The 93,896-nt window shown below is 74.0% G+C and carries 89 protein-coding genes; 47 read left to right on the plus strand and 42 right to left on the minus strand.

The window, feature by feature from the left end; translation table 11 throughout:
- Positions 1-68: 68 nt before the first annotated feature.
- Both AB0F68_RS24220 and AB0F68_RS24225 read right to left on the minus strand, forming a co-directional pair.
- Positions 69-464 (minus strand): cupin domain-containing protein, encoded by a 396-nt coding sequence (locus AB0F68_RS24220; RefSeq protein ID WP_357341994.1) that lies wholly within the window; start codon positions 462-464, stop codon positions 69-71.
- A gap of 27 nt (positions 465-491) precedes the next feature.
- Positions 492-977 carry a GNAT family N-acetyltransferase gene (locus tag AB0F68_RS24225; RefSeq protein ID WP_357341996.1) on the minus strand — a complete coding sequence of 162 codons (486 nt, stop codon included), beginning with the start codon at positions 975-977 and terminating at the stop codon, positions 492-494.
- A gap of 105 nt (positions 978-1,082) precedes the next feature.
- Here AB0F68_RS24225 and AB0F68_RS24230 point away from each other — a divergent pair, with 105 nt between their 5' ends.
- The gene (locus tag AB0F68_RS24230) at positions 1,083-2,630 is read left to right on the plus strand and encodes a glycosyltransferase family 39 protein (RefSeq protein ID WP_357341998.1); all 1,548 of its coding nucleotides are present in this window, start codon (positions 1,083-1,085) and stop codon (positions 2,628-2,630) included.
- A 55-nt stretch (positions 2,631-2,685) separates the two neighbouring features.
- The gene (locus tag AB0F68_RS24235) at positions 2,686-3,504 is read left to right on the plus strand and encodes a TIGR04222 domain-containing membrane protein (protein ID WP_357342015.1); all 819 of its coding nucleotides are present in this window, start codon (positions 2,686-2,688) and stop codon (positions 3,502-3,504) included.
- A 47-nt stretch (positions 3,505-3,551) separates the two neighbouring features.
- Here the strand turns inward: AB0F68_RS24235 and AB0F68_RS24240 are convergent, their stop codons facing one another.
- Complete coding sequence (locus AB0F68_RS24240) at positions 3,552-5,033, minus strand: von Willebrand factor type A domain-containing protein (RefSeq protein ID WP_357342021.1); 1,482 nt, start codon at positions 5,031-5,033, stop codon at positions 3,552-3,554.
- 218 nt (positions 5,034-5,251) lie between these two features.
- Between AB0F68_RS24240 and AB0F68_RS24245 the strand changes: the two genes are divergently transcribed.
- The 9 genes from AB0F68_RS24245 (at position 5,252) to AB0F68_RS24285 (ending at position 16,291) form a co-directional block, all read left to right on the plus strand.
- Complete coding sequence (locus tag AB0F68_RS24245) at positions 5,252-6,718, plus strand: hypothetical protein (protein ID WP_357342023.1); 1,467 nt, start codon at positions 5,252-5,254, stop codon at positions 6,716-6,718.
- 40 nt (positions 6,719-6,758) lie between these two features.
- On the plus strand, positions 6,759-7,346 hold the full coding sequence (locus AB0F68_RS24250; RefSeq protein WP_357342225.1) for a hypothetical protein: 588 nt from the start codon (positions 6,759-6,761) through the stop codon (positions 7,344-7,346).
- A gap of 203 nt (positions 7,347-7,549) precedes the next feature.
- Positions 7,550-8,131 (plus strand): hypothetical protein, encoded by a 582-nt coding sequence (locus AB0F68_RS24255; RefSeq protein WP_357342025.1) that lies wholly within the window; start codon positions 7,550-7,552, stop codon positions 8,129-8,131.
- On the plus strand, positions 8,128-11,349 hold the full coding sequence (locus AB0F68_RS24260) for a glycosyltransferase (protein ID WP_357342027.1): 3,222 nt from the start codon (positions 8,128-8,130) through the stop codon (positions 11,347-11,349). Before AB0F68_RS24255 ends, AB0F68_RS24260 begins: the two co-directional genes overlap by 4 nt.
- Positions 11,350-11,638: 289 nt before the next feature.
- Positions 11,639-12,124 carry a hypothetical protein gene (locus AB0F68_RS24265; protein WP_357342029.1) on the plus strand — a complete coding sequence of 162 codons (486 nt, stop codon included), beginning with the start codon at positions 11,639-11,641 and terminating at the stop codon, positions 12,122-12,124.
- A gap of 48 nt (positions 12,125-12,172) precedes the next feature.
- Entirely contained in the window at positions 12,173-12,631 is a 459-nt protein-coding gene (locus AB0F68_RS24270; RefSeq protein ID WP_357342031.1) for an HNH endonuclease, read from the plus strand.
- Between the two features lie 528 nt (positions 12,632-13,159).
- Positions 13,160-14,584, plus strand: a complete 1,425-nt coding sequence (gene rox / locus AB0F68_RS24275) for a rifampin monooxygenase (protein ID WP_357342205.1) — start codon at positions 13,160-13,162, stop codon at positions 14,582-14,584.
- A 335-nt stretch (positions 14,585-14,919) separates the two neighbouring features.
- On the plus strand, positions 14,920-15,405 hold the full coding sequence (locus AB0F68_RS24280; RefSeq protein WP_357342033.1) for a DUF1062 domain-containing protein: 486 nt from the start codon (positions 14,920-14,922) through the stop codon (positions 15,403-15,405).
- Between the two features lie 106 nt (positions 15,406-15,511).
- Positions 15,512-16,291 (plus strand): class I SAM-dependent methyltransferase, encoded by a 780-nt coding sequence (locus AB0F68_RS24285; RefSeq protein WP_357342035.1) that lies wholly within the window; start codon positions 15,512-15,514, stop codon positions 16,289-16,291.
- 95 nt (positions 16,292-16,386) lie between these two features.
- Here the strand turns inward: AB0F68_RS24285 and AB0F68_RS24290 are convergent, their stop codons facing one another.
- Positions 16,387-17,142: a helix-turn-helix domain-containing protein gene (locus AB0F68_RS24290; RefSeq protein WP_357342043.1), complete on the minus strand. Its 756-nt coding sequence runs from the start codon at positions 17,140-17,142 to the stop codon at positions 16,387-16,389.
- Positions 17,143-17,366: 224 nt separating this feature from the next.
- Between AB0F68_RS24290 and AB0F68_RS24295 the strand changes: the two genes are divergently transcribed.
- The 3 genes from AB0F68_RS24295 to AB0F68_RS24305 are packed head-to-tail and all read left to right on the plus strand — an operon-like array spanning position 17,367 to position 19,789.
- Positions 17,367-18,032, plus strand: a complete 666-nt coding sequence (locus AB0F68_RS24295; protein ID WP_357342044.1) for a DUF4097 family beta strand repeat-containing protein — start codon at positions 17,367-17,369, stop codon at positions 18,030-18,032.
- Positions 18,033-18,044: 12 nt separating this feature from the next.
- Complete coding sequence (locus AB0F68_RS24300) at positions 18,045-19,007, plus strand: ATP-binding cassette domain-containing protein (protein ID WP_357342047.1); 963 nt, start codon at positions 18,045-18,047, stop codon at positions 19,005-19,007.
- A complete protein-coding gene (locus tag AB0F68_RS24305; protein ID WP_357342049.1) occupies positions 19,004-19,789 on the plus strand; it encodes an ABC transporter permease in 786 nt (261 codons plus the stop codon). Before AB0F68_RS24300 ends, AB0F68_RS24305 begins: the two co-directional genes overlap by 4 nt.
- Before the next feature lie 76 nt (positions 19,790-19,865).
- Here the strand turns inward: AB0F68_RS24305 and AB0F68_RS24310 are convergent, their stop codons facing one another.
- Together AB0F68_RS24310 and AB0F68_RS24315 are read right to left on the minus strand one after the other, a co-directional pair.
- Positions 19,866-20,072 carry a hypothetical protein gene (locus tag AB0F68_RS24310; protein ID WP_357342051.1) on the minus strand — a complete coding sequence of 69 codons (207 nt, stop codon included), beginning with the start codon at positions 20,070-20,072 and terminating at the stop codon, positions 19,866-19,868.
- Complete coding sequence (locus AB0F68_RS24315) at positions 20,051-20,530, minus strand: DUF1992 domain-containing protein (RefSeq protein WP_357342053.1); 480 nt, start codon at positions 20,528-20,530, stop codon at positions 20,051-20,053. Before AB0F68_RS24315 ends, AB0F68_RS24310 begins: the two co-directional genes overlap by 22 nt.
- 159 nt (positions 20,531-20,689) lie before the next feature.
- Between AB0F68_RS24315 and AB0F68_RS24320 the strand changes: the two genes are divergently transcribed.
- Positions 20,690-21,115: a DUF1232 domain-containing protein gene (locus AB0F68_RS24320; protein WP_357342055.1), complete on the plus strand. Its 426-nt coding sequence runs from the start codon at positions 20,690-20,692 to the stop codon at positions 21,113-21,115.
- 25 nt (positions 21,116-21,140) lie between these two features.
- Here AB0F68_RS24320 and AB0F68_RS24325 read toward each other — a convergent pair whose 3' ends face one another.
- Positions 21,141-21,689, minus strand: coding sequence for a GNAT family N-acetyltransferase (locus AB0F68_RS24325; RefSeq protein WP_357342057.1), 549 nt, complete (start codon positions 21,687-21,689; stop codon positions 21,141-21,143).
- A 100-nt stretch (positions 21,690-21,789) separates the two neighbouring features.
- Between AB0F68_RS24325 and AB0F68_RS24330 the strand changes: the two genes are divergently transcribed.
- The gene (locus AB0F68_RS24330; protein WP_357342059.1) at positions 21,790-22,440 is read left to right on the plus strand and encodes a LysE family translocator; all 651 of its coding nucleotides are present in this window, start codon (positions 21,790-21,792) and stop codon (positions 22,438-22,440) included.
- 21 nt (positions 22,441-22,461) lie between these two features.
- Here AB0F68_RS24330 and AB0F68_RS24335 read toward each other — a convergent pair whose 3' ends face one another.
- From AB0F68_RS24335 to AB0F68_RS24350, 4 genes are read right to left on the minus strand one after another with little or no spacing between them, the layout of a single operon-like run.
- Entirely contained in the window at positions 22,462-22,971 is a 510-nt protein-coding gene (locus tag AB0F68_RS24335) for an NUDIX domain-containing protein (RefSeq protein ID WP_357342061.1), read from the minus strand.
- Between the two features lie 9 nt (positions 22,972-22,980).
- Positions 22,981-23,805, minus strand: a complete 825-nt coding sequence (locus AB0F68_RS24340; RefSeq protein ID WP_357342063.1) for an SDR family NAD(P)-dependent oxidoreductase — start codon at positions 23,803-23,805, stop codon at positions 22,981-22,983.
- Positions 23,802-25,115: an NAD(P)-binding domain-containing protein gene (locus AB0F68_RS24345; RefSeq protein WP_357342065.1), complete on the minus strand. Its 1,314-nt coding sequence runs from the start codon at positions 25,113-25,115 to the stop codon at positions 23,802-23,804. The genes AB0F68_RS24340 and AB0F68_RS24345 overlap by 4 nt, the downstream gene beginning before the upstream one ends.
- 54 nt (positions 25,116-25,169) lie before the next feature.
- The gene (locus AB0F68_RS24350) at positions 25,170-25,814 is read right to left on the minus strand and encodes a TetR/AcrR family transcriptional regulator (protein ID WP_357342208.1); all 645 of its coding nucleotides are present in this window, start codon (positions 25,812-25,814) and stop codon (positions 25,170-25,172) included.
- Positions 25,815-25,889: 75 nt separating this feature from the next.
- Between AB0F68_RS24350 and AB0F68_RS24355 the strand changes: the two genes are divergently transcribed.
- From AB0F68_RS24355 to AB0F68_RS24365, 3 genes are all read left to right on the plus strand, one after another.
- Entirely contained in the window at positions 25,890-27,254 is a 1,365-nt protein-coding gene (locus AB0F68_RS24355) for an MFS transporter (RefSeq protein ID WP_357342067.1), read from the plus strand.
- Between the two features lie 86 nt (positions 27,255-27,340).
- Complete coding sequence (locus tag AB0F68_RS24360) at positions 27,341-28,492, plus strand: hypothetical protein (protein ID WP_357342069.1); 1,152 nt, start codon at positions 27,341-27,343, stop codon at positions 28,490-28,492.
- An 82-nt stretch (positions 28,493-28,574) separates the two neighbouring features.
- The gene (locus tag AB0F68_RS24365) at positions 28,575-29,165 is read left to right on the plus strand and encodes a pyridoxamine 5'-phosphate oxidase family protein (RefSeq protein ID WP_357342071.1); all 591 of its coding nucleotides are present in this window, start codon (positions 28,575-28,577) and stop codon (positions 29,163-29,165) included.
- Positions 29,166-29,172: 7 nt separating this feature from the next.
- Here the strand turns inward: AB0F68_RS24365 and AB0F68_RS24370 are convergent, their stop codons facing one another.
- The gene (locus AB0F68_RS24370; RefSeq protein WP_357342073.1) at positions 29,173-30,654 is read right to left on the minus strand and encodes a peptide MFS transporter; all 1,482 of its coding nucleotides are present in this window, start codon (positions 30,652-30,654) and stop codon (positions 29,173-29,175) included.
- Between the two features lie 221 nt (positions 30,655-30,875).
- Here AB0F68_RS24370 and AB0F68_RS24375 point away from each other — a divergent pair, with 221 nt between their 5' ends.
- Complete coding sequence (locus AB0F68_RS24375) at positions 30,876-31,217, plus strand: RNA polymerase-binding protein RbpA (protein ID WP_007460094.1); 342 nt, start codon at positions 30,876-30,878, stop codon at positions 31,215-31,217.
- 66 nt (positions 31,218-31,283) lie between these two features.
- Here the strand turns inward: AB0F68_RS24375 and AB0F68_RS24380 are convergent, their stop codons facing one another.
- The 5 genes from AB0F68_RS24380 to AB0F68_RS24400 all read right to left on the minus strand — a co-directional run bounded on the left by AB0F68_RS24380 (position 31,284) and on the right by AB0F68_RS24400 (position 35,048).
- On the minus strand, positions 31,284-31,799 hold the full coding sequence (locus tag AB0F68_RS24380; protein WP_357342075.1) for an FxsA family protein: 516 nt from the start codon (positions 31,797-31,799) through the stop codon (positions 31,284-31,286).
- A 56-nt stretch (positions 31,800-31,855) separates the two neighbouring features.
- Positions 31,856-32,644 (minus strand): polyprenol monophosphomannose synthase, encoded by a 789-nt coding sequence (locus AB0F68_RS24385; RefSeq protein WP_357342077.1) that lies wholly within the window; start codon positions 32,642-32,644, stop codon positions 31,856-31,858.
- A 26-nt stretch (positions 32,645-32,670) separates the two neighbouring features.
- The gene (gene lnt, locus AB0F68_RS24390; RefSeq protein ID WP_357342211.1) at positions 32,671-34,275 is read right to left on the minus strand and encodes an apolipoprotein N-acyltransferase; all 1,605 of its coding nucleotides are present in this window, start codon (positions 34,273-34,275) and stop codon (positions 32,671-32,673) included.
- Between the two features lie 69 nt (positions 34,276-34,344).
- Positions 34,345-34,743: a hypothetical protein gene (locus AB0F68_RS24395; RefSeq protein ID WP_357342079.1), complete on the minus strand. Its 399-nt coding sequence runs from the start codon at positions 34,741-34,743 to the stop codon at positions 34,345-34,347.
- A complete protein-coding gene (locus AB0F68_RS24400; RefSeq protein ID WP_357342081.1) occupies positions 34,740-35,048 on the minus strand; it encodes a hypothetical protein in 309 nt (102 codons plus the stop codon). Before AB0F68_RS24400 ends, AB0F68_RS24395 begins: the two co-directional genes overlap by 4 nt.
- Before the next feature lie 130 nt (positions 35,049-35,178).
- Between AB0F68_RS24400 and AB0F68_RS24405 the strand changes: the two genes are divergently transcribed.
- The gene (locus tag AB0F68_RS24405; RefSeq protein ID WP_357342083.1) at positions 35,179-35,946 is read left to right on the plus strand and encodes a hypothetical protein; all 768 of its coding nucleotides are present in this window, start codon (positions 35,179-35,181) and stop codon (positions 35,944-35,946) included.
- 417 nt (positions 35,947-36,363) lie between these two features.
- On the opposite strand, the gene AB0F68_RS24410 is transcribed toward AB0F68_RS24405, so the two are convergent.
- The 6 genes from AB0F68_RS24410 to AB0F68_RS24435 are packed head-to-tail and all read right to left on the minus strand — an operon-like array spanning position 36,364 to position 43,081.
- A complete protein-coding gene (locus AB0F68_RS24410; RefSeq protein WP_357342085.1) occupies positions 36,364-37,698 on the minus strand; it encodes a glutamate mutase L in 1,335 nt (444 codons plus the stop codon).
- Between the two features lie 58 nt (positions 37,699-37,756).
- On the minus strand, positions 37,757-38,149 hold the full coding sequence (locus AB0F68_RS24415) for a hotdog domain-containing protein (RefSeq protein ID WP_355663979.1): 393 nt from the start codon (positions 38,147-38,149) through the stop codon (positions 37,757-37,759).
- The gene (locus tag AB0F68_RS24420; RefSeq protein ID WP_357342088.1) at positions 38,146-38,898 is read right to left on the minus strand and encodes an OAM dimerization domain-containing protein; all 753 of its coding nucleotides are present in this window, start codon (positions 38,896-38,898) and stop codon (positions 38,146-38,148) included. Before AB0F68_RS24420 ends, AB0F68_RS24415 begins: the two co-directional genes overlap by 4 nt.
- Positions 38,895-40,454 carry a lysine 5,6-aminomutase subunit alpha gene (locus AB0F68_RS24425; protein ID WP_357342090.1) on the minus strand — a complete coding sequence of 520 codons (1,560 nt, stop codon included), beginning with the start codon at positions 40,452-40,454 and terminating at the stop codon, positions 38,895-38,897. The genes AB0F68_RS24420 and AB0F68_RS24425 overlap by 4 nt, the downstream gene beginning before the upstream one ends.
- Positions 40,455-42,026 (minus strand): amidohydrolase family protein, encoded by a 1,572-nt coding sequence (locus AB0F68_RS24430; RefSeq protein ID WP_357342092.1) that lies wholly within the window; start codon positions 42,024-42,026, stop codon positions 40,455-40,457.
- A 5-nt stretch (positions 42,027-42,031) separates the two neighbouring features.
- Positions 42,032-43,081: a zinc-binding alcohol dehydrogenase gene (locus AB0F68_RS24435; protein WP_357342215.1), complete on the minus strand. Its 1,050-nt coding sequence runs from the start codon at positions 43,079-43,081 to the stop codon at positions 42,032-42,034.
- Between the two features lie 155 nt (positions 43,082-43,236).
- Between AB0F68_RS24435 and AB0F68_RS24440 the strand changes: the two genes are divergently transcribed.
- Positions 43,237-44,643 carry a lysine 2,3-aminomutase gene (locus AB0F68_RS24440; RefSeq protein WP_357342095.1) on the plus strand — a complete coding sequence of 469 codons (1,407 nt, stop codon included), beginning with the start codon at positions 43,237-43,239 and terminating at the stop codon, positions 44,641-44,643.
- 54 nt (positions 44,644-44,697) lie between these two features.
- On the opposite strand, the gene AB0F68_RS24445 is transcribed toward AB0F68_RS24440, so the two are convergent.
- The 3 genes from AB0F68_RS24445 to AB0F68_RS24455 form a co-directional block, all read right to left on the minus strand.
- Entirely contained in the window at positions 44,698-45,030 is a 333-nt protein-coding gene (locus tag AB0F68_RS24445; protein ID WP_357342097.1) for a YnfA family protein, read from the minus strand.
- 96 nt (positions 45,031-45,126) lie between these two features.
- Positions 45,127-45,321, minus strand: a complete 195-nt coding sequence (locus AB0F68_RS24450) for a CsbD family protein (RefSeq protein WP_357342099.1) — start codon at positions 45,319-45,321, stop codon at positions 45,127-45,129.
- A 111-nt stretch (positions 45,322-45,432) separates the two neighbouring features.
- On the minus strand, positions 45,433-46,140 hold the full coding sequence (locus tag AB0F68_RS24455; RefSeq protein ID WP_357342101.1) for an SDR family NAD(P)-dependent oxidoreductase: 708 nt from the start codon (positions 46,138-46,140) through the stop codon (positions 45,433-45,435).
- A gap of 102 nt (positions 46,141-46,242) precedes the next feature.
- On the opposite strand from AB0F68_RS24455, the gene AB0F68_RS24460 reads away from it, so the two are divergent.
- Positions 46,243-47,082, plus strand: coding sequence for a helix-turn-helix transcriptional regulator (locus AB0F68_RS24460; protein ID WP_357342103.1), 840 nt, complete (start codon positions 46,243-46,245; stop codon positions 47,080-47,082).
- A 48-nt stretch (positions 47,083-47,130) separates the two neighbouring features.
- The gene (locus AB0F68_RS24465) at positions 47,131-47,742 is read left to right on the plus strand and encodes a histidine phosphatase family protein (protein WP_357342106.1); all 612 of its coding nucleotides are present in this window, start codon (positions 47,131-47,133) and stop codon (positions 47,740-47,742) included.
- Between the two features lie 152 nt (positions 47,743-47,894).
- Here the strand turns inward: AB0F68_RS24465 and AB0F68_RS24470 are convergent, their stop codons facing one another.
- The 6 genes from AB0F68_RS24470 to AB0F68_RS24495 all read right to left on the minus strand — a co-directional run bounded on the left by AB0F68_RS24470 (position 47,895) and on the right by AB0F68_RS24495 (position 54,829).
- Complete coding sequence (locus tag AB0F68_RS24470; RefSeq protein WP_357342108.1) at positions 47,895-49,604, minus strand: CDP-glycerol glycerophosphotransferase family protein; 1,710 nt, start codon at positions 49,602-49,604, stop codon at positions 47,895-47,897.
- A 283-nt stretch (positions 49,605-49,887) separates the two neighbouring features.
- Positions 49,888-50,397, minus strand: coding sequence for an Lrp/AsnC family transcriptional regulator (locus tag AB0F68_RS24475; RefSeq protein WP_357342111.1), 510 nt, complete (start codon positions 50,395-50,397; stop codon positions 49,888-49,890).
- Positions 50,398-50,488: 91 nt separating this feature from the next.
- Positions 50,489-51,631: an acyl-CoA dehydrogenase family protein gene (locus AB0F68_RS24480; RefSeq protein WP_357342113.1), complete on the minus strand. Its 1,143-nt coding sequence runs from the start codon at positions 51,629-51,631 to the stop codon at positions 50,489-50,491.
- Complete coding sequence (locus tag AB0F68_RS24485; protein ID WP_357342218.1) at positions 51,628-52,743, minus strand: Xaa-Pro peptidase family protein; 1,116 nt, start codon at positions 52,741-52,743, stop codon at positions 51,628-51,630. Before AB0F68_RS24485 ends, AB0F68_RS24480 begins: the two co-directional genes overlap by 4 nt.
- Before the next feature lie 218 nt (positions 52,744-52,961).
- Positions 52,962-53,798 (minus strand): siderophore-interacting protein, encoded by an 837-nt coding sequence (locus AB0F68_RS24490; protein ID WP_357342115.1) that lies wholly within the window; start codon positions 53,796-53,798, stop codon positions 52,962-52,964.
- Positions 53,795-54,829 carry an ABC transporter substrate-binding protein gene (locus AB0F68_RS24495; RefSeq protein ID WP_357342125.1) on the minus strand — a complete coding sequence of 345 codons (1,035 nt, stop codon included), beginning with the start codon at positions 54,827-54,829 and terminating at the stop codon, positions 53,795-53,797. The genes AB0F68_RS24490 and AB0F68_RS24495 overlap by 4 nt, the downstream gene beginning before the upstream one ends.
- A gap of 113 nt (positions 54,830-54,942) precedes the next feature.
- Here AB0F68_RS24495 and AB0F68_RS24500 point away from each other — a divergent pair, with 113 nt between their 5' ends.
- From AB0F68_RS24500 to AB0F68_RS24510, 3 genes are read left to right on the plus strand one after another with little or no spacing between them, the layout of a single operon-like run.
- Entirely contained in the window at positions 54,943-55,977 is a 1,035-nt protein-coding gene (locus AB0F68_RS24500) for an iron ABC transporter permease (protein ID WP_357342220.1), read from the plus strand.
- The gene (locus tag AB0F68_RS24505) at positions 55,974-56,999 is read left to right on the plus strand and encodes an iron chelate uptake ABC transporter family permease subunit (protein ID WP_357342129.1); all 1,026 of its coding nucleotides are present in this window, start codon (positions 55,974-55,976) and stop codon (positions 56,997-56,999) included. The genes AB0F68_RS24500 and AB0F68_RS24505 overlap by 4 nt, the downstream gene beginning before the upstream one ends.
- 29 nt (positions 57,000-57,028) lie before the next feature.
- Positions 57,029-57,841 carry an ABC transporter ATP-binding protein gene (locus tag AB0F68_RS24510; protein WP_357342222.1) on the plus strand — a complete coding sequence of 271 codons (813 nt, stop codon included), beginning with the start codon at positions 57,029-57,031 and terminating at the stop codon, positions 57,839-57,841.
- Between the two features lie 112 nt (positions 57,842-57,953).
- On the opposite strand, the gene AB0F68_RS24515 is transcribed toward AB0F68_RS24510, so the two are convergent.
- The gene (locus AB0F68_RS24515; protein WP_357342131.1) at positions 57,954-59,612 is read right to left on the minus strand and encodes an FAD-binding dehydrogenase; all 1,659 of its coding nucleotides are present in this window, start codon (positions 59,610-59,612) and stop codon (positions 57,954-57,956) included.
- Positions 59,613-59,708: 96 nt separating this feature from the next.
- Between AB0F68_RS24515 and AB0F68_RS24520 the strand changes: the two genes are divergently transcribed.
- The 6 genes from AB0F68_RS24520 to AB0F68_RS24545 all read left to right on the plus strand — a co-directional run bounded on the left by AB0F68_RS24520 (position 59,709) and on the right by AB0F68_RS24545 (position 68,181).
- Complete coding sequence (locus tag AB0F68_RS24520) at positions 59,709-60,896, plus strand: helix-turn-helix domain-containing protein (RefSeq protein ID WP_357342133.1); 1,188 nt, start codon at positions 59,709-59,711, stop codon at positions 60,894-60,896.
- A gap of 147 nt (positions 60,897-61,043) precedes the next feature.
- Positions 61,044-61,514, plus strand: coding sequence for a hypothetical protein (locus tag AB0F68_RS24525; RefSeq protein WP_357342223.1), 471 nt, complete (start codon positions 61,044-61,046; stop codon positions 61,512-61,514).
- Positions 61,514-62,911 (plus strand): hypothetical protein, encoded by a 1,398-nt coding sequence (locus tag AB0F68_RS24530; RefSeq protein WP_357342135.1) that lies wholly within the window; start codon positions 61,514-61,516, stop codon positions 62,909-62,911. The genes AB0F68_RS24525 and AB0F68_RS24530 overlap by 1 nt, the downstream gene beginning before the upstream one ends.
- A complete protein-coding gene (locus tag AB0F68_RS24535; protein WP_357342137.1) occupies positions 62,908-64,233 on the plus strand; it encodes a VWA domain-containing protein in 1,326 nt (441 codons plus the stop codon). Before AB0F68_RS24530 ends, AB0F68_RS24535 begins: the two co-directional genes overlap by 4 nt.
- Before the next feature lie 13 nt (positions 64,234-64,246).
- Positions 64,247-65,359, plus strand: coding sequence for an AAA family ATPase (locus AB0F68_RS24540; RefSeq protein WP_357342143.1), 1,113 nt, complete (start codon positions 64,247-64,249; stop codon positions 65,357-65,359).
- Positions 65,356-68,181: a hypothetical protein gene (locus AB0F68_RS24545; protein WP_357342145.1), complete on the plus strand. Its 2,826-nt coding sequence runs from the start codon at positions 65,356-65,358 to the stop codon at positions 68,179-68,181. The genes AB0F68_RS24540 and AB0F68_RS24545 overlap by 4 nt, the downstream gene beginning before the upstream one ends.
- Before the next feature lie 255 nt (positions 68,182-68,436).
- Here the strand turns inward: AB0F68_RS24545 and AB0F68_RS24550 are convergent, their stop codons facing one another.
- From AB0F68_RS24550 to coxB, 9 genes are read right to left on the minus strand one after another with little or no spacing between them, the layout of a single operon-like run.
- Entirely contained in the window at positions 68,437-70,200 is a 1,764-nt protein-coding gene (locus tag AB0F68_RS24550) for a cytochrome bc complex cytochrome b subunit (RefSeq protein ID WP_357342148.1), read from the minus strand.
- Positions 70,197-71,060 (minus strand): Rieske 2Fe-2S domain-containing protein, encoded by an 864-nt coding sequence (locus tag AB0F68_RS24555; RefSeq protein ID WP_357342151.1) that lies wholly within the window; start codon positions 71,058-71,060, stop codon positions 70,197-70,199. The genes AB0F68_RS24550 and AB0F68_RS24555 overlap by 4 nt, the downstream gene beginning before the upstream one ends.
- Positions 71,057-71,842, minus strand: coding sequence for a c-type cytochrome (locus AB0F68_RS24560; protein ID WP_357342156.1), 786 nt, complete (start codon positions 71,840-71,842; stop codon positions 71,057-71,059). The genes AB0F68_RS24555 and AB0F68_RS24560 overlap by 4 nt, the downstream gene beginning before the upstream one ends.
- 3 nt (positions 71,843-71,845) lie before the next feature.
- Positions 71,846-72,232, minus strand: coding sequence for a c-type cytochrome (locus tag AB0F68_RS24565; RefSeq protein WP_357342158.1), 387 nt, complete (start codon positions 72,230-72,232; stop codon positions 71,846-71,848).
- Positions 72,229-73,143: a cytochrome c oxidase assembly protein gene (locus AB0F68_RS24570; RefSeq protein ID WP_357342162.1), complete on the minus strand. Its 915-nt coding sequence runs from the start codon at positions 73,141-73,143 to the stop codon at positions 72,229-72,231. The genes AB0F68_RS24565 and AB0F68_RS24570 overlap by 4 nt, the downstream gene beginning before the upstream one ends.
- The gene (locus AB0F68_RS24575) at positions 73,131-73,532 is read right to left on the minus strand and encodes a hypothetical protein (RefSeq protein WP_357342164.1); all 402 of its coding nucleotides are present in this window, start codon (positions 73,530-73,532) and stop codon (positions 73,131-73,133) included. The genes AB0F68_RS24570 and AB0F68_RS24575 overlap by 13 nt, the downstream gene beginning before the upstream one ends.
- Positions 73,532-74,161, minus strand: coding sequence for a heme-copper oxidase subunit III (locus tag AB0F68_RS24580; protein ID WP_357342166.1), 630 nt, complete (start codon positions 74,159-74,161; stop codon positions 73,532-73,534). Before AB0F68_RS24580 ends, AB0F68_RS24575 begins: the two co-directional genes overlap by 1 nt.
- Positions 74,158-76,086 carry a cytochrome c oxidase subunit I gene (gene ctaD, locus AB0F68_RS24585; protein WP_357342168.1) on the minus strand — a complete coding sequence of 643 codons (1,929 nt, stop codon included), beginning with the start codon at positions 76,084-76,086 and terminating at the stop codon, positions 74,158-74,160. Before ctaD ends, AB0F68_RS24580 begins: the two co-directional genes overlap by 4 nt.
- Positions 76,087-76,094: 8 nt before the next feature.
- Positions 76,095-77,123, minus strand: a complete 1,029-nt coding sequence (coxB, locus tag AB0F68_RS24590) for a cytochrome c oxidase subunit II (protein ID WP_357342170.1) — start codon at positions 77,121-77,123, stop codon at positions 76,095-76,097.
- Between the two features lie 154 nt (positions 77,124-77,277).
- Here coxB and ccsA point away from each other — a divergent pair, with 154 nt between their 5' ends.
- The 14 genes from ccsA (at position 77,278) to AB0F68_RS24660 (ending at position 93,816) form a co-directional block, all read left to right on the plus strand.
- Complete coding sequence (gene ccsA, locus AB0F68_RS24595) at positions 77,278-78,021, plus strand: cytochrome c biogenesis protein CcsA (protein WP_357342172.1); 744 nt, start codon at positions 77,278-77,280, stop codon at positions 78,019-78,021.
- A complete protein-coding gene (locus AB0F68_RS24600; RefSeq protein ID WP_357342174.1) occupies positions 78,018-78,428 on the plus strand; it encodes a cytochrome c maturation protein CcmE in 411 nt (136 codons plus the stop codon). The genes ccsA and AB0F68_RS24600 overlap by 4 nt, the downstream gene beginning before the upstream one ends.
- The gene (locus AB0F68_RS24605) at positions 78,418-80,361 is read left to right on the plus strand and encodes a cytochrome c-type biogenesis CcmF C-terminal domain-containing protein (RefSeq protein ID WP_357342176.1); all 1,944 of its coding nucleotides are present in this window, start codon (positions 78,418-78,420) and stop codon (positions 80,359-80,361) included. Before AB0F68_RS24600 ends, AB0F68_RS24605 begins: the two co-directional genes overlap by 11 nt.
- Positions 80,358-80,921: a redoxin domain-containing protein gene (locus AB0F68_RS24610; RefSeq protein ID WP_357342179.1), complete on the plus strand. Its 564-nt coding sequence runs from the start codon at positions 80,358-80,360 to the stop codon at positions 80,919-80,921. Before AB0F68_RS24605 ends, AB0F68_RS24610 begins: the two co-directional genes overlap by 4 nt.
- Positions 80,918-81,820 (plus strand): cytochrome c-type biogenesis protein CcmH, encoded by a 903-nt coding sequence (locus tag AB0F68_RS24615; RefSeq protein WP_357342181.1) that lies wholly within the window; start codon positions 80,918-80,920, stop codon positions 81,818-81,820. The genes AB0F68_RS24610 and AB0F68_RS24615 overlap by 4 nt, the downstream gene beginning before the upstream one ends.
- Before the next feature lie 227 nt (positions 81,821-82,047).
- Positions 82,048-82,827, plus strand: a complete 780-nt coding sequence (locus AB0F68_RS24620; RefSeq protein WP_357342183.1) for an FkbM family methyltransferase — start codon at positions 82,048-82,050, stop codon at positions 82,825-82,827.
- Positions 82,828-83,150: 323 nt separating this feature from the next.
- Positions 83,151-84,152: a LacI family DNA-binding transcriptional regulator gene (locus AB0F68_RS24625; protein ID WP_357342185.1), complete on the plus strand. Its 1,002-nt coding sequence runs from the start codon at positions 83,151-83,153 to the stop codon at positions 84,150-84,152.
- A gap of 120 nt (positions 84,153-84,272) precedes the next feature.
- Positions 84,273-85,949: an ABC transporter substrate-binding protein gene (locus tag AB0F68_RS24630; RefSeq protein ID WP_238449308.1), complete on the plus strand. Its 1,677-nt coding sequence runs from the start codon at positions 84,273-84,275 to the stop codon at positions 85,947-85,949.
- Between the two features lie 74 nt (positions 85,950-86,023).
- Positions 86,024-87,190, plus strand: a complete 1,167-nt coding sequence (locus AB0F68_RS24635) for an ABC transporter ATP-binding protein (protein WP_357342188.1) — start codon at positions 86,024-86,026, stop codon at positions 87,188-87,190.
- A complete protein-coding gene (locus AB0F68_RS24640; RefSeq protein ID WP_357342190.1) occupies positions 87,187-88,164 on the plus strand; it encodes an ABC transporter permease in 978 nt (325 codons plus the stop codon). The genes AB0F68_RS24635 and AB0F68_RS24640 overlap by 4 nt, the downstream gene beginning before the upstream one ends.
- Positions 88,165-88,167: 3 nt before the next feature.
- The gene (locus AB0F68_RS24645; RefSeq protein ID WP_357342193.1) at positions 88,168-89,205 is read left to right on the plus strand and encodes an ABC transporter permease; all 1,038 of its coding nucleotides are present in this window, start codon (positions 88,168-88,170) and stop codon (positions 89,203-89,205) included.
- A gap of 55 nt (positions 89,206-89,260) precedes the next feature.
- Positions 89,261-90,259, plus strand: coding sequence for an ABC transporter ATP-binding protein (locus tag AB0F68_RS24650; RefSeq protein ID WP_357342196.1), 999 nt, complete (start codon positions 89,261-89,263; stop codon positions 90,257-90,259).
- Positions 90,260-90,306: 47 nt separating this feature from the next.
- Entirely contained in the window at positions 90,307-91,773 is a 1,467-nt protein-coding gene (locus tag AB0F68_RS24655; RefSeq protein WP_357342200.1) for a GH1 family beta-glucosidase, read from the plus strand.
- 153 nt (positions 91,774-91,926) lie between these two features.
- Entirely contained in the window at positions 91,927-93,816 is a 1,890-nt protein-coding gene (locus AB0F68_RS24660) for a ricin-type beta-trefoil lectin domain protein (RefSeq protein ID WP_357342203.1), read from the plus strand.
- Positions 93,817-93,896: the final 80 nt, after the last annotated feature.

Genomic DNA, 93,896 nt, shown 5'->3' on the forward strand with positions numbered 1-93,896 from the left:
GCCGCCGCGGCGCCGACCCCGCCAGTCGCCGCGGAGCCGGCGCCGGCGGCGCGCTGAGGCGCCTCCGGTCAGAGGCGGTGACCGGTGGTGGCGTCCACGTGCCCGGGCACCTCGTCGTGCCGCTCCCCGACACTGGAGGTGCCGGACGGCTCGAACATCAGGATCGACGCGCCGTCCGGCGCGGACGGCCGGTGCTCCACCCCGCGCGGCACCACGAACACCGCGCCGCGCGGCAGCACCACCTCCCGCTCCGCGCCCTCCGCGCCGTCGCGCAGGGCGATCCGCAGCTCGCCGTCGAGCACCAGGAAGAACTCGTCGGTGTGGTCATGGGCGTGCCAGACGTGCTCGCCGGCCACCTTGGCGATCCGGACGTCGTAGTCGTTGACGGTGGTGATGATGCGCGGGCTCCACAGCTGGTCGAAGCGCGCCAGGGCGGCGGCCAGCTCGATCGGCTCAAAGTTCATCGGCCCATCCTCGCGCAGCCGCGCCGCTCACAGCCGACGGTGCATGACGTGCAGCCCCACCCGCCCGAGCGTGGGGTGCGCGAACGACTCCGGCACGGTGCCGATCACCGTGAAGCCGAGCCGCCGGTACAGCTCCACCGCCGCCGTGTTGGTCTCCACCACCGCGTTGAACTGCATCGCGGCGAAGCCTTGCCGGCGGGCCCAGTCGAGGGCGTACTCGCACAGGGCCCGGCCGACGCCGCGACCCCGGGCGGCGGCGGCCACCATGAAGCTGGCGGTCGCCACGTGCGCTCCCGGACCCGGCCGGTTCGCGCCCATCTTGGCGGTGCCGAGCACCGTGCCGTCCTCCTCGGCGACCACCGTGCGGCCCGGTGGCCGTTCCACCCACACCTCGTGGGCCACCTCGGCCGGCCACGTCGGGTCGAAGGGAAAGGTCTCCTGCGCGACGATGACGTCCTCGATGATCGGCCAGACCTGGTCCCAGTCGGCCTCGGCGAATTCCCGGATGCGCATCCCGCGCACGCTAGCCGGGCGGCCACCGGCCGGGTACCGGTTTTGTCCCCGCCACCGTCGGGCGCGGGGCAGCGCGAGGTGGCGGGTCGGGACCATCATGAGCAGGTGGCCGAACCCGTCATCGACCTCGACCGCCCCGGCGTCGGGGCCTCCGCCGCACCGACCGCCCCGCCGCCCGGGCCGCGCACCGCCGCGCCCTGGCTGGTCGGCGGGGCCGTCACCGCCGTGCTGCTGCTGCTCGCCGGCCGCTACGGCTACCACCGCGACGAGCTCTACTTCCTGCTCTGCGGCCGGCACCTCGACTGGGGCTACGTCGACCAGGGTCCGCTCGTGCCCGCCGTCGCCCGGCTGGCCGACACGATCGCGCCCGGCAACCTGGTGCTGCTGCGCACCCCGTCGGCGCTGATCGCCGGCGCGTCGGTGGTGCTGGTCGCGGCGCTCGCCCGGGAGTTCGGCGCGGGTCGCGGCGCCCAGTTGTCCGCCGCAGTGCTCGCCGCCGCGGCCGGGGTGGTGCTCGTCCCCGGTCACCTGCTCAGCACCACCACCGTCGACCTGCTGGTCTGGCTCGCCGCCGCCTGGTGCGCCGTGCGGATGCTGCGCACCGGCGACAGCCGCTGGGCGCTCGGCATCGGCCTCGCGCTCGGTCTGGGCATGCTCAACAAGCTGCTGCCCGCGCTGCTCGGCGTCGGCCTGCTGGCCGGGCTGCTGATCGCCGGGCCACGCCGGCTGCTGCGCGACCGGTGGCTGCTGGCCGGCGCCGGCGTCGCCGTCGTGCTCGCCGTGCCCTACCTCGCCTGGCAGGCGGCGCACGGCTTCCCCCAGCTCTCGGTCGCCTCGTCGATCGCCGACGGTGACAGCTCCTACAGCGGCCGGCTGGACGCGCTCGTGCTCCAACTGGTCATCATCAGCCCGTTCGCCACCCCGGTCTGGGTCGCCGGGCTGGTGGCGCTGCTGCGCCGGCCCGCCTGGGCGGCGTACCGGGCGATCGGCTGGGCCTGGCTCGTGGTGTTCGCGATCGTCCTGCTCGCCGGCGGCAAGGGCTACTACGACGCCCCGCTGCTGCTGGTGCTCACCGCGGCCGGGGCGGTGGTCATCGCCGACTGGGCCCGGCGCGGTGCGACCCGGGCCCGGCGGGCGCTGCTCGCCACCGCCGCCGTGCTGATGGTCGCCGGCAGCGCGGTCCTGCTGCTGCCGACCCTGCCGGCCGACCGCCTGCCCGGCTTCGTGGTCGACGTCAACTACGACGCGGGCGAGACCATCGGCTGGCCCGCGTTCGCCGACTCGGTCGCCGCCGTGCATCGGGGCCTGCCGCCGCAGGAGCGCGCCCGGGCGGTGCTGCTCACCGGCAACTACGGCGAGGCCGGTGCGCTGGCCCGCTACGGCCCGGCCCGGGACCTGCCCCGGGCCTACTCGGGGCACAACAGCATGGCCGGGTTCGGTCGCCCGGCCGACGACGCCGACGTGGTGATCGCCGTCGGCTGGGAACGCCCTGATCGGCTGCGTGCCTGGTTCACCGAGGTCACCGAGGCCGGCCGGGTCGACCAGCGGGTCGACGTGGACAACGACGAGAACGGCGGGCCGATCTTCGTCTGCCGCGGCCTGCGCCGCCCCTGGTCGCAGATCTGGGACAGTGAGGTGAGCCACGCCTCCTAAAGCGGCGGGCGCGCGGCCCCCGAGTGACCCCGGCGGCCGGGCCATACTTGGCGCCATGCTCTGGGGCGTCAGCGGACCACTCTTCCTCCTCGACTACGTCACGGCCGTCGCCGGGGCCCTCGCCGTCGCCCTCGCGGTACGCGAGCTGACCGGCCGGCGCGCCCGCGGCGGCACCCCGGACCCGATCGAGCTGGCCTACCTCACCGACCGGGCGCTGCTGGCCTGTCAGGTGGGCGTGGCCGCGCTGCACCGCGCCGGGGTGGTGCGGCGCGGCGAACTGGCCACCCTGTCGGTGGACGGCCCGCCGCCGCCCCGATCGCCCGCGCTGGTCCGCGCCCTGCACGCCGCGCTGCGCCGGCCGGAGACGTGGGCCGCCGTGCTCGCCGATCCGGGCGTCGGCCGGGCGCTGCGCCGGCTGGTCGGCCGGCTCGTCCGGGACGGCTGGCTGCTCACCCCGGCCCAGCGGCGCCGCATCGCGCTGGGCACCCTGCCGCTGTTCGTGGTCGCCGCGGTCGGGGTTACGCGGTTGGTGGAGAGCGCGGTCGAGGGGCGCGACGCCGGCGGGCCGGCCTCCGTGGCGGGCCTGTTGCTGTGCTGCCTGGCCACCGCCCTCGGCGGCTGGTGGCTGTGCGAGGTGCCGGAGACCGGCGCGGCCGCCCGCCGCCTGCTGCGCCGGCAGCGCCGGGAGCACGCCGAACTGGACCCGCAGCGGCGGCCGGCCTGGCGGGAGCGGGACACCGACCAGCTGCTCACCGCGATGGCGCTGTTCGGCCCCCGCCCGCTGCTCGCCGTCGACCCGGGCTTCGCCGTGCAGGTCGGCGTCGACCCCGAGCGCGGCCGCCCGACCCCGGAGCCGAAACCCGCACGCCGCTGACCCGACGCCGGCCGGCGCCTCCCCTGCCCGGCGCCGGCCGCGTCGGGTCAACGCAGCTCGTCGGCGGAGCGGATCACCCGGGCGAGGTCCCGCACCTCGTCGTCCTCGGTGGCGGTGGCCGCCCCGTCCGCGATGGCGGCCAGGTCGGTCAGCCGGACCTGCCCGTCGGACCGGTCCGCCCGCAGCGCCTCGGCGAACCAGGCGGCCGCGTAGCAGGCCCGCAACCGGGGCGACGCCGTGGCGAAGCGGCGGTCCACGTCGGCGACGGTCACCGACCCGTACGTCTCGGCCGGCGTGCGGTCGGCCGGGTCGGTCCAGCGCACCTGCACCTGGGCGATCCGGTCCGATGGGGATGCGCCCTCGGCGAGCCGGACCGCGTACAGCGCCGTGACGCTGTGACCCGGACCCACCTCGCCGCCGTCGACCCGGTCGTCCCGGAAGTCCTCGTCGGCCACCGCCCGGTTGTCGTAGCCCACCAGCCGGTAGGAGCGCACCGCCTGCGGCGCGAAGCTCACCTGCACCTTGGCGTCCAGCGCCCGCACGCTCAGCGTCGCCGGCAACTGCCGCACGAACACCTCGCGGGCCTGCTCCCGCTCGCTGACGTAGACCGCGAAGCCGTCGCCCCGGTCGGCCAGCTGCTCCATCAGCTCGTCGCCGTAGCTGCTGCCGACGCCCACGCCGAGCAGGGCGATCTGCTTCTCCGCCTCGGCGCGCACCTGGCGCAGGATGGGCTCCGCGTCGGTGCTGCCGGTGTTGGCCAGCCCGTCGGAGAGCACGATCACCCGGTTCGTCCGTCCGGGGCGGAAGCCGTCCCGGGCCACCCGGTAGCCGAGCACCAGGCCGGCCTCCAGGTTGGTGCTGCTGCGGGTGTGCAGCGAGTCGATCGCCGCGTGCAGCGGCCGGGCGTCGGCCACCGGCGTCATCTCCCGGACCACCCGGGCGTCGGAGCTGAACTCGACCACGGCGATGGAGTCGGTGGGGCGGAGCTGGTCCACCAGGGTGTGCAGGGCGTCGCGTACCAGGTCGAGCCGGCCGGGCTCGCCCATCGACCCGGAGACGTCGATGACGAAGGTGAGCGACGCGTCCGGGCGGCGCTCCTCGTCCTCGGCGCGGGTCTGCAGGCCGACCCGCAGCAGCCGCTCGTCCCCGCCGGCCTCGTGGGTCTCGGGCAGGCGGGCGCCGTCGACGTGCACGGCGAAGCCGTCACCGGCGGGCTGCGGGTAGTCCTGACGGAAGGAGTTGACGAACTCCTCGGGCCGCACCGTGCCGCGCTCCGGCAGCCGGCCGTCCATGATGAGCCGGCGGGCGTAGCCGTACGACGCGGTGTCGACGTCGACGGCGAAGGTGGACAGCGGGTCGTCCGAAGCCCGGGTCTCGTCGCCGGACCAGGGGATGTTGCCGTCCGTGCGGGCCGGCTCCCGGGCCGCGCCGCTGCGCTGCCCGCCGCCGTCGGCGGTGCAGGCGCCGACCGTCAGAGTGGTGGCCAACGCCGCCAGCAGCAGCAGCACCGACCGTCTGATCCGGACCATGGTTCCTCCAGAGGGGATGGGGACGGGTCACGATCATTGACGCAGGCCGACGGCACGGCGGATCCCGCCGTGGCCGAGCCGATACCCAAGCGCGACCGTCGTGACCGATTCGTGCGCGGGACGTGACCTGAGCGGCCGCCCTCGGGGGGCGGCGGCGTGCTCGATGCGGCAGAGTGGGCCCACGGCCGGCGGCGGCCGGAACGAGCGGGAGGTGAGCCGTGGACGGCCCGACCGGAGTGGTGTTCCCCGCGACCGGCGACGGCCGGCGCAGCACGACCCTGCTGGGGCGGGCGGTGGTCGCCGACGCCCTGCGCGCGGTGGACCCGGTCGGCGCCCGCTCCGCCGAGCACGAGACCGATTGGCGGCACGGCTACCTCGGCCACTTCCGCCGGCTCGTCGAGGCGGGCCTGCTGTCCCGGGAGGCCGCGCTCACCGTCGCCCGGGACGGGCTCGCCGCCCTGCACGCCCGGATGCGCTACGTCGCGGCGGACGGCAACGAGGTCGCGCTGGAGGAGGCGTTCTCGCTACTCGACCGGGAGCCGCCACTGGAGACCGCCACGGTGACCGGCGCCGGCCCGGTGGAGCGCGAGCTGTCCCTGCCGTACCGGGGGCAGCGCCTGCGCGGTGACGACCTGCGCCGGCGCCTCGACGCCTGGGTGGACGCGGGCGTCGTCGAGCCGAGCTGCGCCGAGGCGGTCCGCGCAGTGCAGGCCAACCCGGACTGGCTGGACCTGCGCGACCAGCGGATCGTGGTGCTCGGCGCGGGCGCCGAGATGGGCCCGCTGCCGTCCCTGCTGCGCTGGGGCGGCGCGGTCGTCGCCGTCGACCTGCCCCGCCCGGAGATCTGGCGCCGGCTGCTGCGCACCGCCCACCGGTACGGCGGCCGGTTGCACCTGCCCGTGCGTCCCGGCACCGGCGACGACGACGCCGCCCTCGCCGCCGGTGCCGGCGCCGACCTGCTGCACCGCCTGCCGCAGGCCGCCCGTTGGCTGCGCGACCTGGAAGGCCGGCTCGTGCTCGGCAACTACGTGTACGCCGACGGCGCGACCAACGTCCGGGTCGCCACCGCGGTCGACGCGCTCACCGTCCACCTGGGGCGCCACCGCCCGGACGCCGCGCTGGCCTTCCTGGCCACCCCCACCGACGTGTACGCCGTGCCCGCCGAGGCCGTCGCCCACGCCGAACGCGGCTACGCCGCCCGCGGGCTGGCGCGCCGGTCGCTGCGGCTGCTCTCCGGCGGCCGGCTGCTGCACCGCAACTACCCGCCCGGCGCCGACCCGGGGATCAACGACAGCCTGGTGCCGCAGCAGGGACCGAACTACGCGCTGGCCAAGCGGCTGCAACGCTGGCGGGCGGCGGCGGCCCGGGACGCCGGCGCGACCGTGTCGTTCACCGTGGCGCCGCCCACCCGCACCCGCTCGGTGCTGCGCAACCGCGCCCTCGCGGCCGCGTACGCCGGGGCGCACCGGTTCGGCATCGAGGTGTTCGAGCCGGCCACCAGCAACACCCTGATGGCAGCGCTGCTCGTGCACGACCTGCGCACCGGCGGCGGTCCCGCCCAGGAGCACCCGTGGCGGGACGAGGCGTACGCGGCGGCGCACGGCGGCCTGTGGCGGGTGCCGTACGCCCCGCGCAGCGCGCTCGGCCTGGCCGTGCTGCTCGGACTGGGTGGTGCGCGGGCCTGAGCACAGGTTTCCTTCTCTTGCGCGCCGGGAAGCCACCTGCATGGCCGAGACCTTCGCAGATCAGGACCTGACCACCCTGCGGTCCATCGCGCGCGGGGCCGGGATAACGGACACCGAGCGCATGCCGCACGACGAACTGGTCGAGATGTTGCGCCGGGCGGGCCTGGCCGATCCAAGCGCCCGGCCGGTCGACACCAGCCTGGCCGATCCGGGTGACCCCGGCACCGACGAGGGCAGGTACCACGCCCGGGGCGTCGGTCAGCGGGAGTCCGCCGGCGGCGCGGGAGCACAGACCGCCGGCCCGCCGGAGCCGCCGACCCGGGATCCGGCCGGGTTGTCCGGGCTGCCCCGCAGCAGCCTGAACCTGGGCGACGAGAGCACCGGCGGACGCGCCGCCGAGGAGGCGATCGGCGCCCGACCCGGGGAGTCGGGCACCGAGATCGACGACCGCGCCGAGGACAGCCGGGGCGTCCGGGGCGAGGTCCGGGATCCGGCCGGGTTGTCCGGGCTGCCCCGCAGCAGCCTGAACCTGGGCGACGAGAGCACCGGCGGACGCGCCGCCGAGGAGGCGATCGGCGCCCGACCCGGCGAGTCGGACACCGAGATCGACGACCGCACCGAGCGCTGACCGAGCCCACCGCGAGCCACCTCGAGCCGGGGTGGCTCGCGGAACATTGTGGACGTTAATCCTGTTTCAGTGCTCAACGCACGTCTGCTCTGTTTGGGGCCGCCGTGCCTTCGGCTCCGGTTATGCGAATAGTGAAAAGAACGGGCCGTCCCTCACCTTCATACTGGGACATACAGTCACAACTTCCCCAATAGCCTCGGCCGGTGGCTTCTCGCATCTCGTTCGACCGGCTCCCCGGCGGCCCGCACCCTCGCACCCCATCGGTCCTGCCTGGACCCGCCCGACCGGTCTTCGTCGACGCGACCGGCGCCCGCCGGCAACGGATCCGGCGCGCGGGCGTCCTCGCCGCGGTGACGTCGCTGAGCTACCTGCCGATGGCCGCGTTCGGCCTGCTCCCCGGCCCCGCGACGCCGATGCTGCCCGGCCCGGTCTCGGTCGGCGGCGCCCCGAGCGGCGGACCCACCCGCCCGCCCGCCGTCGCCCTGTCCCCCCGGCCCACGGACCGGCGACCGGCTCCGCGGCCGACGGACACCGTGGACGCGCCACCGGCGCCCGCCGCCACGCGGCGCCCGGCCGGCGACGCGCGACCGGCGCCCCGGCGGGTCGGCCCCGTCGGGGTGGACGCCCCGGCGGACGATCGGCCCGCCAGCCCGGATCCGACCACGTCGCCGACCCCGACGCCGGACGACCCGACGCCGCCCGCCACGCCGACACCGCCCGCGGCCAGCGAGCCCGGCGCCATCCTGCCCCCCCTGCCCGGGCCCGGTCCGGAGATCGTCGGATGACCCTGCCGAACCGCCGCACCGCCGGCCGCTTCGTCGTCGCGTCCCTCGCCCTGGTGGTCGGGTCCGTGCTGCTGGTCGAGGCGTACGCCAACGCCCGCTTCCGCCCCGACCACGTCCGCGACGCCGAGGACCAGGTCACCGTGCCGGCGGAGATCCTGGACGGCGGCCCGGTGCTCGACGCCCGGGGCGACCAACCCCGCACCTACCGGCTGCCGGCGCGGACCATCGCCCTCACCTTCGACGACGGGCCGGACCCGACCTGGACCCCCCGGGTCCTCGATGTCCTGCGCCGGCACCACGCCCCGGCCACCTTCTTCGTCGTCGGGTCGGAGGTGGCCCGCCACCCCGACCTGGCCCGGCGCGCCGTGGCCGAGGGCCACGAACTCGGCGTGCACACCTTCACCCACCCCGACGTGAGCCTGCTGCCCCCGTGGCGGCAGCGGATGGAGTACGCGCAGACCCAGATGGCGATCGTGCACGCCACCGGGATCCGGACGAGCCTACTGCGCTTCCCGTACTCGTCGGTGCCCAGCGCCGTGGACGACGCCAACTGGCCGGTGATCCGGCAGGCCGCCGGACAGGGCTACCTGACCGTGGTCAACGACCTCGACGGTGAGGACTGGGCGCGGCCCGGGGTGGACGCCATCGTGCGGAACCTGACGCCGCCCGGCGACGAGGGCGCCGTGGTGCTGCTGCACGACGCCGGCGGGGACCGGTCGCAGACCCTCGCGTCCCTGGACCGGTTCATCCCGCTGATGCGCGCCCGCGGCTACACCTTCACCACCATCAGCGGGGGGCTGAACCGGGCCCGGCCGGACGCGTCAGCGTTCGCCGGTAACGTCCCGGCATCCACGATGGACCGCTGGCGGGCCGCCCCGGTCTGCTGGGCGATCCGGCTGGCCGACGGGATCCTGCGTGGCCTCGCCCTGGTCTTCGTGGTGGTCGGGCTGCTCATGTTGACCCGTACGCTGCTGCTGCTCCTGCTGGCCGGCCGGCTGGCCCGGCGCCGACGGGCCCACCGCTGGCCCTGGGGAGTCACGGACGCGCCGGTGTCGGTCATCGTGCCGGCCTACAACGAGCGGGCCGGCATCGTCGCCACCGTCCGGTCCCTGGTCGCCAACGACCACCCCGGGATCGAGGTGATCGTGGTCGACGACGGGTCGACCGACGGCACCGCCGACCTCGTCGACTCCCTCGGCCTGCCCGGCGTCCGGGTGATCCGCAAACCCAACGGCGGCAAGGCGACCGCCCTCAACACCGGACTCCTGTACGCCTCGCACGACATCATCGTCACCGTCGACGCGGACACCGTCTTCGAGCCGGACGCGATCCGGCGGCTCGTCGAGCCGTTCACCGACCCGGGGATCGGCGCGGTGGCCGGCAACGTCAAGGTCACCAACCGGCACGGGCTGCTCGGCAAGTGGCAGCACATCGAGTACGTCATCGGCTTCAGCCTGGACCGCCGCTTCTACGAGAAGCTGGGCTGCATGCCGACCGTGCCCGGGGCGATCGGCGCCTTCCGGCGGCGCGCCCTGGCCGGGGTCGGCGGAATGAGCGGCGACACCCTGGCCGAGGACACCGACGTGACCATGGCGGTGCTGCGCGCCGGCTGGCGGGTGGTGTACCAGGACCGGGCCCGCGCCTGGACCGAGGCGCCCGCCTCGGTGGGCGACCTGTGGCGGCAGCGTTACCGCTGGAGCTACGGCACCCTCCAGTCGATGTGGAAGCACCGGGGCGCCATCCGCGACCGGGGCGCCGGAGCCCGGTTCGGCCGGTTCGGCCTGCCCATGCTCGCCCTGTTCGGCGTGCTGCTCCCCCTGCTCGGGCCGGTGCTCGACGTGCTCGCCCTCTACGGGCTGTTCTTCCTCGACACCACGAAGACCGCCGTGGCCTGGCTGGTCATGCTCGCCGTGCAACTGCTCACCGCGGCGGTGGCCTTCAAACTCGACCGGGAGCCGCTGCGCCCGCTGCTCACCCTGCCGATCCAGCAGTTCGCCTACCGCCAGCTGATGTACCTGGTGCTGGCCCGGTCCATGGTCACCGCGCTGACCGGCGCCCGGCTGGGCTGGCGCCGGGTCAAGCGGGCCGGCGAGCCGGTGGAGGGGACGCCCGTGTCGCCGGGCACCGGGGCGGGTCGGAACCGCTGGTTCGACACCCTGCGGGCGCTCGCACTGGGCCGGGTCATCGCGTACCACATGTTCGGCGCCGCCTGGCTGAGCTTCGCCTTCCCGGCCATGGGGGTGATGTTCGCCCTCGGCGGCTCGCTGATGGCCCGCTCGCTGGACCGTACGCCGGAACGAGCGGTCAGCGGCCGCGTGCGCCGCCTGCTGCCGGGGCTATGGGCCCTCGGCCTGGTGATGGTGCCGCTGATGCTCTGGCACGGCTGGTCCGACCGGCCCGCCTGGCCTGCGCTGCTGACCTGGGCGGTACCGCTGGTGCAGCCGCCGGGCAACCCGTGGGCGTCGGACGTGACCGGGGTGCTCTGGTACCTGGTGACGTACCTCTGGCTGGTGCTGCTCTCCCCCGCGCTGCTGGCCCTGCACCGGCGGTGGCCGCTGTGGTCGGTGCTCGTGCCGCTGGCCGGCGTGGTGCTGCTCCAGACCGCGGCGCCCGGGTTCGACGGGCCGGTCGAGTCGGTGCTGACCGACCTGGTGACCTTCGGCGCCTGCTGGCTGGTGGGTTTCGCGCACCAGGACCGCCGGTTGCGGCGGCTCTCGCTGCCGACGCTGCTGGGCCTGGCGGTGCTCTGCCTGGGGGTCGCGGTCGGCTGGCTGGCCACCCATCCCGAGGCGGGCCGCGACCTCAACGACATCCCGGTGGCGCAGGCGTTCTGGTCGTTCGGGTTCGTGCTGGTGCTGCTGCGCGTCGCGCCGCCGATGGGCTGGCTGTCCCGGCTCCGGCCGCTGGACCGCCTGGTGACCGCGCTGAACAGCCGCGCGCTGACCATCTACCTCTGGCACAACGCCGCCATCGCGATCTGCTTCGCCGTGGGCGACCTGATCGGCTTCTGGCGGCCCGGCCGGCTGGGCTACCTGACGGTCGCCCTAGTGCTGCTCATCGGTCTGGTGCTGGCCCTCGGCTGGATCGAGGACCTCAGCGCCCGGCGGCCACCCCGACTGCTGCCCTGGCCCGGCCGTACGACCGGTCGGCACTCCGGCGAGCCCACCGTGGCGCGTCCCGCCACGGTGCAGCCCGAACCAACTCCAGTGAGGACGTGAACACGTGCAACACGAACGTTCAAATCGTCATATTCGGTTAAATCTGCCGCATACTTGATTCACGTTGGCGGGCGCGCACCCCGGCCGGGTCCGCTCGGCAGCCGGAGACGACGTCACCGCGGGCCGGCCGCCCGCGGTGGCGCGAAGGCGGTGATTGGGGTGATCACCGCGGCCGGCACGGGTCTCGCCCTCCTACGGACCCGTGCCGGCCACCCCCCGACCCGGGCGGCCGGCTGGCCGCCCCGAACATTCGACGCCTGACCCCTCACAGGTCAGAAGCGGAGCGTAGATGGCGATGTGGCACCCGCCGAGCCCGGCGGAACAGGAACTGTGGAACGCGGTGGTGGCCGGAGTGCGAGCGGCCGAAGAGTCGGACCTGGCGGGCGTCGACGCCGCGGTCGACCGGCTGTCACGGCTGCCCCACCCATGGACGTACCACGTCCTCGGGGACACCGCCGGCCTGCTCATCGAGGAACTCGACCCGGACGGCCAGGACGTCTGGCCGCTGCTGGCCGCGCAGCTCGACGACGGCGAGACCGCCGCCCCGGGGACCCGACGCGGCCGAGCGTCGCTGCACCCGAGCGGCCGGCGCTCGACGGAGTCCGGGGCCGGTGAGCCGGAGGCGCTGCGGCGGCGACTGCTGCTCGTCGCCCGGCTCGCCGACGCCACCCAGGTCGGGGTCGGCGCGTTCCTCGACGTCGCGCTGGCCGACAACGACGCCGGGGCCCGCCGGACGCCGTCGAACTCGCTCCCGCACTGCCGCCTCGGCCAGTGAACCGGCCAGCAGGCAGTTCTTGTCGGCACGTGTCCATATGCTCGCGGGGTGCTGTCGCAGGTGGCCGGCCTCTCCCGGCATTTCACTGAAGAGTCACTCAAGGCGTACCTGCTCGCGCGGTCGGAACGGCTGCCGACTGGCTGCCTGATCGTGCGCGGCTACGGCAGCCGGCGCGGCGTGCACCAGAAGGTCGGAGGGCGAGCGTGGGCCCATGTCGCTGCCTACGCGGTGTTCGTCGGCGGCTACCGCCCTGACCTAGAGGTGCATCACGTGTGCAATGTCCCCGACTGCATCGAGCCGACCCACCTCCGTCAACTCAGCCATGCCGAGAACTGTCGGCAGCGCAGGCAGCAGCCGCAGTGCCGCAACGGGCATGACCGTGAGGTGGAGCCCGCCACCGGCCGTCTCCGGAAGGTCTGTCGGCGCTGCAACAGCGAGGCGCAGAGGCGGTGGCGGGAGCGCCGTGCCGCTGAGGTGGCCGAGGCGAGGGCTGGCTATCACGCGTAGGCAGGTCGGGGCCGCACGGGCCAGATACACCAACGTAAGTCGTTACGCACAGGAACTGTCATTATGATGTACTGCCGTTCTGTCCCCTTTGTCCGAACAGATTACTGGATTTTCGTAACTGGCAATCCGGTAATCGGGCCGCGCTTCGGAACGGTGTCAAGGCCTGCAACCTGACCAGCGCGACCGCCGCACGGGCCCGTTCGGAGTCGTGATCATGGGCCGGAAAAGGACTGGACGGGATGATGCCCGGGCTTGTAGCTTGCAGCGGACCGCGACACCGCCCGAGGAGGTGAGACCCATGAACGCTGTATCGATGTGGGTGCTCCCCCTTCCCGTCACGGTCGGGCGATTGACGTAGGTGTCGCCGGGAGCGCCTCGCCAACAGGGCACTCCCGAAAGGCAACACCTATGCACTCTCTGCAGTTCACCCCCGAGCCGTCATCGACCGAGACGGTCGAGCGCGACTCCGCCGGGGTCGACGTCCCCGGACTCCCCTCGCCGGCCTCCGGCACCGATCGCACGCCCTGCATGTTCGACGTGATCATCTCCGGGTGCGGGCCGACCGGTGCGATGCTGGCCGCCGAACTGCGGCTGCACGATGTGCGGGTACTCGTCCTCGAGCAGGAAACCGAGCCCGTGTCGTTCGTCCGCATAGTCGGTCTGCACATTCGCAGTATCGAGCTGATGGCAATGCGCGGGCTGCTGGAGCGCATTCTCGAACGCGGGAGACAGCGTCCGGCCGCCGGCTTCTTCGCTGCCATCGACAAACCCGCGCCCGAGGGCCTGGATTCCGCGTACGCCTATCTGCTGGGCATCCCGCAGCCGGTCATTGTCCACCTGCTCGAAGAACATGCGATCGCACTGGGCGCGCAGGTCCGGCACGGTTGTGCGGTGGCAGGGTTCGCGCAGGACGACGAGGGTGTGACCGTCGAGCTGGCCGACGGAGAACAGCTGCGTTCGCGGTATCTCGTCGGCTGCGACGGCGGGCGCAGTACGGTGCGCAAACTGCTCGGCGTCGGCTTCCCCGGCGAGCCCTCGCGGACCGAGACGCTGATGGGCGAGATGGAAGTGGGAGTGCCGCAGGAGGAGATCGCCGCCAAGGTGGCCGAAATCCGCGAGACCGACAGGCGATTCAGCTTCGGGCCCGCAGGCGTTGGGGTCTATCGCGTCGTAATCCCCAAGGCGGGAGTCAGCGATCGTGCGGAACCGCCCACCCTCGAGGATTTCAAACAACAGTTGCGCACCATCGCCGGAACCGATTTCGGCGTGCACTCCCCGCGCTGGTTGTCCCGCTTCGGGGATGCCACACGGCTGGCCGAACGTTATCGGCTCGGGCGGGTGCTGCTGGCCGGCGATGCGGCACACATCCATCCACCCATCGGCGGACAGGGCCTCAACCTGGGCGTTCAGGACGCATTCAACCTCGGCTGGAAACTGGCCGCACAGATCCGCGGCTGGGCGCCGGAAACACTGCTGGACACCTACCAGGCCGAACGTCGTCCGGTCGCCGAGGACGTGCTGGACAACACCCGCGCCCAGATGGAGCTGCTGTCCCCCGAACCGGGCCCGCAGGCCGTGCGCAGGCTGCTCACCGAACTGATGGACTTCGACGAGGTGAACCGCCATCTGATCGAGAAGATCACCGCGATCGGCATCCGCTACGACTTCGGCGCGGGCCCCGACCTGCTCGGCCGCCGCCTGCGCGACATCGACGTGAAACAGGGCCACCTCTACGGTCTGCTGCATCGCGGCCGCGGCCTGCTGCTGGACCGCACCGAACGCCTGACCGTCGGCGGCTGGTCGGACCGGGTCGATTACCTCGCGGATCCCACTGCGGTACTGGGTGTTCCGTGCGTCCTGCTACGCCCCGACGGCCACGTCGCCTGGGTCGGCGACGATCAGCAGGACCTGGACGACCACCTCTCCCGCTGGTTCGGCAAGCCCGCCAACTGAGTTCGCCTGAGCAACCGAAAATGAATTGAGCCTTGCTTCCGCGTTCCCGTAGCTTGCCCTCAGGCCCATCCCAGTGAGGACAGAGGACAAAACCGCGTGACCCCGCCTGCTCTCTAGACCTGACACCTTCTCGCGCTCACCTGTAGCCGACGCTCCCGTCGGCTCTGCCGGGCTGCCCTCGGGCGCCCGGTCATACAGCGTTCGAGGCCGCGCGTAATCGGCCTCGTGTCAGGTCTAGAGAGATCAGGTCTAGAGAGATCATGTCTTCACAACCTCATATCGTGCTGCCCTGGATCGTCCGTCGGACCAGGCTGCCTCTCCTGTCGTTGGGGTGCGTGGACTGCCGGTCGGGGTCGGCCACCACCGGCGAGGGCAGGTTCCGCGTCAACGCCAACGGCAAGCTGCTGGACGTGTGGCTGCTGGTCCGCTGCGTGTCCTGCGACCGGACGAGCAAGCTCACCGTGCACGAGCGAGCGCCGGTCAGCTCCTTCGATCCGGCCGAGCTCCACGGCTACCACGTCAACGATCCGGAACTGGTGGCGTCCAGGCTGTTGGATCCGTTGCTGGCCCGGCGCAGCCGCTTCGCTCTGGACTGGACGGGGGCCTGGCGGCTGGACGCCCCGTCGGTAAGGCTCGACGAGGCGTGGCCGGTCCGGGTGGACGTCGTCTTCGAGGATCCGGTGCCGGTGCGCCCGGATCGGCTCATTGCGCACGGGCTCGGCCTCAGCAGGCAGGAGGTACTGCGCCGGATCAAGTGCGACATTCCGCTGCGCCGTCGGACGAGCGCCGGATTCACCTTCACCGTGGTCGCCGGCGACTAGCGGGGACGCAGCCGGGCGGCCCGAGTGGCCCGCCCGGCTGCGTCCTTACCCGGCACCCCAGGTCGTGACGGTTCGTCGTCCAAAGCCAAGGCGATACGGTGTTCGCGTGGAACGGGACGAACGGCTCCTTCACGCCTCGTCGTTCGGGGCGGCGGCGACCGCATACGCCGAGCACCGTCCGGACTATGCGCAGGCCGCGGCGCGCTGGGCGCTCGAGCCGGCGCCCGGCTCGCGGGTGCTGGACCTCGGCGCCGGAACCGGCAAGCTCACCGCCACGCTGGTCTCGGTGGGCGCCGACGTCACCGCGGTCGAGCCTGACCCGGCGATGCTGACCGAGCTGCGCCGCGCACTGCCGGACGTCCCTGCCCTGCCGGGTAGCGCCGAGGCGATACCACTGCCGGACGCGTCCGTCGATGCCGTACTGGCCGGTAACGCCATGCACTGGTTCGACATGGCCGTCGCGGGCCCCGAGATCGCCAGGGTCGTGGCACCCGGCGGCATCCTCGCCGGCCTGTGGAACGTCATGGACGACCGGGTCGACTGGGTTGCCGGGCTGGCGCGGGTCAGCGGGAGCGCGGCCATCGGCCCGCGTGACACGCCCACCAGCTGGCGCGCCGAGACGGCCGACGCGCACCTTCCGAAGACTGACGCAGCCGCCCGGTTCGGCTCGCCGGAGCAGGCCGAGTTCCCGCACGGGCAGCGCCGCACCGCCGACTCTCTCATTGCGACACTGGCGACGAGGGCGGGAATGCTGGTCATGCCGGAACAGGAACGCGAGGCCACGCTCGGCCGGATCCGCGCCTTCCTCGCCAGCAGACCAGAGACCGCGGACGGCGAGTTCACCCTCCCGATGCTGACCTGCGTGCTGCGCGTCCGGCGGCTGTGACCGGCGCCCGTGACGACCGCTCCCGTGGACACGGTGCTGCTCTCTGACGGAGTGTTCCTCCTGCGTTCAACCGGATTCGGCCAGCAGGCGGCTATCTACCCGTGATCTGAGCTTGGCGGGGCAGTGCCGCCCGAGGTCGCTTCGGGCTTCATGTAGAGGATCTCGCGGGCCTGCTCCGCGGCGCGGGTGAGGCTCTCGGTGACGAAGTCGACGAAGCGGGCGATGTTCTCGAGGCGGGCGGCGGCCGGGGTGTCGGGTCCGAGGATTCTGACGCCCTGCCGTGCGGTCTCGGCGAGCTGGATGTTGGAACGGGCGGCCGCGACCATCCCCTGGTACCAGACGTCGTTGTCGACGACGTAGCGCTCGCGGCGCCGTTCGTCGCGTTCCCGGCGGATGAGGCCCTGGCGTTCGAGGAACGCGACCGCTTTGGAGATGGACGCCGGGCTGACCTGGAGGCGCTGGACGAGTTCGGACGCCGTGAGGCTGCCCGCGTCGGTGGTGTAGAGGCAGGTCAGCACCCTGGACATCATCTTGGGCAGGCCCTGTTGCATGAAGAGGGTGGTGAACGTCTCCTCGTACTCGCGCACGGCCTCGGCGTCGCGTCCGTCGGCCTGCGGAGTCGCCTGCGGACCTCGGGGAGCGGCCTGCCTGCGCCGGTGAGCGCGCTGTTCCGTGGCGCGGTGGGCCAGGTCCGGGCGGTAGGCGGTGGGGCCGCCGTTGCGCATCACCTCGCGCGTGATGGTCGAGGTGGGGCGGTCGAGACGTCTGGCGATCTCCGCGTAGGCGAGCCCGTCGGCCAGCCCCAGCGCGATCTGCTGGCGTTCCTGCTGGGTGAGCCTGCCTCCCGGCATCCCGATCTCCCCTCACGCTTGCTTGGTGCCGCCAGCATAGCGTTCACTCCCGATCCAATGCAACGAGGCAGCAGGCCTACGTTGCATTGAAGCTGGACCCGTTGCAACGATTATCCAGCCTCTACCTGCGTTAATGCTGCCCGTGTGCAACAAGAGCGTTGCTCGACCTGTGAACGCAACGTAGCGTTTCCGGTGTCAGAAACAACGAGCAACAGGAGAACGTGATGCAGAAGTTCGATACCCCCGCCCCGATCTCCGCCGTCGTGGACATCCCCGCAGGGCGCGTCCAGTTCATCGCCGCCGACCGGGCCGACACCATGGTCGAGGTCCTGCCCGCGGACGCCTCGAAGGGCCGCGACGTGAAGACGGCGGAGCAGACCAGGATCGAATACGCCGACGGCGTCCTGCGGATCCACACCACCGAGGCGAAGAACCAGCTCTTCGGCCCCTCCGGATCCCTGGAGGTCACCGTCCAGCTGCCCGCCGGCTCCAGCATCGCGGGCAAGGCCGCCAGCTCCGAGCTCCGCGGCGTCGGCCGCCTCGGCGACGTCGTCTTCGAAGGCGCGTACCGCCAGATCAAGATCGACGAGGCCGCGAGCGTCCGCCTCACCGCGATCGACGGCGACGTCGAGGTCGGCCGGCTCAACGGCCCCGCGGAGATCAGCACCGCACGGGGCGACATCCGGATCACCGAGGCCGTGCGCGGCACGGTGGTGCTCCGCACCCAGCTCGGCGACATCTCGGTCGGCGCCGCCGGCGGCGTCTCGGCCGCCCTGGACGCGGGCACCGGCTACGGCCGCGTCAGCAACGCCCTCAAGAACGACGGCGCCGCCGACCTCGACATCCGCGCCACCACCTCCCACGGCGACATCGTCGCCCGCAGCCTCTGAGGAGCACCCATCATGACCAACCTGGCCATCGCGGCGAACGGGCTGCGCAAGTCCTACGGCGACAAGATCGTGCTCGACGGCGTCGACCTGGCCGTCCCCGAAGGAACGATCTTCGCCCTGCTCGGCCCGAACGGCGCCGGCAAAACCACCGCCGTCAAGATCCTCTCCACCCTCATCTCCCCCGACCGCGCCTCCGGGGACCTGCGGGTCGGCGGCCACGACCTCGCCGCCGACCCGCAGGCGGTACGCGCCGCGATCGGCGTCACCGGCCAGTTCTCCGCCGTCGACGGCCTGATCACCGGCGAGGAGAACATGCTCCTCATGGCCGACCTGCACCACCTGTCCAAGCGCGACGGCCAGCGCACCGCCGCTGAGCTGCTGGAGCGCTTCGACCTCACCGACGCCGCGAAGAAGCCCGCCTCCACCTACTCCGGCGGCATGAAGCGCCGCCTCGACCTCGCCATGACCCTGGTCGGCAACCCGCGGATCATCTTCCTCGACGAACCGACCACCGGCCTCGACCCCCGCAGCCGCCACAACATGTGGCAGATCATCCGCGAGCTCGTCTCCGACGGCGTCACCGTCTTCCTCACCACCCAGTACCTGGAGGAGGCCGACCAGCTCGCCAACCGGATCGCCGTGCTCAACGACGGGAAGATCGCCGCCGAGGGCACCGCCGAGGAGCTCAAGCGGCTCATCCCCGGCGGACACGTCCAGCTGCGCTTCGAGGACCCCGCCGCGTACGAGCGGGCCGCCGGCGCGCTGGGCGAGACCGTGCGCGACGACCAGGCGCTGACTCTGCGGGTCCCCAGCGACGGCACCCAGCGCGAGCTGCGCGCGATCCTCGACCGGCTGGACGCCGCCGACGTACACGCCGCCACCCTCACCGTGCACACCCCCGACCTCGACGACGTGTTCTTCGCCCTGACCGGCGGCGCCCGCGTCCCCCACCAGGCCAAGGAGGCCGTCCGATGAGCTCCCTCTCCCTCGCCGTCCGCGACTCGTCCACGATGCTGCGCCGCAACCTCCTGCACGCCCGGCGCTATCCGTCCCTCACCCTGAACCTGCTGCTCACCCCGATCATGCTGCTGTTGCTCTTCGTCTACGTCTTCGGCGACACGATGAGCGCGGGCATCGGCGGTGCGGACCGCTCCGAGTACGTCGCGTACCTCGTCCCGGGCCTGCTGCTGATGACCATCGGCAGCACCGTGATCGGAACCGCGGTGTCCGTCTCCACCGACATGACCGAGGGCATCATCGCCCGCTTCCGCACGATGGCGATCCACCGCGGCTCGGTGCTCGTCGGGCACGTGGTCGGCAGCGTGCTGCAGTCGGTCCTGAGCGTGGTCCTCGTGGGCGCCGTCGCCGTGGCCATCGGCTTCCGGTCCACGGGTGCCGGTGTCCTGGAGTGGCTCGCGGCGTTCGGGCTGCTCGTGCTCTTCGCCATGGCGCTCACCTGGATCGCGGTCGGCATGGGCCTGGTCAGCCCGAACGCCGAGGCCGCCAGCAACAACGCGATGCCGCTGATCCTGCTGCCGCTCCTGTCCAGCGCCTTCGTCCCGGTCGACGCCATGCCCGGCTGGCTCCAGCCGATCGCCGAGTACCAGCCGTTCACGCCCGCCATCGAGACCCTGCGCGGTCTCCTGCTCGGCAGCGGGATCGGCCACAACGGGTGGCTCGCGGTCGCCTGGTGCCTGGGCCTCGCGGTGCTCGGCTACTTCTGGGCGACGTCGAAGTTCAACCGCGACCCGAAGTAACCGCCAGCACAGCTCGCCCCCGATCAGGGCGGCCTACTCCGACACCACGTCGGCGTACGCCGCCCTGTCGGCGTTCTCAGCCAAGCGCCATCCGGATCTTCCAGCAGCTCGGCGGGGCGTTCGGCGGGGCGGTGCTGGCCGTGGTGCTCCAACGGCAGCTCGCCGGCCAGGCCGACGCGGCCGGACGGGCCGCCGCGTTCGGGGCGACGTTCTGGTGGGTGCTCGGGTGCACGCTGCTGGCGGCGCTGCCCGCGCTGCTGCTCAGCGCCGTCGCCAGGGCCACCACCGGCGGCGGGCCGGCGCGGCGGGGACGTGCTCGGGGCTCGCCGCCCGGGCCACTCGCTCGGCTGCGGCCCGCTCCCGGGCGGCCCGCCAGTCGCGGACCACCTCGTCGGCGTTGACCGGGCGGACCGCCACGCGCGGGCCGGTGGGGGTGCGCAGCCAGGCCACGACCTCCGCGTTCAGGGCGGCCACGTACCCCCGCACCGACTCCTCGGTGGGCAGGTCGCGGACCTCCTCCGGGAGCTTCTCGATGCGGCGGCGCAGTTGCAGCGGAGTGGGTAGGAGCAGGTCGCCGGGGAGCTGCTCGCGCTCCAGGAAGCTCCGGATCCACCAGCCCTCGTCGTAGGGCAGGTCCCGACCCGGGATCGGCTTGCCCGCCCCCGGCAGGTTGTCGAACTCGCCGCGCTCCTGGGCCGAGCGGATCTGCGCCTCGACCGCGGCCTCCCACGCTGTCGTCACCGCCGTCACCTCCCCTACCCACCGTATCCGCCGGTCAACGACCTGGTTCAGCGCCCGACGGGACCTGGCTGTTCCCGTCCGGCGGTCCGCGGTGGCGCGGCGTACCGTGCTGGTGGGCCGGCGGGCGGCCCGTACCCCCGGGCGGGAAGGATCACCGGCGTGCGCGACTGGCTCATCGGCCTCGGGGTCGCGGTGGCCTGCCTGCTGGCCAGCTGGGCGCTGCTGGTGCTGCTGGCCCGGCGGCTGCCGCCGGGCATCCTGCGTGATCTGGCCGCCTTCATCCCCGACTGCCTGACCACGGTGCGGCGGCTGCGCCGCGACCCCCGGGTGCCGCGCCGGGCCAAAATCGCCATCGTGTTCGCCGGGCTCTGGCTGGCCAGCCCGATCGACCTGATCCCGGAGTTCCTACCGGTCATCGGCCCGCTCGACGACATCGTGGTGGTGGCGCTCGCGCTGCGCTACGCCGGCCGGCAGGTGCCCCGGCAGGTGCTGCTCGACGCCTGGCCGGGCGAGCCCCGGCTGCTGCTGCGCCTGCTCGGCCCGGCGCCGGCGACCGGACCGGGCACCGAGGGACCCGAGCGCTGAGCAGCCTGCCGGCCGCCGTCAGGGTTCAGGGCAGCAGGCGGACATGCCGGTGACCGTCGCGCGGGAACGGCGGCCGGGCCGGCAGCACCTCCGCGAATACGTACCCGCTCTTCTCCGCCACCCGGCAGGACGCCGGGTTGTCCACCTGGTGCAGCAGTTCCAGGCGGGTCAGGCCGCCCGCGGCGAACCGGGCGGAGGCCCAGCCGGTGACCGCCGCCACGGCCCGCGGCGCGACCCCGCGCCCCCGGGCCGACGCGGCCGTCCAGTAGCCCACCTCGGCGGCCGGCCGTCCCGGGGTGACCTCCTTGAGCACCACGTTGGCCACCAGCCGCTCCCCCTCGGTCGTGGGCTCCAGCACCGCGAAGCTGAACCGGCGGTCGGCCGCCCAGCCCTGCCGGCTGCGGCGCAGGAACGCGCGGGCCTCGGCCCGCGTGGTCACCGGGTAGCTGGTCCACGAGCGCAGCACCGGGTCCCGGTATGCGGCCAGCAGCGCCTCGGCGTCGTCGTCGCGCCACGGTCGCAGCAGCAGGCCGGGGGCGGAGGAGGTGGCGGGGGCGTGGAGCACGATCGGCATCCCGGTAGTGTCGCCCGTCACGCCGCCGTCCGGCGAGCCCGCCCTGGCGCGTCGTACCGCCCGCGTAGGGTCCGGGCAGGACGGACGGCGGGGAGGACGCATGGTCACGGTCGGCGCGCTGGTGGGGATCGCCCTGGTGGCGTTGGGTCTGGTGCTCACGCCCGGCCCGAACATGGTCTACCTGGTGTCCCGGTCGGTCACCCAGGGGCGGCAGGCCGGGCTGGTGTCGCTGCTCGGCGTGGCCGTCGGCTTCCTGGTCTACCTGGCCGCCGCGGTGGCCGGCATCGCCACGGTCTTCGTGCTGGTCCCACCGCTGTACACGGCGGTGAAGCTGGGCGGCGCGGCGTACCTGCTGTGGCTGGCCTGGCGGACCCTGCGCCCGGGCGGGCGGTCGGCGTTCACCCCGGCGCCGCTGCCGCCGGACCGCCCGCGGCGGCTGTTCACCATGGGCCTGGTCACCAACCTGCTGAACCCGAAGATCGCCATCCTCTACGTGTCGCTGCTGCCGCAGTTCGTCGACCCGGCGCGCGGGCACGTGGCGGTGCAGAGCCTGCTGCTGGGGCTGACCCAGATCGGCATCGCGCTGACCGTGAACGGGTTGATCGTGCTCACCGCCGGCACGGTGTCGGCGTTCCTCACCCGGCGGCCCGCCTGGGCGCGGGCCCAGCGCTACGTGATGGGCACCGTGCTGGCCGGGCTCGCGATCCGGATCGCCGCGGACCGCTCGCGCGCCGCCGTCGCCGCCCCCTGACCGGTACGCCGGGCTGCCCGATCAGAGGTTGTCGGGCTGGGTGAGCGCCGGGTGGCGTTCACCCGGTGCGGCGTACCAGGGCTGGGGGTCCTCGCGCAGCGCGGTGCCGATCCGCAGGTGGGACCAGTCGTCCAGCTCGGGCAGCTCGTCCGGGGCGAACCAGCCGACCGCGAGGGATTCGTCACCGTCGGCGGTGGCGGTGCCCCCGATCGCCCGGCAACGGAACCACACGTTGAGGAACTCGCAGGCGTCCCCGTTGGGGTAGACGACCGGATGGGTGGCCACCCCGCCGATCCGCTCGATCTCGATCTCGACGCCGGTCTCCTCGCGGACCTCGCGGATCAGCGCGTCGGCGGGCTGCTCGCCGGGGTCGACCGTGCCGGCCGGCACCGACCAGCGGCCGTTGTCACCGCGGCGGGCCAGCAGCACCCGCCCGGACTCGTCGGTCACCACCGCGCTGACCCCGTACAGCATCAGCAGGTCGGATCCGATGTGCCGGCGCATCCGCGCGATGTAGGGCGAGACAGGCATGGCGGCACCCTACCGGCGGGCCTCCCGGTGCCGCCGGAGCATGCCGGCGGCCAGCGGCGCACCGTCCAGGTCGCCGGCGGCCAACCGCCCGGCGACGGTACGGCGCACCAGCCGGTCGGCCAGCGCGGGCGCGTGGCGGGCCAGGGCCAGCTCCAGCCGGCCCCGTCCGGTGGTGGCCACGTCCCGGGGCGCCCGGCGGGCGGTGGCGGCGCGCAGGATCGCCGCGACGACCCCCTCGACGGGTTCCAGCCGCGACACCCCGTTCAGTGACAGCCCGGCCTCGGCGGTGCTGTCGTGGATCGGCGAGGCGACCATGCTCGGGTAGACGACGCTGACCCCGACATGGGTGCCGACCTCGTGGCGCAGCGCGTCGGCGTACGCGACGAGGGCCCGCTTGCTCACCCCGTACGCGGCCGCGAGGGGCAGCGGCAGCACGGCCATCCGGCTGGCCACGAAGACCACCCGGCCGCGGGTCGCCTCCAGTGCGGGCAGCGCCGCCGCCGTGGTGCGCCAGGCGGCGAGCAGGTTGACCTCCAGTTGCCGGCGGACCACCTCGTCGGGGGGCAGCTCGGCCGGGGCGGGTCCGCCGACGCCGGCGTTGTTGACCAGCAGGTCCAGGCCGCCGAGCCGGTCCACGGCGGCGGCCACCGCGGCCGGCACGGCGGCCGGGTCGGTCAGGTCGCAGCCGAGCACCGGCATGTCGCCGCTCTCGTCCGGGTGCAGGTCCAGCCCGACGACGCGGGCGCCCGCGCCGGTCAGCGCGGCGCACAGGTGCCGCCCGAAGGTGCCCCGCGCGCCGGTGACCAGCACCCGCCGCCCGGCCAGCCCGCTCACCGTCGCACCTGCGCGCGACGCCGCCCGGCGGTCAGCTCCCGCTGCAGCTCGGTCAGGTACGCGTCGAAGTCGACCCGCATGTGCGGCCGGCGCTGCCCCCACCGGGTGGTGGCGGCGCGCAGTTCGGCTCGGCAGACGGCGGCCTGCCGGGCCCGGTCCGGCGGGGCCCAGGTGCCGGCGAGCCAGCCGGCCACCAGCCGGGCCTGGGCCTCGACCAGCGGGAACGCCGCGCCGGTGGACTGCATGAGCCCGACGAAGGCCAGACCGGGGGCGTCCAGGTGGAACACGTGCCGGTAGAGGGGTAGCCGGTCGGCGCCGTCGCCGAGCAGCTCGGGGTCGAGGAAGGGCACCTCCACCCGGTAGCCGGTGCACCAGATCACCAGGTCCACCTCGTCGGCACGGCCGTCGGTGAACTCGACCCGGTCGCCGGCGAACCGGGCGATGCCGGGACGGGCCTGGATGTCGCCGTGGGTGAGCCGGGACAGCAGCCCGTCGGAGAGGGTGGGGTGGTCCTGGAGGAAGCCGTGGGCGGGAGCGGGCAGCCCGTACCGGGCGGGTGGGCCGACGGTGGCGGTGAGCATGGTCTGGCTGATCCGCTGCCGCAGCCGCCAGGGCAGCCGGCGGGCGAGCGCCCCGTTGAGGGTGTCGGAGGGGCGACCGAGCAGGTACTTCGGCACCACCCAGACCCCGCGGCGCAGCGACAGCAGGGTGCGCGAGGCGGCGTACGAGGCGTCGACGGCGATGTCCATGGCGGAGTTGCCGCCCCCGACCACCAGCACCCGCCGGCCGGTGAGCTGCTCCGGGCCCCGGTAGTCGTGGCTGTGCAGCTGCTCGGCGGTGCACCCGTCCGGGTACGGGTCGGGCCGCTTCGGCACCCGGTTGTGCCCGTTGGCCACCACCACCGCCTCGACGTCGAGGTGGACCGGCCCGTCCGGTCCGGTGGCGTGCACGGTCCAGCCGCCCGCCGCCGCCGGGGTGACCCGCTCGACGGTGTGCCGCAGCCGCACGGCGTCGTGCAGCCTGAACCGGTCGGCGTAGTCGGCGAGGTAGCCGGCGATGCGGGTGTGGTCCGGGTAGTCGGGCCAGTGCGCCGGCATCGGGTGGTCGGCGAACTGGGTGCGCCCCTTGCTGGTGTTCAGGTGCAGCGTCCGGTACGCCGGCGAGCCGGGCGACCCGTACACCCAGAGGCCGCCGACCGTGTCGGCGGTCTCGAACGCGACCGCCGGCACGCCGGCGTCGGCGAGCGCCTTGAGGGTGGCCAGTCCGGCTGCGCCGGCGCCGATGACCGCCACCCTGGGCTGCGCCGTCATGCCCGCCTCCTAAATCCAACGACCGCTGGATAATCCCCGGCGGGCGGCGGCCCGTCAAGGGGTGGCCGGCGGGTACAGCCCATCGAGGAAGCGGTGCACGAAGGCCCGGAACTCGCGCCGCTCCCGGGCGCCGGAGCCGTGCTGCGCGGCGAGGGCCACCACGTGCCCGTGCACCGCCCAGACCAGGCTGCGCACGGTGACGTGCGGGGCCGGCTCGACCAGGGCGCCGCCCGCCGCGGCGGCGGCGAGCAACTCCTCGACCAGCGCGTAGAGCGGGGCCGCGTACCGCTGGTCGAGGTCGGCGTGCCGGTGCGGCTCCAGCCAGCGGCGCAGCCACAGCGCGGTGGTCTCCGGCCGGTCCTCGAGGAAGTCGACGAACACGTCGACCAGGTCGTGCAGCGCGCGCAGCGCGTCGGCCGGCCCGGCCGGCAGGGCCGCCCTTGCGCGCTCACCGGCCGCCTCGATGACCTCCCGCTCCGCGGCGAAGACCCGGGCGAAGCAGGCGTCGTAGAGCTGCGCCTTCGTACCCGTGTGGTGGGCGACGGTGGCCACGTCGACGCCCGCCGCGGCGGCGACGTCGCGCAGGCTCACCGCGTCGAAGCCACGCTCGGCGAAGAGCGCGGTGGCGGCGGCGAGCACCAGGTCGCGGGTGGGTCGCTGGTCGTCGCGGCGGGGCCGGCCCGGTCGGCGGCGGGGCATGGTCATCCCGCCATTGTTCCCCCTACAATCCAGCATCCGTTGGATTGGGGCGGCGTGCCCCAGGAGGAGGCGGCGATGACCGGGCTCGACCAGCGGCGGCGGGCCGCCGCCGCCCTGCCGCGCGGCCCACTGGTCGGCTTCGCCGCCGGCTCGCTCGGCATGGGCGTCTGGGTCACCGTGCCCGGACTGCTGCTGCTCTACTTCCTCACCGACGTCCTCGCGGTCGCCCCGTGGCTCGCGGGGCTGAGCCTGCTGCTGCCGAAGATCGCCGACGTGCTGCTGCACCCCTGGATCGGATACCGCTGCGACGTCGAGCAGGCCCGCCGCGGCCACCGGCGGCGGCTGCTGCTGACCGGCTGCGCCCTGCCGCCGGCGTTCGCCGCGCTGTTCGCGGTGCCCGGCGGGCTGAGCGGCCCGGCCGCCGCGGCCTGGGTAGCGCTGTTCTTCGTCGCCGGGAACCTGCTCTTCGCCGCGTACCAGGTGCCCTACCTGGCCACCCCGGCGGACCTGCGGATCGGCTATCACGAGCGGACCCGGCTGATGGCCTTCCGGATGGTGGTGCTCACCCTCGGCATCCTGGTCTCCGGGCTACTCGCGCCGCTGCTGGCCGGTGGCGACGACGCCACCCGCGGCGGTTACCTGCGGATGGCGGCGCTGCTCGCGGTCGGGATGCTCGCCGCCATGGCGATCGGCGTCGCCGGGATCGACCGGCTGCGCCGCGCCGCGGCCGTGCCGGCGCCGCCGCACCCGGCGGGCGGGTGGCGGGCCCTGGCGGCGAGCCTGCGCGATCGGCAGTTCCGCTGGCTGGTCGGCGCGTACCTGGCCATGTCGACCACCACTCACCTGGTGCTGGCCGGGGTGCCCTACTACGCCGAGTACGAGCTGGGCCGCCCGAAGCTCACCACGGTGCTGGTCGCCGCGTTCGTCGCGCCGGCGCTGCTGGTGACCCCGGCCTGGCTGGCCGTGGCCCGGCGGTTCGGCAAGCAGCGGGCGCTGCTCGCCGGGCAGCTGGCCTTCGCCGCCGGCGCGCTGGTGCTGGCCGTCGGCCGTCCGGCCGGGCTGCCGGTGCTGGTCGCCGCCGTGGCGGTGCTCGGGGTGGCGTTCGCCGGGATGCAGCTGCTGCCCTTCTCGATGCTGCCCGACGTGATCCGCGCCGCCGACACCGACCGGGCCGGCACGTACACCGGCGTGTGGACCGCCACCGAGGCCACCGGCGCGACGCTCGGCCCCTACGCCTACGCGCTCTGCCTGGCCGCCGGAGGCTTCGTGGCCTCCGCCGCCGGGCAGACGGTCACCCAGTCGCCGGGCGCGCTGGCGGCGATCCGGTACGGCTTCGGCCTGCTGCCCGCCGCCGTGATGGTGGTCGCGGTGCTGCTGCAACGCCGCTACACCCTCGACCGCGCGGCCCGCGCCGACGCCGGCCGCCAGGTTGCCGACTGACGGGTCGGGCCGCACGGCGACCAGGCCGTGATTCGCACCGGGCCGTCGGCGCCGTCGTGACCCGCGGCAACTAGACTTCGCCGCCGATGGACGCCGAGCCCGCCCCCGAGACCCGCCCCTGCGCCCACTGTGGACGGGACGTGCCGCAGCGCGCCGGCGCCGGCCGGCCCTTCCGGTACTGCCGGGACAACGACGGCGCCTGCCAGCGGGCGTCGCGCAACTCCCGGATGCGCCACCGCAACGCCCCCGGCCTGCCCGGGCAGGTGGCCCGCACCTGGGAGGCGGTGGACCGGCTCGACCAGATCGTGGAGACCCTCACCGACGCGCTGCACGCCGAGCTCTCCCCCGCCGGGGTGGAGCGGCAGCTCGCCGAGGTCCGCGCCGAGACGGCCGCCCAGGTGGCGGCGGCGCACACCGAACGCGACGAGGCCCGCCGGGACGCCGAGGACGCCGCCGCGGTCGCCGCCCGGGCCCGCCAGGAGGCCCGGGCGGCGCTGGCCGAACGCGACGCCGCCCGGGAGCGGGCCGACCGGGCCGAGGCGGAGTCCGCAGCGGCCACCGACCGGGCCCGGTACGCCGAGGCGGCCCGGGACGAGGCCCGCGGGGAGGCCGGCGCCGCGCAGGCGCTGCGGGTGCAGGCCGAGCGGGACCGCGACGCCGCCCGCCACGAGCTGCGTACCGTGCGGGCCGAACGCGACGGCGAGCGCCGGCGGGTCACCGACCTGACCGCCGAGCGGGACGCCACCCGGGGCGACGCCGAGCGGGCCACCCGCTCGGCCGGCGAGGCGCTGGAGCGGGCCGAGCGGCTGCGCGCCGAGGCCGACCGGGCCCGCGCCGAGGCCGAGACGGCCCGCGCGGACGCCGCCGAGGCGCGGCGGACCGGACAGGCGGCGGCCGAGCAGGCCCGCGCGGAGGCCGCGGAGGCGCGGCGGATCGGGCAGGAGACGCAGGTCGCCCGGGACCGGGCCGAGGCCGGCCGGGCGGAGGCCGTCGCGGCGGCCACGGCCACCCGGGAGGAGCTGGCGGCCCGCGCCGCCGAGCGGGACGCCCTCGCCGCCGACCTGGCGGCCGCGCGGCAGGCCGCCGCCGCCGTCGAGGCCCGGCTTGCCGAGCTGACCGCACGGCTGGCCGCGGCCGAGGCCGACCGCGACGCCGCCCAGCGGCGGGCCGGTCAACTCGCCGACCAGGTCAGCGACCTGGCGTCCGCCCTGGCCCGGCTCGGCTCCCGCACCGGCTGACGCCACCGTCGCGCCGCCGGCCCACCGGCCACGAGCTGGGACGGGAGAGCGGAAGGTGACCTCCGCGGAGCATGATCAGGGCGTGGGTAAGACGTACGAGCGCATCGACGGCCGGCTGCGGAGCTTCATCGAGACGCAGCCGATGTTCTTCACGGCCACCGCCCCCCTGTCCGGCGACGGCACCATCAACCTCTCCCCCAAGGGCCTGCGCGGCTCCTTCGCCGTGCTCGACGAGCTGACAGTCGCCTACCTGGACTTCGCCGGCAGCAACGCCGAGACCGTCGCGCACCTGCGGGAGAACGGCCGCATCACGCTGATGTGGTGCGCCTTCACCGGCCCGCCGAACATCGTCCGCGTGCACGGGCGGGGCGAGCCGGTGTTCCGCGACGACCCGCGGTGGCCGGAGCTGCTCCGGCACTTCCCGGACATCGACCCGGACCCGCACGGGCTGCGGGCGATCGTCGTGGTCCGCGCCGAGCTGATCCGCGACACCTGCGGCTACGCCGTGCCGCTGATGACCTACGAGGCCGACCGGGACCTGCACGGGCGGCGGTTCGCCCGGGAGGACGACGCGTCGCTGAGCGCGTACTTCGCCGGCAAGGAGCATGTGACGACCAGCATCGACGGGCTGCCCGGCCTGCCGCTGCCGCTGCCGCCGACCCCGGCGAGGTGAGCCCCGGTCAGTGGATGCCGGCCATCAGCTGCCGGATCTGCCGGGTGAACATCACCGCGGCCAGCCCCAGCACCACCGAGGCGAGGCCGAAGGTCAGGAAGTACGTCGGCTCGGACCAGGTGTCGGCCAGCCGCGCCACCTGACCACCGATCGCGTCGCCGACGGCGGTGGCGAGGAACCACAGGCCCAGCATCTGGCTGGCGTACTTGACCGGGGCGAGCTTCGTGGTGGCCGACAGGCCCACCGGGCTCAGCGCCAGCTCACCGGCGACCTGGATCGCGTACACCGCCACCAGCCACCACGGCGAGACCAGGTCGCCGCCGACGGCGGCCTGCGCGGCGGCGGCCATCAGCACGAACGACAGGCCGTTGAGCACCAGGCCGACGGCGAACTTCATCGGCGTGGACACCCGGTGCCCGAGCTTCAGCCACAGCCAGGCGGCCAGCGGCGCGCCGATGATGATCAGGATCGGGTTCACCGACTGCAGCCACGACGCCGGGAAGGTGAAGCCGGCCACGTTCCGGTCGGTCTGGTCCTCGGCGAAGATGTTCAGCACCGACCCGGCCTGGTCGTAGATCAGCCAGAACGCGGCGGCGAAGACGAACAGCCACAGGTACGCCTTCATCCGGCTGCGCTCGGTGGCGCTGATCTCCCGGTCGGTCAGGATCCGCGCGAAGTACGCGACGGTGACCAGCACGGTGACCAGGGTGAGCAGGTTGACCACCGTGTTGACGGTGAAGAGCCCGACCAAGGCGAGCACGGCCAGCACGACGAGCACCGCCACCGTGACCACGGCGATGCGGGTCAGCGCCCGCCGCCGGTCCGCGCCGAGCAGGGGGTCGGCCGGTCGGGCGCCGGCGTCACCGAGGTTGCGCCGGCCGAGCGCGTACTGGAGCACGCCGAAGGTCATGCCGATCGCGGCCGCGCCGAAGCCCAGGTGCCAGTTGATCCGCTCGCCGAGGAAGCCGGTGATCAGCGGGGCGATGAACGCGCCCAGGTTGATGCCCATGTAGAAGATCGAGAACCCGGCGTCGCGGCGCGGGGAGTCCCGGTCGTAGAGGTCGCCGACCATGGTGGAGATGTTGGGCTTGAGCAGGCCGGTGCCGAGCACGATCAGCGTCATGCCGGCGAACACGCTCCACCGGGCCGGGACCGCCATCACGTAGTGCCCGGCGGCGATCACCACGCCGCCCCAGAGCACGCTGCGCCGCGCGCCGATCAGCCGGTCGGCCACCCACCCGCCGGGCAGCGCCATCAGGTACACCATCGCGTTGTAGGTGCCGTAGACGGCGTTGGCGGTGGACTCCCCGATGGCCAGCCCCTCGTCGGCGACCGACGCGGTCAGGTACAGCACCAGGATGGCCCGCATGCCGTAGAAGCTGAACCGCTCCCACATCTCGGTGAGGAACAGGGTGGACAGCGCCCGGGGGTGACCGAAGAAGGTCTTCCCGCCGGGTGGTCGGGCATCGACCGGCGCGTCACTGGTCATCGTCACCTCCGCACACGTGGAGGCGGCTAACATCCCCGTTGGCGGTCGAAACACTCCACCGATTCGGCCCGGCCGGGGACGACCCCGCCGGGCAGCTGTCATGACCGGCTACTCTTGAGGATCCCGACCCCACGCCGGCCCTGTCGGCGTGGCCGGGAATGGGCCGGCGGTGACGGACCGTTACACCTGAAGACAGCACCACGAACGAGGGGAAGTCGATCATGGGCGAGCGTATGCTGCGCGGTAGCCGGCTGGGCGCAGTCAGCTACGAATCCGACCGCAACACGGAGCTCGCGCCGCGTCAGACCCGCGAGTACCTCTGCGCGAAGGGGCACCAGTTCGAGGTGCCGTTCGCCGTCGACGCCGAGGTTCCGACGACCTGGGAGTGCAAGTTCGACGGCAGCGTCGCCCGCCTGGTCGACGGCAACGAGCCCGAGCAGAAGAAGGCCAAGCCGCCGCGTACCCACTGGGACATGCTGCTGGAGCGGCGCTCGATCGCCGAGCTGGAGGACATCCTCGCCGAGCGGCTCCAGGAGGTCCGCACCCGCCGCGGTCGCGCCTGAGCACCCGTAACGACGCCAAGCGCCCCCGGGATCACCCCGGGGGCGCTTCGTCATGTCTGTCCGGTTTCACCGGCCGGGTTCGACGATCTCCCCCTCGATGGCCCGGCCGGGCTCGGTGACCGGCTGCGGCTGCGGGGCCGACGTGGGCTGCGGCGCGCCCCGGCGCACCCGCACCCGGCGCGGCCCGAACAGGTCACCGGCGACCATCGACGACACCCGGCGCTCGGTGGCCCGGCGCACCCCGGCGCGGGCCAGCCGCCGCACCGGCGGCACCAGCAACAGCAGCCCCACCACGCCGCTGACCAGGCCGGGCAACGCCAGCAGCAGCGCACCGAGCAGGCCCACCAGGCCGTCGGTGACCTGCTGCCCCGGCGGCTGCCCGGATTCCACCGCGGCCCGGAAGCCGCGCCAGGCCCGCAGGCCCTCCCGGCGCAGCAGCACCAGGCCCAGCAGCGAGGCCGCGAACACCAGCAGCACCGCGAACCCGAACCCGACGCCCCGGCCCACCAGGACGAACACGGTCAGCTCCAGCAGCGCGAGCAGCAGCAGAGCCGGTGGTACGTACTTCAGTCCTCGGCGCATCTCACCTCATCCGCACGGCGGTGTCATCACGCCCTTCCAGCATGACACGTCCGCGCTCACGGCCAGCGGGCCAACGCGTCCGGGCGGCGGGCCGACGCCCGCCGGTCCCGCAGCCCCCAGGTGGTGATCCGCCACAGCGCCTCGGCCACGATCAGCGGGCTCATCTTGCTGTCGCCGTGCTCCCGCTCCGCGAAGGTGATCGGCACCTCGACCATGCGCACCCCGGCGCGGTGCGCCAGCCGGGACAGCTCCACCTGGAAGGCGTACCCCTGGGAGCGCACCGAGGCCAGGTCGATGGCGTCCAGCGCGGCCGACCGGTACACCCGGTAGCCGCCGGTGGCGTCGGAGACCGGCACGCCCAGCGCCAGGCGCGCGTACAGGTTGCCGGCCCGGGACAGCAGCAGCCGCCGCAGCGGCCAGTTCAGCACCCGCGCGCCGCGGGTCCACCGGGAGCCGATCACCATATCGGCGTCGCGGGCGGCGTCCAGCAGCGCCGGCAGGTCCTCCGGGGCGTGCGAGCCGTCGGCGTCCATCTCCACCACGGCGTCGTAGCCGCGCTGCCGCGCCCAGGCGAAACCGGCCAGGTAGGCCGCGCCGAGCCCTTCCTTGCCGGGGCGGTGCAGCACGTGCACGTGCGGGTCGGCGCCGGCCAGCCGGTCGGCGATGGCGCCGGTGCCGTCGGGACTGTTGTCGTCGGCGACGAGGACGTCCACCCCCGGCGCCGCCGCCCGCACCCGGGCGACGATCCGGTCGACGTTCTCGGCCTCGTTGTAGGTGGGAATGACCACGAGGACCCGTCCCACCCCGGGATGGCCGACCGTGCGCTTGTCGGCTACCAAGCCCACCGTGTACCGCCTCCCGCTCGTCGTCCCTATTCCGGGCTGACCTCCCGCCGGCGGCGCAGCACGGCCGCGCCGGCCAGGGCCGCGACGGCGAGCGCCGCGAGGGAAACCTCCGGCCACACCCCCGCCGTCGTGGCCGGGGTACGTCCGTCGCCGAGTCGCATCTGCCGCACCACCACCGCGGCGGTGTTGAACCCGGTCGCCCCGTCTACCCGCCCGTCCGGGGAAACGAACCCGGACACCCCGACCGTGGAGGCCATCAGCGCGGCGCGACCGTGCTCGACGGCGCGCAGCCGGACCATGGCCAGCTGCTGGCGGGCCTCGGCCACGTCGAAGGTGGCGTTGTTGGTCTGCACCACCAGCAGCTGCCCGCCGCCGGTGACGGTGTCCCGGACGATGCCGTCGTAGGCGACCTCGAAGCAGATCACGTCGCCGAGGGTGGCCGCGCCGGTGTCCAGCACGCCGGGGGTGCTGCCGGGGACGAAGTCGGAGCGGACCCGGTCGACCTCGGAGCTGACCATCCGGGCGATCTCGCGCAGCGGCACGTACTCGGCGAACGGCACGGGGTGGCGCTTGGTGTAGAGCTGGTCCAGGTCGGCGCCGCTGCCGGGGCGCCACAGCAGCCCGGCGTTGCGGACCTGACCCTCGCCGGGGCCGAGCAGCACCGCGCCGACCAGGATCGGCGCGCCGATCGCGTCGGCGGCCTGGGTGATCCGGTCGCCGGCGCCGGGGTTGCGCAGCGGGTCGATGTCGCTGGAGTTCTCCGGCCACACCACCAGGTCGGGGCGGCGTTGTGTGCCCGCGGCGACCTGTTCGGCCAGTTTCAGGGTGGCGTCGACGTGGTTGTTGAGCACCGCCTGCCGTTGGGCGTTGAAGTCCAGCCCGAGGCGGGGCACGTTGCCCTGGACGATGGCGACGGTGACGGTGTCGCCGCCGCCGCGTACCCCGGCCGGCAGGGCGGGGCCGGCGGCGAGCACCGCGGCGAGGGCGGCGGCGAGCCCGGCCACCGGACGCCACAGCCCGGCGGGGTGGCGCCAGTCCCGCCAGGCGAGGGTCAGCAGGATCCCGCCGGTGAGCGCGACGGCGAAGGTGACCAGCGGGGCGCCGCCGAGCGCGGCCAGCCGCAGCAGCGGGGAGGTGTCCTGGCTGAACGCCAGCCGCCCCCACGGGAACCCGCCGAACGGGGTGCGGTCGCGCAGCGCCTCCTGCCCCACCCACAGCACCCCGGTGACCAGCGGCCACGCGGCGCGGTGCCGGTCGACCAGCGGGGACCCCCAGGCGGTGGCGGCGCCGAGCAGCGCCAGGTAGCCGGCCTGGAGCAGCGAGAGCAGCAGCCACGGCACGTAGCCGGTGTGCAGGTTGGTCCACTCCAGCAGCGGCGCGAACAGCGCCACCCCGGCGAGGAAGCCCAGCCCGGCGCCGGCGCGCAGCCGCCGACGGTGCGCCGCGGCGGCGAGCAGCGCCACACCGGCCGGCGCGAGCGGCCACAGCCCGTACGGGGGGAAGGCGACCAGCAGCGCCAGACCGGCCAGCACGGCCGCCGGGACGGCCAGTTTCAGCGGCAGGGGACGCCCGCCGTCGCCCGGGCGTGCCCCGTCGGTGGCACGCGCTTCTTCCCGGTCGAGCGTCGTCACCGGCACCTCACCACGATCACGCGCCGAAGGCTACCCGGCCGGGCGGGCCGTCGACCCGTCCGGGCGGGCTCACTCGGGCAGCCGGATGACCGGCAGGTCGTCGTCGCCGTAGTGGGCCTCGCCGGTGAGGATCGGGGCGTCGTGGTCGAGGCAGGCCAGCACGGTGGCGGCCAGGTCGACCCGGCCGGTGAAGCCCCGCCAGTACGCCAGTTCCTGCCACGATCCGCCCGCGGTGGCCAGCACGGCGCAGGCGTCGAGGGCGAGCAGGCGCCGCAGCGCCGCCCGGTCCTTCGGGTCGTCGACGGCCGCGTACGCCTCGGCGGCGGCGACCGCGGTCACCCCGAAGCGCACGCCGTCGGCGATCACCTCGTGCAGCGTCTCTCCCACGTGCACCGACCCGGCCAGGTACGCCAGCAGCGCCGACCGGTCGAGCAGCAGCCGCACGGGCGGGGCGTCGGGGTCGCTCACGCGGCGGTGACCCGGCCGGCGGGATCCTCGTCGCCGGCGGTGGCGTGCCGCACCCGCTCGCGGATCGCCTGGTAGCGCTCGGCCGACCAGGCGACGTCGACGGCGGCGCGGGCCGCCCGAGCCCGGGCGACCCCCTCGTCGGTGACCGCGATGCCCTGATGGGCCAGTTCGGCGTCGAGGGCTTCCCGGCGCATCAGCGCCCGCGCGGCGTGCACCAGGAAGGCGCTGGCGTTGGGTTCCCGTTCGAGGCGTTCGGCGACGTCCGGCGGGACCGAGATCGACAATTTCCGCACCGCTCCGGTCATACCAGCAAGCATAACCGGTGGCACCGCCGTGCCGGGGCCCGCCGACCGGGCGCGGCGGCACGCATCCAGGGATTTACCTGGTTGAGCCGGGGGTACATCGGCAGGCGGACCTACCCGAGGGAGGTGTCCGGTGAGACTGCGTGATTCGGCGGCGACCGCGCTCGCCCTCCTGCTCACCCTGACCGGTTGCGGTGTGGCGGGGGACCTCGTCGGCGGCCACGCGGACGCATCGCCGACGCCGGACTCCGCGCAGGCGCTGCGAAACGCCGCCGAGGCGCTGGACCGTGCGCCGTACAGCTTCCAGTTCCGCACCCACGACACCATCGGGGTGGGAGCGGTGGACGGCAGCGACGGCTGGCTGCGGTTGCGGGCCGTCGGGGGCGACGCCGGCAAGGTCCGCCTGACGTTCGAGGTGCTGCACCGCGACGGCGAGCACCTGGCGCGCAGCAATCCGCTGACCGGGGACCGGTGGACCCGGATCGACGTGCGCAAGGTCGACCCGGCGGCGCGCGCCCGCCTGGAACGGTTCGGCGACCCGGCGCACGCGAGCGACCTGTTCGCCGGCATCGCCTCCGCCGAGCCGGCCGGGACCGGCCGCTACCGCGGCACGCTGGACTTCACGCGGGTGCCAGACGTGGACACCAGCGGGCTGGTGGACGAGGAGCGCCTCGCCGCGCTCACCGAGCAGCAGCGGGCGGCCGTCGCGTTCGAGGCCACGGTGGACGGCCAGCAACGGCTGCTCGGCCTCCGGTTCACACTGCCGGCCGCCGGCGGCGAGCCCGAGCAGTCGTCGGAGATCAGCTACTCGGGGCACGGATTCAAACCGGATCTCGGCGCGCCGTTCGAGGGCCGGATCGATCCCGCCCCGGCCGCCGTCTACGAGGTCCTCAACGACTGATCGCGGGGTGACGAAAATCGGGGCGCGGCTGACGCCGCGCCCCGATGCTCCCAGGCCCTTCCCGGCCGGTGGGGCGAGGACGATCGACGCCGACCTTCGGACCGACCCGACGTGGACTGGCTGCCCCCGCCTGGCCGTTGTCTACTGGCCGTGCCTCTCACCCTGCCCGTACACCGGTAACCGCAGCCGGTTCGCGCCGCCCCGCCGACCCCCGCCCGCTGGACCTGGCCGCCGCAACCTTCCGGTCGCTCGGCCAGCGGACGAAGGGACGAAGCGAACAACAGCCGCTTCCCGTGGTAGGACTCAAAGACGGTACGGCGTGCACCCCCGCCGCTGTCAACCCACCCGGGCCTGTCGTGTGTTGCAACACGGCGTGTCGCGTCGGCGCGTCTCGATGCGTGCGCGGTCGGCGACGGCTCAGCCGGCCAGGTGCCGGCGCAGCAGCGCCGCCGCCGCGCCGGGGTGCTCGGCGGCGAGCAGCCCACCGGCGGCCAGGACGTAGTCGACATCGACGACGGCGCGCGCGGCGCGGGGCAGCGGCCACCCGCCGGCGTGGTCGCCGAGGACCGCGGCGAGGACCCCCGCGGCGTCGTCGGGCGCGGCGTGCCGCAGCACCCCGCCGGAGCCGACCATCAGCTTCACGTCGCGCAAGTCCCGGCCGGCGCGTTCGCCGGTGGCGGCGCCGCGGGCGTGCCGGCGCAGCGCCACCGTCGCGGCGAGCGCGGCGATGCGCCGGTCGGCGGCCCGGTCGGCGTCGTCGGCGGGCAGGAAGCCGGGGTCGGCGGCCCGGACCGCCGCCGCGGCGGCCAGGTCGTCCTCCTCCCCGCCGCCGAGGAGGCGTTCCTCGGCGGCGGCGCGGACCACGCCGGGGGCGCTCCACCGCATGCCGAGGTCCCCTTCGACGGTGCGGGCCCGCCACAGGGTGCCGGCGACCTCCTGGCTGGGGCCGCTGTCGCGCTCGTCGGGGGTGAGCACCGAGTACACGTCGGTGGTGGCGCCGCCGACGTCGACGACGGCCAGGTCCCCGCCGAGGGCGTCGGCGAGGACCTCCACCCCGGTGAGCACCGCGTCGGGGGTGGCGGCGCGCACCAGGCGGGCGAAGCGGCTGCCGCGGGACAGTTTCTTGCCGCCGATGACGTGCCGCAGGAACACCTCCCGGATCGCGGCGCGGGCCGGCGCGGGGGTGAGCACCCCGATGCGGGGCAGCACGTTGCCGGCGGCGGTGACCGGCACTCCCGCCGCGGCGAGCAGGGCGTGCAGGTCGTCGCGGACGTCGGCGTTGCCGGCGAGCACCACCGGCACCCGCCAGCGGGCCCGGGCCAGCCGGGTGGCGTTGTGGGCGAGCGTGTCCGCGTCGCCGCCGTCGGTGCCCCCGACGAGCAGCACCACGTCGGGGCGGGCGGCGCGCAGCGCGGTCAGGTCGGCCGCGCCGAGCCGCCCGGCGGCCACGTGCACCACGTTCGCCCCGGCGGACAGCCCGACCCGCCGGCCGGCCTGCGCGGTGACCAGCGGCTCGTAGCCGATGACGGCCAGCCGCAGGCCACCGCCGGCCGACGAGCACACGTACCAGGGCAGGTCCCGGGCGGGCAGCCCGGCGGTGGCGGCGCCGACCGCCGCGTCCAAGCCGTACAGCACGTCGGTGCCGACGGTGGTCGGCGCGGCCGCCGCGGCGACGAGCCGCGCGCCGTCGAGGTCGACCACCGCCGCCTTCGTGTACGTGGACCCGACGTCGGCGCAGACGGCGAGGTTCACGCGGAGCTGTCCTTCATTCGCGACTGCGGGGTTCGCAAACCCGGCTCACTCCTCGCGCTCACGCGGCTGCGGGTACGACCACCGTGCCGGTCGCGGTGACCGCCACGATCGGCTCGGCGAGGACCTCGGCGGCCGATTCGCTCTTGTCGGGGCGGCCCCGGCACACCACGCGGGCGGCGAAGTCGATGGTGCGGCTGCGCGTGCCGACCCGGGTGACGGTGGCGACCACCTCGAGCACGTCACCGGCCTTCATCGGCGCCTTGAACTGCACGTCGGAGTAGGAGGCGAACAGCCCCTCGTCGCCGTCGGTGCGGATGCACACCTCGGTCGCGACGTCCCCGAACAGCCCCAGCGCGTACGCCCCGTCGACCAGGTTCCCGGCGTAGTGGGCGTGGGAGTACGGCACGTACCGGCGGTGGGTGACGGTCAGGCCGACCCGGGAGTCGCTCATGCTTTCGCCTTCTTGTCGGTGATCAGGGCGTGGACCAGGTAGCTGGCGACCTCGCCGGGGGTGGTGCCGCGGCCGAAGATCCGGTCCACGCCCAGCTCCCCGGTCATGGTCTCGTCGAAGCGGGGCCCGCCGACGATCAGCAGGGGCCGCTTGCCGGCGGGCATGGCCTCCCGGAACGCGGCGGACATCTCCCGGGTGTTGTGCAGATGCGCGTCGCGTTGCGTGACCACCTGCGAGACCAGGACGGCGTCGGCCTTCTCCTGCCGGGCCGCCTCGACCAGCTCGGGGACGCTGACCTGCGCGCCCAGGTTGGTGACCTTGAGTTCCCGGTAGTACTCCAGGCCCTTCTCCCCGGCGATGCCCTTGACGTTGAGGATCGCGTCGATGCCGACGGTGTGCGCGTCGGTGCCGATGCAGGCGCCCACCACGGACAGCTTGCGCCGCATCCGCTGCTTCACCACCGCGTTGACCTCCTTGGCCGACAGCAGCGGGAAGTCCCGTTCCACCACCTGCACCATGTCGAGGTCGACGAGGTGGTTCACCCGCCCGTAGACGACGAAGAAGGTGAACCCGTCGCCCATCTGCTTGGCGTGCACCAGCATCGCCGGGTCGATGCCCATCTTGTTGGCGAGCTGGACCGCGGCGCCCTCGGCGCGCTTGTCGTGCGGCACGGGCAGGGTGAACGACACCTGCACCATCCCGTCGCCGGTGGTGTCCCCGTACGGCCGGACGATCTTCTTCTCCGTCATGCCGCCTGCTCCAGGATGTCCGTGGCGGGGTTGTAGTAGTCGGCCTCGTGCCTCGCGACGCCGTCGAGGCCCTTGCCCCGGTCCGCGGGCCGCTTCATGATCCCGAAGGTGCCCTCGGCGATCGCGGTCAGCAGCGACTGGTCGCCGATGCGGTCCAGCAGGTCGACGGCCTCACCGAGCACCCGATGGGCGCGCTGCTGGATGAACCCGCCCGGGGCGGGCACGAAGTCCTCGTGCAGCCCGCCCGCGGCGCCCAGCACGTACCGGACGTTCTGCAGGGCGATGTCCCGGTCGGACAGCCACGGGGTGACCACCGCCTCGGTCATCATGCCGACCAGCAGGATGCCCTGCCCAGTCATGGCGCCGACCAGGTTGAAGAACCCGTCGAGCAGGTTGCCGCGGAACACGTCGCCGGTCATGTGCTTGGTCGGCGGCATCCACTTCAGCGGCGCGTCGGGGAACAGCTCCCGGGCCAGCAACGCGTGCGCCAGCTCCAGCCGGAACGACTCCGGCAGGTCCGGGTTGATCTCGAACGCGTGACCCAGGCCCAGCTGCCAGTCGGCCAGCCCCGCCTCGTGCGCGAAGTACTCGTTGAGCAGCTGCGACACCGTCACCGTGTGCGCCTCGTCGACCGCGTCGGCGGTGGTGAGGTAGTTGTCCTCGCCGGTGTTGATGATGATCCCGGCGCGGGCGTGCACCTGCCGGGAGAACCGCTGGTCGACGAAGGTGCGGATCGGGTTGATGTCGCGGAACAGGATCCCGTACATCGAGTCGTTGAGCATCATGTCCAGCCGTTCCAGCCCGGCCAGGGTGGCCATCTCCGGCATGCACAGGCCCGACGCGTAGTTCGTCAACCGCACGTACCGGCCCAGCTCCCGCGACGACTCGTCCAGCGCCGCCCGCATCAGCCGGAAGTTCTCCTGCGTGGCGTACGTGCCGGCGAAGCCCTCCCGGGTGGCGCCCTCGGGCACGTAGTCCAGCAGCGACTGCCCCGTGGAGCGGATCACCGCGATGACGTCCGCCCCGGCCCGGGCGGCGGCCTGCGCCTGCGGGATGTCCTCGTAGATGTCACCGGTGGCCACGATCAGGTAGATCCACGGCCGCTGCTTCGGATCCCCGTACCGCTTCACCAGGCGGTCCCGCTCGACGCGGCGCCGGTCGATCTGCCGCACCCCCGCGGCGACCGCCTGCCGGGCGGCCTTCCGGGCCGCCGTGGCCGCCTTGCCGGTCGGCTGGGTGAACCGCACCGACCCGGCGGCGGCCTTCTGCGCCAGCAGCGTCACGTCCGCGATCTGCTCCCGCGCCAGGGCGTCGAACACCGGCGCGGCCACCCCGTGGCCCAGACCCACGTCGGCGACGACCGCGTCCACGAGCCGGTTCACCCACGGGATGCCGTCCGGATCGGCGCCGGTCACCCCGGCCAGCCGCAGCACCGCCCGCTCCACCGACACCGTGGTGTGGCTGCGCGCCAGATCCACCACCGGCTGACCGGCGCGGCGCGCCAACTCCCGCGCCCGCGCCACCAGCGCCGGATCCAGCCCAAGCTTGCCTGTCACCTAGAAGCCTTCCTGCTGATAGATCACGTCACCGCGCAGCACCGTGGCCCGGCACACCGGCAGCGGCGTCGGATCGTCCGCGCCGCGCGCCTCCGGGTCCTCGGCCTGCAACACCGGCAGCCCTCGCTCCACCCCGGCCGGGGTGTCCCACACCGCGAACGTCGCCGGCGCACCCAACGCCAGGACCCCCTCGTTGTCCAGGTGCACGGCCCGCCACCCGCCGCGGGTGTGCGCGGCGAACGCCGCCCGCACACTCATCCGCTGCACCGGGTTGTGGTGCGCCGCCGCCGCCCGCACCGACCCCCACGGGTCCAGCGGCGTCACCGGCGAGTCCGACCCGAACGCCAACGCCACCCCCACCCCGTGCATGGCGCCCATCGGATTCGACTCCAACGACCGGTCCAGACCCAGCCGCGACTCGTACATCCGGCCCGCGCCGCCCCACAGCCGGTCGAACGCCGGCTGCATCGACGCCACGATCCCGTACTCCACGAACCCGGCGATCAACCGCTTGCTCATGATCTCCGCGTGCTCGACCCGGTGCCGGGCCGCCCGCAACCGCTCCACGCCCAGCTTCTGCGCCGCCTGCGCGAACCCGTCCAGCACCGTGCCGATCGCCGCGTCCCCGATGGCGTGGAAACCGCCCTGCACGCCGTGCGCCGCGCAGTCCAACAGGTGGTCACGCACCTGCTCGACGCTCACGTACCCGTGCCCGCACGCCCCAGGCTCCCCGTCCAGGTACGCCGCCGACACGTGCGCCGTGCGCGACCCGAGCGCCCCGTCGGCGTACAGGTCACCGCCCGCGCCGACCGCACCCAGCTCCCGGGCCTTCGCCGCGCCCAGCAGCTCACCCCAGTACCCGTACACCTCCGGCACCCCGTCGCCGGAGATCGCCAGCAGGCCGGTGAAGTCGCTCTCGTCGGAGGTCCCCGGACCGCCGCACTCGTGCACCGCGGCGATACCCAGCGACGCCGCGTGCCGCAGCGCCGCGCGCTGCGCCGCCACCCGCTGCGCCGCCGTGACCGAGCCCAGCGCCGCCGCCCGCACCACGTGGTGCGCGTCGCGCCGCAGCCAGCCCGACGGGTCGTAGCCGGCGGTGGCCGCCGCGTCCGGGCAGGCGGCCAGCAGCGCCGCCGACACCAGCGCCGAGTGGATCGACGCCTGCGACAGGTACACCCGCCGCCCCCCGGCCGCCCGGTCCAGCGCCGCCGCGTCCGGCAGGGCCGGCTCCACCCAGCACGACTCGTCCCAGCCGTGCCCGAGCACCACCGCGTCACCCGGCAGCGCGGCGGCGAACGCCGCCACCGCGTCCAGCAGCTCACCGGCGGAGCGCACCGCCGACAGGTCCAGCCCGGACAGGGCCAGGCCGGTGTCGGTGGCGTGCACGTGCGCGTCCACGAACGCCGGCGTCACCAGCGCCCCGCCCAGCTCCACCACCCGGTCGGCGGCCGGCGCGTCGGCGTCGGCGCCCAGCCAGGCGATCCTCCCGTCACGCACCAGCAACGCCGTCGCGCTCGGGTCGGCCGGACAGTGCAGCACTCCGCCGCGATACAAGGTCGAGGGGTTCGTCATGGCGTTCAGTCTGCCGCCAGCCGCGCCTCGAACAGACGACGCACCCCCGGCTCGCCGCGCAGCAGCTCCAGCGCCAGTTCGGCGTGCCCCGGCACGTACCCGTTGCCCACCAGCATGGTCACGTCCGCGGCCAGACCCTCCGCGCCCAGCGCCGCCGCCGCGAAGCTCGTCGCCATCGAGAAGAAGATCACCGTGCCGCCGTCCCCGGTGGCCAGGACCGCCCCGTGCTCACAGCCCGGCAAGTCCACGCAGACCACCGTCACGTCCGCCGGCGCGCCCAGCGCCGTGGTCACGGCCGTGGACAGGCCCACCGGGTCACGGGCGTCGGCCAGCGCGACCGCGTCGGCCAGCCCGGCCGCCGTCAGCGCGTCCCGCTCCGCCGCCACCGGCACCACCCCGACGGTACGGCCGGCGCCGGCCCGCCGCGCCGCGGCCAGGGACAGCGAGCCGCTCTTGCCGGCGCCGCCGATCACCGCCACGGTCACCGGACGCCGGTCCTCCTCGCGGCGGCGCCGCGCCACCTGCTCGGCCACCACCCGCGCGGTCAGCGCCGGCGCCCCGCACACGTCCAGCACCGCCAGGGACAACTCCGGGTGCAGGTCGCCCGGCAGCACCGCCGCGATCGAGCGGGCGAACAGGATCGCGTACCCGTCGCAGGGCACCTGCTCGCTGCGCCCGTCCCAGCGGGCCAGCCCGTCGAGGACGGTCAGCGGCGTCAGCGTCAGCGACACCAGGGTGGCCACCCGGTCGCCCGCCGCCAGCCCCAGCGGGGACCGCTTCCCGGCCTCCTCCACGGTGCCGATCAGCATGCCGCCGGAGCCGGTGACCGGGTTCTGCATCTTCCCCCGGGTCGAGATGATCTCCAGCACCTCGGCGCGGACCTTCTCCCCGTCGCCGCCGTGCTTCTCCGACAGCTGCCGGAAGCTCGCCGCGTCCAGGTTCAGCCGCTCGACCCGGATCCGCACCTCGTTCGCGGCGATCCGCGGGTCGGCATCCAGCCGCCACGCCGCCTGCGGGAGCACCCCCGCCGGTTCCACGACTCGGTGCAGACCCACCGGTGACGTCACGCCGACCCCCAATATCCAGCCGCCCGAACCCCTGGCCAGGGCTCGCGTCGCGGGAAAACTTCCGGCAGACTAATTTCTTCACCGGATATTTTCCAGTAGCCTTCGGGATCGTTGATCACCCGCACCACATGTCAGGAGGGGCCGTGACCCAGACCCAACCGGTTGAGACCATCCCTCAACCCCGTCACGCCCCGGTCGCCGTACCGACCGCCGGGCAGCCGTACGAATACCGCCGCAGCCCCCTGGTCGAACCCGACTGGACCCGCTTCCCCGGCTGGCGCCACGTCACCCGCGAGCAGTGGGAGAACGCCCAGTGGCAGCGGGTCAACTGCGTCAAGAACATCAAGCAGCTGCGCACCGTCCTCGGCGACCTCGTCGACGAGACCTTCTACGCCGACCTCGAGGCCGACCAGAAGGCCCTGGCCACCATGTCCATGCTGGTGCCCCCGCAGATGCTCAACACCATGGTGCCGTTCGAGCCCATGACCACCGAGGCGCTCCTCGCCGACCCGGTCCGCCGCTACATGATCCCCGTCGCCTCCGACCGGCGCACCGACTGGCCCTCCCACCCCTACGCCAGCCGCGACAGCCTCCACGAACACGACATGTGGGTCGCCGAGGGACTCACCCACCGCTATCCCACCAAGGTCCTCGCCGAGCTGCTCTCCACCTGCCCGCAGTACTGCGGCCACTGCACCCGGATGGACCTCGTCGGCAACTCCACCCCCGCCGTCGACAAGCTCAAGCTCACCCTTAAGCCCGTCGACCGCTACGACGCCCACATCGCCTACCTCAAGGCCCACCCGGGCGTCCGCGACGTCGTCGTCTCCGGCGGCGACGTGGCCAACGTGCCGTGGAAGAACCTCGAGTCCTATCTCATGCGGCTGCTCGAGATCGAAACCATCCGCGACATCCGGCTCGCCACCAAGGCCCTCATGGGCCTGCCCCAGCACTGGCTCCAGGCCGACGTCGTCGAGGGCCTCGAACGCGTTGCCCGCACCGCCGCCCGACGCGGCGTCAACCTCGCGATCCACACCCACGTCAACCACCGGCAGTCCATCACCCCGCTGGTCGCCAAGGCCGCCCAGACCGCCCTCGACGTCGGCGTCCGCGACGTCCGCAACCAGGGCGTGCTCATGCGCGGCGTCAACGCCACCAGCGCCGACCTGCTCGACCTCTGCTTCGCCCTCCAGGGCGAGGCCGGCATCCTGCCGTACTACTTCTACATGTGCGACATGATCCCCAACGCCGAGCACTGGCGCGTCCCGGTCTGGCACGCCCAGCAGCTCCAGCACGACATCATGGGCTACCTGCCCGGCTACGCCACGCCTCGGATCGTCTGCGACGTCCCCTTCGTCGGCAAGCGCTGGGTGCACATGCTCACCGAGTACGACCGCGAACGCGGCATCTCCTACTGGACCAAGAACTACCGCACCTCGATCGAGTCCGCGGACCTCGAAGCGCTCAACAAGCGCTACGCCTACTACGACCCGATCGACACCCTGCCCGACACCGGCCAGGCCTGGTGGACCGCCCACCGCGACGACTGACCCGCACCACCCCGCCGCCCCCGCGAGCCACCCGGCCGCGGGGGCGACGCGCGTTCAGCCCCGTGGGGCGTACATGATCACGGCCACCCCGAGCAGGCAGATCGCCGCGCCCGTCACGTCCCACCGGTCCGGCCGGAACCCGTCCACCAGCACACCCCACGCCAGTGACCCGGCCACGAACACACCCCCGTACGCCGCCAGGATCCGGCCGAAGTTCGGATCCGGCTGGAACGTCGCCACGAACCCGTACGCCCCCAACGCCAGCACGCCGGCCGCGACCCACCACAGCCCCCGGTGCTCCCGCCAGCCCTGCCAGACCAGCCACGCGCCCCCGATCTCCGCCACCGCGGCCAGCACGAACAGCACCAGGGAACGCAGGATCGTCACCCCGCGACCCTAACCAGCCCCGCGATCGGGCACCCCGACGCCGCGCACAACGCGGCGGCGGGCCCCCGAGTGACCGGGAGCCCGCCGCCGTACGGGTCACTTGTCGAAGGCGTCCCGGATGTTCCGTCCGGCCTCCTCGACGTTCTGCCCGGCCTGCTGCGCCCGGGCGGCGCTCTGCTCGTTGGCGCCCTCGGCCCGCAACCGCTCGTTGTCGGTGGCGTCGCCGATCCGCTCCTTGGCCAAGCCGGCCAACTCCTGGGCCCGGCTCTTCGCCTTGTCGGTGAAGCTCATCCCGCCTCCTCGGCTCGTTCCCGCCGGTCGCGTCCCCGGTGCCCCTCCCCGCAAACGCTGTGCCCCCACGCACACCCTGTAAGGCATCCTAGGAAGATAGGTTTCAGGCGGTCACCAGGGCAGCGGGCCCGCCGCATCGAAGTAGCCGCCGGTCGGGCCGTCCGGGCCCACCTGGGCCATCCGGACGATAATCTCGGCGCCCTCCTCGACGGTCTGCGTGCCGGTCCGCCCGTTGAGGTCCGTCGCCGTGAAGCCGGGCTCCACCGCGTTGATCCGCATCTCGGGGAACGCCTTGGCGTACTGCACGGTGAGCATGTTGACCGCCGCCTTCGAGGCCGGATACGCCACGCCGGGATAGCCGTACGCCGGGTCGGCCGGGTCGGCGAGCCGGGTGATCGAGGCCAGGCCGCTGCTCACGTTCACCACCACCGGGGCGGCCGAGCGCCGCAGCAGCGGCAGAAACGCGTGGGTGACCCGGACCGGGCCGAAGACGTTGGTCTCGAACAGCGTCCGCATCTGCTCGGCGGTCACCTCCGCGGCGCCCACCACACCATTGTCCGCCGTCCGCCCCTCGATGCCCGCGTTGTTGATGAGCACGTCCAGTCCCCCGCCGGCCTCGACGGCGCGTACCGCGGCCGCCACCGAGGCGTCGTCGGTGACGTCCAGCGGAACGAAGCGCGCGCCCAGCCGCTCGGCGGCCCGCCTGCCGCGCTCCGCGTCCCGGCTGCCGATCCAGACGGTGTGCCCGGCGGCCACCAGCCGGCGGGCGGTCTCGAAACCGAGCCCCTTGTTGGCTCCGGTGATCAGTGTCGTCGTCATGTCACCAGGCTCCGTCGGCGCCGGGTGGCCAGCCAGGCGTCCCGTTTTCCTGGGACTGCCAGGGCCACCCCCGGCCACCGACGACGGGGCAGACTGGTGGGCGTGGCGGAGGCGGAGTTCGGGCAGGCGGTGCGGCGCTGGCGCGACCGGGTGACGCCCGAGGCCGCCGGGCTGCCCGCCGGCCGGTCACGCCGGGCGGCCGGACTGCGCCGGGAGGAGCTGGCGCTGCTGGCCGGGATCTCGGTCGACTACCTCACCCGCCTCGAGCAGGGCCGGGCGGCCCATCCGTCGGCGCAGGTCGTCGCGGCGCTGGCCCGGGCGCTGCGACTCTCCGGCGCCGAGCGGGCCCACCTCCACCGGCTGGCCGGGCTCGCGCCACCCGGCCCGCAGACCATGCCCACCGAGGTCACCCCGAGCGTGCAACGGCTGCTGGACCGGCTGGCCGGCACCCCCGTGGCGGTCTACGACGCCTCCTGGACGCTCCTGGTGGCCAACCCGCCGTACGCGGCGCTGATGGGCGACCCGTCCGGATGGCGGGGCGAGGAACGCAACGGCGTGTGGCGGCACTTCCTCGGCCCCGGCTCGCGGGTCCGGCTCGGCCCCGAGGAGCGGCGCGGGTTCGAGGCCGCGCTGGTCGGCGACCTCCGTGCCGCCGCCGCCCGCTACCCGACCGACCCGCGGCTGGGCCGGCTCCTGGCCGAGCTGCGGGCGGGCAGCCCCCGGTTCGCCGAGCTGTGGGACGCCGGCACGGTCGGCCGGCACGCGGCCGCGCGCAAGACCGTCGACCACCCGCACGTGGGCCCGCTGACCCTCGACTGCGACGTGCTCACCGTCGCCGGCAGCGACCTACGGATCATGGTCTACACGGCCGAGCCGGGCAGCGCGGACGCCGAACGCCTCGCCCTGCTCACCGTACTCGGGACCCAGTCGCTGCGCGGGTGACCTCCCGCCACCGGAGCCGGGACGGCCGGTCCGTGGTTGACTGGGCGGGTGAGCGAGATCCTGCTGATCCGGCATGGCGAGACCACCTGGAGCGCCAGCCGCCGGCACACCTCGTACACCGATCTGGAGCTGACCCCCGACGGCGAGCGGCAGTCCCGGGCGCTGGCCGCGGCGCTCGCCGGCCGGCGCTTCGTCCGGGTGCTGTCCAGCCCCCGGCAGCGCGCGACCTGCACCGCGCACCTGGCCGGGCTCACCGTCGACGCCACCGACCCCGACCTGGCCGAGTGGAACTACGGCGCCTACGAGGGACGCACCACCGCGGACATCCACGAGGAGAACCCCCGGTGGAACATCTGGACGGACGGCTGCCCCGACGGGGAGTCGCCGGCCGAGGTCGGCGCCCGGCTCGACCGGGTGCTCGACCGGGTGGCCCCGCTGCTGGAGCGGGGCACGGTCGCGCTGGTCGGCCACGCGCACAGCCTGCGGGTGCTCGGCGCGCGCTGGATCGGCCTGCCGCCGTCCGCGGGCGGGCTGCTGCGGCTGGACACCGCCACCGTCAGCGTGCTCGGCCACGAGCACGGCCGGCGGGTCATCCTGCGGTGGAACCAGCCGGTTCCGCAGACGGCCGGGACGGAGTCCGACCGGGCGGCTCGGCACTGATCTTCCTGGACGGCACCACCGCGGTGCGGGTGGAGACGACGCGCCGGGCCGGCCGGCCTGAGGGCCACGAAGCAGCGCGAGACGACGATCGGCTCCGCCTCAACGTCGAGATGCTGAGCCGGAGCCGATCGTGGGTGGCGATGCCCTCGCCGTCAGAGGTAGCGAGAGGCCTCGTCCAGGAAGCGCTGCGCGTACCGGTCCGACGGGATGTCCCCGAGGTAGTACTTCTTGAGGTCGCGGCGGGCGGCGGCGAGGGGGTCGCTGCCGAGAAGGTCGTCGAGGGCGGTGTCGAGTCCCTGCAGCCGGCCACCGTGGGCGTCGATCACGTAGGCCGCTCGCGCGAGCGGGAACGCCTCCGGGAACCGGTCCGCCGGCGTCGAGACGGCGACCATCACGAAGGGCTTCTCCGAGTACAGGTAGTCCGCCACCACGCTCGACACGTCCGACACCATCGCGTCCGACGCGTTGAAGCAGTCCGCGACCGTCATCGCCACCTCGGCCTCGGCGCCGAAGACGTGCGGCCGTCCGCTCGTGCGGCGGTCGTCGGCCAGCAGCGTCCGGATGCGCTCGCACTCACGGGCCAACGCCGCGGACCGCTGACTGTACGGATGCGGCCGGAAGACGACGCTGCACCCGCGGGCGACGAGCGCCTTGATGATGTCGTAGCCCACGAGCAGTGACGAATAGTTGGAGTCGGCGTAGAAGCCGGCCCACGTCGGGGCGTACAGGACCCGGGGGTTGGCGATCGAGGCGATCGGCCCGGTCGCGATGGCGACGTTCTCCACCTGGGGGCGCCCGACGATGGTGAACATCTCCGGGGGCATGCTCACACCGTTGGCCGCGAACCGGTCGATCGCGGCCTGGCCGGCGACGAAGTTCTTGTCGTACAACCGGAAGACCGGGTTGTGGCTCGGCACCTTGTCGCTGTCGCCGTGGTTGAGCTGGATGTGCTTCAGGTTCGTGTACCGGGCGACGTGGTTGTTCACCGTCGCGGTGTTGACGTAGAAGGCTGCCCGCAGCGACGGGGCGATGACGTCGTCGAGCTGGTTCAGCCCCATCCGCATCACCACCGGGGCCTTGGTGAGGCCCACCACCTCGTTGAAGTTGGTCTGGTTGCGAACCAGCACGAAGAACTTCCTGCCGAGGCGTTCCAGGTAGGGCAACCACATCGCGAGCTGGTAGGCGGTGCCGGCCGGCGCGCTCCAGTGCACGAGGAAGACCGGCTCGTAGGCGGTCAGCGCGGCGAGCAGTTTCGCCTCACTGCGGCGCCGCGCCCGTACCTGCCGCAGCCCCTGCAACCCGGTGTACAGGGTCAACCCGAGCGCCACGGCCGCCACCGCCAGCGCGATGCCACCGAAGACGCCGGTGAACGCGCAGACCAGTGCGACGAGCACCGCCGCGCCGTTGACCAGCGTCACCCGGCCCGTGTCGGGGTCACGCCCGGTCCGTGAGCCGATCCCGGGCAGGTTGGCCGCGACGGGGTAGACCGCCTCGAACGCGGACGCCAACAGCGGTTCGCCGAGAACCGCCAGGCCCGCGACGGCGACACCGACGGCCAGGGCCGGATCGAGACTGCCGTGTACCGCGCCGAGCAGGTACGCGCTGGCGAGCAGGAGGACCCGCGCCACGACGGACGTTCCGGCGGCCGGCGGACCGCCACGCCACGTCCAGGCCAGCAGACCGAGCGCGAGGACCGCCGGGGGGAGCGCCCAGAGGCGGGAGTCTCCCACCGCCGCCAGCAGCAGGGCGGCAAGGGCCGCCACCTCGACCGCCGAGGCGGGCAGCCGCGTCCCGATGGCCGAGGTCCGCACCTCCGCCAGCCATCCGCTCATCCGGGACCGGCCCGGCTTCGACGCCGTCATCGCCGGATCCCCACCGACGACGGGCCGACCCGCAGCAGCCGCCTCGCCCGACCCCGGCAGGCCGCCAGGAAGTTCTGTTGCAACGCCAACTCCTTCTTCAACTCGCTACCCGCTCCCCGGGCCCCCACGGCCCGGTGAACGGTGGTTCAGAGCGCAGGCGAATCGTCGCGGGTCGCCCTCGGGTCCCAACCGCCGCCGGCGCACGTGCGACACCACCTGCCGTCGCCCGGACGGCATCCGCGCCCGGCCGGCAGCGGAGGTGATCACCGCCCGCCGAGCGGGGTCAACCCGCCTGCGAACCCGCCGACTCCGCCGCGACGCCACGGAGCCGCTGCTGGGTCACCGGCTCCGGGCCGACCTTCGGCGGGCGGTGCTCGTACGGGGTGGAGAGCACCACGGTGGTCCGGGTGGTGACGTTCGCGGCCGTCCGGATCTCCTGCAGCACCCGCTCCAGGTCCGCCGGGCTCGCCACCCGCACCAGCAGGAGGTAGAAGTCCTCGCCGGCGACCGAGTAGCACGAGTCGATCTCCGGCAGGTGGGCCAGCCGCTCCGGGGCGTCGTCCGGCTGCGAGGGGTCGAACGGCCGGATCGCCACGAACGCGGTCAACGGCAGGTCCAGCGCCTCGAACGAGACGCGCGCGGCGTACCCCTTGATGACGCCGCGCTGCTCCAGCCGGCGGACCCGCTGGTGCACGGCGGATACGGACAGGCCCACCCGCTCGGCCAGGTCCGTGTACGACAGCCGACCGTCCCCGGTCAGCGCGGCGACGATGGCGCGGTCGATCTCCTCCACGCGGTGCAACCTACCGGTAAGGGCGCTTCCACGCCGCACCCGGCCCGCCAGCGTGACGCTGTGCGGGCCGGGCGGTCGCGCACCGCGTCGATCAGCCCTTCGCCAGGGCGCGGGAGATGACCAACCGCTGGATCTGGTTGGTGCCCTCGACGATCTGGAGCACCTTCGCCTCGCGCATGTAGCGCTCGACCGGGTGGTCGGTGACGTAGCCGGCGCCGCCGAGCACCTGCACCGCGTCGGTGGTCACCCGCATCGCCATGTCGGTGGCGAACAGCTTCGCCTTGGCCGCCTCGATCGAGTACGGCCGGCCGGCGTCGCGCAGCCGGGCCGCGGCCAGGGTCAGCGCGCGGGCGGCGGAGATCTGGGTGGCGTGGTCGGCCAGGGTGAAGCCGAGCCCCTGGAAGTCGATGATCGGCCGGCCGAACTGCTGGCGCTCCCGGGCGTAGCCGATGGCGTAGTCCAGGGCGGCCTGGGCCAGGCCGACCGCGCAGGCGGCGATGCCGAGCCGCCCGGAGTCCAGCGCCGACATGGCGATGGTGAAGCCCATCCCCTCGCCGCCGATCAGCCGCTCGGCCGGCACCCGGGCCTCGTCGAAGGCGATCTGGGCGACCGGGGAGGCGTGCAGGCCCATGGTCCGTTCGGCGGCCTGCGGGTGGATGCCCGGGGTGTTCCGGTCGGCGAGTAGGCAGGAGATGCCCTTCGGGCCGGGGCCGCCGGTGCGGCAGAAGATGTTGTAGAAGTCGGCCACCCGGGCGTGGGTGATCCACGCCTTGGTGCCGGAGACGACGTACGCGTCGCCGTCGCGGACCGCCCTCGTGGTCAGGGCCGCGGCGTCCGAGCCGCCCTGCGGCTCGGAGAGGCAGTACGCCCCGAGCAGCTCCCCGCCGATCATGTCGGGCAGCAGCTTGCGCTGCTCGTCGGTGCCGAACTGGGCGACCGGGTAGCAGGACAGGGTGTGCACGCTGACCGCCTCGGCGACGGCGAGCCAGCGGCTGGCCAGGATCTCCAGCACCTGGAGGTAGACCTCGTACGGCTGGGCGGCCCCGCCGTGCTCCTCGGGGTAGGGCAGGCCGAGCAGGCCGGCCCGGCCCAGGGTGCGCAGCACCTCGCGGGGGAACTCGGCGCGCTCCTCGAAGTCGGCGGCCCGGGGAGCGAGCTCCCGGTCGGCGAGTTCGGTGGCGAGGTCCAGCAGGTCGTGGGCCTCGTCGGTGGGGAGGATCCGGTCGACAGTCATAGCGCGATGAGCTCCGTGGGGGTGGTGTTGAGCCGTTGCCCGCCGTCCGTCGTGCAGACGACGATGTCCTCGATCCGGGCGCCGTGCCGCCCGGCGAGGTAGATCCCGGGTTCGACCGAGAACGCCATGCCGGCCTCCAGCGGCCGGGGGTTGCCGGCCACGACGTACGGCTCCTCGTGGGTGTCGAGGCCGATGCCGTGGCCGGTGCGGTGCAGGAACGCGTCGCCGTGACCGGCGGCGGCGATGACGTCCCGGGCGACCGCGTCGAGCGCCTCGGCGGTCACCCCCGGGCGGACGGCCGCCACCGCGGCGCGCTGCGCCTCGTGCAGGACCGCGTAATAGTCGGTGAACTCGGCCGGGGCGGGTCCGCCGGCGACGTAGGTGCGGGTGCAGTCGGAGCGGTAGCCGGACGGCATGGTGCCGCCGATGTCGACCACCACCGGCTCGCCGGCCCGGATCGGCCGGTCGGCGGTGCCGTGGTGCGGGCTGGCGCCGTTCGGGCCGGCGGCCACGATGACGAAGTCGACGCGGACGTGCCCGGCGGCCCGGATGGCGGCGGCGATGTCAGCGGCCACCTCGACCTCGGTCCGGCCGGGGCGCAGCCACTCCCCCATCCGCCGGTGCACCGCGTCGATCGCCGCGCCCGCCTCGGCCAGGGCGGCCACCTCGGCGGGGGACTTGCGGATCCGCAGCTCGCGCAGCACCTCGGAGGCGAGCCGCTGGGCGGTGCCGGGCAGCGTGGCGCGCAGGGCGAGCACCTGCTCGGCCCACATCCGGTCGGCCAGCCCGACGGCGGCGACCGGGCCGGGCAGCGCGGCCCGCACCAGCGGCCAGGGGTCGGTGCCGTCGGCGTGGTCGACGATCCGGTAGCCGGCGCCGGGCGCGGCCTCGGCGCCGGGGCGTTCCAGCACCGGCACGATCAGGGTGGGCTCGCCCTCGGCGGGTAGCACCAGGCAGGTGAGCCGCTCCCCCTCGTGGGCGTCGTAGCCGGTCAGGTAACGCAGGTCGGAGCCCGGGGTGAGCAGCAGCGCGTCCAGGCCGGCGGCGGCGGTGGCGCGCTGGGCGGCGGCCGGCCGCTCGGACGGGTACAGCTCGTCGGTTCCCACCCCCAGAGCTTAACGGTCGTTTGGGCGGGCGCGGGAGCCCGGTGGCCGCTCAGACCCCGGCCATCCGGTCGGCCTCGGGCTTGGTCAGCCCGGAGGCTTGGAGGAGCTCGCCGACCACGGCGGTCACGGCGCGTCCCGGCGGTCCGGGCGCCACCGGCGGCACGGCCCGGGCGCGGTCACGCTCCCCTCTACCCCGGCCGCGCTCCGGTAGTCCCGCCGCGGCGTCAGGCGCTCGCGGCCTCGGCCCGGAGGTCCTCCTCCGACGCGCCGCGCCGCCAGTAGCCCGCGAAGGTGACCCGGCGGCGGTCCAGGCCGCGCTCGCCGACCAGGTGCCGGCGCACCGCCCGGACCATGCCGGCCTCGCCGGCGATCCAGGCGTACGGGGCGGCGCCGGGCAGCCGGGCGCCGCGCAGCGTGTCGGCCAGCAGGCTGCTGCCCGGACCGGTGGCGCCCCGGACCAGCCAGGTCACCTCGGCGCGGGCGGCGCTGGGCAGCGGCTGGATGTCGCCGGCCGCGGGGACCTCGACGAAGGCCCGGACCGGGGTGCCGGCGGGCAGCCAGTCGAGGATCCCGCCGACGGCCGGCAACGCGGTCTCGTCGGCCACCAGCAGCACGGCGTCGGCGCCGGTGGGCGGCTGGAAGCGCACGGTCCGCTCGTCGGGCACGGCCGGCCCGAGCAGCAGCACCCGGTCGCCCGGGCGGGCCCGGCCGGCCCAGCGGGTGGCCGGGCCGGTGTCGCCGTGCCGGACGAAGTCGATGTCCAGCTCGCCCCGCTCGGGCCGCTGCGCCCTGATCGTGTACGAGCGCATCACCGCCCGCACCGCCGGGTCCAGGGCCCGCCAGGCCGCGTACCAGTCCTCTCCCTCCTCGACCGGGACGACCAGGGCGTCCTGGCCGGGGTGCGGCAGGAAGATCGAGACGCTCTGGTCGCGGCCGCCGCCGGCGAACTCGCCGAGGTCGTCGCCGCCGAAGGTGACCCGGACCAGGCAGTCGCCCACCGCCCGGGTGGCGAGCACCCGGGCGGCGTAGAACCGGTAACGCAGGGCGACCGCGGTGGTCACGTGGTGACCTTCCGGGCGCCCCGGATGGCGGTGGCCAGGTTCTCCAGCAGCGGGGCGGCGCCGGCGTAGGAGAAACGGGGCACCGCGTCCCACGGGGTGACCTGGTCGGCCTTGACCGCGGGCAGTTGCGCCCAGGTGGGCTTGGCGGCGAGGTCCTTCGGCTGCAGGGCGGTGGGGCGGTTGTCGAGCAGGATCAGGTCGGCCGGGAACTTGCCGGTGTTCTCCCAGCTCAGCGCCTCGAAGTAGTCGCCCTGCTCGAGCTTGGTCGGCACCACCAGGTCGACGCCGAGTTCGGCGAAGTACATCAGGTCGGTGCTTACCTTGGGGTTGGAGACGTAGAAGAGGTCGGGGCTGCCCGACGCGGCCATCACCTTGATCCCCGGGTTCGCCTTGACCGCCTGGCGCACCGCCTCGGCGGCGGCGGTGAACCGGGCCTTCGCGTCGGTGACCTTCTTGGCGTCGAGGTCGGCGCCGAGGGAGCGGGCGAGTTCGGCGTACCGCTCGATCGGGCGGGTCATGGGCACCCGGGCGGTGCTGATGGCGACGCTGGGGGCCAGCGGCAGGATCTTCGCCTTGCTCTCGTCCGGGACGTACCAGAGCGCGCCCGGGTCGTACATGTGGGTGACCAGCAGGTCGGGGCGGAGCGCGGCGTACTTCTCCAGGTTGAACTCGCCCCAGGCGTTGCCGAGGATCTCGACCTGCTCGACGTCGAGGTCGCCGGCCTGCGGCTCCTTGCTGCCGTCGGTCTTCTTCGTCTCGCCGAACACGCCGACGATCTGCTTGTCGAGTCCGAAGTCGACCAGGGCGGCGGCCACCCCGGTGAAGGCGACGATCCGGCTCGGCCGGTTGGCGGCGTCGACCTTCTGCTGCCGGTCGTCGGTGAACGACCAGGGGCCGCCGGTCGGGCCGGCGCTGGTGGCGGCGTCGCCGTCCTTGCCGCAGCCGGCGAGGAGGGCACCGAGGCCGGCGGCGCCGGCGGCGGCGAGGAGGCCACGGCGGGAGAGCCGGCGGCCGGACAGGTTATCGGGCATGGCGAAGTCTTTCGGTACGGGTCTGCGAATGACCATGGACAGCGAGGTTAGGCTAACCTAACCTAAGTCGCTGTCAAGGCCCTTCCCGCCCCCCGGAGTCCACGCTGTCCGTCATCACCTCACCCCGAAGCGGCGCCGTCGCCGCCCCGGCCTCGGGCCGGCGCCGCCGGCTCCGCTCCGGCGGGCTGGCCCTCGGCGTGCTGCTGCTCGCCGCGGTGGCCGTGCTCAGCCTCGCCATCGGCGCGAAGCCGTTGTCCCTCACCGAGGTGTGGCACGGCCTCACCGACCCGGCCTCCCCCGAGTACGCCGTGGTGCACCAGGGGCGGCTGCCCCGTACGCTGCTCGGCCTCGCCGCCGGAACGGCGCTCGGCGTTGCCGCGGCGGCCATGCAGGCGCTGACCCGCAACCCGCTCGCCGACCCCGGCCTGCTCGGCATCAACGCCGGCGCGTCGGCCGCGGTGGCCACGGCCACCGTGCTGTTCGGCGTCGCCGACCTGGACCACCAGGTCTGGTACGCGCTGCTCGGCGCCGCCGGGGTCACCGTCGCCGTGCACACCATCGCCGGCGGCCGGCAGGCCACCCCGGCCCGGCTGGCCCTGGCCGGGGCGGCGCTCAACGCGGCCCTCTTCTCCTACGTCAGCGCGGTGATGCTGGTCGACAGCACCTCGCTGGAGCGGCTGCGCTTCTGGACCGTCGGCTCGCTCGCCGGCGCCCGCACCGACACGGTGCCGAGCCTGCTGCCGTTCGTCCTGGTCGGACTGCTGATCGCCCTGCTGGTGACCCGGCCGCTGGCCGCTCTGGCCCTCGGCGACGACTCCGCCCGGGCGCTCGGCGCCCGGCCCGGCCTGGTCCGGGGCGCGGTGGTCGTCGCCGTCACGCTGCTCTGCGGGGCGGCCACCGCCGCCTGCGGGCCGATCGTCTTCGTGGGCCTGCTCGCCCCGCACATGGTCCGCGCCCTCACCGGGCCGGACCCGCGCCGGCTGCTGAAGTGGTGCGCGGTGTTCGCGCCGGTGCTGCTGCTCACCGCGGACGTGACCGGCCGGGTGCTGGGTCGCCCCGGCGAACTCCAGGTGGGCCTGGTCACCGCCGTGCTCGGCGGACCGCTCTTCCTGTACCTGGTCCGGCGCGGACGGGTGGGCCGGCTGTGATCGTGCTGCGTTTTCCCGGCGGGCTGTCGCTGCGCCTGCGCCCCCGCGCCCTCGTCGTCGGCCTGGCCGGCACGCTGCTCGCCCTCGCCCTCGCCGTGCTGGCCGTCGGCGCCGGCGACTACCCGATCGCCCCGGCCGATGTGCTGCGCGTGCTGGCCGGTGGCGGCAGCCCCGCCGACCGCTTCATCGTCACCGAGCTGCGACTGCCCCGCCTGGTCACGGCGCTGGCGGTCGGCGCCGCCCTGGGCCTGGCCGGTGCGGTGTTCCAGTCGCTGACCCGCAATCCGCTGGGCAGCCCGGACGTGCTCGGGGTCACCTCGGGCGCGGCCACCGGCGCGCTGGTCGTGGTGGTGCTCGGCGGCGGCAGCGCGGCGCTGGCCGGGGCGGCCGCCGCCGGCGGGCTGGCCACCGGCCTGCTGCTGTACGGGCTGGCCGGTCGGCACGGGGTTGGCGGGTACCGGCTGGTGCTGGTCGGCATCGGGGTCGCCGCGATCCTCACCGGGGTCAACGGCTGGCTGCTCACCCGCGCCCCGCTGATGGACGCCGCCCGCGCCGCGCTCTGGCTCACCGGCAGCCTGGACGGGCGGGGCTGGGCCAACGCGCTGCCGGTGCTCGGCGCGCTGGCGGTGCTGCTGCCCGCCGTGCTGCTGGCCCGCGCTCCCGCGCTGCGGCTGCTGGAGATGGGCGACGACTCGGCGGCCGGGCTGGGCGTGCCGGTGCGCCGGGTCCGGGTGGCGGCGCTCGGCGCGGCGGTGCTGCTGGTCTCGGTCGCCGCGGCGGCCGCCGGCCCGGTGTCGTTCCTGGCGCTGACCGCGCCGCACCTGGCCCGCCGGCTGACCCGCGCGCCCGGGCCGAACCTGCTGCCGTCGGCGGTCGTCGGCGCGGCCCTGCTGCTCGCCGCCGACCAACTCGCCCAGCACGCGGTCGCCGGCCGGCAGCTGCCCGTCGGTGTGGTCACCGGCGTGCTCGGCGGTGGCTACCTGGCCTGGCTGCTCGCCGGCGAACGCGGGGGTCGGCGATGACCGGCCCCGATGAGAAGGGAATCCCCACCATGTGGCCCGACACCTCCCGGCTGGTCGGCGAGGCGCTGACCCTCGGCTACGACCGGCGCACCGTCGCCGAGGACCTCACGGTGGCCGTCCCCGACGGCTCCTTCACCGTGATCATCGGGCCGAACGCGTGCGGCAAGTCGACGCTGCTGCGCGCCCTGGCCCGGCTGCTGCGCCCGGCGCGGGGCACGGTGCTGCTCGACGGCGCCGACATCCACCGCCGGCCGGCCCGGCAGGTCGCCCGCACGCTCGGGCTGCTCCCGCAGTCGGCGGTGGCCCCGGACGGGCTCACCGTGGCCGAGCTGGTGTCCCGGGGCCGCTACCCGCACCAGGGCCTGCTGCGGCAGTGGTCCCGCGAGGACGAGCGGGTGGTCGACCGGGCGATGGCCGACACCGGGGTCGGGGAGCTGGCCGACCGGCCGGTCGACGAGCTCTCCGGCGGGCAGCGGCAGCGGGTCTGGATCGCCATGGCGCTGGCCCAGCAGACGCCGCTGCTGCTGCTCGACGAGCCGACCACCTACCTGGACATCGCCCACCAGGTCGAGGTGCTGGACCTCTGCGCCCGGCTGCACGAGGAGCAGGGCCGCACCCTGGTGGCGGTGCTGCACGACCTGCACCAGGCCGCCCGCTACGCCACCCACCTGGTGGCGATGCGCGACGGGCGGGTGGTCGCCGCCGGGGACCCACGCCGGATCGTCACCACCGAGCTGGTGGAGGAGGTGTTCGGCCTGCCCTGCCGGATCATCGAGGACCCGGAGACCGGCACGCCGCTGGTCCTCCCCACGGCGCGCCGGCGGGCCGTCCCGGCGCCCTGACCGCCGGCCGGGTCCGCCCCCCGGCGCGACAGCCCTGGCCGGCGCCGGGTTTGGCCCGCGGCGGCCCCGGCCGGCGTCCCGGGTCGGCCCGCGGGTCCCGGCCGCGTCGGGGCTAGCCGGTGGCCGCTGCGGCGGCCCGGCCGGCAGTGCGGCCGGAGAAGAGGCAGCCGCCCAGGAAGGTGCCCTCCAGGGCGTTGTAGCCGTGCATGCCGCCGCCGCCGAAGCCGGCGACCTCGCCGGCGGCGTACAGCCCGGCGAGCGGCTCGCCGTCGGCGCGCAGCACCCGGCCGGACAGGTCGGTGTGCAGGCCGCCGAGCGTCTTGCGGGTCAGCACGTGCAGCTGCACGGCGATCAGCGGACCGGCGGCCGGGTCGAGCAGCCGGTGCGGGGTGGCGACCCGGATCAGCCGGTCACCCCGGTAGCGGCGGGCGCCGCGGATGGCGTGCAGCTGGGCGTCCTTGCCGAACGGGTGGGCGATCTCCCGGTCCCGGGCCTCGACGACCCGGCGCAGCGCCACGGCGTCGAGCTGCGGCCCGCCGCTCTCGGCGGCCAGCTTGTTGATCCCGTCGACCAGCGCCGGCAGATCGTCGGCGACGACGAAGTCCGCGCCGTGCCGCTTGAACGCCTCCACCGGCCCGGGCGCGCCGGGGCGGACCCGCTGCAGCACCTGCCGCACGCTGCGGTTGGTCAGGTCGGGGTTCTGCTCGGAGCCCGACAGCGCGAACTCCTTCTCCAGGATCTTCTGGGTGAGCACGAACCAGCTGTAGTCGTGGCCGGTGGCGCGCAGGTGGCCCAGCGTGCCGAGGGTGTCGAAGCCGGGGAAGAGCGGCGCCGGCAGCCGCTGCCCGGTCGCGTCGAGCCACAGCGAGGACGGCCCGGGCAGGATGCGGATGCCGTGCCCCGGCCAGACCGGGTCCCAGTTGCGCAGCCCCTCGGTGTAGTGCCACATCCGGTCGGGGTTGATCACCTGGCCGCCGGCCGCCTCGGTGACGGCCAGCATCCGCCCGTCGACGTACGCGGGCACGCCGGTGACCATCCGGGCCGGTGGGGTGCCGAGCCGGGCCGGCCAGGCGCGCCGGACCAGGTCGTGGTCGCCGCCGATCCCGCCCGAGGTGACGATCACCGCCTGCGCCCCGTACGCGAAGTCGCCGACCACGGTCCGGGTGGTGGGTCGCCCGCGCGGGGCGTCGTCGGGGGCGAGCACCGCGCCCCGCACTCCGGTGACCGCGCCGCCGCTGGTGACCAGCTCGTCGACCCGGTGCCGGAACAGCAACCGGATCCGGCCCTGCTCGGCGGCGGCGCGGACCCGCCGGGCGAACGGCTCGACCACGCCCGGGCCGGTGCCCCAGGTGACGTGGAACCGGGGCACCGAGTTGCCGTGCCCGTGCGCCGCTCCCCCGCCCCGCTCGGCCCAGCTCACCACCGGGAAGACCCGGTGGCCCATGCCGCGCAGCCAGGCCCGCTTCTCCCCGGCCGCGAAGTGCACGTACGCCTCGGCCCACCGGCGCGGCCAGTGGTCCTCGGGACGGTCGAAGGCGGCGCTGCCGGTCCAGTCCTGCCAGGCCAGCTCCACCGAGTCCCGGATGCCCATCCGCCGCTGCTCGGGTGAGTCGACGAGGAACAGCCCGCCGAACGACCACCACGCCTGCCCGCCGAGGTTCTGCTCCGGCTCCTGGTCGAGCAGCAGCACCCGACGGCCGGCGTTAGCGGCCTCGGCGGCGGCGACCAGCCCGGCCAGTCCGGCGCCCACCACGATCACATCGCTATCCACGGCACCGACCGTACGTAGCCGGGTGCCAAAATCCTTGGTCGGGGCGTGCGAGATCCGCCACCGGGTTTGTCACCGCGATGACAAAAGGAGCCGAGGATGGCCGACACGCTGCTGGACATCGAGCCCGGCCTGGCGCATCTCGGCCCGGCGGCCGGCGAGCAGTTGCGGGCGCTGCGCGCCCCGCTGCACGGGCGGATCCTGGACAGTGTCCGCGCCGCGATGCGGGCGCAGGGCCGCTCCCTCACCGGCGGGCAGGGGCGGGGGCTGGCTCTCGGCGTGCGGACGGCGGTGGACGACTTCGTCGACGCGGTCGCGGAGCCGGCCCGCGACCTGGCCGCCACCCGGGCCGTCTTCCACGCCCTGGGCCGCACCGAATACCGGGAGGGGCACCGGGTCGACGCGCTGCGCGCCGTGCTCACCCTGGGCGGCCGCGAGATGTGGGCCTTCCTGGTCGCGCACACCACGGCCGCCGGCCCCGCCCCGGCGGACCTGTACGTGGTCGCCGGCGCGCTGTTCGGCTACGTCGACGCCCTGGCCGGCGCCGCCGCCGAGGGCTACCTGGACGAGCAGCGCGACGCCGCGCAGGACTGGGCCACCACCCGGCGGCGGCTGATCACCCTGCTCGTGCAGCCGGAGCCGCCGGCCGAGACCGCGCTGCGCGCCGCCGCCGACGCGGCCCGCTGGCCGCTGCCCCGGACGGTCGCCGTGCTCAGCGTCGACGGCGACGACGCCGAACACCTGGGCCGCACCATCGGCGGCGGCGCCATCGCCACGGTCATCGACGACGTGGTCCGGATCGTGCTGCCCGACCCGGGCACCCCGGCCCGGCTCGACCGGGCCCGCCAGGCCCTCACCGGCCGGCGGGCGGCGCTCGGGCCGAGCGTGGCGCTGGGTCGCGCCCGGCTGTCGTACCGGATCTCCGGACGGGCCCTGGCGCTGCGCGGGGAGGGCGTGCTGCCGGCCGACCCGGTGGCCGGGGACGAGCACCTGCTCACCCTGCTGCTGCGCTGGGAGCCGGGGCTGGCCGACCACCTCGCCGACGCCTGCCTCGCGCCGCTGGCCGGCCTGCGGCCGACCGCTCGCCGGGCCCTGGCCGAGACCCTGCACGTCTGGCTACGCCGGCAGGGGCAGGTGGTCGCCGTGGCCGAGGACCTGCACACCCACCCGCAGACCGTGCGCTACCGGATGCGCCGGCTGCGCGAGCTGTTCGGCGCGGCCCTCGACGATCCCGACCGGCGGCTGGTGCTCCACCTCGCGCTGCGCCACCGGCTCGGCGGCGGGTAGAGCTGTCGTACCGGTGGTCCATGATCCGTGTCGTCACAGCGGCACGGATGCGGGCCGGCGACGGCGCCCCCGCGTGCCCGCGTCGGCCCGACGGCGGGGAGGTCGGAGATGACGGAGGCCACGGACGCCTCGTGGCGGCGACGAAGCGTGCTGCGGGTGGTGCCACCCGCCCGGCCGCGCAAGCTGGCCAAGGTGCCCTTCGTGGAGCTGGCCGACGGGCGCCTGCAGGGCGTGGTGTCCAGCGGGTCCGACGTGGAGCGGGTGTACGTGTCCTCGGTGACCGCCGGCAGCCACGCCGTCAACTGCAGCACGAACAACAATCGGCCCTGCGGCGGCCTGCGCGGCAGCCTGCTCTGCAAGCACCTGCACGCGCTGGCCGACGAGGCCCTCCTCCAGTACGGCGTCTACCAGGTCGCCCGCTACCTGCGGGTCGACGTGGGCGACGGGGTGGACAGCGGCGCCGAGCTGTTCGCCCGGATGGAGGCGCGGCACGAGCCGACCCCGGCGGCCGTGGTGTTCAGCCGCTTCCTGCGCCACCTGGCCTATCTGGAGGTGCCGGCGAGCACCGCGCCGGTGCCGGAGCTGCACTGGTTCCCGGCGACCGCGGGGGTGCGCTGATGCTGGCCGCCCAGCTCGCCCAGCTGCGGGGCGCCGTCCCGGCCGGGCTGCCCGAGGCGCTCGATGTGGTCGCCGGCGTGGACGACGCGCTCACCCGCGGCCTGGCCCGGGTCGGCGAGGACGACGCCGCCGCGCTGGCCGCGCTCGCCGGCGCGGTGGCGGGCACGCCGCTGGCCGACCGGGTCGCCGAGGCGGTCGCCGCGGCGACGGCCGGCGCGGTCACCGAGGAGCACCTGGCCGCCCTGGCCGGCGCCCGGTCGGCGCTGCTCGGCGCGGCGCACGACGCCCTGCTCGACGCGCTCGACGCCGCGCTGGGCCGGCACCGCACACCGTGGACCGGCCCGGGCCCCGGGAACCCGGAGCCGGCCCCGGCGTTGGCCGGGGCGCGGGCCTGGCTGCACGAGGTGGCGCTGACCGGCTGGCGCGGCGTCGACCACGAGCTGGTCTCCGGCAGCGCGGCCCCGGTGGAGGCGGCGCTGGCGGCGCCGGAGCTGCGCCGGCTCGCGGTGCTGCTCGACGGCTTCGCCGCCGAACTGCGGGCCTGCCTGCCGGTGGCCACGCTGCCGCAGGTGCCGGCCCGCCGGTGGGCCGATCTCTGGGCCCGTGCCGTGCTGCTCGCCCGGGGCGCGGCGGCCCAGGTCGCGCAGGCCGAGCCGGTGTCCGGCCGGCTGCTGCCGCTCGGCGTGGACATCCACGAACACGACACCGCCGTGCAGGTGCAACTGCACGCGCTGCTCGAACCGGCCGGCGGCGGAACGCCCCGAGCGGTCCGGGTCACGGTGGCCGCCGCGAAGGTGGCCACCATCGTCGGCCCGGCGGTGTGGCGCCTGCTGGAGGCGCACCCCGTACTGCTCAAGGCCCTGGCGGAACGGCGGGCCGTGACGGTCACCGACCTGCCGCTGCACGGCGGCGACCTGCGCTGGGACGACACCCGCACCGACCTCGGCGAGCCGGCCGACCCGTTCGCCACCGCGCGGGTCCTGCTCGCCACGGCGGCCGCGGCCCCGACCCCGCCGCTGGACCGGCACCCCGCCGCGATCGCCGAGCCGGTGCTCGTGGAGGGCTACACCACCCGCGACGAGGACGGGTCCCTCGTGCTCGACCTCGACGGGCACCCGGTCGCGGTGACCACCGACCGGCTGCCGGCCGCCGGCCCGCTCACCCGCCAGCTGGTCGCCGCCTCGACCGCCTGCCTCGGCCTGCTGCGCTGGGACGACGGCCGATGGCTGCTGCAACCCCTGGCCGTGCGGGCCACCGTGAAACGGCAGACCGTCGAGGCGCACAACGGCGACTGGGCGTGCGGCGTCACCGACCCGAAGGTCACCAGGGCCGAGGCCAAGGCCGGCGACGCCGTGGCCGTGCTGCGCGAGCGCGCGGGACGGTTGCTGCGCCGATGACCACCGACCGCAACGACGAGAACCGCCGGCAGGTGCTCTACTGGCGGCTGCTGGCCCGGCTCTTCAACCCCGACGAGCAGCCCGCGCTGGAGTCGGCCAGCATGGCCGTCGTCGACGACCTCGGCCTGCCGGCCGCGCTGCTGGACCCGGCGGTCTCCGTCGACACCGTGGTGCAGCGCTTCCCGGCGCTCGCCGCGGAACTGCGCGGCCTGCTCGCCGGCAACGACGACGCCCCGGCGGGCGCCGGGCCGTTCGAGCCCGGCGAGGCCGAGGTACGCCGCGCCGCGCTGGTGTCCAAGCTGCTGCTCAACGTCTTCGCCACCGGCCACGGCGAGGTCAGCGCCGGCCAGCTGGCCCGCTGGCAGGCCGACGCCGGCTGGTTCGAGCAGGCGCTCGGCGCCGAGCCCGGCGAGCTGCGCCGGCAGGGCACCGGCCTCGGCGCCACCCTCGCCGGGCTGGAGGGCGACCTGGTCCGCCGGATGCACCTGCGGGAGGTGCTCGCCGACCCGGCGCTGGCCAGCCGGCTGACCCCGAGCATGTCGCTGATCGAGCAGCTGCTGCGGGACAAGGCGAACCTGTCCGGGGTGGCGCTGGCCAACGCCAAGTCGCTGATCCGCCGCTACGTCGACGAGGTCGCCCAGGTGCTGCGCACCCAGGTCGAGCAGGCCGGCGTCGGGGCCATCGACCGGTCGGTGCCGCCGAAGCGGGTGTTCCGCAACCTCGACCTCGACCGCACCATCTGGCAGAACCTGACCAACTGGAGCCCCACGGACGAGCGCCTCTACGTCGACCGGCTCTACTACCGGCAGACCGCCCGCCGTACCACGCCGGCCCGGCTGATCGTGGTGGTGGACCAGTCCGGCTCGATGGTCGACTCCATGGTCAACTGCACCATCCTCGCCTCGATCTTCGCCGGGCTGCCCAAGGTGGACGTGCACCTCATCGCGTACGACACCCGGGCGCTGGACCTCACCCCGTGGGTGCACGACCCGTTCGAGGTGCTGCTGCGCACCAAGCTGGGCGGCGGCAACGACGGGCCGGTGGCCATGGCGTTGGCCCGGCCGAAGATCGTCGAGCCGCGCAACACGGTCCTGGTCTGGATCTCCGACTTCTACGAGTTCGACCGCTCGCAGCCGCTGTTCGACGCCATCGAGGCCGTGCACCGCTCGGGGGTGAAGTTCATCCCGGTCGGCTCGGTGAACAGCTCCGGCAGCCAGAGCGTCAACCCGTGGTTCCGACAACGCCTCAAGGACCTGGGCACCCCGGTCATCTCCGGCCACATCCGCAAACTCGTCTTCGAGCTCAAGAGCTTCCTCACCTAGGAGACCACCCCTGATGTCCGACATGCTCCGCGCCCCCGCCGAGGTCAAGTACGCCGACGAGCTCGCCTACCTGGAGTCGGTCGACACCGGTCCGAAGCCGTTCTCCTGGCGACTCAGCCCGCGGATGGTGCGGCTGTTCGTCCTCGGCTCGGAACGCGCCGACGGCCTGGACCGGGAGATCCCGCAGAAGTGGTTCGGCGATCGCAGCTTCGTCGAACGCAGCATCGTCACCCTGGCGTCGGACCGCGGCCTGCTGCTGATCGGCGACCCGGGCACCGGCAAGAGCTGGCTGGCCGAGCTGCTGGCCGCCGCGATCTGCCGCAACTCCACCCTGGTCGTGCAGGGCACCGCCGGCACCACCGAGGACCACATCAAGTACTCGTGGAACGTGTCCATGGTCATCGCCCGCGGGCAGTCCCGCGAGTCGATGATCCCCTCGCCGATCATGACCGCCATGGAGCAGGGCGTCATCGGCCGCTTCGAGGAGCTGACCCGCTCCACCAGCGACGTGCAGGACGCGCTGATCTCCATCCTCTCCGAGAAGTACGTCTCGATCCCCGAGCTGAACGACGACAACATCGTCTTCGCCCGGCCCGGTTTCTCGATCATCGCCACCGCGAACAGCCGCGACCGCGGCGTCAACGACCTCTCCTCGGCGCTCAAGCGGCGCTTCAACTTCGTCCGCATCCCGGTGGTGACCAACAAGCGCAGCGAAGCGGAGATCGTCCGCTTCCGCACCGAGGAACTGCTCCGCCGGCACCGCATCGAACTGGACGTGCCGCCCACCCTGCTGGACATCCTGCTGCAGAGCTTCGCCGACCTGCGGGCCGCCACGGCGTCGGCGACCAGCGACGACGAGAAGCTGGAGTCGGCGTTGTCCACCGCCGAGCAGATCGGCGTGCTGGAGGACGCCATCCTGCACAGCCAGTTCTTCGGCGACCGCACCCTGCGCCCGGAGACCCTCGCCGGGTCGCTGATGGGCTCGCTGGCCCGGCGCAGCCCCGAGGACCTGGCCATCCTCAACAAATACCTGCACGGTGTCGTCGAGCCGCGGGCCAAGCAGGACGGCGGCGAGTGGACCGGCTTCCTCGACGGCGGCCGCCAGGCGATCGCGGCACTGTCGTGACCGCCCCCACCGCCCCCGGCCTCTTCGGCGCCCTGCGCGAGCAGCTCACCGACGCGGCCGCAGCCTTCGCCGACTCCCCCGACGCGCTCGCCGGCATCCTCACCGGCATCGTCGACGACGTCGACCGGGCCCTCGGCGAGCGGCTGGAGATCTTCCCGGTCTGCCACCACTCCCCCGCCAGCGCCCTGGCCATGGTCCGCCGGCTACGGGCCAAACAGCCCAAGGTCATCTACCTGGAGTTGTGTGAGGACCTCCGGCCGCTCCTCGGCGAACTGCGCAACTGCCGGCTCCCGATTGCCGTGCAGGCGTTCGCCACCGAACTCGACGGCTTCCCCGCCGAGTGGAGCCCGCTCAGCGTCGTCGCCCCGATCACCGAGGCGTCGGCCGAATACCAGGCCATTGCGTACGCGCTGGAGACCCCGGACGTGGAGCTGGTGCTGGTCGACCGCTCCACCGACCACGTCTTCCAGTGGTCCCCCCGCTCCTCCGACGAGCCCCCGCGGGACGGTGCGGCCGCCGACCCGGAAACGGCCGAGGAGGCGGCGCTGCACGGCGACGCGGTCGGCGTGGAGATCGGCGACCTGCGCCCCCGGTTCGCCGAGCTGGAGGCGTACCTGCTGCACCACGGCAAGGTGCGGCACTGGTCCGAGTGGTGGGACCAGTACGTCGAACGGCCGCTCGCCGACGCCGACCACGACACCTACCGGCAGGTGATGGTGCTCATCGGCAGCCTGTTCCGGCGGCTGCGCCCGGCCGAGTCCGCGCGCCACGACCGGGACGAGGACCGCGAGCGCTACATGTGGACCCGGATCCGGCAGCACCTCGCCGCCTCCGGCGCCGACCCCGCCGACTGCCTCTACGTCTGCGGCGCCTTCCACGCCGCCAGCCACGTCGAACAGTTCGGCCTGGACTCGACCGCCCCGGACTTCGCCATCACCCCCCGCACCGGCACCCGCTGGCGCTACGGCCTGATCCCGTCCAGCCACTCCGCCATCGAGGCGCAGTTCGGCCTCGCCCCCGGCGCGGTCTCCATCGCCGCGGCGAGCTGGACGACCGCGGTGAGCCGCTCGAGGCTAGTCCCCTACCGGCTCGACGGCCAGCGCGGCCAGAAAAAGACCCGGCGGGCCCGAGGCGTGGCCGCACCCGCCCCGGCCGGCGCGGTCGCCGACCGGCTCACCGGGTTCCTCGCCGCGCCACCGGCCCTCGACGAACTGGACGAGGCGGAGCTGCGCGGCTGGTGCGTCGACATCGTCCGGCTCGCCCGCCGCAACGGCTACCTGGCCAGCACCGCCGACGCCATCGCCGTCTTCGAGACCTCGATCCTGCTGGCCAACCTGCGCAACCGGGCCCGGCCCACCCCGTACGACTTCGCCGACGCCGCGGTCACCTGCATCGAGAAGGACGTGGTGCCCGGCCGGCGCGACGTCCGCCGGCTCTGCGAGATCCTGCTCGGCGGCGACCGGATCGGCCAGGTCGGCTACGACTCCCTCCCGCCGCTGGCCCGCGACGTCCTCGACCGGCTCCGCCCGCTCGGCCTGGACCTGGAGAAGCGGACCGTGCAGCGGGCGCTGCTGGACCTGCGGGCCGATCCGGCGCTGACGCCCTGCTCCGATCTGCTCTGGATGCTGCGGCACCTGCTGCCGCCGGACGCCGCCCGGCCCATCATGGGCGAACGGCGCCTCGGGCACCGCTCCGTCCAGGAGAGCTGGGACCTGGCCCTCGGCCGCAACCAGCGCGCCCTCATCGAGCTGGGCTACGAGGGCGTCACCGTCGAGCAGGTGCTGGAGCAGCGGCTGCGGCGCGCCGTCCGCGGCCCCGACGCCACCGCCGCCCGCGCCCTCGCCGCCGTCGAGGACGCCATCCGCCTGCTCGACAGCCCCCGCCTGGTCGACGAGCTCGGCGCGCGGGCGGTGGAACTGCTCGCCGCCGAACGCACCGTCGACGACGCCCCGGACGTGCTGCGCCGGATCCGCCGGCTGCTCGCTCATTACCGCACGACCGCGCCGGCCCTGCCGGCCTGGTGCCAGGCGTTCGTGACCACCGGATACGCCCACTACTGCACCCTGCTGCCCACCGCGTTCGTCGACGAGGCGACCGGGGTCCGGCAGGTCGGCGCCATGCTGGGCTTCCTGTTCAGCATGGAGAGCCTCGCGCTGTCGCTGGGCTGCGACCGTACGCAGCTCGAACTGGCCGTGGCCCAGTCCCACCCGGAGACCCCGGCCAAGGTGGCGCTGCTCTGGGCGGCCCGCCACCAGCTCGGCCTGCTCCCCCTGGCCGAGTTGCGCGCCCGCTGCGCCGAACTGCTGGCCAACCCGCTCGTGGTGCCCGCGTTCCCGCAGTACCTGTCCGGCTTCGTGCACGCCCTGGAGCCGGTGCCCGGGCTGGCACCGTTCGTGGTGGAGACCATGTCGAACGCGTTCGCCCGGCTCCCCGACCCGGTGCTGCTGCCCTGGCTACCCACCCTGATCACCACGCTGCGGGAGCAGGGGCCGGAGCTGGTGCCGCTGCTGGTCCGCGAGGCGGAACGCACCTTCCCCGCCACCCTGCCCGCGCTGGACGCCTGGACACCCCCGTGGGTGGCGTCGGCGATGTCGGCTGCGCCGACATCGCCGGTAGCGGCGGTGTCGGCGACCGCCGGCACCGTGCACGCCCTGCTCGTCGCGCATCCGGAGTCAGTGGACACGGTGGCCGGCCTGATCGGCGGCGACGCTCCGTGGCGATCAGCCGCCGGCCCCCACTCCCCCGGCGACGCGGCGGCGGCGCTGCTGGCCGCGCACCCGGCGACCGCGGAAGCGGTCGCGGCCCTGGTCACGACGAGGTGAACCGGCGCGATCGCGCTGGATCTTGGAGACTTCCCGTTCGTGACGAACGGCAGATCGCCGAAATCGACAGGTGGCGGCCCTGCCGGTCATGGCTTCCGTTCCACCGACGCTCGGGACGCGCCATGGCCGCGCGACCAAGCCGCAGGCTCCTTTCCGCCGACGCTCGGGACACCGCGTGCCCGCGCGACCAAGCCGCCGGCTCCTCGTCGGCGACCCACTCCTCCTAACGCTTCCTAGGAGGCTGGGTTGAGAGGCTCACGTGGGATCGCCGCCGCGCGGCGCGGCGTCCGCCTTTTCCCGCGCATCGGCTTCGTCGCCGTCCCGCTGCCCGCGGCGGTCACGCCTGCGCTCGACCAGCGCCGCGACCAGCAGCGAACCGGCGGCTGCCGCCCGTCCCCACCGGCGCAGGGCTGCCCGGACCGGCCCGGGCGGGGGCGGTGGAGGCGGCCCCGGCACCACGACCCGGTCCACGCCCGGGTACGCCAGCCGGGCGGCCTCGACCGCTTCCTCCTCCGACAACACGACCCGGTTCGCGGTGAGCACCAGCCCGCGGGCTTCGTCGCGGTAGCGCCACCGCCACACCTCTCCCTCCGGCCACAGCTCGATCCGCTCCCCCGGCCGGTCCGGCGCGGGCGTCTCGGGTTCGTCGTCGCGCAGGGAGGGTCGCTGGGAGGGACGGCGGGCACGGCGCAGGTCCGCCCGGGTGAGGCCGCCGAGCGAGGTCGCGTCGCCGCCCCGCAGCGCCCGCGCGGTCAGGAACGCGACCGCGCCGGTCAGGATCGGCAGGGCGAGCACCAGGACCCGGAAGAGATACAGCAGGTCGTAGACCGGCACCCCGAGCAGCCGGGCGAGGATGTCGTCGCCGGCGGCCACCACGAGCACCGCGAAGAAGGTCAGTGCGGCCACGCCGACACCGATCCTCACGGGGTGGTCCCGGGGCCGGTCGAGCAGGTGGTGCTGGCGGCGGTCGCGCGTGCGCAGCCGTTCGGCGAACGGCCAGGCGTAGAGGGCCAGGAAGGCCAGTCCGCCGAGCACGACGCCGGGGAAGAACGACGCCGGCACCAGGTAGCCGCCGATGCGGAACTCCCAGGGCGGGAAGAGGCGCAGCGCGCCGTCGCCCCAGGCGACGTACCAGTCCGGCTGCGCCGGCGAGGTGGACTGGGCCGGCTCGAACGGGCCGTAGAGCCAGACCGGGTTGATCTGTGCCAGGCCGCCGAGGGCGAAGAGCACCGCCAGGATCCAGGCGAAGAGGGCGAGCGAGCGCAGGGTGTAGCTCGGCCAGAACCGTGACCCGACCAGGTTGTGCTCCGTCCGGCCCGGGCCCGGGAACTGGCTGTGCTTCTGCCGGACCAGGATGCCCAGGTGCAGGGAGATGAGGGCGACCAGGACGGCCGGTACGAGCAGCACGTGGGTGATGAACAGCCGCGGGATCATCTCGTCGGAGGGGAACTCCCCGCCCAGTGCCAGGGCGGCCAGCCAGGTGCCGACCAGGGGGATCGACTCCACCACCGAGATGATGATCCGCAGCCCCAGTCCGGAGAGCAGGTCGTCGGGCATGGAGTAGCCGGTGAAGCCGTTGGCCAGGGCGAGGGTCAGCATGGTCACGCCGATCAGCCAGTTGAGTTCGCGCGGCTTCCGGAACGCCCCGGTGAAGAAGATCCGGGACAGGTGCAGAACGATCGCGGCGAGGAAGACCAGGGCAGCCCAGTGGTGGGTCTGCCGGATCAGCAGCCCGGCGCGTACGTCCCAGCTCAGCCGGACCACGGAGGCGTACGCGGCGGAGGTGGTGCTGCCGTCCAATGGGGCGTACGAGCCCCGGTAGACCCGGTCGGCGGAGCTGGCGTCGAAGAAGAAGGTGAGGTAGACGCCGGTGAGGATCAGCGCCACGAACGAGTAGAGCGCGAGCTCGCCGAGCATGAACGACCAGTGGTCGGGGAAGACCTTCGCCAGCGCCCGGCGGGTGATCGGGGAGAGCCGGAGCCGGTCGTCCAGCGCGCGGGCCAGCCGGTTCATGATCATGGCCGGCTCCAGAAGCCGGCGCCGGGCGGCGCGGTGAAGTCGCCGGTGGCCCGGAGGAAGCCGTCCGGGCCGACCTCGATCGGCAGTCCCGGCAGCGGCCGCGCCGCGGGACCACCGACCGCCCGGGCCCCGGCCAGCAGGTCGAACGACGACTGGTGGCAGGGGCAGAGCACCCGGCCGGTGCCCTTGAGGTAGAGCCGCACCGGGCAGCCGGCGTGGGTGCAGAGCAGCGACCAGACGACCAGGCCGCCCAGGTGGCCGCCGGCGGGCGGGCGGGAGAAGCGCTCGGGGTCGAGGCGGACCGCGAACGCGGGGGCGTCGCCGGCGTCGGGGTCTCCCTCGGGGAAGACCGCGACCATCGTCTCGGCGGGCACGTCGTCCGGCCGCAAGGGTCGTCCCGCGTCGTCGACCAGCCGTACACCGGGCCCCCATGGGGTGTCCTTCCGGGCCCGGAGCGGGCGGCCCCGGTCCCAGGGGAGCAGGGAGCGCAGCGGGAACAGCGCGGCGACACCGAGGGCGGTCAGCGCGAACCCGAGCGCCGCGAGCAGGCCGTACCGCCGGGTCGGGCTCTCCGGCGCGGCGAAGACGGCCGCCGTCATCGCCTGCTCGGCGGGGGGCGGGGTGAAGCCCTCGTGCTCCTCGACGTACCCGCCGACCGGGACCAGCCGCCGGGACCAGACCGCGAGCCCCACCGCCAGGCCGGCGAAGGCGACCGCCAGGCACACCCCCTCCCACCGGGTGTCGCCACCCAGCCCGTACGTCACCGCGAAACCGACCGCCCCGGCGGCGCTCACCAGGAACGCGGCGACGATCCGGCGGCTCGCGGCCTGCTCGGCCGGTGACGGGCTCGGGCGCCTCACTCCCCTGCCCTCCCGCCCAGCCAGCGCACGCCGGCCACCAGGAGTCCGAACACCACCAGCCAGGCGAGCAACCCCTCGGCCAGCGGGCCGAGCCGGCCGAGCGGGTTGCCGCCCGGGTCCAGCCGCTCGGTGCGCAGCCGCCGCACGTAGCTGGTCAGGTCGTCGACCTGTTGATCGGTGAGCACCTGGGCGGGGAAGGCGGGCATCAGCCCGGGCCCGACCCGGACCGCTTCCGCGACCTGGGTGGCCGAGGCGTCGTAGAGCGGTGGCGCGCTCCAGCCGTTGGTGAGCACGGCCCCCGAGCCGGCAGCCCCGTGGCAGGGCGCGCAGTTGGCGGCGAAGAGGTCCCGGCCGGAGACCAGGTCGCCGGGGGCGACCCGGGGAATCCGCGGGCCGCCGCCGCCGAGGCTGGCCACGTGGTCGACCAGCGCGGAGATGTCGTCGGCGGAGAAGACGGGTTCGCGGCGCCGCGACTGGGGTACTTCGCGCGACACCGGCATCCGGCCGGTGGAGAGCTGGAAGTCCACCGAGGCGGGCCCGACGCCGACCAGGGACGGCCCCTGCTGCGACCCCTGCCCCTGCACCCCGTGGCAGCTCGCGCACTGCTCCAGGTAGAGCTGGGTGCCGCGGTCGCCGGCGGGGGTGGTGGCGGCCGGCGTCGGTGTGGGGTCGGGCGCGGGCGCGAGGGCCACCGGGCCCACGGCGAGCGCCAGCACGGACCCGACCGCGAGGGCCCGGCGCGGGTGCGTGGCGGGCAGCGTCACCGCTCGTTGTCGCCGCATCCGTCAGTCCAACGTGTAGAGGTACGCGGCGATGTCCTGCGCGTCGATCGCGCTGACGCCGAGGTTCGGCATGGCGGTGCCCGGTTCGACGGCCTGCGGATCGGTGATCCACCGTCGCAGGTTGTCCGCGTTGTTGGGCAGCTCACCGGCGATGTAGGACCGGGCGCCGAAGCGGGTCAACGGCGGGCCGACCAGCCCACCGGCCCGGTCGACGCCGGGGATGGTGTGGCACGAGCCGCACCCGTACTGGGCGATCAGCTTCGCGCCCCGGTCCGGCCGGCCGACGCGGGACTCGGGCGGTGGTGGTGGGGACGTCGACGCGCACCCGGTCGCGGCGACGACCGGCAGCGCCGCCAGCACCGTTGCCAGCATCCAGAGACGACGGCTCATCGCACCATCCCTTCGGTTGCGGCGCCGGTCGCCGGCGGCGCGGCGGGCCGGCCCGGCCCGGCCGTGGCCAGGCGGTCGGGCCGCTCCCGGTCCAGCCGGAGCAGCCAGCCGAGGAAGACCGCCAGCGCCGCCACCAGGACCACCAGGTCCATCGGCGCCCACATCAGCAGCCCGGCGAGCTGCTGGTCGGCGAGCGGGTCGGGGCCGAGGACGCGCGCGGGGTAGACCGGTTCGGGGGCGAAGGTGAGGACCGCGCCGAGAGCGGAGGCGGGCAGCATGGTGCCGACCAGCAGCAGCAGCGCCACGGGTGCGGGCGCCCGGTGGCGGGCCGGGCCGAGCACCGGCGCCCAGAGTAGCCAGGCGGTCGCCACCAGGCTCAGATGCTCGGCGGCGTGCAGGATCGGGCGGTCCACCGCGGCGACGTACGGGCCCGGCAGGTGCCACAGCCACAGGGCCAGGGTCTGCGCCGCCGCGGCCAGCAGGGCGTATTCGGCCGGGCGGCGCAGCCGACGCACCGGCGCCGCGGCCCGGACGCGGGCCAGCAGCCGGCGCAGCGGGCGGGGCGCGGCCAGGGTGAGCGGCAGTCCCGCCGCACCGGCCGCGAGCAGTGGGCCCGCCACCAGCAGGAGCAGCATGTGTTGGGCCATGTGCCCGGCGTAGGAGGACTCCGCCAGCCGGTGCACCGGCCCCTGGTCGGCCGCCAGCACCACCACCAGCCCGGCGCCGAACGCCGTCACCCGCCGGACCGCCACCACCCGGCCACGGCCCCGCCGCGCCCACAGCTCCTGCACACCCCGGCCGTAGCCGGCGGCGAGCAGGCAGACCACGGCCACGGACAGCATCGTCAGCAGCCCGTCGGCCACGTCGCCCGGGCCGGACCCGTGGGCCCGGTAGACGGTCAGCCCTGACATGGCGGGAACACCAGCACGGCGATCCCGCCGAGCACGATGATCGTCAGGAACAGCAGGTTCGCCCAGACCCCGACCATGGCGAGCATCCGGGAGCGGTCGACGGCCCGGTCCTCGGCGCCGGCCGACGACGCCCGCGCGGTACGCCGCCACACCAGCGTGGCCACCAGCAGCGATCCCACGGTGACCAGGCCCGGGATCACCACCGCGAGCCACACCGCCAGCCAGAGCGGCACGCCGGCGACGCGCTCGCGGCCCGCGGCGCAGGTCAACTCGTCCAACGGCCAGGCGATGAGCAGGTGCGCGGACCAGGCGAGGGCCCCGCCGAGCACGCCGTACCAGAGCAGCAGCCCGCCGGCCAGTCGGGTGTGTGGGCCGGGTCCGGTGGTCATCACAGCCGTGGGGAGAGATAGATGGTGAACAGGATGGCGACCCACACCGCGTCGACGAAGTGCCAGTAGATCGCGGCGTTGCGGACGCGTTCGTGGCGGTGGGACCCGAAGCTGCCTCCGCGCAGGGAGGCGGCGAGCAGCCACCCGATCATCGTCAACCCGACCAGCACGTGCAGCCCGTGGAAGCCGGTGATCAGGTAGAACAGGGAGCCGTAGACGTCGGTGGTCATGGTGAAGTGCTTGAGGTCCTCGGCGTATTCGACGGCCAGCAGGGCCAGGAAGCTCAGCCCGAGCAGCAGGGTGGCGGCGAGCCCGGCCCGCAGCCGCCCGCGCCGGCCCCGCCGGATGCCGTGTTCGGCCCAGACCACGGGCAGGCTGCTGGGCACCAGCACCGCGGTCATCAGCAGCGGGAGCAGCAGCTTCGGCTTGTCGACGCCGCCCGGCGGCCACTGCGGACCGAACTGGAAGCGGAGGTAGAAGTAGCTGCCGAGCAGGCACGCGAAGAGGGTGGCCTCGGTGGCCACGAACAGCACCATGCCCCACCATCCGGTCGGCCGGCCGACCGGCTCCTCGGTGGTCAGCGCCGCGACGCCGGTGGCCGCGGCCACGACCCCACTCCGGTCCGTCATGACGCCACCCCGAGTTCCTCGTCGGGGCGGCGCGGCGGCCAGAGCCAGGCCGCGATCGTCGCCGCCACCACCAGCGCGGCGACCGCGGCGATCGGGTACGCGGCCAGCAGCAGGGCGGTGAAGAAGACCAGCAGCGCGCCGGCGAGGACGAGTGGCTTGAACGACGACTCGGGCATCTCCACCGCCCGTTCGGTGCGGGCGTCCAGCTCGCTGGTGAACAGGGTGCGCCGGCCTTCGCTGAGGACGCGGTCCGCGGTCGCGCCGGTGGTGGTCGACTCGACGGTCCGTTCGTCCCAGGTGGGGTGCAGGCTGTGCACCCGGGGTATGACCGGGAAGTTGTACGGCTCCGGCGGTGACGCCGTCGACCATTCCAGGCTGTCGCCCTCCCACGGGTCCGCCGGTGCCGGCCGGCCCCGCCGCACCGCGTGCACCACGCCGACGAGCACCAGCAGCAGCCCGAGCGCCAGCAGGTACGACCCGACGGTGCTGACCAGGTTCCACCCGTCCCAGCCCGGCTCACTGCGGTAGGTGTAGACGCGCCGCGGCATGCCGAACAGGCCGTAGAGGTGCATGGGGAAGAAGGTGACGTGCATGCCCGTGAAGGCCAGCCAGAACGCCCACCGCCCGAGCCCCTCGTGGTACATCCGTCCGGTGATCTTGGGGAGCCAGAAGTAGATGCCGGCGAGCATCGGGAAGACCGCCCCACCGATCAGCACGTAGTGGAAGTGCGCCACCACGAAGTACGAGTCGGTGACCTGCTGGTCGAACGCGGTCACCGCGAACATCGCGCCGGTGAAGCCGCCGAGCACGAAGGTCACGAGGAACCCGATCACGAAGAGCAGCGGCACCCGCAGCACCAGCCGGCCGAGCAGCATGGTGGCCAGCCAGGCGAAGATCTGGATCCCGGACGGGATGGTGATGACCGTGCTGGCCGCGCTGAAGAAGCTGTACGACAGCAGCGGTAGCCCGGTGGCGAACATGTGGTGCACCCAGACCCCGAACGAGATGATCGCGATCGCCACGATCGAGAGCACGATCAGCGAATAGGCGACCACGCCCCGGCGGGTGAACGCGGGCAGCACCGCGGAGACGATGCCCAGGGCGGGCAACACGATGATGTACACGTCGGGGTGCCCGAAGATCCAGAACAGGTGCTGCCAGAGCAGCACGTTCCCGCCGCCGGACGGGTCGAAGAAGTGGGTGCCGAACCGGCGGTCGAAGAAGAGCATCGCGTTGTCCGCGTTGAGCGCCGGCAGGGCGAACACCACCATGAACGCGGTGGCCACGATCGCCCAGACGAACAACGGCACCCGGTTGAGCGACATCCCCGGCGCCCGCAGCTTGAGCGCGGTGACGATGAAGTTGATCGCGCCCGAGGTGGTGGAGATGCCCAGGAAGAGCAGACCGAGCGCGTAGACGTCCATGTGCAGGCCAGGGTTGTGCTCCACCTGGTTGAGCGGCGCGTACGCGAACCAGCCGTTGTTGGGCGCCGCCCCGAACGGCAGGCTCCCCCACATGAATAGCCCGGCGAAGAGGAACGCCCAGTAGCCGAAGGCGTTCAGTCTCGGGAAGGCCATGTCCCGGGAGCCGATCATCAACGGGACGAGGAAGTTGCCGAAGCCGAACAGCATGGGCGTGGCGAACAGGAAGATCATCGCCGTGCCGTGCATGGTGAAGAGCTGGTTGTACTCCTCCGGCGACACGACGCCCGCCTCGGGCCGGGCGAGCTGGGTACGCATCACCAGGGCGCTGAGCCCGGCGAGGATGAAGAAGAACGCGGCGGTGACCAGGTAACGCCGGCCGATCTTCTTGTGGTCCACGGTGGTGAACCAGGCGCGCAGCGAGCGGGGCTCGTCCCAGTGCTCGGCCAGCCGGGCCAGGTCGTCCGGGCCGATGCCGGGCGCTGTGCTGGTGGTCGTGGACATGGCGGCCCCTACTCCAGCGACCGTAGGTAGGCGATGAGGTCGGGCAGTCGGGCGGCGTCGACCGGCTGCGGGGGCATGGCGTTGCCCGGCTTGACGGTCTGCGAGTTGGCGATCCAGCCGCCGAGGTGTCCGGCGTCGTTGGGCACCGCGCCGGCGCCGATGCTCCACCGCGAGCCGACGTTCGACAGGTCGGGCCCCACCTGCCCCTGCGCGCCGGTGCCCCGGACCGTGTGGCAGGCCGCGCAGGTGCCCTGCACGAAGGTCTGCTGACCGCGCCGTTCGGCCTCGGTCCGCGGCGCCCGGGCCGGGGCGTCCACCCGGGCCAGCCAGGCGTCGAAGTCGGCGCGGGGTTCGGCCACCACCAGGAATGCCATGTGGGCGTGCTGGGTGCCGCAGTACTCGGCGCACTGGCCGCGGTAGCTGCCGTCGCGCCGGGCCTCCAGCCAGGTCTCGCGGGTCTCGCCGGCGATCAGGTCCGTCTTCGGCATCAACTGCGGCACCCAGAAGCTGTGCAGCACGTCCTCGGTCCGCAGGCGTACCCGGACCCGCTCCCCCACTGGGATGTGGAGCTCGTTGGCGGTGGCGCCGGAGGCGCCCGCGTAGCGCACCTCCCACCACCACTTGCGCCCGGTGACCTCCACGGTGAGCGCGTCCCGCCCCGGACCTGCGCCGAGCGCGGCGAGGTCCCGCAGACCGACGCCGTAGACCGCCACGAGGATGATGAACGGCAGCCCGGCCCCGGCGATCGTCACGAAGCGCAACGGCTGGCCGTGACGCACCCGGGCGGCGCCCCGCCGGAACACGAGCGCCCAGGCGAGCAACGCCATGACCTCGGCGAACACCGCCATGGAGATCCAGAACAACAGCCACCACAGGCCGCTGACCCGCGCGGCTCCGGTCCCCGCCGGATTCAGGGCCGACGGGGTGCCGCCGGAGCAACCGGCGAGCAGCAGCGGGCCGTACAGCAGCGGCAGCACCGACCGGGGTCGGCGCTGCCGCCGGCCCGGGTGCGAGGTGGTCTCCGCTGTCGTCTTCACCGGCAAGGACCTTAGTACCGGTTAGCGACCTTCATACCTTTTCTCCGAATGGAGGTATATGGGACAGCCACCGCCTTATGGTGGGTCTCCAGTCCCCACCTTCTCGGTCAAGCGCCTCAGGGGCGCGGACAGGGAGATGATGCAAGCCTCCACGGTGGACCTCCTCACGGACACCGCCAGAGCGGCCGCGGCGCGCCGGACGATGGCCTGGGCCGCGGGCGGGCTCGCCGCCGCGGCCACGGTGGCCGGCGGATGGCTCGCGCCCCCCGACGAACTGCAGGGCGACGCGCAACGCCTGATGTACCTGCACGTCCCCGCCGCCTGGGTGGCGTACGCCGCGTTCGCGGTCGTGCTCGCGGCCAGCGGGGCGTACCTGATCGGCGGGGACCTGCGCTGGGACCGGTTCGCCCGGGCGGCGGCCGAGCTCGGGGTGGTGCTCACCGTCGCCGCAATCGGCACCGGGGCGGTCTGGGGGCACCTGGTCTGGGGCACCTGGTGGGCCTGGGATCCCCGGCTGGTCAGCACCGCCCTGCTGCTGCTCGCCTACGCCGGCTACCTCGCCCTGCGCCGGACGCTTGCCGAGCGCTGGGCAGCCCGCGACGGCGGCGACCACCGGGTGGCCCGGCCCGCGGCGGTCGTCGGCGTCGCCGGCTTCCTCCTCGTGCCCGTGGTGCACTTCTCCGTGCTCTGGTGGCGCTCGCTGCACCAGCAGGCGACGGTGCTGGCCCCGCACCGGCCGCCGATCGACCCCAGGATGGCCGCCGCGTTGCTCCTCGCCGTGGCCGCCGCGACCCTCGCCGCGTTCTGCCTCCTGCTGCACCGGGTGGTCCGCCTGGAGCGCCGCCTGGCCCCCGAGCCCTCCCCCGCCGCCGAGGGCACGCCGGCGGGAGTCGGATGATGCGTCACCGGGCGGGCCGAATCGCCCTCGTCGCGGTGCTGCTCGCCGCCGGCGGACTGCTGGTCACCAGCGCGCTCCGCGACACCGTCACGTACTACCGGACGCCGGGCGAGCTGCTCGACGATCCGGGCGTCGCGCGCCACCGGGTCCGCCTCGGCGGCGACGTCGTGCCCGGATCGCTGCGCCACCAGGGCGACCTGGTCGTGTTCCGCCTCGCCGAGGCAGGCCACGAGATCACCGTCGAGCAGCGCGGCGCACCGCCGGAGACCTTCCGGGAGGGAACCGGCGCGGTCGTCGAGGGCAGGCTGTCGTCCGACGGCGTGTTCCGCTCGGACCACGTGGTGGTCCGGCACGGCAACGAGTACCGGCCGTCGTCCTCCCCCGTGGTTCCGGCCGATGCTGGGTGACCTCGGCACCGCCGGCCTCGCCGTCGGGCTCGCCTGCGCGAGCCTCACCGCCCTGCTCTGGCTGCGGGTGGCCCTGTTGGGCGCGCCCGTCCGCACCGCCCGGCGCGGCACCGCCGCAACCCTGGCCGCCGCCGCCCTGGCCTGCGCCCTGCTGGAGACGGCGCTGCTGCGGCACGACTTCAGCGTCCGGTTCGTGGCCGAGAACGGCGGCCGGCACGTCCCGCTCTACTACACCCTGACCAGCCTCTGGTCGGCCCTGGACGGTTCGCTGCTGCTGTGGTTGCTGGTCCTCGGCGGGTACGCCGCGCTGCTGGCCCGGCGCGCGTACCCGCCGCGGCTGCACGCGTACGCGATGGTGGTCGTCAGCGTGGTCATGGTGTTCTTCTTCGCGCTGTCCACCTTCGCCGCGAACCCGTTCCGCACGGTGAGCCCGGTGCCGGCCGACGGCCCCGGACCGAATCCACTGCTCCAGCAGCACCCGGCCATGGGCGTGCACCCGCCGCTGCTCTACGCCGGCTACCTCGGCCTGGTCGTACCCTTCGCTCTCGCGCTGGCGGCGCCGCTGGCGGGACGGGACGGACCGGGCTGGGTGCGGACGGCGCGGCCGTGGGCGCTGGTCTCCTGGGCGGCGCTGACCGGCGGCATCGGCATGGGCGCCTGGTGGTCGTACGCAGTGTTGGGCTGGGGCGGCTACTGGGCGTGGGACCCGGTGGAGAACGCCTCCCTGCTGCCCTGGCTGACCGCCACCGCGTTCCTGCACACCACCCTGGTCCGAGGCCGGGCCGCCTGGCACGGCGCGCTCGCCTGTGCGAGCTTCCTGCTGGTGCTGCTCGGCACCTTCCTCACCCGATCCGGTGCGGTGGCCAGCGTGCACGCCTTCACGGACTCGCCGCTGGGCCCGATGCTGCTCGGTTTCGTGCTGCTGGCGGTGGTGGTGTCGGCCGTCCTGACCGGCCGTCGAGCCCCCGAGCCGACCCGCCCCGGGCGCCCCCGGGCGCTCTCCCGAGCCACCCTGGTGCTGGTCCACGGCGTACTCCTGGTGACCATCGCCGCGGTGGTGCTGATCGGCACCATCCTGCCGCTGCTCACCGCCCCGCTGAGCGGGACGCGCTCCTCGGTGGGCCCGGCCTACTACCAGCGCACCGCGGTGCCCCTGGCGGTCGTGGTGCTGGTGGTGATGGGCGTGGCGCCGGCCCTACGGGTCCGCGACCGGTCGGCGGCGCTGCGGCGGCTCGTCGTCCCCGCCGGTGCCGGCCTGGGTGCCGTGGCCCTCGTCGGCCTGCTCAGCCGGCCCGGCCCGGCCGCGCTCACCGCGTTCGGCGCGGCGGGGTTCGTCCTCACCGGACTGGCCGGCGACCTGGCCCACCGGCTGCGCCGGTCCGGCCCGCACCGACGGACCGGCCGGCTCGCCGGGCTGGTCGCGCACGCCGGGCTCGCCCTGGTCGCGGTGGGCGTCGCCGGCTCGTCAGCGTACGGCCGGGACGCCGAACGGACGCTGCGGGTCGGCGAGACCCTGCGGGTGAGCGACGTCGCGGTCCGACTGGTCGGGGTGGACCGGACCGGCGGCAGCGAGAGCATGGCGGTACGGGCCCGGCTGGCGCTCACCTCGTCGGGCCACGCCGCGCGGACGATCACGCCGGCGCTGCGCTACCACCCCGCCCGGGACACCGCCGTCACCGTGCCCGCGATCGGCACCGGCCCGCTGCGCGACACGTACGTCACGCTGCTCGCCGTCAGCGAGGACAGCGGCACCGCCAGCGTGCGGCTGGCGGTGAACCCGCTCGTCGGCCTGATCTGGGCCGGCGGTGCCCTGACCGCCGTCAGCGGGTTCCTCGCGGCCGCCGCCACCGCCCGCCCGCGAACCCGCTCGGACGCCAGCGCCGACCGGCCGCGGTCCGCACCGGTCGCCGTCGGGCCGGGAGCCGCGACGTGAGGCGGCTGATTGCGCGGCGCCCCGGATGGCTGCGCGTCGGGCCGGCGACCGTCCTCGCGCTCACCGTCGCCGTCGGCGCCCTGATCGCCTTCGGCCTGCGCGCACCCGCCACGCCGAACCCCGAGGCGGCGACGGCGGTGGCCGGCAGACCCGCCCCGGCGCTGTCCGGCGCCACCCTGGACGGTGGCCGCTTCGCGCTCTCCGACGCCCGGGGCCAGGTGGTGCTGGTCAACGTGTTCGCCTCCTGGTGCGGGCCGTGCCGGGACGAGCTGCCGCTGCTGGTGGACGCCGAGCGCAGCTGGTCCCCGCGCGGCGTCCGGCTGGTCGGGCTGAACATCAGAGACGGCACCGACGCGGTCCGCGCGCTGCTCGACGAGACCGGCGCGACCGGGCTGACCGTGGTGCCGGATCCCGACGGCACGCGGGCGGTCGAGTGGGGCGTGCGGGGCGTGCCGGAGACCTTCGTGGTCGGCCGGGACGGCCGGCTCGTCGACCGGCGGCAGGGGGTGGTGACCCGGCAGTGGCTGGAGCAGCGGATCGCACCGCTGCTGGCCGGATGAGGTGGCGGCGCGCCCTGGTGGCGCTCGCGCTCGTCACGCTCGCCGCGGCGGCCGGCGTGGCGCTGGCCCGGTCGGCGGGCGAGGCCGGCCGGCAGGACCCGGTGCGCGCGGTGTCCGCCGGGCTGCGCTGCCCGGCCTGTCAGGGCGAGTCGGTGGCGGACTCCCGGTCACCGATCGCGGCGGCGATGCGGCAGGTGGTGGCGGACCAGATCGCCCAGGGGCGGGACCGGACCGAGATCCGGCGATGGTTCGTCCAGCGGTACGGCGCGGACGTGCTGACCGATCCACCGGCTCGCGGGGTCCGGCTGCTGCTCTGGGGCGTACCGCTGCTGGCGCTGCTGGCCGGCGGCTACGCGGCCCTGCGGACGCTCCGGCCCGGTGCCGCCCGGACCGGCTCCACGGCACCCTGGACGCTGGACGCTCGGGGCGCCCGGCGGGCGTGGCGGGTGGCGTCGGTGGGCGTGGTGGCCCTCGTGGCGTCCGTCGCGATCGTCGCCGACCGACTCGACCCGCCCGCTCGGCCGGCACCGGCCGACCCGGTCGCGGTCGCCCTCCAACTCGCCCACGACCTCGAGACACAGGACCGGTACGACGCCGCCGCGCAGATGTACGAGGAGGCGCTGCGGGACCGGCCCGACGACACCGTCCGGCTGCGACTCGCGTTCGCGCTGCTCCGCGCCGGCGACGGCGCCGCCGCCCAACGAACCGCCCGGGACGTCCTCGCCCGCGAGCCGGACTCCCCCGACGGCCTGCTGGTGCTGGGGCTGGCGCAGCGGGACAGCCGGTCCGTCGAGGCGGGAGACACGCTGCGGCATTTCCTGGCCGTCGCACCGGCACACCCGGCCGCCGCAGAGATCCGGCGCCTGCTCGCGGCGGGCCGGGAACCCACCGGGCGCTGACGGCGATCTCGTCGATCAGCGCTGCCTTCAAGCTCGTTCCCGCAGCCCTCTGGCCCCTCCGCCAGGAGGTCGTCGAGACGCCGTGAGGATGCCCGGGTCGCCCGAGTGATCCCGCGGTGGGGACCGCATCTCACTCGCTAGCGCGTCCTAGGAGGCTGGGCTGAGGGGCGCCGGCCGGTCATCCGAAAGTGGCTCACGAACGGGCTCGCGCGGCTAGCGTCGAGGTGATGGGCGGTCATATCGGGGTGATCGAGGCGCTCAAGGCGGATCCCACCATGTCGGGCTTGCGTCGGTCGCTGGAGGCGTACTACGGCGACCCGGCCCGCGAGGCGGCGATGGACGCGTTCTACGCGCCCCTGGTCCGCCCGGGAGACCTGGTCTTCGACGTCGGTGCGCACGTGGGCGACCGGCTCGGCAGCTTCCGCCGGCTGGGCGCCCGGGTCGTGGCCGTCGAGCCGCAGCCGCTCTGCACCCGGGCCCTGCACGCCCTTTACGCGGATGACGACCGGGTGACCGTGGTGGAGGCGGCGTGCGGGGCGCGGACCGGGCCGGTGCGACTGCACGTGAACTCGGCGAACCCGACGATCTCCACCGCGTCGGCGGGGTTCCTGCGGGCCGCCCACGGGGCCGGCGGCTGGGCACACGAGGTCTGGGACGCCGAGATCGAGGTGGCCGGCACCACGCTCGACGCGCTCGTCGCGGCGCATGGGGAGCCGGCCTTCGTGAAGATCGACGTGGAGGGCTTCGAGGACGCCGTGCTGGCCGGGTTGAGCCGCCCGCCGCCGGCGCTGTCGTTCGAGTTCACCACCATCGCGCGCGACCTGGCGGCGCGCTGCCTCGACCGGCTCACCGGGTTGGGCTTCACCGACTTCACCGTGGCGCTCGGCGACGAGATGGCGTTCGCCCTGCCCGGCTGGCGGTCGGCGGACGAGGTGGCGGCGTACCTGCGGGCACTGCCGTACGAGGCCAACTCGGGCGATGTCTATGCCCGCGCCCGGCCGGCCTGACCGGCGGAGGTGACCCGGCGGCAAAGGCGCCGATCCGGTCCAGCAGGGACGGCGCCCAGCGGACCTGGCGGCAGACCGCCTCGGAGCTGACCCGCCGGGGCGCGACCGCCCGCCGCGGGCAACCGGTTTTTCGCATCGACACTGCTCGCACCCTTGATCGGCCGCGCTGTCCAGGGACGCTTTTTTCAGGTTTCGAACTTAGCCGTGTTTCGTTATCCGCCCGTTATTGACGTGACCGCTGCCACTTCGGTTGACTGCGACGGAACCGCTTCCGCAACCGGTTCCGAAACATCCACCACACCCCTGCGCCCCGGGAGCGTCACGTGCCGATCACCATCGCCGACGTCGCGACCCGCGCCGGCGTGAGCAAGACGACCGTCTCCCGGGTGCTCAACGGCAAGGGCGAGGTGCACGTCCGCACGGCCGACCGGGTCCGCGCGGTCATCGACGCCCTCGGGTACGTGCCGAGCGCCCGCGCGGTCGGCCTGGCCCGCGGGCGTACCCGGGTGGTCGGCATGCTGGTGCCCGCTCTGACCTGGCCCTGGATGGGCGAGGTGCTCCAGGGCGCGGCCGACGTGGTCGAGGCCGAGGGCTACGGCATGCTGCTGTTCACCTGCACGCAGGGCGACGAGTCGATGCGGCGGTTCGCCTCCCAGGTATCGGCGAAGTCCTTCGACGGCCTGCTGGTGGTCGAGCCGGAGGGCACCCTCGACTACATCACCGAGCTGCACGAGCGCGGCCTGCCCGTCATCCTCATCGACGACCGCGGCCACCAGCCGGGCTTCCCGTCGGTGCGGACGACCAACGAGTCCGGCGCGCGGGCCGCCGCCGCGCACCTGCTGGCGCACGGCCGGAAGCGGCCGCTGGTCGTCACCGGCCTGCGCCGCTTCGGCTGCACCCGGGAACGGCTCGCCGGTTTCGCGGACGGCTACGCCGACGCGGGCCTGCCCATCGACCCCGCCCTCGTCGTGGAGGGCGACTTCACCTTCGAGTGCGGGCGGGCCGCCGTGGAAGGCCTGCTCGCCGACGGCGTGCCGTTCGACGCCGTCTTCGCCCACAACGACCTCTCCGCCGCCGGGGCGCTCCAGGCGCTGCGGGACGCCGGCCGGCGGGTCCCCGAGGACGTGGCGGTGGTGGGCTTCGACGACCTGCCGCTGGCCGGGCACACCCACCCACCGCTGAGCTCGGTCCGCCAGCCGTTGCGGGAGATGGGAGCGGCCGCCGCCCGTACCCTCATCGCCCACCTCGCCGGCACGCCGCTGCCCCACGCCCCGACCGTCATCCCCACCACCTTCACCGTCCGCGCCTCGACCGGCACCACCTGACCTCGCACCGATGTAGCTCCACCCGCACCGGCGGGCGTCCCGTCCGCCGGTGGTAACACCGCACACCCTCCATCCACCACATCCCGCCGCAGGATTGCGGGAGCACCGAGGGAGACCTCCATGAGAAGAAGGCAACTCCTCGCCGTCGCGCTGGCCGGCGCGATGGCCACCGGCGTCGCCGCGTGCGGCGACAGCCCGAACGCCAACAAGAAGAACGGCCAGGCGGCCACGGTGCTCAACGTGGGCATGCCGAACGGGCCGCAGGCCGAGAACAACAACCCGTTCCTCACCACGTCCGCCGCGGCGTCGCTGGGCTACCGCTGGCAGATCTACGAGCCGCTGATGATGTGGAACCCGGTGAAGCCGGCCGACCCGTTCAAGCCGTGGCTGGCCACCAAGGCCGAGTGGTCGTCGGACTACACCTCGGTGAAGGTCACCATCCGGGACAACGCCACCTGGTCCGACGGGCAGAAGGTCACCGCCGAGGACGTCGCCTTCACCTACAACCTCGTGAAGAAGTACCCGGCGCTGAACGACCAGGGCGTGCCCTACACGGACGCGACGGCCAGCGGCAACGAGGTCACCATCAAGATGGAGAGCCCACAGTTCGTCAACCAGCAGAAGGTGCTGTGGCGGGTGCCGATCGTGCCCAAGCACATCTGGGAGAAGATCAGCGACCCGACGACCGACACCGTCAAGCAGCCGGTCGGCAGCGGCCCGTATACCCTGAAGTCCTTCACCCCGGCCAGCATGACGCTGTCGGTGCGCGACAAGGGCTACTGGCAGGACCTGCCGAAGGTCAAGGAACTGCGCTACACCTCCTACACGGACAACAGCGCGCAGACCACCGCCCTGGCCAACGGCGAGTCGGAGTGGAGCTTCGTCTTCATCCCCAACTACCAGGCCGTCTTCGTGGCCAAGGACCAGGAGCACCACAAGGTGTGGGCCCCGGCGATCCTCGGCATCCACGGCCTCTACCTCAACACGACGAAGAAGCCGTTCGACGACCCGGCGCTGCGCCGCGCCATGAACATGGTCATCGACCGCGCCGACATCTTCACCACGGCCGAGGCCGGCTACTTCCACCCGCAGGTGAAGAGCGTGACCGGCCTGCCCAGCCCGGCCGGTGACTCGTTCGTCGCGCCCGAGTTCAAGGGCCAGGAGCACAAGGTCGACGTCGAGGGCGCCAAGGCGCTGCTGACCGGCGCCGGCTACAAGCTCGAGGGCAACACCCTCAAGGACAAGACCGGCAAGGCCGTCACGCTGAAGCTGACCGACCCGGCCGGCTGGTCGGACTACCAGACCAGCCTGGAGATCGTGAAGGACAACCTGTCGAAGATCGGCATCGCCGCCACGGTCGACAAGGCCAACCAGGACGCCTGGTTCCGCAACGTCGAGCAGGGCAACTTCGAGGCGACGTTCCGGTGGACCGAGGGCGGCGCCACGCCGTACGACATCTACCGGACGATCATGGACGGCCGGCAGCTCAAGCCGATCGGCACCGCCTCCCCCGCCGGCAACTTCGGCCGCTTCAACAACAAGGAGGCGACCGACGCCCTGGTCGCCTACGCGAACGCGACCGACGAGGCCGCGCGCACCACCGCCATGAACACGCTGCAGAAGATCTTCGTCGACCAGATGCCGATGATCCCGGTCGGCGCGGACAACATCGGCGGCGCGTACAGCACGAAGAACTGGACCGGCTGGCCGGACGACTCGAACCCGTACGGCGCCATGCAGCCCACCCAGCCCAACGCGCTGGACGTGGTCCTGCACCTCAAGCCCGCCAACGGCTGACCTCGCCAACCGCCTCCCCGGCCGGCTCCCGGCCGGCCGGGGAGGCGCACCCCACGCTCAGACAGGAACTCGGCATGACGTTGAGCGAGAGCGCGGCGGCGCCGGCCGACGAGGTGGTGCTGGAGGCCGTCGGCCTGACCAAGCACTTCCCCGTCCGCAGGCGGCTGCGTGACCTCTTCTCCCGGACGCCGGCCGTCGTGCACGCCGTCGACGACGTATCGTTCGCGCTGCGTCGCGGCCGGGTGACCGCGCTGGTCGGGGAGTCCGGCTCCGGCAAGTCCACGGTGGCCCGGCTGCTGGCCCAGATCTATCCCCGCACGGCCGGCGACCTCCGCCTGCACGGCACGTCGACCAAGGTGCGCGGCGGCCGGCCGTTCCGGTCGTACGTGCGGCGGGTCCAACTGATCCTGCAGGACCCGTTCGCCTCGTTGAACCCGGTGCACACCGTCCGCTACCACCTCACCCGGTCCCTGCGGATCCACGGCAACGCCGGGCGCGGCGCCGAGGATCTGGACCGGGCCCTCGCCAAGCTGCTCGCCCGGGTCAGTCTCACCCCGCCCGAGCGCTACCTGGACGCCTTCCCGCACGAGCTGTCCGGCGGCCAGCGGCAGCGCGTCGCCATCGCCCGGGCGCTCGGGGCCGACCCGGAGGTGCTCCTCGCCGACGAGCCGGTCTCCATGCTCGACGTCTCGATCCGCCTCGGCGTGCTCAACCTGCTGCAGGACCTCAAGGACCGGCTGAACATCGCCATCCTGTACATCACGCACGACATCGCCTCGGCCCGCTACTTCGCCGACGAGACGATCGTCATGTACGCCGGCCGGATGGTCGAGGGCGGCGACAGCGAGACCGTCACCCAGAACCCGGCCCACCCGTACACGCGGTTGCTCACCGACTCGGCGCCGGACCCGGAGCGGATCACCGGCGGCGGCGCCGCGGTCGACGCGGCCGCCGGGAAGGACCGCGGTCAGGGCGAGCCGCCGAGCCTGATCGCCCCGCCCGCCGGCTGCCGGTTCCATCCCCGGTGCCCGCACGCCATGCGGCGCTGCACGGTGGACCTGCCGCCGCGGCTGACCATCGGCGACCGGCCCGATCACTGGGCGGCCTGCTGGCTCTACGACCCGGACACCGTGGCCGCCGACGCCCCCGGCTCGGCCGCGCCCGACGCCGACCCGGCCGTGCCACCGCCCGCGGCGGCGCTCGACCGGACGGACACCGCCACCCTGGGGGAGCCACGATGAGATTCCTCCTGCAGCGCACGGCCTTCTACCTGTTCACGGCGTGGGCGGCCATCACGCTCAACTTCTTCATCCCGCGGCTGGTGCCGGGCGACCCGGTGCAGTCCCTCATCTCGCGCAACCAGGGCCGGATCAGCGCCGACGCCATCGAGTCGCTGCGCGTGCTGTTCGGGCTGGACGCGCACGAGAACATCTGGCAGCAGTACCTCGACTACTGGCGGCAGCTGCTCCACGGTGACCTGGGGCTGTCATTCACCTTCTTCCCCACGCCGGTGTCCACAGTGATCGGCGACAGCCTGCCGTGGACGGTCGGTCTGGTCGGCATCACCACGATCATCAGCTTCCTCGTCGGCACCGGGCTCGGCGTCGGCGCCGGCTGGCGGCGCGGCTCCTGGGTCGACGGGCTGCTGCCGGCCACGACGTTCCTGTCCTCGATCCCGTACTTCTGGCTGGGTCTCGTCGCCATCGCCGTGTTCACCGGGCCGGGGAGCTTCTTCCCGTCCTCCGGCGGCTACGAGGCGGGCCTCGTGCCGGCGTTCGACGGGTACTTCATCCCGAGCGCGATCAAGCACAGTGTCCTGCCCGCCGCCACCATCCTGGTCTCCTCGATGAGCGGGTGGATCCTCAGCATGCGCAACATGATGGTGACCGTCTCGTCGGAGGACTACATCACCGTCGCCCACGCGAAGGGCCTGTCGGAGCGCCGGGTGGCCCTGAGCTACGCGGCCCGCAACGCGCTGCTGCCGAACGTCTCGGGCTTCGCGCTGTCGCTCGGGTTCATCGTCGGCGGCACGCTGCTCGTCGAGATCGTGTTCTCCTACCCGGGCCTCGGCTACCAGCTCTTCCAGGCGGTCGGCTACAAGGACTACCCGCTCATGCAGGGGATCTTCCTGATCATCACGATCTCCGTGCTGGTGGCGAACCTGCTCGCCGACGTCGCGTACCTGCTTCTCGACCCGCGGACCCGAAAGAGCTGAGCGATGACCATCTCACCGTCGAGCATCGAGCAGGTCATCCCCGGTCAGGGTGCGATGGCCCAGCCGTCGGCCGCGCCGGGCCGGGCGAAGCGGCGCCGGTTCCGCTTCGTCGCCAACGCCAAGGCCGCGACCGGCCTGGTCATCCTGGGCATCTACTGCCTCTTCGCGGTGATCGGGCCGTGGGTGGCGCCGTACAACCCGGACGCGCGCAGCGCCGACGTGCTCCAGGCGCCGTCGACCCGGCACTGGTTCGGCACCACCCACCTCGGTCAGGACATCTTCAGCCAGATCCTGGTCGGCGCGCGCAGCGTCATGGTGGTGGGCCTGCTCGCCGGAGTGCTGGCGACGATCCTGTCCATCCTCATCGGCGTGACGGCCGGCTACATCGGCGGGGCGGCCGACGAGGGCCTGTCGGCAGTCTCCAACGTGTTCCTGGTCATCCCCGCGCTGCCGCTGATCATCATCGTGACGTCGATCGTCGAGCAGGCCAGCGACACGCTCGTGGCGCTCATCATCGGCCTCACCTCGTGGGCCTGGGGGGCGCGGGTGCTGCGCGCCCAGACGCTGTCGCTGCGGCGCCGTGACTACGTCGAGGCGGCCCGGGCCACCGGCGAGCGGACCTGGCGCATCATCCTGTTCGAGATCCTGCCCAACCTCACCGCGATCATCGCGTCCGGCTTCGTCGGCACGGTCATCTTCGCGGTCATGTCGGAGATCACGCTGGCCTTCATCGGCATCTCGTCGATCTCGTCGTGGAACTGGGGCACCATCCTGTTCTGGGCGCAGGGCCAGCAGGCCCTCGCGCAGGGCGCCTGGTGGTGGTTCGTCCCGGCCGGGCTGGCCATCGCGCTGCTCGGCACCGCCCTCGCCCTGATCAACTTCGGCATCGACGAGTTCGTCAGCCCCCGGCTGCGCAGCGCCGGCAAGACCCGGATCCGCACCGCCGACGGTCGCAGCGTGCGGATGCGGGTCGGCTTCACCCCCGTGCTGGCCCCGACCCCGCGTACGGTGCCGGTCCCCCGAGAGGAGGTCACACCGTGAGCGCGAGGAGTGCAGCGAAGCGGAGCCCCGCAGTCGCGAACGAAGGGAGGCTCAAGTGAGTGATCCGGTGCTGGAGATCCGCGGGCTGCGGGTCGACTACGGACTCGGTGACGCGGCGGTGCACGCCGTACGCGATGTGGACCTGACCCTGCACCGCGGCGAGGTGCTGGGGCTGGCCGGCGAGAGCGGCAGCGGCAAGTCCACCCTGGCGTACGGGCTGACCCGGCTGCTGCCGCCGCCCGGCGTGGTCAGCGGCGGCCAGGTGATCTACCACCCGACCGACGGCCCGCCGGTCGACGTGCTGACCCTCAGCCCCGCGCAGCTGCGCAGGTTCCGCTGGGCGGAGACCTCGATCGTCTTCCAGGGCGCGATGAACTCGCTCAACCCGGTGCACAAGGTCTCCACCCAGCTGCTCGACGTGATCAAGGCGCACGACCCGACGAGCACGGCGGCGGGCCGGCTGGCCCGGGCCCGGGACCTGCTCCGCCTGGTCGGCATCGCCGCGGACCGGCTGGACAGCTACCCGCACCAGCTCTCCGGCGGCATGCGGCAGCGCGTGATGATCGCCATGGCGCTGGCGCTGGAGCCGCAGGTGGTCATCATGGACGAGCCGACCACCGCGCTGGACGTGGTGATGCAGCGGCAGATCCTCGGCCAGCTCGCCGAGCTGCGGGAGCGCCTCGGCTTCGCGGTGCTGTTCATCACCCACGACCTGTCGCTGCTGGTCGAGTTCTCCGACCGGATCGCCATCATGTACGGCGGCCGGATCGTCGAGGAGGCGCCCGCCGCCCAGCTGTACCGGCACGCGCTGCACCCGTACACCGAGGGGTTGCTGCACTCCTTCCCGGCGCTGCGCGGACCGCGCCGGGAGCTGACCGGCATCCCCGGCTCCCCGCCGGACCTGCGGGCCATGCCGGAGGGCTGCGCGTTCCACCCGCGCTGTCCGAAAGCGTTCGACCCGTGCGACAAGAAGGTGCCGGCACTGGGCGCCGCCGAACCGGGCCGGGACGTCGCCTGCTGGCTGCACCCGGTCGCCGCCGCGGCCCCCCGCTGACCCCCGCTCCCCGTCCGACCGAACGACCCGCTACCGCGAGGAGAACCATGGACACCGACCTCACCCGCTCCACCGCCACCGACGGCTCCAGGTCGTCGCGCGGCGACAGACGCGCCGAGCTGGAGTCGTCGCACGGGCAGGCCGACCCGATCGACACCCTTCCGCCGGCCTTCCGGTGGGGGGTGGCGACCTCGTCGTACCAGATCGAGGGTGCGGTGGCCGAGGACGGCCGGACGCCGTCGATCTGGGACACCTTCTGCCGCGTGCCGGGCGCGGTGGCCAACGGCGACCACGGCGACGTGGCCTGCGACCACTACCACCGGATGCCGCAGGACGTGGCGCTCATCGCGGACCTGGGTCTGGACACCTACCGGTTCTCGGTGGCCTGGCCGCGGGTGCAGCCGGGCGGGCGCGGGCCGGCGAACCCGGCCGGGCTGGCCTTCTACGACCGCCTGGTGGACAAGCTGCTCGGCCGCGGGATCGACCCGTGGGTGACGCTCTACCACTGGGACCTGCCGCAGGAGCTGGAGGACGCGGGCGGCTGGCCGAACCGGGACACCGCCCACCGCTTCGCCGACTACGCGGAGCTGGTCTTCGCCGCCCTCGGCGACCGGGTGAAGACCTGGACCACGCTGAACGAGCCGTGGTGCTCGGCGATGCTCGGGTACGCGTACGGGCTGCACGCGCCGGGCAGGCGGGACCTGGGCGCCGGGATCGCCGCCGCGCACCACCTGCTGCTCGGGCACGGGCTGGCGACGCAGCGGCTGCGCGCGGCGGCGGGCAGCCCGATCGAGCTGGGCATCACCCTGAACATGGCGACCGCCGACCCGGCCACCGACAGCCCCGCCGACCGGGACGCCGCCCGGGCGGCGGACGGCCTGGGCAACCGGATCTACCTGGACCCGCTCTTCCGCGGCCGGTATCCGGAGGACGTGGTGGCCGACCTGGCCGCCGAGGGGGTGCGCATCCCGGTCGAGGACGGTGACCTGGAGGTCATCTCGTCCCCGATCGACGTGCTCGGAGTGAACTACTACTTCGGGCAGGCGCACTCCGGGGTGGACGAGCAGGGCCGGGATCGCGACGACGACGGCCGGCCGGTGCGCCGGGTGATCCGCCGGGACCTGCCGCGCACCGCGATGGACTGGGAGATCGTGCCGGACTCCTTCACCGAGCTGCTGGTCCGGCTGCACCGGGACTACCCGGGCGTGCCCATGGTGATCACGGAGAACGGGGCGGCCTTCGACGACAAGCCGGACGCCGACGGGTTCGTGGCCGACGACGACCGGGTGGCGTACCTGACCGAGCACCTGCGGGCGGTGGCCCGGGCCCGGCAGGCCGGTGCGGACGTGCGCGGCTACTTCGCCTGGTCGCTGCTGGACAACTTCGAGTGGGCGTACGGCTACGACAAGCGGTTCGGCATCGTCCGGGTGGACTACGACACCCAGCGGCGCACGCCCAAGCGCAGCGCGCTCTGGTACCGCGACACCATCCGGCGGGTGCGCGGGGATAGCTGACCCGGCCGCTCGGGGCGGCCGCGCGGGATCCTCCCGGGCGGCTGCCCCGCCGCGCCCGGACACCCACGTCGGGCGCTTTTTTCACGTCTTGACATAAGCAGGTGCGAGGGGTTTTCTCATTTACGGATGTTGATTTATCCGGAAGGAGCATCCGTGTCCCCCACCACCGTTCCCCGCCTCGCCGGCCGCGCCGCCCTCGCGCTCTGCCTCACGGCCGGTACGCTCGCCCTCGCACCGCCACCCGCCGCGCAGGCCGCCGGCGAGACGGTCAACCTCTGGCTGACCACCACCTCCGACTCCGGCGGACGAACCGTCGCCCGGGGCCTGCAACAGCAGAGCCCGCTGAGCTTCGCCGCCACCAGCCCCGCCGCCACGCACACCATCACCGTCGACGAGAACACCCGCTACCAGCCCTTCGAGGGCGCCGGGGCGTCCATCACCGACACCACGGCGTACCTGCTGCGCGGCGGGCCGGTGAGCGCGGCAACCCGGGACGACGTGATGCGCAAGCTGTTCAGCCCCACCGACGGCATCGGCCTGTCGTACGTGCGCAACCCGATCGGCGCCTCCGACCTGTCCCGGCCCGGCAACGTCTCGCTCGACGACACCTGCTGCGACCTGAGCGACTTCGGCGCCAACGGCTACGACACCAACGTGGAACTGCTCACCGCGCAGGCCCGGCAGCTCAACCCGGCGCTGCGGGTGATGGTGGTGCCCTGGAGCGCGCCCGGCTGGATGAAGGACAACGGCCGGATGGACCAGATGGGCTGGCTCAAGTGGGAGTACTACGCCACCTACGCCCAGTACTTCGTCAAGACCATCCAGGCGTACGCGGCCCGGGGCGTGAAGGTCGACTACCTCTCGGTGCAGAACGAGCCGAACTGCTGCCAGGCCGGCAACCCCACCGCCATGGACTACCCGGGGATGAGCTGGAACTCCTCCGGCCTGGTCGAGCTGACCAAGAACTTCGTCTACCCGGCATTCCGTGCCGCCGGCATCACCACCAAGGTGCTCGTGCACGACTGGAACTACGGCGACTACGGCACCATCGGCTCCGGGCTGCTCGCCGACAGCGCGGTCCGCACCGACCCGCTCTTCGGCGGCATCGCCTGGCACGGCTACTGGGGTGACCCGGCGGTCGGCAGCCAGGTGCACGGCCAGTACCCGGCGGTGCCGCAGTTCAGCACCGAGCACTCCGGCGGCACCTGGATCACCAACCAGCACAACGAGGACATGGCCGATATCGTGAACTACGCCCGGAACTGGAGCCGGAGCGTGGTGAAGTGGAGCCTCGCGGTCAACCAGTTCATGGGCCCGCACAACGGCGGCTGCGGCACCTGCACCGGCCTGATCACCGTCCAGGAGGGCGGCGCCCGCGCCGGCCAGGTCGACTACACGATCGAGTACTACACCACGGGGCACCTGACCAAGTTCGTCCGGCCGGGGGCGGTGCGGATCGACTCCACCGCCAACGGCACCGTGCAGAACGTCGCGTACCGCAACCCGGACGGGTCCAAGGCGCTGCTCGCGCACAACGGCGGCACCTCCGCGCAGTCCGTGAAGGTGGTCTGGGGCGGGCAGTCGTTCACCTACACCCTGCCGGCCCGCACCACCGCCACATTCACCTGGTCCGGCACCCAGTCCGGTGGCGGCGGCACGCCGACCGGCGCGATCACCGGCATCGGCGGCAAGTGCCTCGACGTCACCGACAACTCCAGCGCCGACGGCACGCCGGCGCAGATCTGGAGCTGCACCGGCGGGGCGAACCAGCAGTGGACCCGGGCCGCCGACGGCACCCTCCGCTCGCTGGGCAAGTGCCTCGACGTGGCCGGGGGCGGCACCGCCGACGGCACCAGGGTGCAGCTGTGGACCTGCAACGGCAGCGCCGCCCAGCGGTGGACCTGGACGGCCGGGCGGGACCTGGTGAACCCCCAGGCGAACAAGTGCCTGGACGTCATCGGCAACACCTCCGCCGACGGCACGAAGACGCAGATCTGGACCTGCACCGGCGGGGCCAACCAGAAGTGGACGCTCCCGTCCTGAGCCGGCGGGCTGTGCTCCCGCTTCTACACCGACCGCTCGGACTGCGCGGCCGGGTCGACGCCGCGTGCGGCGGTGCGGGT

This window comes from Micromonospora sp. NPDC023966 (assembly GCF_040639095.1).
Classification (GTDB): domain Bacteria; phylum Actinomycetota; class Actinomycetes; order Mycobacteriales; family Micromonosporaceae; genus Micromonospora.

What these genes read in the sequence shown, in the direction of transcription:
- AB0F68_RS24235 (WP_357342015.1), top strand. Translation starts at nt 2,686, where the DNA reads ATGCTCTGGGGCGTCAGCGGACCACTCTTCCTCCTCGACTACGTCACG.
- AB0F68_RS24335 (WP_357342061.1), bottom strand. Translation starts at nt 22,971, where the DNA reads ATGCCTGTCTCGCCCTACATCGCGCGGATGCGCCGGCACATCGGATCC.
- AB0F68_RS24380 (WP_357342075.1), bottom strand. Translation starts at nt 31,799, where the DNA reads ATGCGCCGAGGACTGAAGTACGTACCACCGGCTCTGCTGCTGCTCGCG.
- AB0F68_RS24295 (WP_357342044.1), top strand. Translation starts at nt 17,367, where the DNA reads ATGCAGAAGTTCGATACCCCCGCCCCGATCTCCGCCGTCGTGGACATC.
- AB0F68_RS24635 (WP_357342188.1), top strand. Translation starts at nt 86,024, where the DNA reads ATGACGTTGAGCGAGAGCGCGGCGGCGCCGGCCGACGAGGTGGTGCTG.
- AB0F68_RS24565 (WP_357342158.1), bottom strand. Translation starts at nt 72,232, where the DNA reads ATGAGCCGTCGTCTCTGGATGCTGGCAACGGTGCTGGCGGCGCTGCCG.
- AB0F68_RS24455 (WP_357342101.1), bottom strand. Translation starts at nt 46,140, where the DNA reads ATGACGACGACACTGATCACCGGAGCCAACAAGGGGCTCGGTTTCGAG.
- AB0F68_RS24640 (WP_357342190.1), top strand. Translation starts at nt 87,187, where the DNA reads ATGAGATTCCTCCTGCAGCGCACGGCCTTCTACCTGTTCACGGCGTGG.
- AB0F68_RS24330 (WP_357342059.1), top strand. Translation starts at nt 21,790, where the DNA reads ATGGTCACGGTCGGCGCGCTGGTGGGGATCGCCCTGGTGGCGTTGGGT.
- AB0F68_RS24370 (WP_357342073.1), bottom strand. Translation starts at nt 30,654, where the DNA reads ATGACCAGTGACGCGCCGGTCGATGCCCGACCACCCGGCGGGAAGACC.
- AB0F68_RS24220 (WP_357341994.1), bottom strand. Translation starts at nt 464, where the DNA reads ATGAACTTTGAGCCGATCGAGCTGGCCGCCGCCCTGGCGCGCTTCGAC.
- rox (WP_357342205.1), top strand. Translation starts at nt 13,160, where the DNA reads ATGTTCGACGTGATCATCTCCGGGTGCGGGCCGACCGGTGCGATGCTG.
- AB0F68_RS24655 (WP_357342200.1), top strand. Translation starts at nt 90,307, where the DNA reads ATGGACACCGACCTCACCCGCTCCACCGCCACCGACGGCTCCAGGTCG.
- AB0F68_RS24305 (WP_357342049.1), top strand. Translation starts at nt 19,004, where the DNA reads ATGAGCTCCCTCTCCCTCGCCGTCCGCGACTCGTCCACGATGCTGCGC.
- AB0F68_RS24510 (WP_357342222.1), top strand. Translation starts at nt 57,029, where the DNA reads ATGTGGCCCGACACCTCCCGGCTGGTCGGCGAGGCGCTGACCCTCGGC.
- AB0F68_RS24535 (WP_357342137.1), top strand. Translation starts at nt 62,908, where the DNA reads ATGACCACCGACCGCAACGACGAGAACCGCCGGCAGGTGCTCTACTGG.
- AB0F68_RS24615 (WP_357342181.1), top strand. Translation starts at nt 80,918, where the DNA reads ATGAGGTGGCGGCGCGCCCTGGTGGCGCTCGCGCTCGTCACGCTCGCC.
- AB0F68_RS24350 (WP_357342208.1), bottom strand. Translation starts at nt 25,814, where the DNA reads ATGCCCCGCCGCCGACCGGGCCGGCCCCGCCGCGACGACCAGCGACCC.
- AB0F68_RS24575 (WP_357342164.1), bottom strand. Translation starts at nt 73,532, where the DNA reads ATGACCACCGGACCCGGCCCACACACCCGACTGGCCGGCGGGCTGCTG.
- AB0F68_RS24290 (WP_357342043.1), bottom strand. Translation starts at nt 17,142, where the DNA reads ATGCCGGGAGGCAGGCTCACCCAGCAGGAACGCCAGCAGATCGCGCTG.
- AB0F68_RS24240 (WP_357342021.1), bottom strand. Translation starts at nt 5,033, where the DNA reads ATGGTCCGGATCAGACGGTCGGTGCTGCTGCTGCTGGCGGCGTTGGCC.
- AB0F68_RS24605 (WP_357342176.1), top strand. Translation starts at nt 78,418, where the DNA reads ATGCTGGGTGACCTCGGCACCGCCGGCCTCGCCGTCGGGCTCGCCTGC.
- AB0F68_RS24570 (WP_357342162.1), bottom strand. Translation starts at nt 73,143, where the DNA reads ATGTCAGGGCTGACCGTCTACCGGGCCCACGGGTCCGGCCCGGGCGAC.
- AB0F68_RS24420 (WP_357342088.1), bottom strand. Translation starts at nt 38,898, where the DNA reads ATGACGGAGAAGAAGATCGTCCGGCCGTACGGGGACACCACCGGCGAC.
- AB0F68_RS24480 (WP_357342113.1), bottom strand. Translation starts at nt 51,631, where the DNA reads ATGACTGTCGACCGGATCCTCCCCACCGACGAGGCCCACGACCTGCTG.
- AB0F68_RS24260 (WP_357342027.1), top strand. Translation starts at nt 8,128, where the DNA reads ATGACCCTGCCGAACCGCCGCACCGCCGGCCGCTTCGTCGTCGCGTCC.
- AB0F68_RS24530 (WP_357342135.1), top strand. Translation starts at nt 61,514, where the DNA reads ATGCTGGCCGCCCAGCTCGCCCAGCTGCGGGGCGCCGTCCCGGCCGGG.
- AB0F68_RS24495 (WP_357342125.1), bottom strand. Translation starts at nt 54,829, where the DNA reads ATGCCCGATAACCTGTCCGGCCGCCGGCTCTCCCGCCGTGGCCTCCTC.
- AB0F68_RS24360 (WP_357342069.1), top strand. Translation starts at nt 27,341, where the DNA reads ATGGACGCCGAGCCCGCCCCCGAGACCCGCCCCTGCGCCCACTGTGGA.
- AB0F68_RS24265 (WP_357342029.1), top strand. Translation starts at nt 11,639, where the DNA reads ATGGCGATGTGGCACCCGCCGAGCCCGGCGGAACAGGAACTGTGGAAC.
- AB0F68_RS24375 (WP_007460094.1), top strand. Translation starts at nt 30,876, where the DNA reads ATGGGCGAGCGTATGCTGCGCGGTAGCCGGCTGGGCGCAGTCAGCTAC.
- AB0F68_RS24560 (WP_357342156.1), bottom strand. Translation starts at nt 71,842, where the DNA reads ATGCGGCGACAACGAGCGGTGACGCTGCCCGCCACGCACCCGCGCCGG.
- AB0F68_RS24355 (WP_357342067.1), top strand. Translation starts at nt 25,890, where the DNA reads ATGACCGGGCTCGACCAGCGGCGGCGGGCCGCCGCCGCCCTGCCGCGC.
- AB0F68_RS24250 (WP_357342225.1), top strand. Translation starts at nt 6,759, where the DNA reads ATGGCCGAGACCTTCGCAGATCAGGACCTGACCACCCTGCGGTCCATC.
- AB0F68_RS24630 (WP_238449308.1), top strand. Translation starts at nt 84,273, where the DNA reads ATGAGAAGAAGGCAACTCCTCGCCGTCGCGCTGGCCGGCGCGATGGCC.
- AB0F68_RS24450 (WP_357342099.1), bottom strand. Translation starts at nt 45,321, where the DNA reads ATGAGCTTCACCGACAAGGCGAAGAGCCGGGCCCAGGAGTTGGCCGGC.
- AB0F68_RS24645 (WP_357342193.1), top strand. Translation starts at nt 88,168, where the DNA reads ATGACCATCTCACCGTCGAGCATCGAGCAGGTCATCCCCGGTCAGGGT.
- AB0F68_RS24345 (WP_357342065.1), bottom strand. Translation starts at nt 25,115, where the DNA reads ATGACGGCGCAGCCCAGGGTGGCGGTCATCGGCGCCGGCGCAGCCGGA.
- AB0F68_RS24550 (WP_357342148.1), bottom strand. Translation starts at nt 70,200, where the DNA reads ATGATCATGAACCGGCTGGCCCGCGCGCTGGACGACCGGCTCCGGCTC.
- AB0F68_RS24540 (WP_357342143.1), top strand. Translation starts at nt 64,247, where the DNA reads ATGTCCGACATGCTCCGCGCCCCCGCCGAGGTCAAGTACGCCGACGAG.
- AB0F68_RS24325 (WP_357342057.1), bottom strand. Translation starts at nt 21,689, where the DNA reads ATGCCGATCGTGCTCCACGCCCCCGCCACCTCCTCCGCCCCCGGCCTG.
- AB0F68_RS24400 (WP_357342081.1), bottom strand. Translation starts at nt 35,048, where the DNA reads ATGACCGGAGCGGTGCGGAAATTGTCGATCTCGGTCCCGCCGGACGTC.
- AB0F68_RS24415 (WP_355663979.1), bottom strand. Translation starts at nt 38,149, where the DNA reads ATGAGCGACTCCCGGGTCGGCCTGACCGTCACCCACCGCCGGTACGTG.
- AB0F68_RS24225 (WP_357341996.1), bottom strand. Translation starts at nt 977, where the DNA reads ATGCGCATCCGGGAATTCGCCGAGGCCGACTGGGACCAGGTCTGGCCG.
- AB0F68_RS24620 (WP_357342183.1), top strand. Translation starts at nt 82,048, where the DNA reads ATGGGCGGTCATATCGGGGTGATCGAGGCGCTCAAGGCGGATCCCACC.
- AB0F68_RS24300 (WP_357342047.1), top strand. Translation starts at nt 18,045, where the DNA reads ATGACCAACCTGGCCATCGCGGCGAACGGGCTGCGCAAGTCCTACGGC.
- AB0F68_RS24520 (WP_357342133.1), top strand. Translation starts at nt 59,709, where the DNA reads ATGGCCGACACGCTGCTGGACATCGAGCCCGGCCTGGCGCATCTCGGC.
- AB0F68_RS24580 (WP_357342166.1), bottom strand. Translation starts at nt 74,161, where the DNA reads ATGACGGACCGGAGTGGGGTCGTGGCCGCGGCCACCGGCGTCGCGGCG.
- AB0F68_RS24470 (WP_357342108.1), bottom strand. Translation starts at nt 49,604, where the DNA reads ATGACGGCGTCGAAGCCGGGCCGGTCCCGGATGAGCGGATGGCTGGCG.
- AB0F68_RS24600 (WP_357342174.1), top strand. Translation starts at nt 78,018, where the DNA reads ATGATGCGTCACCGGGCGGGCCGAATCGCCCTCGTCGCGGTGCTGCTC.
- AB0F68_RS24430 (WP_357342092.1), bottom strand. Translation starts at nt 42,026, where the DNA reads ATGACGAACCCCTCGACCTTGTATCGCGGCGGAGTGCTGCACTGTCCG.
- ctaD (WP_357342168.1), bottom strand. Translation starts at nt 76,086, where the DNA reads ATGTCCACGACCACCAGCACAGCGCCCGGCATCGGCCCGGACGACCTG.